At 42.7% G+C, this 115,343-nt stretch carries 105 protein-coding genes, 1 tRNA gene and 1 pseudogene (2 of these 107 cut by a window edge); 50 read left to right on the forward strand and 57 right to left on the reverse strand.

Annotated features, from left to right (window positions below; translation table 11 throughout):
• The 3 genes from G5S32_RS20415 to G5S32_RS20425 form a co-directional block, all read left to right on the forward strand.
• A protein-coding gene (locus G5S32_RS20415) for an ABC transporter ATP-binding protein (protein ID WP_165313973.1) crosses the window boundary here: on the forward strand, positions 1-1,205 show its 3' portion. 523 nt of this gene lie to the left of the window's left edge; the window shows 1,205 of its 1,728 coding nt (coding positions 524-1,728); the start codon falls outside the window, past its left edge; its stop codon occupies positions 1,203-1,205.
• Positions 1,206-1,579: 374 nt separating this feature from the next.
• Entirely contained in the window at positions 1,580-2,749 is a 1,170-nt protein-coding gene (locus tag G5S32_RS20420; protein WP_165313974.1) for an iron-containing alcohol dehydrogenase, read from the forward strand.
• A 98-nt stretch (positions 2,750-2,847) separates the two neighbouring features.
• Positions 2,848-3,384 carry a DUF3750 domain-containing protein gene (locus tag G5S32_RS20425; RefSeq protein ID WP_165313975.1) on the forward strand — a complete coding sequence of 179 codons (537 nt, stop codon included), beginning with the start codon at positions 2,848-2,850 and terminating at the stop codon, positions 3,382-3,384.
• Between the two features lie 64 nt (positions 3,385-3,448).
• Here G5S32_RS20425 and G5S32_RS20430 read toward each other — a convergent pair whose 3' ends face one another.
• Positions 3,449-4,282, reverse strand: a complete 834-nt coding sequence (locus tag G5S32_RS20430; RefSeq protein WP_165313976.1) for an SDR family oxidoreductase — start codon at positions 4,280-4,282, stop codon at positions 3,449-3,451.
• A 154-nt stretch (positions 4,283-4,436) separates the two neighbouring features.
• On the opposite strand from G5S32_RS20430, the gene G5S32_RS20435 reads away from it, so the two are divergent.
• The gene (locus G5S32_RS20435; RefSeq protein WP_165313977.1) at positions 4,437-4,811 is read left to right on the forward strand and encodes a winged helix-turn-helix transcriptional regulator; all 375 of its coding nucleotides are present in this window, start codon (positions 4,437-4,439) and stop codon (positions 4,809-4,811) included.
• Between the two features lie 100 nt (positions 4,812-4,911).
• Here G5S32_RS20435 and G5S32_RS20440 read toward each other — a convergent pair whose 3' ends face one another.
• Complete coding sequence (locus tag G5S32_RS20440; RefSeq protein WP_165313978.1) at positions 4,912-5,706, reverse strand: TSUP family transporter; 795 nt, start codon at positions 5,704-5,706, stop codon at positions 4,912-4,914.
• A 99-nt stretch (positions 5,707-5,805) separates the two neighbouring features.
• On the opposite strand from G5S32_RS20440, the gene G5S32_RS20445 reads away from it, so the two are divergent.
• Complete coding sequence (locus G5S32_RS20445; protein ID WP_165313979.1) at positions 5,806-6,708, forward strand: LysR family transcriptional regulator; 903 nt, start codon at positions 5,806-5,808, stop codon at positions 6,706-6,708.
• A gap of 30 nt (positions 6,709-6,738) precedes the next feature.
• On the opposite strand, the gene G5S32_RS20450 is transcribed toward G5S32_RS20445, so the two are convergent.
• A complete protein-coding gene (locus G5S32_RS20450) occupies positions 6,739-7,248 on the reverse strand; it encodes a GNAT family N-acetyltransferase (protein WP_165313980.1) in 510 nt (169 codons plus the stop codon).
• A 58-nt stretch (positions 7,249-7,306) separates the two neighbouring features.
• Positions 7,307-8,200, reverse strand: a complete 894-nt coding sequence (locus G5S32_RS20455; RefSeq protein WP_165313981.1) for a LysR family transcriptional regulator — start codon at positions 8,198-8,200, stop codon at positions 7,307-7,309.
• Positions 8,201-8,313: 113 nt separating this feature from the next.
• Between G5S32_RS20455 and G5S32_RS20460 the strand changes: the two genes are divergently transcribed.
• Positions 8,314-8,937, forward strand: coding sequence for a DsbA family protein (locus tag G5S32_RS20460; protein WP_165313982.1), 624 nt, complete (start codon positions 8,314-8,316; stop codon positions 8,935-8,937).
• Positions 8,938-9,034: 97 nt separating this feature from the next.
• Here G5S32_RS20460 and G5S32_RS20465 read toward each other — a convergent pair whose 3' ends face one another.
• Positions 9,035-9,385 carry a DOPA 4,5-dioxygenase family protein gene (locus tag G5S32_RS20465; RefSeq protein WP_165313983.1) on the reverse strand — a complete coding sequence of 117 codons (351 nt, stop codon included), beginning with the start codon at positions 9,383-9,385 and terminating at the stop codon, positions 9,035-9,037.
• A gap of 257 nt (positions 9,386-9,642) precedes the next feature.
• On the opposite strand from G5S32_RS20465, the gene G5S32_RS20470 reads away from it, so the two are divergent.
• Positions 9,643-11,262, forward strand: a complete 1,620-nt coding sequence (locus G5S32_RS20470; RefSeq protein ID WP_165313984.1) for a methyl-accepting chemotaxis protein — start codon at positions 9,643-9,645, stop codon at positions 11,260-11,262.
• A 154-nt stretch (positions 11,263-11,416) separates the two neighbouring features.
• Here the strand turns inward: G5S32_RS20470 and G5S32_RS20475 are convergent, their stop codons facing one another.
• The 9 genes from G5S32_RS20475 to G5S32_RS20515 all read right to left on the reverse strand — a co-directional run bounded on the left by G5S32_RS20475 (position 11,417) and on the right by G5S32_RS20515 (position 21,363).
• Positions 11,417-12,730 carry an MFS transporter gene (locus tag G5S32_RS20475; protein WP_165313985.1) on the reverse strand — a complete coding sequence of 438 codons (1,314 nt, stop codon included), beginning with the start codon at positions 12,728-12,730 and terminating at the stop codon, positions 11,417-11,419.
• A 100-nt stretch (positions 12,731-12,830) separates the two neighbouring features.
• A complete protein-coding gene (locus G5S32_RS20480) occupies positions 12,831-13,778 on the reverse strand; it encodes a SphA family protein (protein ID WP_165313986.1) in 948 nt (315 codons plus the stop codon).
• A gap of 37 nt (positions 13,779-13,815) precedes the next feature.
• Complete coding sequence (locus tag G5S32_RS20485; RefSeq protein WP_165313987.1) at positions 13,816-15,129, reverse strand: MFS transporter; 1,314 nt, start codon at positions 15,127-15,129, stop codon at positions 13,816-13,818.
• A gap of 145 nt (positions 15,130-15,274) precedes the next feature.
• Positions 15,275-15,919, reverse strand: a complete 645-nt coding sequence (locus G5S32_RS20490; protein ID WP_165313988.1) for a CoA-transferase — start codon at positions 15,917-15,919, stop codon at positions 15,275-15,277.
• 4 nt (positions 15,920-15,923) lie between these two features.
• Positions 15,924-16,580, reverse strand: coding sequence for a CoA transferase subunit A (locus tag G5S32_RS20495; RefSeq protein WP_165313989.1), 657 nt, complete (start codon positions 16,578-16,580; stop codon positions 15,924-15,926).
• Between the two features lie 2 nt (positions 16,581-16,582).
• Positions 16,583-17,752 (reverse strand): thiolase family protein, encoded by a 1,170-nt coding sequence (locus G5S32_RS20500; protein WP_165313990.1) that lies wholly within the window; start codon positions 17,750-17,752, stop codon positions 16,583-16,585.
• Between the two features lie 71 nt (positions 17,753-17,823).
• Positions 17,824-18,663: a beta-keto acid cleavage family enzyme gene (locus G5S32_RS20505; protein ID WP_165313991.1), complete on the reverse strand. Its 840-nt coding sequence runs from the start codon at positions 18,661-18,663 to the stop codon at positions 17,824-17,826.
• A 192-nt stretch (positions 18,664-18,855) separates the two neighbouring features.
• Positions 18,856-19,851, reverse strand: a complete 996-nt coding sequence (locus tag G5S32_RS20510; RefSeq protein ID WP_165313992.1) for an enoyl-CoA hydratase/isomerase family protein — start codon at positions 19,849-19,851, stop codon at positions 18,856-18,858.
• Between the two features lie 576 nt (positions 19,852-20,427).
• On the reverse strand, positions 20,428-21,363 hold the full coding sequence (locus G5S32_RS20515) for a LysR family transcriptional regulator (protein ID WP_165313993.1): 936 nt from the start codon (positions 21,361-21,363) through the stop codon (positions 20,428-20,430).
• A gap of 279 nt (positions 21,364-21,642) precedes the next feature.
• On the opposite strand from G5S32_RS20515, the gene G5S32_RS20520 reads away from it, so the two are divergent.
• Complete coding sequence (locus G5S32_RS20520) at positions 21,643-22,404, forward strand: SDR family NAD(P)-dependent oxidoreductase (protein ID WP_165313994.1); 762 nt, start codon at positions 21,643-21,645, stop codon at positions 22,402-22,404.
• Positions 22,405-22,583: 179 nt separating this feature from the next.
• Positions 22,584-23,762 carry an acetyl-CoA C-acetyltransferase gene (locus tag G5S32_RS20525; protein ID WP_165313995.1) on the forward strand — a complete coding sequence of 393 codons (1,179 nt, stop codon included), beginning with the start codon at positions 22,584-22,586 and terminating at the stop codon, positions 23,760-23,762.
• A 68-nt stretch (positions 23,763-23,830) separates the two neighbouring features.
• On the opposite strand, the gene G5S32_RS20530 is transcribed toward G5S32_RS20525, so the two are convergent.
• A complete protein-coding gene (locus G5S32_RS20530; protein ID WP_165313996.1) occupies positions 23,831-25,096 on the reverse strand; it encodes a hypothetical protein in 1,266 nt (421 codons plus the stop codon).
• Between the two features lie 58 nt (positions 25,097-25,154).
• Positions 25,155-25,748, reverse strand: a complete 594-nt coding sequence (locus G5S32_RS20535) for a TetR/AcrR family transcriptional regulator (RefSeq protein ID WP_165313997.1) — start codon at positions 25,746-25,748, stop codon at positions 25,155-25,157.
• A gap of 82 nt (positions 25,749-25,830) precedes the next feature.
• On the opposite strand from G5S32_RS20535, the gene G5S32_RS20540 reads away from it, so the two are divergent.
• Positions 25,831-26,691 (forward strand): alpha/beta hydrolase family protein, encoded by an 861-nt coding sequence (locus G5S32_RS20540; protein ID WP_165313998.1) that lies wholly within the window; start codon positions 25,831-25,833, stop codon positions 26,689-26,691.
• A 555-nt stretch (positions 26,692-27,246) separates the two neighbouring features.
• Here the strand turns inward: G5S32_RS20540 and G5S32_RS20545 are convergent.
• From G5S32_RS20545 to G5S32_RS20570, 6 genes are all read right to left on the reverse strand, one after another.
• The gene (locus G5S32_RS20545; protein WP_165313999.1) at positions 27,247-27,975 is read right to left on the reverse strand and encodes an aspartate/glutamate racemase family protein; all 729 of its coding nucleotides are present in this window, start codon (positions 27,973-27,975) and stop codon (positions 27,247-27,249) included.
• Between the two features lie 312 nt (positions 27,976-28,287).
• Positions 28,288-29,175, reverse strand: coding sequence for a protein translocase subunit SecF (gene secF, locus G5S32_RS20550; protein ID WP_165314000.1), 888 nt, complete (start codon positions 29,173-29,175; stop codon positions 28,288-28,290).
• A 1-nt stretch (position 29,176) separates the two neighbouring features.
• Positions 29,177-31,012, reverse strand: a complete 1,836-nt coding sequence (gene secD, locus G5S32_RS20555; RefSeq protein ID WP_165314001.1) for a protein translocase subunit SecD — start codon at positions 31,010-31,012, stop codon at positions 29,177-29,179.
• Between the two features lie 125 nt (positions 31,013-31,137).
• Positions 31,138-31,608, reverse strand: coding sequence for a hypothetical protein (locus tag G5S32_RS20560; RefSeq protein ID WP_165314002.1), 471 nt, complete (start codon positions 31,606-31,608; stop codon positions 31,138-31,140).
• 65 nt (positions 31,609-31,673) lie between these two features.
• Positions 31,674-32,513, reverse strand: a complete 840-nt coding sequence (locus G5S32_RS20565) for a mechanosensitive ion channel family protein (protein WP_165314003.1) — start codon at positions 32,511-32,513, stop codon at positions 31,674-31,676.
• A gap of 46 nt (positions 32,514-32,559) precedes the next feature.
• A complete protein-coding gene (locus G5S32_RS20570) occupies positions 32,560-33,528 on the reverse strand; it encodes a calcium/sodium antiporter (RefSeq protein ID WP_165314004.1) in 969 nt (322 codons plus the stop codon).
• A gap of 366 nt (positions 33,529-33,894) precedes the next feature.
• Here G5S32_RS20570 and G5S32_RS21750 point away from each other — a divergent pair.
• Positions 33,895-34,110: pseudogene (locus tag G5S32_RS21750) on the forward strand (PTS glucose transporter subunit IIA); the annotation flags it as partial.
• A gap of 139 nt (positions 34,111-34,249) precedes the next feature.
• On the opposite strand, the gene G5S32_RS20580 reads toward G5S32_RS21750, so the two are convergent.
• From G5S32_RS20580 to G5S32_RS20590, 3 genes are all read right to left on the reverse strand, one after another.
• Positions 34,250-34,324 (reverse strand) — tRNA-Gly (locus G5S32_RS20580).
• Between the two features lie 156 nt (positions 34,325-34,480).
• Entirely contained in the window at positions 34,481-35,926 is a 1,446-nt protein-coding gene (viaA, locus tag G5S32_RS20585; RefSeq protein ID WP_165314005.1) for an ATPase RavA stimulator ViaA, read from the reverse strand.
• An 8-nt stretch (positions 35,927-35,934) separates the two neighbouring features.
• Entirely contained in the window at positions 35,935-37,599 is a 1,665-nt protein-coding gene (locus G5S32_RS20590) for an ATPase RavA domain-containing protein (RefSeq protein ID WP_165314006.1), read from the reverse strand.
• 285 nt (positions 37,600-37,884) lie between these two features.
• Between G5S32_RS20590 and G5S32_RS20595 the strand changes: the two genes are divergently transcribed.
• From G5S32_RS20595 to G5S32_RS20605, 3 genes are all read left to right on the forward strand, one after another.
• Positions 37,885-38,400, forward strand: a complete 516-nt coding sequence (locus tag G5S32_RS20595) for an NUDIX hydrolase (protein ID WP_165314007.1) — start codon at positions 37,885-37,887, stop codon at positions 38,398-38,400.
• Between the two features lie 26 nt (positions 38,401-38,426).
• The gene (gene ltaE / locus G5S32_RS20600; RefSeq protein ID WP_165314008.1) at positions 38,427-39,431 is read left to right on the forward strand and encodes a low-specificity L-threonine aldolase; all 1,005 of its coding nucleotides are present in this window, start codon (positions 38,427-38,429) and stop codon (positions 39,429-39,431) included.
• Between the two features lie 129 nt (positions 39,432-39,560).
• Positions 39,561-40,307, forward strand: coding sequence for a TetR/AcrR family transcriptional regulator (locus tag G5S32_RS20605; protein ID WP_165314009.1), 747 nt, complete (start codon positions 39,561-39,563; stop codon positions 40,305-40,307).
• Here G5S32_RS20605 and G5S32_RS20610 read toward each other — a convergent pair.
• Both G5S32_RS20610 and G5S32_RS20615 read right to left on the reverse strand, forming a co-directional pair.
• The gene (locus tag G5S32_RS20610; RefSeq protein WP_165314010.1) at positions 40,288-41,304 is read right to left on the reverse strand and encodes a S1 family peptidase; all 1,017 of its coding nucleotides are present in this window, start codon (positions 41,302-41,304) and stop codon (positions 40,288-40,290) included. The two genes, G5S32_RS20605 and G5S32_RS20610, sit on opposite strands and share 20 nt — an antisense overlap.
• A 147-nt stretch (positions 41,305-41,451) precedes the next feature.
• Entirely contained in the window at positions 41,452-41,991 is a 540-nt protein-coding gene (locus G5S32_RS20615; protein WP_165314011.1) for a DUF3332 domain-containing protein, read from the reverse strand.
• 284 nt (positions 41,992-42,275) lie between these two features.
• Here G5S32_RS20615 and G5S32_RS20620 point away from each other — a divergent pair, with 284 nt between their 5' ends.
• A complete protein-coding gene (locus G5S32_RS20620; protein ID WP_165314012.1) occupies positions 42,276-42,464 on the forward strand; it encodes a hypothetical protein in 189 nt (62 codons plus the stop codon).
• A 39-nt stretch (positions 42,465-42,503) separates the two neighbouring features.
• Here the strand turns inward: G5S32_RS20620 and G5S32_RS20625 are convergent, their stop codons facing one another.
• A complete protein-coding gene (locus G5S32_RS20625; protein ID WP_165314013.1) occupies positions 42,504-42,977 on the reverse strand; it encodes an RNA-binding S4 domain-containing protein in 474 nt (157 codons plus the stop codon).
• Positions 42,978-43,092: 115 nt separating this feature from the next.
• Between G5S32_RS20625 and G5S32_RS20630 the strand changes: the two genes are divergently transcribed.
• The gene (locus G5S32_RS20630) at positions 43,093-43,887 is read left to right on the forward strand and encodes a substrate-binding periplasmic protein (RefSeq protein WP_246201140.1); all 795 of its coding nucleotides are present in this window, start codon (positions 43,093-43,095) and stop codon (positions 43,885-43,887) included.
• A 130-nt stretch (positions 43,888-44,017) separates the two neighbouring features.
• Complete coding sequence (locus G5S32_RS20635; protein WP_165314014.1) at positions 44,018-44,611, forward strand: response regulator transcription factor; 594 nt, start codon at positions 44,018-44,020, stop codon at positions 44,609-44,611.
• On the opposite strand, the gene G5S32_RS20640 is transcribed toward G5S32_RS20635, so the two are convergent.
• From G5S32_RS20640 to G5S32_RS20670, 7 genes are all read right to left on the reverse strand, one after another.
• Positions 44,608-45,507, reverse strand: a complete 900-nt coding sequence (locus G5S32_RS20640; RefSeq protein ID WP_165314015.1) for a LysR family transcriptional regulator — start codon at positions 45,505-45,507, stop codon at positions 44,608-44,610. The genes G5S32_RS20635 and G5S32_RS20640 overlap by 4 nt on opposite strands.
• 16 nt (positions 45,508-45,523) lie before the next feature.
• Positions 45,524-47,173 (reverse strand): response regulator, encoded by a 1,650-nt coding sequence (locus tag G5S32_RS20645; RefSeq protein ID WP_165314016.1) that lies wholly within the window; start codon positions 47,171-47,173, stop codon positions 45,524-45,526.
• Positions 47,174-47,220: 47 nt separating this feature from the next.
• A complete protein-coding gene (locus G5S32_RS20650; RefSeq protein WP_246201141.1) occupies positions 47,221-48,534 on the reverse strand; it encodes a GGDEF domain-containing protein in 1,314 nt (437 codons plus the stop codon).
• Positions 48,535-48,586: 52 nt separating this feature from the next.
• The gene (locus G5S32_RS20655; RefSeq protein ID WP_165314017.1) at positions 48,587-49,195 is read right to left on the reverse strand and encodes a response regulator transcription factor; all 609 of its coding nucleotides are present in this window, start codon (positions 49,193-49,195) and stop codon (positions 48,587-48,589) included.
• A gap of 14 nt (positions 49,196-49,209) precedes the next feature.
• Positions 49,210-50,367 (reverse strand): EAL domain-containing response regulator, encoded by a 1,158-nt coding sequence (locus G5S32_RS20660; RefSeq protein ID WP_165314018.1) that lies wholly within the window; start codon positions 50,365-50,367, stop codon positions 49,210-49,212.
• Positions 50,357-54,037 carry an ATP-binding protein gene (locus G5S32_RS20665; protein WP_165314019.1) on the reverse strand — a complete coding sequence of 1,227 codons (3,681 nt, stop codon included), beginning with the start codon at positions 54,035-54,037 and terminating at the stop codon, positions 50,357-50,359. The genes G5S32_RS20660 and G5S32_RS20665 overlap by 11 nt, the downstream gene beginning before the upstream one ends.
• A 338-nt stretch (positions 54,038-54,375) precedes the next feature.
• Positions 54,376-54,987 carry a glutathione S-transferase family protein gene (locus G5S32_RS20670; RefSeq protein ID WP_165314020.1) on the reverse strand — a complete coding sequence of 204 codons (612 nt, stop codon included), beginning with the start codon at positions 54,985-54,987 and terminating at the stop codon, positions 54,376-54,378.
• A 107-nt stretch (positions 54,988-55,094) separates the two neighbouring features.
• Between G5S32_RS20670 and G5S32_RS20675 the strand changes: the two genes are divergently transcribed.
• Positions 55,095-55,670 carry a TetR/AcrR family transcriptional regulator gene (locus tag G5S32_RS20675; RefSeq protein WP_165314021.1) on the forward strand — a complete coding sequence of 192 codons (576 nt, stop codon included), beginning with the start codon at positions 55,095-55,097 and terminating at the stop codon, positions 55,668-55,670.
• Positions 55,671-55,754: 84 nt separating this feature from the next.
• On the opposite strand, the gene G5S32_RS20680 is transcribed toward G5S32_RS20675, so the two are convergent.
• The 6 genes from G5S32_RS20680 to G5S32_RS20705 form a co-directional block, all read right to left on the reverse strand.
• On the reverse strand, positions 55,755-57,383 hold the full coding sequence (locus tag G5S32_RS20680; RefSeq protein ID WP_165314022.1) for an ABC transporter ATP-binding protein: 1,629 nt from the start codon (positions 57,381-57,383) through the stop codon (positions 55,755-55,757).
• The gene (locus tag G5S32_RS20685) at positions 57,384-58,433 is read right to left on the reverse strand and encodes an ABC transporter permease (RefSeq protein WP_425509214.1); all 1,050 of its coding nucleotides are present in this window, start codon (positions 58,431-58,433) and stop codon (positions 57,384-57,386) included.
• Between the two features lie 2 nt (positions 58,434-58,435).
• Positions 58,436-59,524: a microcin C ABC transporter permease YejB gene (locus tag G5S32_RS20690; protein ID WP_165314023.1), complete on the reverse strand. Its 1,089-nt coding sequence runs from the start codon at positions 59,522-59,524 to the stop codon at positions 58,436-58,438.
• 8 nt (positions 59,525-59,532) lie between these two features.
• The gene (locus tag G5S32_RS20695; RefSeq protein ID WP_165314024.1) at positions 59,533-61,350 is read right to left on the reverse strand and encodes an extracellular solute-binding protein; all 1,818 of its coding nucleotides are present in this window, start codon (positions 61,348-61,350) and stop codon (positions 59,533-59,535) included.
• A gap of 220 nt (positions 61,351-61,570) precedes the next feature.
• The gene (locus G5S32_RS20700) at positions 61,571-62,089 is read right to left on the reverse strand and encodes an NUDIX hydrolase (RefSeq protein ID WP_165314025.1); all 519 of its coding nucleotides are present in this window, start codon (positions 62,087-62,089) and stop codon (positions 61,571-61,573) included.
• A gap of 220 nt (positions 62,090-62,309) precedes the next feature.
• A complete protein-coding gene (locus G5S32_RS20705; RefSeq protein ID WP_165314026.1) occupies positions 62,310-63,242 on the reverse strand; it encodes an exopolyphosphatase in 933 nt (310 codons plus the stop codon).
• 314 nt (positions 63,243-63,556) lie between these two features.
• Between G5S32_RS20705 and G5S32_RS20710 the strand changes: the two genes are divergently transcribed.
• Complete coding sequence (locus G5S32_RS20710) at positions 63,557-63,817, forward strand: putative hemolysin (RefSeq protein WP_165314027.1); 261 nt, start codon at positions 63,557-63,559, stop codon at positions 63,815-63,817.
• Positions 63,818-63,912: 95 nt separating this feature from the next.
• Here G5S32_RS20710 and G5S32_RS20715 read toward each other — a convergent pair whose 3' ends face one another.
• The gene (locus G5S32_RS20715; protein ID WP_165314028.1) at positions 63,913-64,884 is read right to left on the reverse strand and encodes a glutathione S-transferase family protein; all 972 of its coding nucleotides are present in this window, start codon (positions 64,882-64,884) and stop codon (positions 63,913-63,915) included.
• 362 nt (positions 64,885-65,246) lie between these two features.
• On the opposite strand from G5S32_RS20715, the gene G5S32_RS20720 reads away from it, so the two are divergent.
• Complete coding sequence (locus tag G5S32_RS20720; RefSeq protein WP_165314029.1) at positions 65,247-66,035, forward strand: siderophore-interacting protein; 789 nt, start codon at positions 65,247-65,249, stop codon at positions 66,033-66,035.
• Between the two features lie 111 nt (positions 66,036-66,146).
• On the opposite strand, the gene phnR is transcribed toward G5S32_RS20720, so the two are convergent.
• On the reverse strand, positions 66,147-66,851 hold the full coding sequence (phnR, locus tag G5S32_RS20725; RefSeq protein ID WP_165314030.1) for a phosphonate utilization transcriptional regulator PhnR: 705 nt from the start codon (positions 66,849-66,851) through the stop codon (positions 66,147-66,149).
• A 52-nt stretch (positions 66,852-66,903) separates the two neighbouring features.
• Positions 66,904-67,578, reverse strand: coding sequence for a pyrimidine 5'-nucleotidase (yjjG, locus tag G5S32_RS20730; RefSeq protein WP_165314031.1), 675 nt, complete (start codon positions 67,576-67,578; stop codon positions 66,904-66,906).
• Positions 67,579-67,678: 100 nt separating this feature from the next.
• On the opposite strand from yjjG, the gene G5S32_RS20735 reads away from it, so the two are divergent.
• The 5 genes from G5S32_RS20735 to msrB all read left to right on the forward strand — a co-directional run bounded on the left by G5S32_RS20735 (position 67,679) and on the right by msrB (position 72,965).
• The gene (locus G5S32_RS20735; RefSeq protein WP_165314032.1) at positions 67,679-68,596 is read left to right on the forward strand and encodes a LysR family transcriptional regulator; all 918 of its coding nucleotides are present in this window, start codon (positions 67,679-67,681) and stop codon (positions 68,594-68,596) included.
• A 120-nt stretch (positions 68,597-68,716) separates the two neighbouring features.
• Positions 68,717-68,950: a hypothetical protein gene (locus G5S32_RS20740; protein WP_165314033.1), complete on the forward strand. Its 234-nt coding sequence runs from the start codon at positions 68,717-68,719 to the stop codon at positions 68,948-68,950.
• Positions 68,951-68,954: 4 nt separating this feature from the next.
• Positions 68,955-69,605: an isoprenoid biosynthesis glyoxalase ElbB gene (gene elbB, locus G5S32_RS20745; protein ID WP_165314034.1), complete on the forward strand. Its 651-nt coding sequence runs from the start codon at positions 68,955-68,957 to the stop codon at positions 69,603-69,605.
• Between the two features lie 322 nt (positions 69,606-69,927).
• Complete coding sequence (locus tag G5S32_RS20750) at positions 69,928-71,676, forward strand: formate--tetrahydrofolate ligase (protein ID WP_165314035.1); 1,749 nt, start codon at positions 69,928-69,930, stop codon at positions 71,674-71,676.
• A 143-nt stretch (positions 71,677-71,819) separates the two neighbouring features.
• Positions 71,820-72,965, forward strand: a complete 1,146-nt coding sequence (gene msrB, locus G5S32_RS20755; protein WP_165314036.1) for a peptide-methionine (R)-S-oxide reductase MsrB — start codon at positions 71,820-71,822, stop codon at positions 72,963-72,965.
• Between the two features lie 20 nt (positions 72,966-72,985).
• On the opposite strand, the gene G5S32_RS20760 is transcribed toward msrB, so the two are convergent.
• Positions 72,986-74,026, reverse strand: a complete 1,041-nt coding sequence (locus G5S32_RS20760) for a helix-turn-helix domain-containing protein (protein ID WP_246201142.1) — start codon at positions 74,024-74,026, stop codon at positions 72,986-72,988.
• Between the two features lie 157 nt (positions 74,027-74,183).
• Between G5S32_RS20760 and G5S32_RS20765 the strand changes: the two genes are divergently transcribed.
• Genes G5S32_RS20765 through eat form a run of 3 tightly spaced genes read left to right on the forward strand, consistent with a single transcriptional unit; the run spans position 74,184 to position 77,865 of the window.
• Complete coding sequence (locus tag G5S32_RS20765) at positions 74,184-75,587, forward strand: ethanolamine ammonia-lyase subunit EutB (RefSeq protein ID WP_165314037.1); 1,404 nt, start codon at positions 74,184-74,186, stop codon at positions 75,585-75,587.
• Positions 75,584-76,432 (forward strand): ethanolamine ammonia-lyase subunit EutC, encoded by an 849-nt coding sequence (gene eutC / locus G5S32_RS20770; protein ID WP_165314038.1) that lies wholly within the window; start codon positions 75,584-75,586, stop codon positions 76,430-76,432. Before G5S32_RS20765 ends, eutC begins: the two co-directional genes overlap by 4 nt.
• Before the next feature lie 38 nt (positions 76,433-76,470).
• Positions 76,471-77,865, forward strand: a complete 1,395-nt coding sequence (eat, locus tag G5S32_RS20775; protein WP_165314039.1) for an ethanolamine permease — start codon at positions 76,471-76,473, stop codon at positions 77,863-77,865.
• 82 nt (positions 77,866-77,947) lie between these two features.
• On the opposite strand, the gene folE is transcribed toward eat, so the two are convergent.
• Positions 77,948-78,604 carry a GTP cyclohydrolase I FolE gene (gene folE, locus G5S32_RS20780; protein ID WP_165314040.1) on the reverse strand — a complete coding sequence of 219 codons (657 nt, stop codon included), beginning with the start codon at positions 78,602-78,604 and terminating at the stop codon, positions 77,948-77,950.
• 201 nt (positions 78,605-78,805) lie between these two features.
• Between folE and moeA the strand changes: the two genes are divergently transcribed.
• The 5 genes from moeA (at position 78,806) to G5S32_RS20805 (ending at position 82,384) form a co-directional block, all read left to right on the forward strand.
• A complete protein-coding gene (gene moeA / locus G5S32_RS20785; protein WP_165314041.1) occupies positions 78,806-80,041 on the forward strand; it encodes a molybdopterin molybdotransferase MoeA in 1,236 nt (411 codons plus the stop codon).
• 8 nt (positions 80,042-80,049) lie between these two features.
• Positions 80,050-80,802, forward strand: a complete 753-nt coding sequence (gene moeB, locus G5S32_RS20790; protein ID WP_165314042.1) for a molybdopterin-synthase adenylyltransferase MoeB — start codon at positions 80,050-80,052, stop codon at positions 80,800-80,802.
• Positions 80,748-81,113 (forward strand): hypothetical protein, encoded by a 366-nt coding sequence (locus G5S32_RS20795; RefSeq protein WP_165314043.1) that lies wholly within the window; start codon positions 80,748-80,750, stop codon positions 81,111-81,113. The genes moeB and G5S32_RS20795 overlap by 55 nt, the downstream gene beginning before the upstream one ends.
• A gap of 53 nt (positions 81,114-81,166) precedes the next feature.
• Positions 81,167-82,012: a sulfurtransferase gene (locus tag G5S32_RS20800; protein WP_165314044.1), complete on the forward strand. Its 846-nt coding sequence runs from the start codon at positions 81,167-81,169 to the stop codon at positions 82,010-82,012.
• Positions 82,013-82,132: 120 nt separating this feature from the next.
• The gene (locus G5S32_RS20805) at positions 82,133-82,384 is read left to right on the forward strand and encodes a DUF2999 family protein (RefSeq protein WP_165314045.1); all 252 of its coding nucleotides are present in this window, start codon (positions 82,133-82,135) and stop codon (positions 82,382-82,384) included.
• Positions 82,385-82,527: 143 nt separating this feature from the next.
• Here G5S32_RS20805 and G5S32_RS20810 read toward each other — a convergent pair whose 3' ends face one another.
• From G5S32_RS20810 to G5S32_RS20820, 3 genes are all read right to left on the reverse strand, one after another.
• Positions 82,528-84,414 (reverse strand): TRAP transporter permease, encoded by a 1,887-nt coding sequence (locus G5S32_RS20810; protein ID WP_165314046.1) that lies wholly within the window; start codon positions 84,412-84,414, stop codon positions 82,528-82,530.
• Positions 84,415-84,504: 90 nt separating this feature from the next.
• Entirely contained in the window at positions 84,505-85,434 is a 930-nt protein-coding gene (locus G5S32_RS20815) for a TAXI family TRAP transporter solute-binding subunit (RefSeq protein WP_165314047.1), read from the reverse strand.
• A gap of 284 nt (positions 85,435-85,718) precedes the next feature.
• Entirely contained in the window at positions 85,719-86,723 is a 1,005-nt protein-coding gene (locus tag G5S32_RS20820) for a sugar-binding transcriptional regulator (protein ID WP_165314048.1), read from the reverse strand.
• Positions 86,724-87,257: 534 nt separating this feature from the next.
• On the opposite strand from G5S32_RS20820, the gene tal reads away from it, so the two are divergent.
• Both tal and tkt read left to right on the forward strand, forming a co-directional pair.
• Positions 87,258-88,208: a transaldolase gene (tal, locus tag G5S32_RS20825; RefSeq protein WP_165314049.1), complete on the forward strand. Its 951-nt coding sequence runs from the start codon at positions 87,258-87,260 to the stop codon at positions 88,206-88,208.
• 110 nt (positions 88,209-88,318) lie between these two features.
• On the forward strand, positions 88,319-90,313 hold the full coding sequence (gene tkt / locus G5S32_RS20830) for a transketolase (protein ID WP_165314050.1): 1,995 nt from the start codon (positions 88,319-88,321) through the stop codon (positions 90,311-90,313).
• 106 nt (positions 90,314-90,419) lie between these two features.
• Here the strand turns inward: tkt and G5S32_RS20835 are convergent, their stop codons facing one another.
• Together G5S32_RS20835 and G5S32_RS20840 are read right to left on the reverse strand one after the other, a co-directional pair.
• Positions 90,420-91,982: a methyl-accepting chemotaxis protein gene (locus G5S32_RS20835; protein WP_165314051.1), complete on the reverse strand. Its 1,563-nt coding sequence runs from the start codon at positions 91,980-91,982 to the stop codon at positions 90,420-90,422.
• A 205-nt stretch (positions 91,983-92,187) separates the two neighbouring features.
• Entirely contained in the window at positions 92,188-92,802 is a 615-nt protein-coding gene (locus tag G5S32_RS20840; RefSeq protein WP_165314052.1) for an OmpA family protein, read from the reverse strand.
• Positions 92,803-92,954: 152 nt separating this feature from the next.
• Here G5S32_RS20840 and G5S32_RS20845 point away from each other — a divergent pair, with 152 nt between their 5' ends.
• Complete coding sequence (locus tag G5S32_RS20845) at positions 92,955-93,581, forward strand: thioredoxin domain-containing protein (protein ID WP_165314053.1); 627 nt, start codon at positions 92,955-92,957, stop codon at positions 93,579-93,581.
• A gap of 11 nt (positions 93,582-93,592) precedes the next feature.
• A complete protein-coding gene (gene bamJ / locus G5S32_RS20850) occupies positions 93,593-94,066 on the forward strand; it encodes a BamJ family beta-barrel-assembly machinery protein (protein ID WP_165314054.1) in 474 nt (157 codons plus the stop codon).
• A 97-nt stretch (positions 94,067-94,163) separates the two neighbouring features.
• Here the strand turns inward: bamJ and G5S32_RS20855 are convergent, their stop codons facing one another.
• Positions 94,164-94,766: a beta-phosphoglucomutase family hydrolase gene (locus G5S32_RS20855; RefSeq protein WP_165314055.1), complete on the reverse strand. Its 603-nt coding sequence runs from the start codon at positions 94,764-94,766 to the stop codon at positions 94,164-94,166.
• A 140-nt stretch (positions 94,767-94,906) separates the two neighbouring features.
• On the opposite strand from G5S32_RS20855, the gene G5S32_RS20860 reads away from it, so the two are divergent.
• Positions 94,907-96,670 carry a methyl-accepting chemotaxis protein gene (locus tag G5S32_RS20860; RefSeq protein ID WP_165314056.1) on the forward strand — a complete coding sequence of 588 codons (1,764 nt, stop codon included), beginning with the start codon at positions 94,907-94,909 and terminating at the stop codon, positions 96,668-96,670.
• 89 nt (positions 96,671-96,759) lie between these two features.
• Here the strand turns inward: G5S32_RS20860 and G5S32_RS20865 are convergent, their stop codons facing one another.
• A complete protein-coding gene (locus G5S32_RS20865; RefSeq protein ID WP_165314057.1) occupies positions 96,760-97,290 on the reverse strand; it encodes a GNAT family N-acetyltransferase in 531 nt (176 codons plus the stop codon).
• A 164-nt stretch (positions 97,291-97,454) separates the two neighbouring features.
• Between G5S32_RS20865 and G5S32_RS20870 the strand changes: the two genes are divergently transcribed.
• The 4 genes from G5S32_RS20870 to napH all read left to right on the forward strand — a co-directional run bounded on the left by G5S32_RS20870 (position 97,455) and on the right by napH (position 102,084).
• On the forward strand, positions 97,455-98,576 hold the full coding sequence (locus tag G5S32_RS20870) for an acyl-CoA desaturase (RefSeq protein WP_165314058.1): 1,122 nt from the start codon (positions 97,455-97,457) through the stop codon (positions 98,574-98,576).
• 301 nt (positions 98,577-98,877) lie between these two features.
• Positions 98,878-100,245, forward strand: coding sequence for an anaerobic C4-dicarboxylate transporter DcuC (gene dcuC / locus G5S32_RS20875; RefSeq protein WP_165314059.1), 1,368 nt, complete (start codon positions 98,878-98,880; stop codon positions 100,243-100,245).
• 221 nt (positions 100,246-100,466) lie between these two features.
• Positions 100,467-101,228, forward strand: coding sequence for a ferredoxin-type protein NapG (napG, locus tag G5S32_RS20880; RefSeq protein WP_207621644.1), 762 nt, complete (start codon positions 100,467-100,469; stop codon positions 101,226-101,228).
• A gap of 10 nt (positions 101,229-101,238) precedes the next feature.
• Entirely contained in the window at positions 101,239-102,084 is an 846-nt protein-coding gene (napH, locus tag G5S32_RS20885) for a quinol dehydrogenase ferredoxin subunit NapH (RefSeq protein WP_165314061.1), read from the forward strand.
• 148 nt (positions 102,085-102,232) lie between these two features.
• Here napH and G5S32_RS20890 read toward each other — a convergent pair whose 3' ends face one another.
• Positions 102,233-102,865 carry a response regulator gene (locus G5S32_RS20890; protein ID WP_165314062.1) on the reverse strand — a complete coding sequence of 211 codons (633 nt, stop codon included), beginning with the start codon at positions 102,863-102,865 and terminating at the stop codon, positions 102,233-102,235.
• Positions 102,852-104,585 (reverse strand): nitrate/nitrite two-component system sensor histidine kinase NarQ, encoded by a 1,734-nt coding sequence (narQ, locus tag G5S32_RS20895; protein ID WP_165314063.1) that lies wholly within the window; start codon positions 104,583-104,585, stop codon positions 102,852-102,854. Before narQ ends, G5S32_RS20890 begins: the two co-directional genes overlap by 14 nt.
• A 253-nt stretch (positions 104,586-104,838) precedes the next feature.
• On the opposite strand from narQ, the gene napF reads away from it, so the two are divergent.
• The 8 genes from napF (at position 104,839) to G5S32_RS20935 (ending at position 114,004) form a co-directional block, all read left to right on the forward strand.
• Positions 104,839-105,321, forward strand: a complete 483-nt coding sequence (napF, locus tag G5S32_RS20900; RefSeq protein WP_165314064.1) for a ferredoxin-type protein NapF — start codon at positions 104,839-104,841, stop codon at positions 105,319-105,321.
• Between the two features lie 15 nt (positions 105,322-105,336).
• Positions 105,337-105,642: a chaperone NapD gene (locus G5S32_RS20905; protein WP_165314065.1), complete on the forward strand. Its 306-nt coding sequence runs from the start codon at positions 105,337-105,339 to the stop codon at positions 105,640-105,642.
• The gene (gene napA / locus G5S32_RS20910) at positions 105,639-108,128 is read left to right on the forward strand and encodes a periplasmic nitrate reductase subunit alpha (protein WP_165314066.1); all 2,490 of its coding nucleotides are present in this window, start codon (positions 105,639-105,641) and stop codon (positions 108,126-108,128) included. Before G5S32_RS20905 ends, napA begins: the two co-directional genes overlap by 4 nt.
• An 84-nt stretch (positions 108,129-108,212) precedes the next feature.
• Positions 108,213-108,674, forward strand: coding sequence for a nitrate reductase cytochrome c-type subunit (locus G5S32_RS20915; protein WP_165314067.1), 462 nt, complete (start codon positions 108,213-108,215; stop codon positions 108,672-108,674).
• A 26-nt stretch (positions 108,675-108,700) separates the two neighbouring features.
• A complete protein-coding gene (locus G5S32_RS20920) occupies positions 108,701-109,279 on the forward strand; it encodes a NapC/NirT family cytochrome c (RefSeq protein WP_165314068.1) in 579 nt (192 codons plus the stop codon).
• 14 nt (positions 109,280-109,293) lie between these two features.
• Positions 109,294-109,428, forward strand: coding sequence for a TIGR02808 family protein (locus G5S32_RS20925; RefSeq protein ID WP_081878682.1), 135 nt, complete (start codon positions 109,294-109,296; stop codon positions 109,426-109,428).
• Between the two features lie 182 nt (positions 109,429-109,610).
• Complete coding sequence (locus G5S32_RS20930) at positions 109,611-110,903, forward strand: efflux RND transporter periplasmic adaptor subunit (RefSeq protein WP_165314069.1); 1,293 nt, start codon at positions 109,611-109,613, stop codon at positions 110,901-110,903.
• Positions 110,900-114,004: an efflux RND transporter permease subunit gene (locus G5S32_RS20935; RefSeq protein WP_246201143.1), complete on the forward strand. Its 3,105-nt coding sequence runs from the start codon at positions 110,900-110,902 to the stop codon at positions 114,002-114,004. The genes G5S32_RS20930 and G5S32_RS20935 overlap by 4 nt, the downstream gene beginning before the upstream one ends.
• An 84-nt stretch (positions 114,005-114,088) precedes the next feature.
• Here the strand turns inward: G5S32_RS20935 and G5S32_RS20940 are convergent, their stop codons facing one another.
• Complete coding sequence (locus G5S32_RS20940) at positions 114,089-115,036, reverse strand: AEC family transporter (protein ID WP_165314070.1); 948 nt, start codon at positions 115,034-115,036, stop codon at positions 114,089-114,091.
• Between the two features lie 208 nt (positions 115,037-115,244).
• On the reverse strand, positions 115,245-115,343 hold the 3' portion of the coding sequence (locus G5S32_RS20945; protein ID WP_165314071.1) for a HupE/UreJ family protein. Its footprint extends 444 nt past the window's final position; 99 of the gene's 543 nt are visible here — the last part of the coding sequence; its start codon lies off the right edge, out of view; its stop codon occupies positions 115,245-115,247.

Here is a 115,343-nt window from a genome sequence, read left to right on the forward strand (position 1 = left end):
GTGTGAAAGCGGTAACCCAAAGCCGACAACTGCGCTCAGACATCAACTCAACGATGAATGAGTCCATTAGCGGCATGACGGTTATTCAAGCAACTAACCAACAAAACAACAAACAGCAGCAGTTCGAGGACATTAACAGCCAGTATTACGACACCCGCCTAAAAGCTGTGATTGTTGGCTCAATGCTGCTTCGCCCTGCGATTAACTTGCTCAGTATTCTTATACTTGCCGGCGTAGTATGGTTCTTTGGCTTACAAGTGGTTGAAGGCGTCGCAGAAGTCGGTGTTTTGTATGCTTACCTCAGTTATCTTGGCCGTTTTACTGAGCCGCTTGTTGAGATCACTCAGCGCTTTAGCTTATATCAACAAGCAGTTGTAGCTGGCGATCGCGTCTATGAGCTATTGCAAGAGTCCTCTTCAGAACAAAAAGACGTTCGTTGGGACGAGATTGAGCAAGGAGATTTAAGCATTGAAGATCTTACCTTCAGCTACCAAACTAATAAACCCGTTCTGCACAGCATCAATGCCACGATTGATTCAGGTAAGTTCTTCGCCATCGTAGGACATACTGGCAGTGGTAAATCGACTCTGCTTAACCTGCTATTGAACTTCTATCAGCCACAAGCAGGTTCAATAAAAATTGATGGACACGAGCTCAGCCAGTATCCGCCGAAGACTCTACGTCAATTGATTGGTTTTATCCCTCAAGAACCCTTCGTCCAAGCAACAACGGTGTTTGATAACATCGATATGGGTCGAAACTTAACTCAAGAAGCCGTAGAACGAGCAGCTAAACAAGCCCATTTGCATGAAGTGATTATGCAAATGACTGACGTATATCAAACCCAGTTAGGTGAAGGCGGCTTGCGCTTATCGACAGGTCAAAGGCAGCAATTGATTATCGCTCGCGCATTGGCAGGAACACCTAAGATTTTGTTGTTGGATGAAGCGACCGCCAACATTGACAGCGAAACTGAACAAATCGTTCAACGTGCTTTAAATGAGTTGAGAGGTAAAGTGACACTGATCGTGGTAGCGCATCGCCTATCCACCATTCATCATGCCGACCGAATTTTGGTGCTGGATAAAGGACACCTTATCGAGCAAGGCAATCATTATGAGTTGATGCGGTTGGATCATGGTCGCTATAAAGCCATGTACCAACTTCAGCAACAAGAGCGTATGGTTGCAGAAGCAGAACGTTAAGCAAAAAGAGTGGCAACTAAGCCACTCTTTTTTTAGCAAATACAATTAGCTAACTCGCTGATCATTTCTAATCGAAAAAACATTAAGCAATCCTTGATGTCTAACTGCTATTATTCCAAATAACAAATAACCATATAAAACAATGTGATTAGATATAGTTATTCTACGAATTTAACCTTCTTAACCCTCTGTTAAAGATTCGATTTGGACGAATAGGCAATGCTGAAAGAGGATCTGGCATTTTCTTTTACATCTTGAATTACTAAAATATCTCTTATATTAAACGTCATCTGCATTTTATTTGCGGGTGTATAACACGGTTAGCGTCAATGTAATTCAGAACGTTAACTGCAACTCTCAAGAAGGGTGTGACAATGCAATTAGATTTCTCTTACTACAACCCAACAACCATTCACTTTGGTAAAGACTCTCTGGCTAAATTGGATAGCGAGCTACCAAAGTTTGGTGACACTGTAATGTTGGTTTACGGTCGTAATGCGATTAAATCAAACGGCCTTTACGATAAAGTTATCGCTAGCCTAACCGCTGCGGGTAAAAAAGTGGTTGAGCTTTCTGGTGTAATGCCAAACCCAACATACAGCAAAATGATGGAAGGTGTTGAGCTTGTACGTGAGCACAAGGTAGATCTTATTCTTGCTGTAGGTGGTGGTTCAGTTGTTGACTGTGCGAAAGGCATTTCAGTGGCAGCTTACTGTACTGAGCAAGACCCATTCCAAAAATACTGGGTTGAATGGCAAGACGTTTCAAACGAAGTAGTGCCTGTTGCTTCAATTCTGACGATGGTTGGAACTGGTTCTGAAATGAACGGTGGCTCTGTTATCACTCACGAAGAAAGCAAAACCAAAGCGGGTCGTGTGTTTCCACCAATGGCCTACCCTAAATTTTCAATCTTGAGCCCAGAATACACATTCACTGTATCTGAGTACCAAATGGTCAGTGGCGTGTTCGACACAATGTCACACCTAATGGAGCAATACTTCTCTGATCAAGGTGCAAACACGACTGATTATGTGATTGAAAGCCTGTTGAAATCTTCTATCGACAACCTACGCGTTGCGCTAAAAGATCCTCAAGATTATGAAGCACGCAGCAACATCATGTGGAATGCGACTTTGGCTCTTAACACAGTTACCGGCCTATCAAAAACACAAGACTGGCAAGTTCACATGATTGAACACCAGCTAGGCGCTTACACTGACTGTGCGCATGGTATGGGTCTGGCTGCGGTTTCTCTGCCTTACTACCGCCTAATCTACAAATTTGGTTTGGATAAGTTTGTTCGCTTTGCAACTCAAGTTTGGGGTGTATCAGCGGAAGGCAAAACCAAAGAGCAAATCGCACTAGAAGGTATTGATGCACTAGAAGCATTCACCAAAGAATGTGGCATCGTGACTTCACTTGAAAAGCTTGGCGCGACGAAAGAGATGCTACCGAAAATCGCAGAATCAACCATTATCCTAGGTAATGGCTATAAGAAACTGACAACAGAAGAAGTGCTTAACATTCTGGAAGAGTGTTACTAATACTTTTCAAATTGTGAGTTAAAAATAAAGGGTCAGATATGGGTTTCCTGTATCTGATTCCTTCATTTAAAAGAGCTATGTTAATCAAGGAGGATGACATGAAACTTAAACGAATTGGTTTCACTCTCTTCACTTCCCTACTTGCTGGTCTTTCGCTCATGGGCTGTACCGAGAAAGATTGGCGTACGGCTAGCCGAGAGCCCGCGGGGATTGCCCCGAATCCTAACGAAGTCAGTGAAGCTGTTATAGAGTTCTATGCAGCCGACGCATACAGTTGGCGCGGTTGGTTTGCCGTACATTCATGGCTTGCTGTAAAACCTCAAAATGCGAATAAATATACGGTTTATGAAGTCGTTGGTTGGCGGCAACCTGCACTGAATGAATATACAACTGACACTCCAGATCGCTATTGGTTTGGTGCTCGCCCAGAGAAAATTCTATCTCTTCAAGGTGAAAAGGCAGAGCTCTTAATACCTAAAATTCAGCACGTGGTAGCCCTTTATCCATGGGCAAATGAGTATACTCTTTTCCCCGGTCCGAACAGCAATACTTTCCCCGCTTGGGTTGGTAATCAAGTTCCAGAGTTAGGATTGAAAATGCCCTTCAGAGCGATCGGTTCTGGCTATGCAGACTAATCTCGACCCAAATAAAAAAGCCATCGCCAACAACATATAGGACGATGGCTTTTATTGCCTAGTATTAAGCGAGATCAGCTAAATGATCCTTAATATAACTATCCAAACTGCGTGCAGGTTTGCCTGTTAGCACCTGAACCGCATCACTGACACCCGCAGTCCAACCTTCTCGAACTGGGTAGAAAATCGAAGTCAAGAATTCCGCGTAGTCAGCTGGTACTCCAACACTCTTTAGCATGTCACAGAATGCACCTTCTTCAATTGCTTGATACTGCACAGGCTTACCTAGTGCTGAACTGATTTTTGCTGCTGCTTCCGCATAGCTGAAAGCTTCTGGACCAGTTAGATTGAACGCTTGATTGTCGAATTTGTCCGTTGATAAAGCAGCTGCTGCACTTGAAGCAATGTCACGCACGTCAATAAAGCTAGATTTTCCGTCAGCAGCAGGAACAGCGATCACACCTTGGTCAATGCCCGCTTTCCAATAGGTATGGAAGTTATCTGAGAACCAGTTAGGGCGAAGAATAACATACGGAACACCGGAATTTTCAAGCGCTATCTCTACTTGGCGATATGGAATAGAGTCATCTGCATCCACACCTAACACGCTTTGAAAAACAACTTTTACATTACGCGCTGCTGCAGCTTCAACCACTGGGATCAATAACTCTTTAATAGCTACATAACCGCCTGCGAGCATAACGTATGCGCGATCGACACCTTCAAATGCAGAGTCAAACGTTGATGAATCGCTGTAATCAAACACCACACCTTCAGCCGCACCCATTGCTTTACCGCTACGAGAAGCCGCTTTTACTTGTTCACCTTTAGCCAATAATTCTTCCACTAATGGGCGTCCAACATTACCTGATGCGCCTAATACCAATACTTTACTCATTTTGAATCTCCTAAGTATATTTTAGATACTTTGTAGTTGAAGGATACTTGATGATTAATCTATACTCTTCGAAACGAGTTGTGAAGAAGGCACTTTTTAGTAACAAAGTAACTTCGAAGTAACCATCTCGTGATTTCAGCATAGAGGATAAACTGTGGATTTCGCGTACGACGTTTATGAAAACCGCTGCCCGACAAGAGCAGTGTTGGATCGCATTGCAGATAAGTGGGCAATGCTCATTTTGGATAAGCTCAGCCATGAGCCAGTGCGTTTTAATCACCTTAAAAAAGATATCAAAGGCATATCTCAAAAGGTGTTATCACAAACATTGAAGAAACTAGAACGTGATGGACTCGTAACAAGAACCGTTTTTCCAACCGTCCCAGTTACGGTTGAATATGCACTTACACCATTAGGTAACACGCTAACAGAAGCCGTTGCGGCACTTGCTCACTGGGCAGAACAAAATATGGATGCAGTACTTGCAGCTCAAGAAGATTATGATTCGAAGTTAGAGCTAACAAATTAGACTTTCGACGACCGTATTTTTACTAAATTACGCTGTATATGTATTAATAAAGCTACACATATACAGCGTATTTTTGAATGTGCTATCCGGCCTAGTCGAGCTAAACCAACCAACCCGAAGTAAGGTTCTCGTAGATTAGTTTGCTGGTCATGATGAGAGTGACGGTGATAAACACAGGGCGTACGAGACGTGAACCAAACGAGATCACACATTTGCTACCAATGATAGATCCTATGATCTGCCCTGCTCCCATGATTAAACCCAATTGATAGTCTACGTGGCCTAGCCAGATAAACAGAACGAGAGATATAACATTGCCTATTAGGTTTAAGGGTTTTGTCGCCATTGTTGCTTGTTTAATGGTGTAACCAAGTAACGTAACAAAAGCCAACATCCAGAAAGAACCCGTTCCTGGACCAAAGAAACCGTTATAAAAGCCAATCAAAATTCCACATATCATCATAAAGCGGGCATTCGACAACAAAGCGGCACTCGCTTCTGTCACTTTCAATTTCTTAGCAAAAATTGAATAGAAAGTAATGCCCACCATTAGCACTGGTAGCAATTTTTCCAGAATTTCCTTATCCATTACACCAACAGCGAAAGTACCTAATGTTGCACCTATCGAAGTGAAGATTACCCCCAAAACAAGTCCTTTGGCGGGGAACTGCTTGTTCATTATAAACATCACAGATGTTGTCAGTTCACCAATAACAGCCTGCAGACGATTTGTCCCTAAAACCGTCATGGGAGGGAGCCCAACAAGCAATAAACTCGGCACTGTGATTAGCCCGCCGCCACCAGCAATTGCATCAACGATTCCCGCAACCACTGCAACCAAAAATAAGAACACATAAACCCATTCCGCCATGCTGAGATTCACAACATTTTCCATAAATCACCTAGTGAATTAAATTTTGTATGGCTATTTGTATCACTGAGTAATATGTAGTTAAATTAACGAAAACTAACTCCTTCATTAAGGTTGAACTTAATGCTTTCATCTCAGGATATTGAATTTTTCATTACTGTAGCGGATAGTCGTTCACTGGCTGCGGCAGCGAGAAAATTGAATGTAACACCGCCAAGCGTATCTCAGCGTTTACAAAATATTGAAAGAAAACTCGGTGTTAAGTTGATTGACCGAAATGCTCGATTAACCTCTTTAACCACTGAAGGAGAAGTGTTAGCGAGTAAAGGACAGCAACTATTAAAAGATCTTGAACACTTAACTCAAGATGTGTCGGATAAAAAATTGGCCATTTCGGGTGAGTTAAAGCTCGTTTCGTCACTTGGCTTTGGAGAGAAACACATAGGCCCTTTAGCGGCAGAATTTCAGTCGTTATACCCCTCACTTCGTATTGAACTTTTCCTTTCAGATATCCCAAAATGGTCTGCACACAACAGCCCTGACATCATGTTCTATATAGGACATTTGCAAGACTCAGCCCTTAAACGAATTGTGTTATCTAAGAACCGTCGATTATTACTAGCCTCACCTGAATACCTAAAATCAGCACCACCATTGGATGAGCCTCAAGATTTAGAGTTACACCGTTGTATCGCCTTAAGAGAAAACGATGAAGATGCCACAATGTGGCGCTTAACGCATATTGATACTCAACGTGAAACAAGTGTGCGTGTTGTGCCAGTGCTTTCTAGTAATGTCAGCAGAGTAACGAAGAACTGGTGTATTGACGGGCAAGGGATCATTCAACGTTCTGAATGGGACGTAAAAGAAGAATTAAAAACGGGCAAATTGGTTCGTGTTCTACCGGAATATCAACTTCAGGAAGCCGACATCGTTGCCCTACTTTCCTCGGATCAGTTTCATCGTTCACAAAAAGTGTCGGCATTTTTGGACTACGTTAAGCAAAAGCTTCCAGCGAGATTGTGACGCTACAATTATATATTGCTTTGTTACGTGCTAAGACACGAAATATTCATAAAGATTATTTTCAGAGCCGTAAAGTTCCATTGTCCCTGTCTGTATAAAACCCACGTCGCTTAATAAGCGATTCGAAGCTGTGTTATCAGGGAATGTAACAGCAAACACTTTATCTAACTTATGTTTTGGAAGTTCGCTATTTAATACCGCTTGCGCAGCTTCTCTCGCATAGCCATTCCCGTAATATTGAGACAAAAAAGCATAGCCTAAGTCGGGGGCATCTAACTCCGGCCTTTTTAATATTCCACACATGCCTATCGGAGTTTGGCTCTCTTTCAATTCAACCATATTTAGGCCAAAACCGTTCTTTTGATAACTGGATATCGGGCCGTTGGTTAGATAAGAAACCGCATCAGCAACACTTCTAACATTCTTGTCTCCAATAAAACGGATAAAACCATCTTCATTGAGCAGACGAACAATAAAATCAGCGTCATTTAACTCAAACTGCCTGATGACTAATCTTTCTGTTTCACATATCCGTTTCATTCATTTGCCTTTTTATTTGGTAAAGAGTTAGGTAACTGTAGCCATTATTGTTAGAACACTACCATCTCTGAATCGAAAAATATTCAGAGACAAAATCGATATAGGCTCGTACCGCTTTAGATAGATATTTTCTTGAAGAATAGAGGGCATAAATCGTCAGCGTATTCGGCTTCCATTCAGGTAAGACATGGACTAATGAACCTGATTTTATCTCTTCGGAAACGAGATACGTAGGTTGCAGTGTTACACCCATCGAAGCTTTAGCCGCATGCAACAACACCGTTGCTTCGTTGGCGGTTAAGCAGGGTTTTATTTCAACCGACTCATGTTTATTACCACAGTTCATGTGCCAAACATGTTGCTCGAAATGTTTATAGCCAAGACACTTATGGTTCAATAAATCCTTGGGATACTTAATCGGCTTTTTCTTGACTAAATACAGCGGAGACGCCACTAAAACCGAATGGCAATCTGCGATAGGTTTACCGATTAATGATGAATCTGGGTTGGATGAAATTCTGATCGCTAAATCAATTTGCTGCTCGACTAAATCTGTAATGGTGTCCTCAACATTGATATCAACCACAACATCTGGGTACTTTTCCATGAAGAGTTTAGTCACGGGTATTAACTGGGAGAAGCCAAAAGACATACTTGCAGAGACTTTAATTCGGCCTTTCAGAGAATCGGCTACTTCAGTCTGTGTTAAATCGACTAATGCTTCCCCGGCAAGCAGCCAGTTTTCCACCTGCTTCAAGCAGTTTTCTCCTGCTGAAGTTAACGTTACTTTCCTTGTTGTACGGTGAAGTAATCTTGCATTCAACCACTCTTCCATCGATTCGATATAACGTGTCACCATAGGTCGTGACATGTTCAATCGGTCTGCTGTTAAAGTAAAACTACCCGACTGAGCAACATCGATAAACACTCTTGCAGCTGTTAGTCTGTCCATTTGATTAGATCGTTTTATGAAACACTGATGTCTATAATTAGCTATTTTTCTGAACTTATCAATTCACTATATTAGTTACAAATAAACGAATAGACCCGTTCAGGAACAATAACATGACCAATATTCACTATTTCTATGATCCTATGTGCGGCTGGTGCTACGGCGCATCTTCGCTAATTCAAGCAATAGAAGAAAACCCTAATTTAAACTTGATTTTTCACCCTGGTGGAATGATCGAAAAAAGCGCCCTTTCTGAGCATTTTAAGCAACATATCCTAGCCGCTGACCCACGAATAGCCGCATTAACAGGTGTAAAATTTGGCGAAAATTACACAACGCGACTGAGAACCAGTAATGAGTTTGTTGTAGATTCAATGCTAACGACCAAAGCCATTCTATGCGCACAACAACTTGGCGTGAGCAGCTATAAAATGCTGAAAGCAATTCAGCAAGCTCACTATGTTCAAGGACTAGAAGTATATAAGTTGGAAGAGCTCCACAAACTCGTCCAACAATTCGATATCGATGACTCAAAGTGGCTCGAACTGATGGCGTCAGAAGAAACTGAAAGACTGCTTGATGAAACCATAAATCAAAGTCACCTTCTTATGCGTGAGTTGCACGTTTCTGGCTACCCGACTCTTATCGCAGAGCGTGAGGACTCATTAATGAAGCTGCCACATGAACAACATTACGGTCGAATAAACGATTGGAAAAGTTACTTAACTTCTATTTAAGATGCGATAGCTTCTTAGCATAATAACTAAAGAATGCCACCACTGATATTGTGGCGGCATGTTCTAAACTTGAATCTTAACCAGACGTTATAAACAGCTATTGGAATTCAGATAGATCCAAAGGTACAGCTTCACCAAGCCAATAAGCGTAAATAGTATGGTCCTCAAGTTCATCACCAGACAAAGCATGAACCAAAACACTTAAACCTTTTCGATTTTCATCAAGCCAAGTAATAAGGTGGTCAAAATCCCTCGAAGTGAATTTCAACTGACAACTCCACTTTGTATGAGGGCCAACCAACTTTTGATGCACTCTCCCTACTGTTACTGGATAAAGTTCACCCGCTTTATGGCAAAGATCGGTAGCAAACTGCAATGTCTCTTGTTCAAAATACACATGTGCATGGTATGCACGATGCGAGTTGATTGGTCTCTTAACCTCAGTCATCAACGTTACTTCTCTCAGTTATCCGTTTCGATTCCCAGCATAAACAATATACAAATTCATACAGTTAATCCTAGATTCGATAGTTTGCATTGTTTACTAAAGTATTAATTTAATTTATTGAGAGTCTAGTAAAAATATCTCAGATCTAATCTATTAGTGATATTCCCTCATCACACATTATGCCCTGAAATACCGTCTATACTGTCCAATGATGTAACGGATCAACCTTTCAGAACCTCAACAGGATGAGAATAACTATGCGGAACATTAAAATTGGCGTACTACTTTTTGGTGGCTTCACCATCCCTGTCATTGCTCTATTAGGTCTAGTTTGGATCTCAATCACTCAAATGGGCACAATCAATAACCAATCGACGATCATTTCGACCAATTGGTTGCCTTCTGTTCAGCTCATAGAACGTATTAACACCCAAACAGCAGATCTAAGAAACGTAGAATCAGTGCACATTATCTCTACCGATGCTGCACAGATTAAGCAAGCGGATCAATCAATTCAGAATATTAAATCAGAAGTAAACGAAACGCTGTCAGCCTATGAAAAACTGGTATCCAGCGATGAAGAAAGTCTCATGCTACAAGAGTTCAAGAAGAAATATGACAACTATCTGAACATTCAAAAATCATTGCTGGCGCTGTCGGAACAAAACAAAAATCAAGAAGCTAAAGATCTATTTTTGGGCACTTCACGAGATGCCTACAGAAAATATTCAGACGTGTTATTGAAGCTGTCTGATCTGAATGAACTTTCGGCAACAAAAGCCAGTGAATATGGTGATATTCTCTACGATGAATCCATAAGCTTAATGATGTGGGTTGTTGTAGCCGTGATTATTATCGTTATTTTCACTGGCGTACTAATTGCCAAGAACCTCACTTCATCAATTAAGCAAGTACAGGATGCCATGACCAAAATGGCTGATGGCGATCTAACAACTCGTATCGACCATTTAGGCAAAAATGAATTAGGCGTACTTGCCGAAAGCTACAATAAAACCGCATCCAATCTGTCTAACTTAACCAGTCAGCTTGTTTCGGTTGCCAATAACGTTGCAGGCTCTTCGGAAACATTGGCCTCTGCCATGAATCAGGCCGACCACAACTCTCAAAATATGCTCTCCCAAGTAGAGCAAATTGCTACAGCTTTGAACGAAATGTCGAGCACTGCATTGGAAATGAGCCAAAACGCAGCCAACGCTGAAACAGCGGCAAATGAAGCCATTACCAACGTTGAAATCGGCAACAAATCGCTGATTAAGTCCAATGACATCTCGCTAAAAATTGGAGAATCCATAACCGAAGCAACGAAGTTGGTGAACCAGTTAAAAGAGTATTCAACTGAAATCGGTGCGGTGATCGAAGTCATCAACAGCATTTCTGAACAAACAAATCTTCTGGCACTTAATGCAGCAATCGAAGCGGCGCGTGCTGGTGAAGCTGGTCGAGGGTTTGCGGTTGTTGCGGACGAAGTTCGTTCATTAGCCGCGAAAACTCAGCAATCAACCATCGATATCCAAGAGATCATTACCAAGCTTCAGACCCAAGCAGAAAAAGCTGACCAGTTCATGAAATCAAACACTAAGTTGATTGACGACTCTCAACAAGTAGCCAATAGCGTTCAGGAAGCGTTCAAAGGAATTACTGAATCTGTAAATACAATCTCTGACGTAAACTCAATGGTCGCTACAGCGGCTAGCGAGCAATCGAGTGTCACTGAAGACATATCTTCAAACATTGCATTGACTGTCGATATTGTTAACCAGAATGTGTTGGGTATCGCGGAAAGCACTAATGCTAGCCGAGCACTAGCACAAGAATCTGAGAATCAGAAAAAACTACTGAGTGTGTTTCGCGTTTAAGGTTGGGCGTTAGACCTAACATTGACTTTGCTATTACGAATGTCACTTAGCTTCAAATAATGGTGAAAGCTGGCTTAATCTAACAACACAGCTTTCATCATTTCATTTTGAAAAGCATCTTTAGGTAAGATTTCGAACAGATGTAGAATTCAACTTACTTTAAACAAAGCCCTTCCTGTTCAGAAATATTGGTTTTCGCATAAGCTCTATCTGCTTCATTCGCATCTTTCAGCCCAAGCATAGAAATAAATATGCCTAAAGGAAGGATCAACAGGCATAGAATAACGGCATAAGCAGTCGTTAGGTCTCCGTTCTGATTAAATGTTGCCATAAACGCCATAGCAAAAGCGGCAGGGATCGACTGAATGGTGAATTTCCACTTGTTGGCAGACATGTATTTTTGACGACCGTATACATAAGAAGTAATACATGGGTCCAAAGTAAGTAATCCGCCAGTCATGCACGCAACGCCGAAAGCCCATACCGCCATGAGAAACTCACTGCCTCCCATCGGCATGATCATCAAAGGAATAACGGCGAATAAATAAGTAATAGTTAGAACGATGCTTGCTTTGATGGTGCCAAACTTATCGTCAATCCATCCAAGAACGAAACTCATAGGAATACCGCTGATTGCCCCCACAGACAGCCAAATTAGCGCTTTGCTCACAAATAAATTGGGGATGTCTTCTGGTGTGCTTAACGAAATGAAACGCACGGCCATGTAGGTCATCATGCAGATAATGGCGAACTGCAACGTGCCGAAAGCAATCATAATTTTCCACGCATTGATATCGCGTATAAATTCTTTAAACGGAATGTTAATGATTTCATCGGTAGCAGAAATCGGCGCTTTGTCAGAGCCATCGGGAAACAAACCCATCGATTCCGGTTTATCTGCTACGCCAAACAGAGTTGCTAAAGCAACGAGAAGAACCCCCACTCCGACGACCGCATAAGCTTGTAAGCCCAGTTGTTCAACCATCTCTGTTAATAGCGCTATCCCACCTATAGAAAATATAGGAGCTCCCGTGGTAATCACCCCCATTACACGCCCTCTGTATTTAACGAACCAATTGGCACAAAGAGCAAATGCCCCCAACTGGATAGGGACACCAATGACGCGAAGTACAAAGAGACTGATACAGTAAAGCAGATAGTTGTCACCGGATACACCTATGCCAATAGCGGATAGTCCCATAAGACACAAACAGACAACGAGTACTTTTTTGATGCCTATTTTTAAAAAGGCGATACCGCCTATAAGATAGACCGCAGTAGCCATTACAGCCCCTGCTGTTGCTGGATTAGTAATTTGTAAATCTGTCCAACCTTTTGTCTTAAGCAAATAAGGTGTTAAGACGTTCATATGGTCATTTTGCAAACCTGAAAACAAAAAGAAATAAATCACGCCTAAGACCATAAAGACCAGAGCTTGCTTGTTAAACTCATTATTCTTGTTATACATGATAACGCTCCCACATTTGGAGATATCAAACCCCGAGCCTGAGCTTTAGACCTAGGGTTTGAGTGGATTATATCTTCAATACATTCCTGAGTATCTCTTGTTACAGTGGCATGCTAAGACCGACGTGGATAAATGAGACATCCGCGTCATTTTCAGCACGTAATGAATAAAGCAAACGAGTGTTCAACGAAAATGAACCGAAGTTATAACCCAACATACCGCCTGCTAAAACATGCTGCGCACGATTACCTTCGCTTCGCACTCCATCAATAGCCGCTAGAGTTGTGCCATTCTGTTTGTCATCAGTAAACTGTTGTGTGTAGTTACCAATAAAGCCATAGGTCCATTTATCCACGCTTTTTGTCGCGGTTAGATCCAAATAGTAGAAATTACCTGTCTGATAATCGTTGTCTTTATTTTTGGTATTAAAGTCAAAAATGTTGTTAGCAGTAAGGTTCCAGCCATTATTCAGATATGAGATAGCAACATTAGGTTCAAAGGTGTAGTAATTATTGCCAATCCCATCGGCTCCATTATCCAAATAGAAAGCAAATCCAGTTCCTAAGAACAAGCCTTCGCCTAGATTCCAAGACAAAATAGCAGGTACGAATACGGTGTTCACATTACCGTCATCAGTAATAGTTGTAGATGAACCACCAACCGTTACCTCGGTGTCTGCCCATTTGTATGGCTGAGCAACAGACATCGCATAGCTTGCTCCTAACACCTCCCAACCTGGTACATACGTCAAGTTAGCAACCGAACTGACATTCGCAATTTTGATCTTTGGTTCAGTCCTGTCATTGGCAGAACCATCTTGAAGGTTACCCCACTCGTAGTTTGCGTCGACTGAAAGGTATACACCAGGAGGCGGCAAAGCACCCGCGGGATTGCCTGTTGTTGCACCAGGTTGAAGTGGGCTAATGCCTTCTGCTGCGCCAGCAGTAAAACATACACTGCTTAGAAATAAACCGACCGCCAATCCACATTTCCAGTTAGCGTTTAGAGTGGACATAACTTGTTTATCTTTTGCTTCACGTATTTTCATTTTTTTAACCTCAGTTCTTGTTTTAATTTGTAGGAATTTATTTTTTAGTCAGTGTTGCTTCGTCAACCGGTGTGGTATCAATAAGCCAGAGCAAAATCAGTGTGATAACGCCTACACCAACTAATAGTGAATAGGCACCGGGATAGCCGCCGAGATAAGCCAAACCAAAGGCAAGAATTGAGAACGCTAAACAGCGGATTACGGACTGAATTGGATGAACAATTGCAATTGCGCGAATATAAAGTTTGCGTGGAAACTTAGTCGCAACTAAGGCAGTACTTAAATTTGTTGCACCAGGTAGACTGACCCCAATCATGAACAAAGAAGCCCATAATAGGTATTCATTCGTAGCGTAGAGATTTAGAACAATTGAAACCATCCACCAAGCGGTATAGATCAAGAGTGCCGTCTTAACACCCATCTTTTCGTTGAGTTTGCCCCAAACGTACGCGCCAATAATGCCAAACAAAGCAGATGCCGACATATAGAAAATCGCTGTTTGTAACTCGTATCCCATCGCCATTAGACGAGGAACGATTTGGCTTACAACACCAACGAGCATGATATAAATGGCACCTGTAGCAACACCCATCAACCAGATGTCTTTCATTCCTAGCAAGGTTTTCATGCTGATATTGCTGGACTCTTCGTCCACTTCTATTCTCGTATTAAGTTTCGAAGATAAAGGCATATTATCGGGTGCCATACCGACATCTTCAGGTTTGTTCTTAACAAACAACAGAACAAGAACAGCCATGATAAACATGGGAATCGCTATACCCCAGAACCCATATTGAACGCCAAAAACCGCAAATGACGTCGCCAGTGCAGGAACAAAAAGACAGCTTGAGAAAGTTTGACCAAGTGTACACCAGCCTAGAGCCATACCATTTTGACGAACAAACCAGCTAGCCATTAACGCTGTACCACCAATGTAGGCAAATGCCGTACCGAACAGACAGACACCTGAAAACAAGATTGTAAATCCGGTTAATGTGCCCCAATGACCAAGCAATCCAAAACACAGACCGCAGGCAAGTAGAGAAAAAACAATATTGAATTTGGCGCCTTTTTTCTCCATCAACCAAGCAGCGAATGGCGCACCTAGAATCGATACCCATGAAGCCGGAGTAGCAAGTGCCAGTAGCGCATTGTAGTCAAGATTAAACGTTTTTGATAAAGCAGGAAGCATGACGTTTAGGCCGTGGGTAACAGCACCAGCGGCAAGCCAGAACATAATTGCTTGAAAGACAATAATGGTCCAACCGCGTGCGCCAAAACCTCTTGTCATTTCACTGGGAACAGAAAGATCACTCACATCCTGTTTCCCGACCGTAATATCATTATTCATAATAATTATCTCCTGCGTTACTTAAGGCAGTAGGTTAAGTAACGCTGTAGGGAGATTTGAAAGGCGCAGCAATACGCCTTAACAAATCAGGGTAATTGTTAAAGTTATTGGAAAAAGAAAAGTACAGAATTTATTTCGTGAGCGATTATGCTTTCATAACAACCAGCTCATCAGATACCAAGAGTCTGGGTTCTATTTGTCGCTGGATATCTTCGGGAGTTAAACCTTCCAATATTTCAACCAACATCAAACCGTCGCTGGTAACGTCAATGACACATTGTTCGGTAACGATATGATCAACACACTGCTTACCCGTTAGTGGGAAAGAGCACTCTTTCAGGATTTTGGGTTCGCCTTTTCGAGTAGTCAGTTCCATAGCAATGATCGTTTTACGGGCACCATTAACCAAGTCCATCGCTCCACCCATGCCAAATAAGCGGCCGGGAGAAGCCCAGTTGGCTAAGTCGCCATTCTCAGCGACCTGAAGAGCACCAAGCACGGTGGCAGCAAGACGTCCACTTCTTACTAGACCAAATGAATCTGAACTGTCGAACACACTTGCTCCAATGACGGGCAGAAATCGCATTGCCGTAGCATTGGAAAATGATTCTGTTGCGTAAATACCTTTGGCGACTTCCCCAACACCGATCAATCCATTTTCCGTATGGAACATCACTCCATCGGCAGCATAATCACAGCAGAGACTCGGAATTCCGATACCCAAATTAACTACATCTCCGGGTTTGAAATATTCAGCAGCACGTTTTGCAATTCTATCGCGAGCTTCCATGACGTTACTCCTTATTAACCAGAATCTTGTCGACAAACACGCCCGGTGTAACCACGCTATCAGGAACAATTTCACCAATTTCGACATGAAGATCTGCGTCGACTAAGGTTAAGTCACATGCTTTGGCAATCAGTGAATTGAAGTTTCTCGACGTTCCACGGTAAGTGAGGTTCCCCATAGGATCTGCGCTACGTGCTCTTACTAAACCGATATCAGCCCGAAGTGGCGTTTCCAGCAAATACTCTTCACCATTCACAGTGATAATTTCTTTGCCTTCTTCAACCATGGTGCCGAGACCCGTTTTAGTTAGGACGCCACCCAATCCTGAGCCACCACAGCGAATGCGCTCAGCAAAAGAACCTTGAGGAACGAGCTCGACCTCTATTTTGCCTTCAGCAACCAAGGCAACAGTTTCGGTGTTACGACCAATATGAGAGCAGATAACTTTATCGATCAGGCCTTCATGGACCAGACGTCCAATCGTTAGATCCGCATCACCGGTGTCGTTGGAGATTAAAGTTAAATGGCGCGCACCACTTTCGATGATGCACTGAATGAGATTATTCGGAACACCATGATTGGCAAAACCACCAATCATGATGCGTTGCCCATCTTTAAACAGGCGAACAATTTCATCTTTGACTGCAAACTTGTTGTGCATAGCTATTCCCTCGTTAGTAAGACAGCAACCCCTTGGCCGCCGCCAACACAGAAACTAATAACCGCGTTGTCCAATTGTCTTTCTTGCATGTCATAAACGGCTTTGGTGGCCAAAATAGCGCCCGTTCCCGCTAACGGATGACCTAGTGCAATCGCACCACCATTCGGATTGACCTTGTTGATATCCATTCCGATATCTTGAATGCATGCTAATGCTTGAGATGCAAACGCTTCGTTCAGTTCCCAAAGGTCAATGTCATCAACAGTCAAATTGGTCTGTTTTAGTAACTTTTTAACCGCTGAGATAGGTCCAAGTCCCATGTAGTTTGGATCGATACCCGTTGCAGCATAGCCACGAAAAACGGCCAAAATTGGAAGTCCTTGCTCTTCTGCCAATGAACGTTCCATCAACACAACAGCACCCGCTCCGTCACTCATAGGAGAGCTGTTACCTGCAGTAACTACTCCGCTGTCTTTGATAAAGCAGGGTTTAAGTCCACCCAAGGTGTCCATCGAGCAGTCTTCACGGAATATTTCATCTTTATCGACAACCACGTCACCTTTACGAGTCTTGTAAGTAATTGGAACGATCTGTTCTTCGAACTTTCCAGAAGCCCAAGCTTGTGAAGCTAATCGATGGCTGCGAACAGAGAACTCATCAAGTTGTTCGCGGGTAAAATCGTATCGCTGAGCAATATTTTCCGCGGTAATACCCATAGGTACATTCCCAATGTCGTCTGGCGCAGTGTGGATCACTACCCATTGCGGAGGTTCAACGGAGTAAGGTGTGTCCGCTTTACTCATTACCCAGTTACGACGTGAATCGCTCTCTACACCACCTGCAACAATAGTGTTAGCAAAACCCGCCATAATCTGGATCGCACCGTATGCGATTGCATTTAGTGACGCTGCACATTGACGGTCAAGGGTGATACCAGGAACTGAAATCGGCAGACCCGCTTCAAGAGCTACCATACGTCCCATATTGTTGATTTCTGTATTCATTAAATTTCCGAAGATCACATCATCGATGGTTTCGGGGTCGATGTTGGCGCGTTTAACGGCTTCTTTTACTGCAGCAGCCCCCAATTGATGGGCAGGAACCGGTGCTAAAATTCCGCGACAGCGTCCAACCGGCGTTCTTGCCGCCGATACAATTACTGCTTCTTTCATGTGAATTCTCTACTGTGTTGCATCACCCAAAATCTGATGACTGGGTGATGCATTGGAACCGTTAAGGCAAATTACAAAGGTGCGATGCCCAATATTTGTCTGGCTACTGCAGGTTTCGCGACTGTTTTGCCCGCTAATTCAATGGCTTTTACGGCACGTTCAACTAAGCCAACGTTAGTCGCGGGTACACCTTTACTGAAGTAAACGTTGTCTTCCAACCCCACGCGAATGTTGCCGCCTAACGCCAAAGCTGCGTACATGATTGGAATGTGGTGCTTGCCAATACCGAACGCAGACCAAGTAGAACCCGCTGGTATTTGGTTAACCAAATAGAGTAGATTCTCCACGGTAGCAGGCATTGCTCCGGGTACACCTAGACAGAATTGATAGTGAAGTGGCGCTTTCAATTTCTCTTGTTTGACATAGTAGTCCGCCACGCCAAGCATGCCGCTATCAAAGATTTCAATTTCTGGTTTGATACCACGGCCGGTAAGTACTTCACCGAGATCGTTTAAGAATTGTGGCGAGTTCATGAACACTCCACCAGGCATCCAGTTAAATGAACCAGCATCGAAAGAAGCCATTTCAATGCCTTGAAGCGAACCGACATGAGCCATGCGCTCTGCATCAGTAGCACGATGATCACCAGATGTTGTGCAGTTAATAATCACATCACAGTCTTTGTATTCGCGAATTAAACGAATCGTCTCCGCGAATTTGTTTTTGTCCATGGTGCCGAGACCTTGATCGTCTCTCATATGCAAATGCACCACAGATGCCCCTGCCTTCCAGCACTTATACGCATCTTCTGCGATTTCTGCCGGAGTCAAAGGAATATGTTCGTTCATTTCTTTAGGTGTGACAGCACCAGTCAGTGCTGCAGAAATGATTACTTCATTACCCATACTCATAACCTATCCCCTATCACGAATACATCGTTCGGATTTGCTTTAATGCTTGATTAAGTCGTTGGTTAGTTTGAGAGGCTTTCCATTTCATTGAGTAGACAAAAGGTGTCACAACCTATTTTCAATCTAATGGAAGGTGGTCGCTTAAACGGACCACCTTTACAGATATCGCTAGAACTAACCTCAGACTTACGATTACTTGATTAGTTTCTCAGCCTGACCACCACCGATACGTGGGCGAACAACTTTGCCTTCGCGCTCAGCAGCCATCACTAGCTCAGCTTCATGGTGAGCGTCTTGCCAGAATGTAATTTCGTGTGGTGAGTGTTCAGTCGCTGTGTTGAACATTTCAGTTGAGAATGCGTTACGAAGTTCGTTCGAAATATCTTCTTTCCATGGTTTACGAAGCTGTTGAACAGTCAGACGACGAGTTACACGAGAACCTGTGCGGATAATCAACTCTGCGATTTCTTGTGCTCGAGCATAAGCAGCTTCTGTGTCATCACAGATTTCGTTAACCATGCCCAATTCAAGCGCTTTGCGAGCAGTGATGATTTCGCCAGTTAATTCTGCGTATGCGTAACGTTTACGTCCCATCAGTTCACGCCATGCGATTTGGATACCGTCGCCAGGCACCATGTTAGTTCTAAAGTGCATTTCTGTTGTCCATGCATCTTCAGTACATAGGGTGATATCGCTGAAAAGAACAAGGTCTGTGTGGAAAGCTGCACCATTCCATACGCCGATGGTAGGTACTTGAATATCAAACACTTGGCCTTCGATATCTTTAGTACCATCTAGATATTGGTATTCATACATTTTCCACGCTTCTTCTGGTGCTGAAGCAAACTCAGTAGCAGGTAGCCATTCACCGTCTGGACCAACACGGCCGATACCTTTGAACAAATCTTTACCAGTACCGCCTAGGATAATGACTTCGTTATCTGGATCACGACCAGCCCAGTCGAAGAAGTAATGAAGACCTTGGTGTGCCTGTGCACACCATTGTAGGCTGTCACCGTTGGTGTGAAGACGTGCTTCCAAAATACCGTTTTCACGTTTCATCGTTAAAAAGTGTTTACATTTTTCTTTATATTCTTCGAAAGGCATATGTGGAATAGTACCTAGCTCTTCGTGAGACATAAATTTACGAGTACCGGCATCGTTTGGATAATTGGCCTTAATGGACATAATTATTACTCCGTAGTGGTTTTTATTATTAAATGAAAAGAACTAAATTATTTCGCTCTCGTTATTCGTTGATTTAAAAATTACCACCACGGTATTTATTCTGAAATTCTATTTATTAAAATGGTTATGCACTACAAACATAACAATAATGAATAACAGATTTTACCACTTATTATCAGTCACTTACAATCAACCACACTCCAGACACCACCTATAATTTCTATTTAAGCATGAGACTCATATCACATTAATAATTATAAAAAACAAAAAAAAATTCATCAATCAAAAAATTTATAAACTCGGACAAAAACATTTAAGAAAAATAAACTGTGACAAAAATCAATGTATAAGATGGCAGGTATTAAGAAAGACATTTGAAGTTAATATTGATATTTTATTTTCAGATGAAAATTAGAATAGAGATTACACAGTGGGATAACAGAAGTGGACAAAGTTAAAATTTAAAATTGTTACTACACGATATTTATGGGCAAACTAGCACTATAAAGTTCAATACATAGGTAACTAATTGAATGCATCTTAAATAACAGCTAATAGAAGTGACCTTACCGTAAACTAGCGCGCTAACTCTTCTGCTTCTTCATTAACATAATGGCTTTTTTGTAGGAATTTCTTCAGTTCTTTCAGAACAAGCTGAGTGCAGGGATTGGTATTATCTTTATTCCACACGACTTCTAGCTCAAACCAATAATCATCTTCCTCTAACTCCATAGCTACACAGTCGCCACTGAGCAAATACTGTCTATGGGTTGGCATCAATAGGACAACTTGATTATTAAATTCTAGATTGAAGCAACATGTTTTTAGGTTTGGATATTCCCGATACAAAGTGAAAGGTATATCGTAACAATTCAAAAATCCCGTACTGTAGTCTGCTGACATAGGAAAGTGTGCAGGGTCGACACGAATAAGGGGCCATTTCACAACTTCCATCAGTGAGACCTTTTTTCGATAAGCCAATGGGTGATGTCGATTAACGGCGACACACAAAGTATCGGTCTTGATATGCTGATGATTAAACTTCGGACTCGGCTCAATAAAGTTAGGGCGAATCAAAAAGCTCATGTCACATGTATGTTCATCTAAAGCTCTTAGAGCTTCGTCCAACTCACTATCTCGAAGTTCAACATTGATATCATTAAAGTTTTTTTGAAAATGACCAATAAAAGGAACCAATACACCCCGTAGCGCTTCACCCAGAAATGCAATAGATACGTTTTTACGCCTATGACCAGTAAACGCATTTATTGTAGACAGTGATTCTTCGTATTGATGGATGATTTTCCCTGCTTCTACAGCGAAAAGTTCACCCGCAGATGTAAGCTCTACACTATGGGTATCACGTTTAAATAAGGCGACACCAAACTGATCTTCCAAACTCTTCATATGTCTGCTGAGAACAGGCTGGGTGATATTCATTTTCTGTGCAGTGAGAGTAAAGTTAAGCTGTTTAGAAAGCGAAATAAACTCATACAGAAGCTGCATTTTCATAGATGTTCTCACCACAATTCATTATCAAAAAACACGGTGGTCATGTTAACAACGAACAATTTCAATAAACGTGAATACTATCAAATAGTATTGAATTTACGTTTAACGCCGTATTAAACATTCAGATATCAACATAATTCATAGCAATGTAGATGGTGAGAATCACTGTATGCATTAAATGCATAACCACTAAAAAAAAATGAATTTCCGATGAAAAATTCACCGTGGTAGGTTTTTCTTATCAAAGAATCCATTACCTAACGTGATAAGAGTCATATTATGAAAAGATTAGAAAATAAGGTTGCCATTGTTACTGGTGGTAATTCAGGCATTGGTAAAGCTACCGCTGAATTATTCTGCAAAGAAGGTGCAAAAGTTATTATTGCCGGTCGTCGTACAGAGGAAAATAACAAGGTTGTTGATGAACTAATAAATAAAGGTGGCGAAATCATTGCTGTTCAAGCAGATGTATCTGTAGCTTCCGATTGCCAAAAAGTCGTTGATGCTGCAATCGAGAAATATGGAAAAATCGACATTCTCGTCAACAATGCGGGAATCGCAGATAAACATATCCCAATCAATGATTGTTCTGAAGATTGGTTTGATACAGTGTGCAAAATTGACCAGTACTCTGTTTTTTACATGAGCAAATACGCATTGAAACATATGGAAGCTGAAGGTAAAGGCTCTATTGTTAATATATCTTCAATTGGCAGCCAAGGCGTCGCGGGCATTTCTTACAGTGCTGCTAAGGCTGCTGTAAATGCTATGACTAAAAATATCGCTTTGTATTATTCTGCAACCAACATTCGCTGCAACGCTGTTGGCCCTGGCCCAACGCCTACTCCACTAAATTCTCCAGAGCAAATGAAAACATTTAATATGGATTTTGCTAACCTTTGCGCAAAACATATCGATATTACTTTGCCTAGTGCTGATGTTTACGATCAAGCAGAAGCTATTTTATATTTCGCTAGTGACGCATCAAAAGCAGTTACTGGTCAAATATTGTATGTCGATCATGGTACAACTTTGTATTAATTATAATTCCACGAAAATATCAGAAGTGTAATAAGTCACTTATTCACTTCTGGTTTAGCTATTGCAACAAAGTCATTAATTTAGGTAGTGCCTAAATTAATAAACCAATGCATTTATCTATTTTGTAAATACTTAATTATTTTTAAGTTATTACTTCGCCAAATTTAGGAATATAGAACATGAACGATTCAATAGTTATTGTCAGCGCCAAGCGAACAGCTATTGGCAAATTTTCCGGTACGCTTTCGGCGACCCCGGCTGTTGAACTTGGCTATTGCAGTGCATTAGCTAATATGGCTGAACTGCCTGAAGATTTGATGATAGATGAAGTTATTTTGGGCAATGTTCTGTCATCTGGGCTTGGACAAAATCCAGCGCATCAAGTAGCTACTAAAATGGGACTTAGTGACCATGTTTCTTCTTTTACTCTAAACAAAGTATGTGGTTCTGGCCTCAAAAGCGTTGTGTTAGGAGCACAGTCAATTCTTGCGGGTGACAACAAGGCATGTTTAGTTGGTGGCATGGAGAATATGAGCTTATCTCCCTATTTGCTTCCTCAATCCAGATCTGGCTATCGAATGGGCAATAACACCGTTGTCGATTCAATGATCAACGACGGTTTGTGGTGCGCATTTAACGATTATCACATGGGAGTTACGGCAGAAAACATTGCCAAAAAATATGGTATTACTCGCGAAGAACAAGACAGAGTTGCACTTGCTTCTCAAAGCAAAGCCTGTGCTGCAATTGAGGCTGGAGCGTTTAAAAATGAAATTGCTCCTATTACGATAAAGCAACGCAAGTCAGAAACAGTATTCTCTATAGATGAGTTTCCTCGTGCAGATACAACATTCGAATCCTTATCTAAGCTAAAGCCAGCATTTGATAAAGAGGGTACGGTAACCGCTGGCAACGCTTCTGGTATTAATGATGCTGCAGCAACCCTAGTTATGATGTCTGAAAGCTATGCAAGATCTTTAGGAATCAAACCACTTGCTCGTGTCAAAAGCTGGGCATCAGGAGCTGTTGATGCATCGGTAATGGGATTAGGTCCTATTCCAGCGACACAAAAAGCTTTAGCTAAAGTCGGCATGAACATTAAAGATCTGGATCTTATTGAAGCTAACGAAGCTTTTGCTTCTCAATTCATTGCTGTTGGCCGTGAACTGAACTTTGACATGGATAAAGTCAATGTTAATGGGGGTGCAATTGCGATTGGCCACCCTATCGGTGCTAGCGGTGCGCGAATTCTAGTTACACTGCTTCACGCTATGCAAGCTCGAGATGTTAATACGGGTCTAGCGACCCTTTGCATCGGTGGCGGACAGGGCATTTCTGTTGTCGTAGAGAGAGTTTAAAAAGACGGAATTCTAATTACATTCCATACTATTCAAATGGCACCCGTTCAAGAGGTGCCATTTTTACATCATTTGTGAATATTCAGCGCAATGCTATCTGTGAAATTGGTTAGTCTTTCGCGAATCAATTGTTCTTTCATAGCCATCGTATAACTATGATGGTCAACTCTAATGAGCGGCTTTTCCCTCTCATCAAACAATGTACTTAAACCGCTGAACAAATCGCTCATTATGTACATTGATTTGCACATAATTTCTTCACTCGCCTCGCATGATAGTGACGCGTTAATATCAAATTCTAGAGCGCTTAATATGTCGTTAAAGTGCAGTTTATATCCAGAGTCAGTCACATTAAAAACAACTGCTTCGCTATCTGCGTGGTCACTTCGCCACAGATACGGTGGATGCTTTAATGTGCCAAAACCAATGACGACAGTGAGTTGAGCATAATGCAACTCTAAGCGTCTATCCCAGATATCGCTAGCCTTTCCTGCATCAACAAGTAACTCTATGTGACCTATAGAAGTCACTATACTGCCTAAAGCATAGATGTGTGTTTCTGCACCAATCGAACGTTTAAGTTGTTTATTGTTCAAATATTCAGTTTTGATTTCGCTAAAGTCTATCCGAGCATCAAACTCTTGCATTTTTTGCAGGTATCTCACCAAACCAGCAATGGCATGAATACCCATATCAAAACCGTATCCACCACCACCACTTTCCTCCAAATTGAGCAAATTGCGAGAATTAAGAGCAGCAATACGATTTTCAAAACTAAACTCATCTAACTGCGGATGTATTGTTACTGGGTTGTCGGTAGATATTGCGACAATCTTCTCTGGCAGCCCTAAGCTAACGCAGGATTGATTGGAAAAAAAGTAGTCGAAGGCAGGTGTCACAATGGCAGTATCAATAAAATAGAACTTCGCTCCTTGCTGTTTTAAACGAGGAACAACCACACTAAACCCCTCTTCTACTTCATGAAGCGAAAATGAAGGCTTCTCAACAACAAAGAGCAAGTCACTTACATCGAAACTGAGCGACACTTCTTTGAGAATTGAAAGATGAGTACTGACCGAAGTTAGCACGAATACGCAACTTATCTTTCGAACTGGCTGATGCTCTATGTATTCATCAAGACTTGCGTATTGTTCGTCATAAGGAAATTGATAATAGGATCCAACTTCGGTTGTTGACACTCGCCTCACGATTGGATCTATCGCGATGATTGAAAACTTAGCTTTTGATGTCAATAACAGCTCTTCGTACAAACGAACAACTGAATAATTGGGGTCACCTAAACCGCCGTATACGAGTACATCGCCATTCATCATGTAATCACTTTATTCATATTTGCGGGTTTCACTTTTACATAGATAAATAAAAGTATTGTTAAACCGGATTCTGTTCGAAGTTGCAGGAAACCAGTTTAGTAACACATTCCAACACGGCATCTAGAGCAAGAGTATTCTGGTGTCCTCGACATAACACGACGGCTCCTTCAACACTCGCAATGATCCCCAATGCGAGAGTTTTAGCCGTAATGGAACTATGCCCTAAAGATTCGAGGTGGTTTGCGATTAGCATTTGCCACTTTGCAAATACTTGTGAAACGGCTTCTTTAACCGATTCAGCTCCCTCTTCCTGAGGCGCTTCTATTGCAGCAGCGACAATTGGACATCCTGCACGAAACTGCGATTTTGTAAGTCTAGTTCGCCAGTGTGACAGGAACAGATTGATGCCTTGTACTTTGTCCATTTCTAAGCAAGTTTGCAGTTGTTGAGCAGCTTGATCGCCAGCCCAAATGATGGCTTCTGTCACAATTTGGTATTTTCCTCCAGGAAAATTGTGATAGGTCGACCCAAGAGGCGCATTAGCAAATTTAGTCACTTCTCGAATGCTGATCCCTCGTAAACCCTGCAATGCAAGCATGGTTGCTGCTGCTTCAATGACTTTCTGTCGACCATTTAAGGTGTCTTTTGCCATGTGTTAATCCATTGTTATAACAGTCGTCATAAGATACCATTGAAAATACAATTAAGACACTCGTTATAATTTTGAGGCTATCATGGAATCGATATCTTTTTATACCGAAGATTTCTATCTCATTCATGGGAAATTGTATCCAGCAACTGGTGTAATACAAGGGAGAATCATCGTTGCTGGAGCTACCGCTGTCCCGCAAGAGTTCTATAGACGATTTGCTCAATTTGCTAGTGAGCAGGGTTTTGAAACCTTAACTTTTGACTATCGCGGGATTGGTGCATCCAAACCAAGCACATTAAAAGGTTTCTACATGGATTTGCTGGACTGGGGAAAGAAAGATTTGGCGGCCGCTATTGATTACATGAGCAACGATACTGCCCCCGTCTATGTAGTAGGTCATTCCTACGGCGGACATGCATTCGGGCTACTTCCAAATCATAGTAAAGTTTCCGGCTTTTACGTATTTGGGACTGGCGCAGGTTGGCATGGTTATATGCCGCTTACTGAACAAGTCAAAGTACTCACTATGTGGCACTTAGTCCTTCCTTTGCTAACGTGGTTAAAAGGCTATTGTGCATGGAGCGTACTTGGAATGGGTGAAGATTTACCCAAAAATGCGTTCACTCAGTGGCGATACTGGTGCCAGTTCCGACATTACTTTTTCGACGATCCAGCAATGGTTGGTATTGAAAAATTCTACCAAGCTGTGCGAACCCCTATAGTAGCAGCTAATGCTTTAGATGATTTGTGGGCAATGCCAGCGTCTCGTGATGCTTTCGTCCAACACTACAGCAATTCTGAATTAACAAAAATAGATCTCTCTCCTTCAATTTTGGGAGGGGAAATAGGACATATGGGTTACTTTAGGAAGAATGCAACACCACTTTGGCAACAAAGCTTAAATTGGTTCAAAACTCTAGACAAGAAAGACTCTACTCTATGACGACAACAAACTCACAATTAACCAGACTCAGATGGATCATACTTGCGACATTCTTTAGTAGCATTTTACATTATGTAGATAACCTAATGTTTTTCGCTGATTACCCAGAACCAACATGGCTAAAGGCACATACTGTGGATCTGTTTTGGATCGTTATGACCCCCTTAGCCCTTGTGGGATATCAGCTAGTTAAAAGGAACCAAAAATGGCTTGGATCGATTGTTCTCATTACTTACGGTGGTTGCAACATGCTTACTCTTGGGCACTACAAATTTGCCCCATTCACAAGCATTTCATTTAAAATCCATTTATTCATTCTTGTTGAAGCTCTAATGGGCGTAATTCTAATCGGCTACTTAATTCTTAATTACAAGACAACGAATAACACCAATCATTGACCGATTTCAGATACAGCCTTTATCGATAGAAGACAGAAATATGCATATATTTCTGCCTTCATTAGTGCCAGTGCAGAGCTCCTGACTAAGACCAAAGTTATTAATAAGCATCACCGGCTCAAAAAACGTTCCAAATTCGGTAATTGTTAAATGAACTCTATTTGTCATTGAGCATTTCATTCATGGTTCTTAGCTTGCTATGAGGAGGTGGAGCATAACCGCCTTTTCGAGTTGTTTTGACTTTTAATCTCACTAGACTCTCACATAAAGACACAGCGCATGTGACACCGTCCAAGACTGGGATTGAAAACTGTTCAGACAATTTATCTGCGAGATCAACCATTCCTGCACAGCCTAAAACAACAGCTTCCGCTCTATCTTCTTCAATTGCTTTTTCTATTTCCAGCGTAATTTTTGAGATGGCATCTGGACCTTCGCTTTCAAGTTCCAGAACTGGAATTTCAGAAGAACGTACTCGAATACACTGCCTTTCCATCCCGTAGCGTATCAGATTGTGTTCTAATGCAGGCACTGATCGCCCAAGCGTTGTCACGACACTGAACTTATTCGAAAGCATTGCCGCAACACGATAAGCGGCTTCACCAATGCCGATCACTGGTTTATCAGTCAAGCAACGAGCAGCATCTAAACCTGTATCATCAAAACAAGCAATGACAACCGCATCAAAATCTTTTTCTAATTGAATAGCATCTAGCATGCCCGGTACAGCCATCGCTTCATCATAGTACCCTTCTATTGATACCGGTCCGTACTGAGAAGTAACCGCGACAATCTCTGTTCCTTCAGAAGCTATTCGGCGAGCAGCGACACATGCTTTTTCAGTCATGCTGGCTGTGGTATTAGGGTTTACCACTAGTATTCTCATTCTTATATATCTCCACCTAAATAGGCTTCATTAGTACGTCTATCATCCATTAGATCTTTATCATTCCTTTATAAAACTATGTTTCCTGTTGATCATGCATAGCTAGCGCTTGATATTGGCATACCAATCTGACTATACGAACCTATTAGCTTTGTAAAGCTACCCTATCTAGCACTTCGTTTAAATCCATTTGAATCACTACAATTTCTATTGAAACCAGATACTTGTCTGACATAATAACATAGCTTGAATTTGGGCAGCTTATATAACTGCCCTATTCTTAGTATAGATATTCAGCCTTACTATCTTTAGCTAAATATCTTTAACTAAAGGGGTGAATTGATAGTGCAGACTTGTTAAGCCCAACCATTCTGGCAACGATGTACCTACTGCAATCGAAGAGAATGTTCCGGTAAGGACACCGATGAACATCGCAATCGAAAATCCTTGCAGAGGTTCTCCGCCCATAATCCAAAGCGCTGCGACGGTCATTAAGGTGGTGCCAGATGTCACCATAGTACGGGAGAACGTCGCCATAACCGCCATGTTGTTAATCTCTGCCAGTGGAACATCTGGTTTTCGGATTAATAACTCTCGTATGCGGTCTGCGATTATAATCGAATCGTTCAACGAATAACCTAAAATTGCCAAGACTGCAGCGAGCACCGTAAGGTTGAACTCCATTTGCGTCAGTGCAAAAAAGGCGACAACAAACACGACATCGTGGATCAGCGCAAACAGTGCTCCACTTGCCAATCGCCATTCAAAGCGAAACGATAAATACCCTAGAATACACATGATAGCGATCAGCACTGCCAGCCCGCCTTGCTCTGCCAGCTCTTGACCAACTTGCGGGCCAACAATACTGGTATTGAGTATTTCAATACGGATATCCAATTGCTTTGAGAGTTCTGGCAACTGAACATTTTTAGCCACCGTTACAGGATAACGTAACACCCAACGCTGAGGTTCGCCTGTAGCAATCAGCGAAACTTCGCTACCAGAGTTTTGTTTGAGTGTTGTACGGAGCGTTGACTCATCAATATGCTTATCAAGACGGATTTCGCTGACGATTCCGCCTGTAAAATCTTGCCCCCAATTTAAGCCTTGTACAGCGATGACACCAATTGACAAAGCCATAAGCAAAATCGAAATGGCGCTACAGGTGTAACGCCAGAAGCTAGTGAATTTGATTTCCATATTAAACCCTCACATCACGCGATGAATTACGTCCATAAACAAGATTAACAAGGACACGAGAGGCAAAAATGCCAGTGAACATGCTGGTAATCAAACCAAGCCCAAGAGTCAAAGCAAATCCTTTGATTGGACCGTTACCGATGGCATAAAGCACCACAGCGGTGATCATAGTTGTGATGTTTGCATCAAAGATTGTTGAAACCGCGCTATCAAACCCGCGGTCTATAGCATTGGCAAAACTTCTTCCCTCTTTGAGTTTGTCGCGTATACGCTCAAAAATCAGCACATTGGTATCTACTGCCATGCCAACGGTAAGCACTAAGCCAGCAATCCCCGGCAGAGTCAAAACGGCTCCCGGTATCAACGCAATCAAACCAAACAGCAGCACCATATTGGCTAGCAAAGCAATATTCGCGATCCAACCTAAACGACGATACCAAAGCGCCATAAACAACAATGTACTCGCCAAGCCTAAGGCCAGCGCTGCAAATCCATTCTCAATGTTTTCAGCACCTAAACTTGGGCCAATAGTACGCTCCTCGACAATAGTGACGGGTGCGGTCATTGAACCAGCTCGAAGTAACAAAGCCAATTGCTGAGCTTGTTGATGTGTACCAACTCCGGTGATCCGAAAACTCTCAGGCAATACAGACTGGATGGTTGCGACGCTAATAACTTCATTATTCTGAGTCAACGTCCCATCAGGCATACGACCATACTCACTAAATACGGTCGCCATCGGTTTGCCGATGTGAGTTTTGGAAAACGTGGTCATCTGCTTTCCACCCTCACTATCTAAGGTAATGTTGACCTCTGCTTGTCCCAGTTCTCCGGCACTGGCTCTCGCATCAAGAATATGCGTTCCTGTCAAAACAGGAGTTTTTGCAACAATGACACTTTCCCCCTGCGCGTTATTGATGAACTGTCTATTGGCACCACGAGTTGGAAGCACTTCGTAAAATGCGAGCGTTGCTGTCGAACCAATAACGTCTTTCGCCACCGCAGGATCTTGTACTCCCGGCAATTCAATTCGAATACGATTTTCACCTTCTCTCTGAACTAATGCCTCGGTCACTCCTAGTTCTTCAATACGGCTTCTCATAATCTGTAGATTTTGCTGGACGGTTCTCGTTCGCAAGTCGCTTTTATCTTTTTCATTGAGCTGAAGTTTTAACTTTTGCCCATCACGAATTATTTGCCATTGTGGCAATTGACTCGCTACAAACGTTCTTACCTCCGTTCTTGCCTCATTAGGTAAAGTGAGTTGCAGCTGTTCTTCGTTGATAGAGCTTAGTTGTAACCCTCTAATCCCCTGAGTTCGTGCAAATTCTCTTAGCGCGTTAGCCGCAGCTTCGGCTTGCAATTTATATACAGGTGTTGCATCAACGTCCAAAAGAAACTGAACACCACCACGCAAATCCAACCCGAGTTTTATTGGCGAAAACCCGAGGTTAAGCATCCAATCCGGCGCGGCTGGGCTTAATGAAAGTGTCAGTTTTTCAGGATACTGAGCATGTTTAGCGAGAATATCTTTAGCCTTCGCTTGCAGATTCGAGTCAGCCAAAACGACTTGGGTAGTTTGTTGGTTCGAGTTGATTTTCTTTATTAACACATCCTCTTGAGTGAGAACGTGGTTGATCTCCACTGAGTCAAGATTTAACCCAGCAGAGGATGGTATTTGAATAGCAGCATCTTCACCATACCAAGTGGGAATAGCGCTTAATGCCATGATGATAATAGTGGTGATTAATACTACATATTTCCATTTGGCGTTGCGATTGGGCAGCGCTGATGTGCGTCGCTTAGTGGACGCGTTAAAAATAGAATGATTAAACATATTTGCTCTTTGTCTTATTGAGCTTACGGCATAGCCGAACAGCAGGTAGCCCAACACCACCTAAACATGAGGTGATTGGATACCCAATAAAGTGTTATTTGCTTAAAAGCGTGGAGACAAAAACATCAAATATGATGGATAAAGCGGTACTGTAAGTTTGACTCTTTCCAGCCGTTTAGACGACCTCGCCCAGAATTGAATAGAGTCCAAGGATAACGTGGTAATGCAACAGCATATCCAAGACAAAGTTCAGGCACATTGGGCAATAAGATTTCTGCCGCGAGCAGATATTCGGGATGATCATCTTCAAAAGACAATCCCGACATACTGATGCAGCGCTGATTGACGGTAGGTGCATACCATAAGCCATCATTCAATGACCTATCATGCTGAGCTGTGTTAGTACTTTTTGCAGAATCAGAAGTATGAAAACTAAGATGTTCATCTTGTTGGATGTTAGAGTAACTCCCTGCATTAATCTGCGCAAAAGCCTTCCAGGTTGAATTCTCAGCAACACCAGAATAAACAGACACTAATACACTGACGAATAGTAATATCGTCAGTGTGCGCATGAGAGAAAATAAACTCGTTTTCATACTTAATATCATTGGGGCAAATGCATCTTTTTCAATCTATTGAGTGCAAATGCCCTCTGTGAGCCTTAACGCTTAACCGGCATTTCGTCAGTCCACTTGATGTTAAGATCACGCTGTGGGAACGGTATGCTCAAGCCTGCCTCTTCAATTCTTGATTTGATCTGCTTTTGGATTGCCCAATAAGTATCCCAGTACTGGTCTGTTGGAGCCCAAGCTCGCAATTGCAGGTTAACAGAGCTATCTGCAAGCATATGGACAATCACTTTTGGTTCAGGATCTTTAAGAATCGCCTCTTGCTCTGACGCCAATTTATTCAGAACTTCCAAGCCTACTTCAACCGAGTCTTTGTAAGAAATACCAATGGTAATATCCATACGGCGTTTGTTATTACGGCTAAAGTTCCTAATCGTAGAGCCCCAAACCACACTGTTTGGACTGGAGATGTACAAACCGTCAGCGGTTTCAAAAACCGAAGTAAACAAACCAATATCGGTTACTTTGCCTGAGTAACTACTAAACTCAACAAATTCACCTTTCTTAATCGGTTTAAGAAATAGGATCATAATCCCAGCGGCGATGTTGCTTAACGTGTCTTTAAGCGCCAAACCAATCGCTAAGCCTGCTGCACCCAACAAGGCAACCAAGCTGGCAGTGTTGACACCAAATAAGTCAAGGATAATAACCAGAGCGACGAGATAAACCGCGTAATAGGCGACTTGGGAAAGTAGGCGAGAAACAATTTCATCGCCGCCACTTAACTTTTCAGCGGCCTTGTGAACACCACGTCTTACGATCTTAGAAACGATTGATGCGACGATAAAAACGACGATCGTGAGCAAGCTGTTTTGCGTCAGCTGAATAATCAGGTCTTGATGTAATTCGTAAAGATTAACTAAAGTTTCCATGGTTCTTCCGTTTTGAATGACAAGTCTTTATTTAAATGAATCCCGTTCATAGCGCGTTATAGATGAGATAAGCGTTGTAAGTGACATAACACAGTAGAAGTATCAAGCCTTCCGAACGATTAATGCTCTTTGTTTTTCCCCAGAACAATGCGGTAAACAACAAGATAAGAGTGGCTATCAGCATTGATGTCCAATCGCGCCAAAACACTTCTGCGCCAATGTTACTGATAGGTTCAATCGTTCCAGCAATACCAATCACCGCTAACGAGTTAAACATATTTGAACCAACGACATTACCTACCGCTATATCGTGTTCACCTTTTCGTGCAGCAGCGATTGACGCAGCTAACTCAGGCAAAGATGTGCCTAGCGCAACAATCGTCAGACCAATGAGTAAATCACTCACACCTAATTGTGTTGCAATTTCAACCGCCCCCCAAACCAACACTCTTGAGCTGGCGATCAGCAATAGAAGTCCAAGCACTAACCAGAAAATCGCGCGCTTTAATGGCATGTTTTGCTGAGAAATTTCTTCACTAAACTCTTTGTCTAAAGAATCATTCTTACCCTTGATAGCCTGCCAAATTGACCAACAAATGAGGAATAGGAAGCCACCGAGCAATAACCAAGCTTCCATCGTGCTAATGTCGTGATTCCAAAGCATTGCTCCAACAACTAAAGTAATGATCAAAAGAATCGGTAACTCTTTACGAATAATATTCGAGTGAACAGCGATGGGAGCTATGATGGCCGTTAAACCAAGAATTAAAGTGATGTTAACGATGTTAGAACCTAGCGCATTACCTAATGCTAACGGCGAGTTACCGTCCATCGCAGCCATCATGGATACCACCATTTCTGGCGCCGATGTGCCAAATCCAACCACCAGCATACCTACAAGTAAAGGTGGCATACCGGCATGATTTGCACTTGCCGCTGCGCCGTCAACAAATCTGTCTGCACTCCAAACAAGTAATGCAAAACCAACAACAATAGCAAGCATCGCTAGCAACATAGTCGAGCTCCTGAAAGTGACTGGATTTTAAAAGCAGGTAAGTTAGAGCGGAGACGCGATTCAACCATAGAAATGGATAAGCGCGGATAAAAGAAAATAGCTGTCATCGTAAGAAAATGCCCTTTCACAATTGGGTCGGCGAACGATTAAGCAATAATAAAGATCCGACCCGAACCTTCATATTGCTTAAGTCTTGCCAGAACCAGATAGGACGTGAATACCACAAGCGTAAGGCTTGGAGACTGTTGACATTCACTCTTCTAAATTAGAAGAAGGCTACTCCCTTAAACAGAGCTGGATTGTACATGATGAATATGACGTGCTTCAAATATTTATTTGATAAATAAATGAACTAACACCAGCAACTTAGGCGGAAAACATTTCACTCCTAAAGTTGTTGCAAACCAGAAAGTTAATATTGGAGATACTCTGATTGAGTTTAAACACTCAGAGATTAAAAAGTTGGGCTATGACCTTACAACTTTTATTATTGTGATGAATTCAAGAGAATACTTAGACGTCTTCCCTATTAAAGAAACTGGTTATATAGACTTCGGCAAAAAAATTCTATTGACGTGCTAATCACACATTTCGCTAAAAAAACAGCGACGATTGAACGTGAGCCAAAAGAAAAAAATAGGTAAATATTAGGTATACGAAAACACGCAGTAGAGCGTTATATTTTCAATGGTTACAGAACTGAACAACGAATAGAAAAGCTTGGAGCGGGCAGCGGGAATCGAACCCGCATCATCAGCTTGGAAGGCTGAGGTAATAGCCATTATACGATGCCCGCGCATCGAAAGGACATGTTTACTATGCCACAGCCTAAGAAAAAAAAAACCGTTTTTTTATTAAATTTCGTCTGTTTGAATAGTAAGTAAGCAATTGAAGTTTAACTGATTAAAATTAACGCACATTAACTTAACTGCCTATGATGATTATTATAGTTTTACCATTTTCTTGCCAAGCGTCCGAAAATGTTGGGATGGTAATGCCAACAATGATCAAACATACTCATCAACTCAGGGTTTCCATAGCGAGATAGAGTAATCGCATGAAAACGGTTCTTAGCGTTTTTCAATCGGTTCACCTGACCTAAAATTTCATCATTTTGCTTAGGTGCGATGAAATCTGAAATCACCACCAAATCCGCATTCTTGTAAGTTCCGTTTGTCATCAGCTCTACTGATTTCTTCAGAACTGGTTCTAAATCGGTGCCGCCATGGAACGAATAACTTAAAAAATCACTTACTTCACGTAAACCATCCTGTTTAGTGAGCTCATAAGTGATGTGCTCAGTCGAAAACAACATAACATAACAGTCACGGTCTTCAGCCAAAGCAATCTGCATCAGAGCATAGGCTATCGCTTTTGCACATTGTTCAGGAAAACCATGCATTGAGCCAGATGCATCTACGCAGACAATAAATGGTCCTTTTTCAATATCAGCTTGTTTGTTATTTGGCTTATGCGCTCTGACTTTACGTAGCGTACGTGACTTACCTTGCATTCGGTAATTCATTAAACGCTTATCAACTAAGTGCTTATAGAAAATTACCTCTAGCTCTGGATACGCTAGGAAAAGCGTTTCATTCGGCAGCATTTTATTGAGGTCATCGCTTTCATGAATGCCGACAATATCATCTGTCGCTTCGTCTGATTTCTCTTCGACCATTTGCGGCTCTTCCGTCGGCGCACGGTTTAAATCCGGATCATCAACGTCACTGGCCATACGTCCTAAGGTTTCCGCGATCTCCTGCAGCGTTTGATGTTTTTTTAAAAATTCTGCATGGCGCTTCATTACCGTTAAATCACTACGGCTTAGTTTAGCCGAAGCCATATCCCACAACCTGCCAACGCTGCTTTCATCTCCGGATTCTGTAATTTTGTCCATATTACGCATGGTTTCCATACGCTGATACAGATCAGTCAGTAGCTTTTCTTTATTGGCTTCAAGCTCCATCACCTGAGCTTGCTTAATTGCATCACTTAATGACTTATACCATTGATCACAAAAGAAATGTGGGAACATAGGGTTATGAATGCCCTTGTTTTTTTCCATCAAACGGCGAGCTTGTAAATAGAATGCAGAGTGCCACTCAAGCTTTTTGATGACATCATCAATACGTTTAAAGAAAGTCTCTTCATCCCAATGAATGACTTCCTGATAGTAACCAAGCTCTTGCTGGAAACGCTCAGTTTCACACACTCGGGTAATACGTTTTTTAACGCTGCCACGCCATTTCAATAGGTGATTTTTGACCGTAGTCCTAACACCTCGGTCTTCCGCCATCATCATGACTTGTGAGCGGGCAAGGAGATCGTTAATCGCGGTATCAATAATACCGCTATCTGCAATCATGAGAGCAAGGTTTAGCCCGTCAGCACCAAGCATGATCACTCCTATTCAAAAAACTGCACAAGATTCTTATAACGCTGAGCGCTTTTCTCGCATTCAGTTTGCGTTGCTTCCAACTGTTGCTGCAATGAGTGTAGTGTTGCTTCCATCGCTGTTGGTAAAGTTGGATCAATAAAGTTATGTGGTAACGCTCCATGGAACGTTGAACGCACTTTACGCAAATGATGCTCTGCATGTTTTAATTGCGCCATCGCCTGTTCTGTCTTCGCTAACCAGTCTTGGTAAAGCCCTTCATTCAATCCGTCTTTGGTCACTAGGGAGACCATCACTGATCGATTCGCAATATCTTTAATCACCAGATTGTTCGTTGCATCTACATCGAATTTAAGACGGCACATATTGGTATTTTGGTTTACGTAACCATAAACATCGCCTTGACCGTCTTTGATCACTCTTTCCAAATCATTCTTTGGTACATACACCCAACGGCTATCCCCTTTTTCTGATTCAGAAACAGACATATTGCTTTGCAATAGCGCTAACTTAACAAGATCTGTTGCAGCTCCAATCTTATAGCTCTTCGCACCTTTAATGTCGTATTGGTTAATGAGTTTCTTCTTCTTCATTAGCCCGCTAGCGGCTGTTTCTAACGACAACATCATGCCAAATTCAGATTCCAATTCATCTTGAACTGAAGCGAGCTCTTCATGGCATAAAGAAATTTGATGCTCAACTTCCAGCTGATCGAAAGCATGACGCAAAGCGAACTCTTTCACTACATTATGAACAACTTCACGCGATTCAGGACTATTCCATAAGCAATCTTGTAGCAACAAAATATCCAATGGGTTAATGGCATCACGACCATTAAAGAATGCACTCGCCTTCAATAATTTAACAGCTTTCTTCCAGCGGCGGTCAGACACGTACATATCATGGAATGACAAGGAACTATCCTCTACCGCTGACTCAAGCATATTTTTTAGTTGGTAAAGTTTTTCAAACACTTCATCAGTAAGTGTAAGACTGTCTAACTGCTTCTGCCACTCGTGATATTCTTGGTCTGTAATCGCCAGACCTGCTGGAATTCTTGCTTCCTGAGGCGTACCGACTGTTAACATGGATTTAAAATTTTGCTTATTTTGAATCCGGTTAACAAACACACGAACCAACATGCGATCATATAACGCCTCTAGACCACTATCTTCATCAGGCAGCTCATTCGAAGCTGAAATCAGCAAACGCATCGGCACTCGTTCAATGTCACTGCCATTCTTAAATGTCTTTTCATTCACGACGGTAAGTAACGTATTCAATATTGCAGGGCCCGCTTTCCAAATCTCGTCCAGAAATACAACTTGGGCAGTAGGAAGATAGCCTTTAGTTAAGCGTACATAACGACCATTATCTTTAAGCTCTTGGATGCTTAGTGGACCAAAAACTTCTTCAGGTGTTGAAAAACGAGTCATCAAATATTCAAAGTAACTACTGTTATCAAAAGCTTGTATAAGCCTTTTTGCAATAAGACTCTTTGCAATACCAGGAGGACCTAAAAGGAAGACACTTTCACCTGCGAGAGCTGCAAGTAAACAGAGTTTGATTGTACTCTCTCTTTCATAAACGCCGTCAGAGAGTGCTTTGGAGAGCTTATTTATGCGCTCTGACAGCAACGCTTTTTGTCCATGAGAGGCTTGAGTTGGACTGATCATGCTAGCGCTCCTAAGCAATACCTAAATTCGTTCTTATATAAAAGCTTACACATTTGTTATCATTTAGTTACAACAATAATCCGAATTTGGACGAACTGTTATATCAGATCTATCTTAAGTGCAATATGATGCAATCATAGTTTGCACTTATGCGACATGGAACTCATATTAAACACATAAAATAGCAGCGCTAAATATAATTCCGATTGAGATTCTGCAACCAAATACGATAAGGTAGACATACAACGCCGAAGTGGCTCACCTCCATCAAAATGAAAGATTTGCATGAGCAAAACCATACACACATGGAAACGAATTTCTCTTGTTGAAGAAAATGTTAAGCTTCCTACCGGAAATTCAATTACGCACACAACCATTGTGCATCCAGGTGCTGCTGTTATTCTTCCAATAACGGCAGACAATCGCATAATAATGATCAACCAGTTTCGCCCTTCTCTTAAAAAATGGTTACTAGAGCTTCCTGCAGGCACCATTGAGAATCAGGAATCACCGCTTGTATGTGCTCAGCGAGAACTCGAAGAAGAAACTGGCTACAGCAGCGACACATTTATTAGTTTAGGTCAGTTCACTCCGCTGGCAGGCTTCTGTGATGAAATTCAACATTTATTTATCGCAAAACAGCTATCGAAAACGTCAAGATATAGCTGTGATGATGATGAAGTGATTGATGTCATTACTCTTTCTGTAGAGGAGATAGAGCAAAAGATCATTAACGGTGAAATAACAGATTCAAAGACCATTGCTTGCCTGAGCAAAGCAAAGTTATGCAAATATTTATAAAAATAAAATACTTATAAGGAATTAAAATGGATTTTCGTTCAGATACAGTAACTAAACCAACCCTCGCCATGCGTGACGCTATGGCTCGAGCAGAAGTGGGTGACGACGTATATGGTGATGATCCAACCGTTAATGATCTTGAAACATGGGCTGCAGAAAGACATGGATTTGAAGCTGCACTTTTTACCACTTCAGGAACTCAAGCAAATTTGCTGGCTTTGATGTCACATTGCGAACGTGGTGACGAATACCTTTGTGGTCAACAAGCGCATAACTATATGTTTGAAGCTGGCGGTGCCGCAGTACTTGGTTCCATTCAGCCTCAGCCCATTGAAAATAATCCCGATGGCACTATCGATTTAGCTAAGTTAAAAGCTGCAATAAAACCTGACGATTTTCATTTTGCCCGTACCCGCCTTTTGAGTTTAGAAAACACCATCAACGGTAAAGTCCTACCTATTGATTATCTAAAACAAGCAAGAGCTTTTGTTGATCAACATAATCTCAAATTACATCTGGATGGTGCGCGCGTTTACAACGCAGCTGTTGCTTTAGAGACAGATGTGAAGGACATTGCTCAGTACTTTGATTCAATGACAGTATGTCTATCTAAAGGCTTGTGTGCTCCAGTCGGCTCCTTACTTTTGGGAACCAAAGAGTACATCGCCAAAGCCAGACGTATTCGAAAAATGCTAGGCGGAGGTATGCGCCAAGCGGGCATTTTGGCAGCAGCAGGTAAACTTGCGCTGACAGAGCAAGTTGCTCAGCTAAAAATTGATCATGACAATGCAAAACATCTCGCTTATGGGCTCAATGAACTGCCAGGCTTTTTTCTAAATCCTGATTGGGTCCAGACCAATATAGTGTTTGCAAAGTTGGATGAGACCGTTGATATCTATTCCATTGCATCGCAATTAAAGCAAGAGAATATTATTATTTCACCAGGAAACCCAATTAGATTTGTGACTCATAAAGACATCACTCGAACAGATATCGATCTACTGCTACAAAAACTAAGCGCCTTAATTTAGTTTTTTCTTATCAATAATCCATTTCTGCTAGGTAAATAGTGCAATTGGATTATTGATAGCACTCTTTTTCGTGAAAAATATTCTTAAATCTGGTAAAACATCGCCCATAGATAGTGATGAATTCTTGATATGACTGATAAAAAACAAGGGCGTCGAAGCGCCGATGACGCTCATAAAACCCGACTACATATTCTACGAGAAGCCACCAATTTATTTTGTGAGTTAGGCTATGCGCGCGTGTCGCTAAGAAACATCAGCGAAAAAGCTGGGATATCACACAGTTTGATTCGTCATCACTTCGGCAGCAAAGAAAAAATTTGGCACCATATTAGTGATGGTATGCATCATTATATGGAACTTTACTTAAGAAAAGTTTTAGCCGAAATACCAGTCGACACAGCAGTAAATGTTAAACTCTATCAATTTGTTATGCGCATACTTGCACATGGTTTGATAGTAAAACAACCTATCCAGTTTATCGCCGATGCCGTGCGTCAAGAAGATGCACTTATTGACTATTTTATTGATACAGCAGGAGAATTGGAAAATATCGTCGAAGGATTATCTTCACAATACAATAACGAATATCCAGATGCCCCCATTAAAGTGTGGGAAATTAAGTGGCAAATGATCATGTTTAGTCACGGAGCCGCAAGTTTAACACCATTCATGAAAGAGACATGGATCGATGAAACAAGTAGTTTAGATCAATGCTTATTAAAGCAATGGCAGCTTTTCAACGATATCATGGTACATAAACTCAACATTGCACAAGCTGATATAATGCATCCAGTGAGCGTAAAAGAACTTGTTTACGAACTTTGTTATAACTGGGAAGAAGAGTGCGCGAAAAAGTTCAACAACAAGCTTTCCTAAAAAAGGTAATCAATAGCAGCCAAAACAAAGCTAAAACACTCAATAGACCACCAGTGTCAGTATTAGAAGACCCTGTATCAGTAGAACTCGGTGGATTGGCAATATACGCTTCTCTTTTAGCCTCTGTAGCAACAAACTTTTCAGCCGTTGAGCCAGCCAATACACTGTTTATCCAATCGTTATAATCGTATATTTCAGTAAATACAGAAGTAGCACTATAATTCGAATCACCACAAAAACTTGCCGGTCCATAACTGGTCACGCCAACCTGAATATATTCGCCGCCATAGTACCAAAACAAAGGACCACCAGAGTCACCTTGGCAAGTACTGGCTTCAAGGCCATTTAGTGCGTCGATATTTCCGCTCATGCACAGTTTGGAATCTGACATGTTCTTGTATTTACAAGCACTGTTAGATACATAATACAAAGAAGCCTTCTGTAACGAATCTACGTTGTCTTCTCCTGTTTCTGTATTACCATGACCAACAGCATAAAACTCAATTTCGGAAGCTCTATACACCGAGCCAGAATCTGGTCTTACTGCATAATTAATCGAACTTATAGTTTTTAAAGCTGATTCTAGCTGCAAAATTGCAAGATCGTTGTCGAGTGTAGATCTGTTAAAACTATCGGGATAATAAATTTTTGCTACACGCTTTTTTTCAGTAATACCATATGGAAAATCACTCTCATACTGCAAATTTGGCACAACGGTAGTGAACAAGGTATAGAGACTGGAATCCGGATTGGTGCTATATACGCAATGTGCAGCCGTTAAAATATGCGTCGAATTTAGAATAGTCCCACCACAATAACTCCCTTTGTAATAGGTGTTATTGTATGCCAACAAATCAACAAACAACGCAACATAAGAAGGAAATGCAGTGGTATCAGCATATGAGCCGTTCACTATAAAAGCTTGATGATCTTCATCTGCTGACGATTGGAATGTTATACCTATGAGTATAGCCAGCAAAATAGTTTTACTGTTCATTCTAATAGTCCATCAGTCGCAACTATTAGTAATTTTAGATGAGTAATCGTAACTAGGTTTGTACTTTGAATATTAAAAACGCCCAGCAAAAACTTACTGAGCGTTTTACTATAGTTAGCTGTGTATGACGGTTATATCACAGTACATCTAAATTTTTGAAGTGTGGATATAATTGATAAGTTCTTCATTAGAAACCGTTGTTATATATTCGTCGTTCAAGTAAAACGCTACGCTGCCTTGTCCTTTCTCACCACGTAATACTTTATGAGAACCATCTAGATAAGAGATATCCATCTGCATAGTATTCTCATCGATTTGTTGCATAGTCGCTGATTTCACATCGCTATTATTTGAAAGTGGAACTGTAGTCACTGACGAGTCCAAACTGTCATTTACTTTCAAAATTGCATCAGCAGGTGTATCAACAACCGCTGGTGACTTACCAGATAATGGGTTTTTCCCCGTCCAGAATTCTACTGCGTTAAAAATAAATAAGTCAGCAAATGAAGCGATAGCGTAAACTGGCGATAGAAGTAGGAACATACCTTCACGACCATACCGATTATCAACAATTTCCAAGTTGAATTTGCCAACCAAACCTGTCGTTGCCATTTGGCCCATACAGCCAGTTAAAGAACTCACACCTAATGCTGCTATAACTGCCACTGTAATTGCTTTACTTTTCATCAAGATCACCACTGAGTTGGATAAAAATTAAGTGTAGTCAATCATATGCACATTAGGAAATTCCTGAGGTTAAGATTGACAAAATCCTTACATAACGTAATGAATTTTATTCATATTTTCATTTTTGAGAAAAAAGGTTAAATTTTTTACAGTTCATTAATTGATATCCGTGATACGTAAACTGGTTAATTCAAAGATCAACATAATACGACATAGCCATATGTGGTCTACAATTGTGGTGAGAAACGGTCTCATGTCACTCACCGTTATATAGGAGGTGCTAGATGAACATTCGTGAAAGCATTGACGCACTAGAGCAACAAATATACATCGCTTGCTCAGAAGGAGACTACGAAACAGTTAATATGCTTGAAGCGCAGCTGGAAAGATTGCGTGGTAAAGCAGAACACCCTTTCGATGAGGATCCCTACTCCTTAGAAGGTCGACCTTTTTTCGATGACGACTGGAGTTAAGAAAATGGGGAGCATAAGCTCCCCATTATCCGATTTGTTTTAGAAGAATTTAATCGAACCTCTACCACCGATTTTTTCATCTGGTTTCGTTTCTTCTTCCATCTTTTTAGGCTTAGCCTTTATCTCAGGCTTGTTTTTAGTCTTAGCCACTTCAGGTTTTGTCTTTTTCTTCTTTTCCTGCTTATTTTTAATCGCCTTTTCAGGCTGAAGCTTAACAGGTTTAGCTTTTACTTCAGCTTCTGTTGGCGGTGCATCGCATATCACCAAATAGAATTCTTGGTTAAACTCTATCAAATCACCATCGTATAACTTTCTGCGTTTACGAGTTTCGATTTCACCGTTAACAGCAACATAGCCTTCAGTAATCGCGTATTTTGCCTCACCACCACCACTAACAGCATCAGCAATCTTCAAAACTTTATAAAGCTCAATGGGTTGGCTATCAACCTCAACACCAACGGCCTCTATTTCGATTTCATCTTCGTCTTGGAAATCGGACCCAAATTCATTCATTTCACATATCCAGTAAAATTTTTTGTGCAGTTTAGCGTTTTACTCTTTGTTTATAAACCGAAACTCATTTATAAAAATAAACTAGCATTGAACGTTTGGAAAAGGATGACTATAAATGCGCACAGTCTGGGCAGCTATGCTGAGTGTATTAATATACGTGCCATGGAGTTACGGAAAAACTATATCCGTTGAAATATTAACTGATGAGTCATATCCACCTTATACCTATGCTGTAGATGGCGAAGCTGTCGGTATCTATCCAGACATAGTCCATGCCATCGATCAAAAGCTTGTAGACTTCGAAATTTCTATTCGCCCTGTACCTTGGAAACGCGGACTTAAACTGATTGAATCTGGACGCAGTTTCGCTTTGATGCCTCCCTATTTTCATCCCGAAAGCCGAGATTACATATCTCCTTATTCTCATCCGATGCTAAATGAAGAAGTTGTCGTATTTTGTGATAATGACATCATCAATCAAGCTACACGTAAAATTTGGCCAGAGGATTTCTACGGTTTAACTATTGGAATCAATTCTGGCTTCAATATTGGTGGATCTGACTTCTGGCAAGCTTCAGATAATGGCAAATTGTCTATCTCTGAAGCAAAAGGAAATCAACTTAACCTTATTAAAATGCGTAGTCACAGAATTGACTGCTACGTAAATGACAGAATATCTATTCTTTGGGAAACAAAACGCTTACTTGATGAAGAAACTTTGTTGAAACCACTGACCTTTAGTATCGCCACCCACATAAACACCGAGTCTGGATACTTAGCTTATAGTAATGTTAATGAAGCGAATTACCCCTATAAAGAGCAATTTGTTCGGGAATTCGATTCTGCACTTATCGAGCTACAAAACTCAGGAACAATAGAAAAAATTATTCAAAATTACATCGGAGAATAACCCACTACAAACCACTTAGTTTCCTACTTGGAAATACCCCTTTTCCACACCTTCTGTAAGAAAAACCCTATAGTAGTTCCATGAGTTAACGCTTTAAGTTAACGCTTTAAGAATAAATAGGGTATACAACATGACAGCGAATACTAGAACAGCACTAATTATTGATAGTTTCCCAATGGTACAACAAGCAATGCAACAGATGCTTCATACAAACCATAACTTCGAGAAAGTGCTATTAGCGAGCGATGCGTTTACCGCGGCTTCAGCATTAAGACAATATGATATCGACTTAATCATTTTAGATATTCAGTTGGCTGGTTTTGATGGTTTAGATTTCCTACGTCGCATGAGAGCGAAACAGTTCGCAGGTAAGATACTGTTCGTATCAAGTAATGAGCACGGTATGTATTCAAACGCAGCGAAGAAAATGGGCGCGAATGGTTATGTATTAAAAACAGAAAACACTGAGATTATTCAAGACGCTATTTCAAGTGTATTACGCGGCTACAATGTCTTTAAGCATAACAGCGACAATGAGTTCTCTGCGCTGTCTAAACGTGAAACAATTGTTTACAACTATCTTGTAAAAGGTTTCACCAACAAACGTATTTCTGAATTGCTATCAATCAGCACGAAAACGGTAAGCACTTATAAGAGCCGAATTTTGAACAAATGTAACGTTGATTCAATCATTGAACTGGTACAACTTAAAGAATCTGCTTAAGAAACAGAGAACTGCTCGATTTTCTTTTTAAGAATATCCGAAAGCAACATGTGCAAGGGATTGCTTTTGTTACTTGCCTTCATCACTGATACCAATGAGTAATTATCTGCTTCCTGATAGATCTCAGGTAACACCCGAAAACAGAATCGTTCGTCCGAAACATCAAACAACTGAACAATAGAAAACCCGTCAATTTCCTCAATTGTGTTCAACATACAAATCAAATTATCGACATAAGCGTAGGTATTCAGTTCATGACCAGCCTGCACACTGATTTCCTGAAGAAAAATTTTAATATCGTGTCGCCCACGGGCTGCCATCGCGACAAACGGTAAGTCAAGGATCTGGTCATCGGTGAGATCGGCTAATCTTGCAGGCAAAATAACCCCATGCTTTAACATTTTAATCCGCTTCTGATAAATAGACTTGCTCAGCATCGGGTTAAAATAATTGACGCCCATATCTATAGAGCCGTTGGCTATGTCTTGAGTAGTGTGGTTGTCGTACGTTAAGAGAGAGATCATTGCCTTAGGGAAGGTTGTTTTTAGTTCTAACAACAATTGCGCACCAAACTGTATGTGCATTACTGGAATGATTGCTATCGTTATATCACCTTCATAGTTGGCACAATCGATAGTATTTTTTGCCAACGCAGTCTGAATGGTATTTAGGCCATCAATTAGAGTAGGAATGATTTCTTCAGTAAAAGACGTCGGTTCGAAACCTTGACTGTCACGAACAAACAATGGGTCGTCAAGTTGCTCGCGCAGTTTAGAAAGGTGTTTGCTGACCGCACTTTCAGTAACGCCTAATGCTCGCCCAACCAGCTTTAAATTTCTGTGTTTGTACAATAAAACAAATGTTTGCAGTAAGTTGTAATCCAGATTACTAGCCATAATTTTGATTGTTTCCCTAGCATACATTGGCAAAACGGCGATTAAATGCCTGTTTCGCTGCATCACTTTTCTTCTTTGCCACCAATCTATCACTCTTATTGAGGATTGGCGAATCCATCAAAATTTTTTCACATTCAAAGATAAGTTCTCTAACCTGATTGGATGCTAACCCTTTGGGAAACGCTTTTTCCATTGCGGACAGCATGGATAGAGCAGCATGATGGCAACCGTCTCTTTGTTGAAAATATTGAAATGCAACGTTGGCTCCATCAACACTGTTATCTCGAATTGTCTGATTGATAGTGCTCAACATATTTTCAATCTCTTGTGTTGCGAGCATACACTCATGTTCCAACACTCGTCTTTGCGCCAATAAAAATAGATGATTCCAGTCGGTTTGATTTTCATCCCATTTCGGTAAACGGCTAATAACCCACTGGCATAATTCTGGCTGCTGCGCAAGTAACGCTAACTTGGCACAATATAATGCGGTCGCTTTAGAGCGCTGCTCCAACTTGTAAATACTGTGTGATAAACGAGCTAGAAAGCGCTTATTATTGCCTGCTATATATTCCAAATGAGCATGAAACAATTCATTTAGAACATGATACTCATCATCCGTTTCAGCACATTTTATTTTCTTCATTTCTTGTTTGGTCGCAGATATAACTCGCAGAACATCATCTTGTTTTGGCTGAGTACTAAGAAGCAAATTACGTATCACATTTACATGAATGTCGTTTGTTTCCCTATGAGTTCGATAAGCCGACAAGCGATAAGATGAGAATTGCTGGAACGATTTCTTATATTGGAGATGAATTTCGCTTAGATTGGCGTAACAATAAAGTCTGTCCATGCTTGTCGACTTAATCAAAGAGCGATCTATTTCCAGTAGGGCTTTACCTACCTCTCCTTTGATTAGGCACAGTTTACTCTTTAGCTCATGTACCAAAGCACTTCTGTCTATATTCGCTTTATCCCACTCGTTATAAAGCCGATTCGCCTCGTCATAATCTTTATTTAAGATGCAGGCATTCAACAGGCCGGCCATTACCCAAGATGATTTAGAGTGTGTATATAGGTCCGCGTAAACCAACTTCCCTTGATAAAAGTAGCCGCATTGAATCAGTGTTTCGGCATACAGACGTTTGACATAGGGGGTATATTTTGAATGTGTTTTTTCTGCATCAACAAAAGTGCTTTCAATTTTCTCTATATCTGAATCTTTAGGCAATTCATACAACTCTTTCAAAGCATGCTTACGAGCAACCGCTCTGAGAATTCGGTTTTTCACTACTGTCGCGGTATAAGGCTTAATGATGTATTCATCCGGCTCTAACTCAACAATCGCTTTTACCGTTTCTAGCTGTTTTTCCCCAGTCAGCATAATAAATGCGCACCAAGGTGGAATAAGCCCCAAATGACATATCTCTTCGTAGATTTGTTTACCATTTAAATCGTCACCAAAATTGTAATCGCATATGATCACATCCATCTGTTCTTCATTCAATTTCTTAAACAGTGACTTGGAATCTTTGGCAGTAAACACGCGAACTGAAGAGAACCCCATATCCCTGAGTAATCTCTTCATGTCGGTAAGAATGAGCGGAGAATCATCGGCAACCAATACTTTTGCGTTAGCGATGATTTGAGGTCCAAACTGCATATGAGTGAAGGTAATCTCTTCTTAACGGTTGTCTATTTGAGGTAAAGTTATTCTTGTTTATCTTTATACAGATTTTCATCTGCACGACGAATAACGGATTCTACTGGCTCATTTTCCATCATTTCTGCAACACCAACGGATACACCTACACTTAATGCGTATGGCGAAAATGTGGTTCCGCCCACAGACTCTTTTAGTCGATACGCAAGCCTTAAAGCGTTATCTCGTTTGCAACCCGGAAGCACCGCAAGAAACTCATCACCGCCAGAGCGAATCAAATAGTCTGTATCACGAAACACTTCTTTCATTGCATTTGCAATTTGCTTGATGGCTTCATCGCCCACATGGTGACCATAGGTATCATTAATGGTCTTTAACTTGTTACCATCGATAGCCAGTATGCTTGCACCCTTTTCTTTTATAGCACTTTTGAAATCATCACTTTCTAGGGCGTTGCGGTTTAGAAGACCTGTCATCTGATCTTGTACAATGCTGCTTTCAGCTTCACTGAGTTTAATTTTATTCAGATCTAGCTCTTTGAATCGGAACAAAATGAATCCGCTCGCTATCCAAATAACAAAAAAGAAAACCAACGTCTTATAAATAATTGATAGTACTGGAATTTTGTACACATATACTGTCGAGTTGTCAGCAACATAGTCGATGTTGTACGCAAACTTACCGTCCATCGAACTTTTTCCATAAATAACTTCGTAGAAGGTCACCCCACTGATCACTTTCTTCTCAACATGTACATCAGCAACACCATCAAAGCGCGACATGAACATATCGATGTTCACATCACCGACAATAATATTCTGGAAATAGATTGGGCTTGATACGGTAATAAAGACTTCACCAGCCTCATTTTTATATGGGTCTGAAATCAAGATTCGGTCAGACAGTCTTCTTTCCGGAGCTTCAAGCGCACAGTTGCGACGACCTAAACATTGCTCAATCTCGATATTGGCATCTTTCTTATCAACCGATGTCAACGAGCTGGTGTATGAACGGTAATACATGACATCTTGTTGAGGCAGGATAGTCGGCATCTCTTTCACTAACTGATGAAACTCATTTTCAATCGCAATATCGATGTTAGTGAGTTCATTGATGTCATTGAAGCGATAGAAACCGCTGTCTTGGTTTTCCAGTAGATCTTTGTTCCCTCCTTCAATGGCGTCGTACTTACTCACTTCACTTTCAAGAATTTTGCTGGTAAAGAAGAGTATTTGGTTGTACTGCGCCATTGTTTTTGAGAATTTTTCAAACTCCAATTCGCGTGCATTAATATGGGAATCAACGTAAAAAACCATAGATATAACGTAAAGAATTAAGCTGACCATAAAACTAGTCAGCACAATTTCCTTGATATTTTTTCTCGTTTTCATCGGCATATTTTGTGTTTTAGAGTTAGATAATGTTCTTGTTGATGCTCATCAGTTCAACAATCGACTTCACATTATACTTCTCAAGAATACGAGATTTGTACGTACTGATTGTTTTTGGGCTGAGAGAGAGAATGCTTGCGATCTCTTTATTACATTTACCATCAACTAGGTATGTAAATACAACAAGTTCTTGTTTAGACAACTGAACATCATTCGAGCCACTGTCTTTCATTAGCTTGTAAAAACTATAGCCGTTTAATATGCATTCAACCGCATCATTTAAAATATTTAAGTCTTCTGACTTACAAACGTAACCGTCAGCGCCTAGTTTATACGCCGTTTCAGAGTACAGACGACTATCATTTGCTGAAATAAACAGAGATTTACCCGTAAATCCGTGAGATTTGATACGGCGAAGTAATTCAAAACCATCCGATTTCACTAGGTTCACATCTAGGATCAAGAAATCGATTTGTTCTTTTTGAATTAGTTTCTGTGCTTTAATTGGATCTTGTTCAACAATGATCGTTTCGAATCGTCCGCCTTTATCCAATAGTTGTTTAATTGCAGCACAAACTAGTGGGTGATCGTCGACAACAAGACAAGTTAAAGAAGTATTTGTTTGAATCATTACAGTTAGCCTCGTTAAGCCATTAATTTATATTCAATTGGTTGGGGTCTTCCGGTGAAATAACCTTGGCAAAGATCTATCCCCATACTCTGTAAATGCGTCCACGTTTCATTGTCTTCGACTCCTTCAGCCACAAGACGCATATCTAGCTGCTTCGCCATCGAAACAACTAGTGAAAGAATCGCGCTTTTCCGTTTATCGCGATGACAAGACGTAATAAGCGCCCTGTCGATTTTCATTTCAGTAAAAGGCAAATCCGCTAGTTTAATTAGCGAAGAATATCCCGCACCGAAATCATCAATAGCTAGCTCGACATCGTTAAGACGCAAGCGAGCGAAATTTTCAAACATGGTTGGATTGTGTTTGTACACTTCCATTTCCGTCATTTCGATGATCAAGTTTGCTGGTTCAAAGTTGTAGCGTTCACAATACTCCAAAACTTGGAATGCAAAGTTTGAATCATCAAAATTGGCCAAAGCCGCATTGACCGAAATAGAACCTGTGAGCGGTCCACTACGGTAGTCTTCAAGGGCTTGTTCCAATACATAGAAGAACAAACGTACATGCCATTGTTCTTTATCGATAATAGGTAAAAAAGCCGATGGATTGAGATACCCATATTGAGGGTGATCCCAACGAATAAGCACTTCATTTCCACTCTGTGTCTCATTAGTAAATCGACACTGTGGCTGATAGAAGTTCACTAATCGCTTGGAATTAAATGCCACATCCAAATCTGAACGTAAGAACTCAATAACTTTGTTACTGACCTTAGGTTTTGGATTCGCTATCGTCACTGCGTTAAGTACCGATGCTAAGTCCGTATTCGAGATAGGCTTCGTCTGTGACGAAATCACGCCTAGCCCAAGCTGACGACACATCATTTCCGCCAATGCGATAATGCTCTTATCATGGCCACTTAATAAACACAGTTTGCCTTCGTATCCCAGTTGATTAAGTGCGTTTAAAAACGTCAACCCATCTTCTTCTGGCATAGAGAGATCACAGAACACAAGGTCAAAGTCTTGCTGTTCGCAAATCTCCAACCCATTCTTGCTGCTTTGTGCAACACGGACTTCGGTAATACCGAATGTCTGAAGTTGAATCTTCAACGTAATACACTGGATTGGGTCGTCATCCACAATCAGCACGCTATGAATTCTATGCGGCATTCGTTTCTATCCACGCTTTTGTCTGGTCGATACTGATAGAGATATCCGCTATCAACTTTTCGAATAAATGTTCAATGTTCCCATCAAGATTTTGCATGCCGTTTTCAAGGTCTAATGCACGTTGATGGACATTCGTTTCACCGACCGTACCCGCACCACCTTTTATACGGTGAGCAATCTCTTTAACTGCCTTACGGTCATCTTTGCTGTCTATCAGTAACGCCAAATCTTTTTCCATCGTATCGACATACACTTGAGACAAAATTTGCGCATCAGCAGCATCGTATTTCTCAAGCCACATTTCGCTCTCCGGCTCTGCGCTAGAGAGATATTGGGCAAGCAGCTTATACATACGATTAATGCCATAAGGCTTGTACAACATGCTGTCGAAGCCAGAGTCCAACGCTTTCTCATTGGCTACTCGTGAATCTTCGGCAGTACAGCCAATCAGTGTTATATGGCTAAGTTCCGGTTGCATGCGCACACGATTCACCAATTCATATCCGTCCATCACTGGCATGTGACAATCCGTGATCAGAAGGTCGTACTCCATAGGTTTTGCTTGCAGCAGTTCCAATGCGATCAATCCGTTATCGACGATATCCATTTCGACACCGAGCTCAGCTAACTGCTGTTTAAACACCAACTGGTTAATTGGGTTGTCTTCTGCCACTAACACTTTACCGTTCAACGCAGCGCGCATATCTTCTTCATCTGATACGGTCATTTTTTCATTACCTACTACTGCATCGAATAACAAATCAGGAAAGAAAGGTGTTGAGTTAACGTATACACAACGACCATTTCGGCTTCTGAATACATCGAGGTCTTTTTTAATGACGATGTTGTGTTGGTACGCGCATGTACTGTCGTCAAAGTTACCTTCGTCATAAATATCGATGTTGGTAAGTGAGCAGCTGTTGTTGCTGTTACTTGTCCAGAAATTAATCCAGCTTTTGATTAAGGGATCTGTGCCGTGGTATGTCGCGCACACTACCTTATGAGAACTCTCATACGTTCGAACCAACTCATGCGGAATAGTGAACGAGACTGTCGTACCTAGGTTAGGTTCACTGTCAATGCTGATTTTTCCGCCCATAACAGTGATCAAGTTATGTACGATAGCTAAACCTAAGCCTGTTCCTCCAAATCGACGAGCAATCGTACTATCAGCTTGGAAGAACGGGTTAAATACACCCTTAATGACATCTTTGCTCATACCGACGCCAGTATCGGTCACCGATACGTAAACTTGTTTTTCATCCAGCGCAATATCAACCGTGATTTTGCCTACGTCAGTAAACTTGATAGCGTTAGATAACAAGTTATTGATGATTTGGCTGAAACGTAAAGCATCAATCTTGACCACTTTTACAGGTGTTGGTTGCCAGTTGACTTCGAACTGCAGCTCTTTTTTCTGAGCTGAAGCACAGTGAACTCGCAGTAATTCACCCGCTTCACGCAACAAGTGACATTCACCGAGATCCAGTTCTAGCTGCTGTGCTTCAAGTTTTGAGAAATCCAGAATGTCATTCACTAATAGATGCAGATGGCGCGTAGAAGTAATGATGTTGTTGATCATCATCAGCGTATCTTCGTCATCAGTACGAATTTTCAGCATTTCAAGCAGGCCAGCCATACCCGCAATTGGAGTACGAAGCTCATGGCTCATACTTGCCAAGAAACGTTCACGAGCTTGCACGGCTTGCTGCGCAGTTTCGTTAGCTGCGCGCAGAGCACGTTCTTGCTCTTTTTGCTCCGACACATCGTTCACTACTGTCAATACAAACTCATCAGCACTGCTTGGCCCACTAATACGGGTTCTGAAATAGTCGATGGTCTGCAAACCAGCGCTACAAGTCTGAACGTCTACGTCACGCTGAATCGTTTCTCCAAGGTCAAGAACGCGTGAGAGCTCCTCGCCATTCTCGATTACCATATGGTCTGGACGAACTTTTTGAGCAAGGGTACAACTTTTACATTTACCGCTTTCAACACCGCAACAGTTGCTCAATAGCAGCTTGTGGTTAGCATCGTGAATAAAAATCTGGTTCGGCAGACCATTGATAATGTTCTGTAAGAAACGCAGATCATTTTGAGTTCTTTGCGCTTCTTTCTCATTGAGGGATACCTTCAACTGAAAGTTTTTCTTCCAGAGATAGAATATGAACACAAGCAAAATGATAATGCCCGCGAGGATAGATAAACCTACCATTACGAAACTTTTGTCATAGCCATACACAATATTAAATTGCGTATAACCATTCTGCAGACGATGGACTTCTTTAGGGTTTATCGTCGATGCAACGCCATCGATCAAATCACTAATGTGACGATCATCCTCTCTAACGGTAATCGCGACATCAATTTCTTTGTAAGAGTGACGCTTAATCTGCAACTTATCGTCATCATCATTAGCGACAAGATAATCGAGAATATCCTCTCGCACATACGCCTGACGTAGTTTGCCGTTTTTTAAATCTTCTATTAGCTGTTTTATGCTCATGTAAGTGATTGAGCTTTCGCCAAATAGACGATTCTTTATGCTTTGATAGGGGCCTGTATCGTCAAACAATACGCCTTCTTTTGCATTTCTGTTGTACGCAATCCCCTTATAACTCACGGCGAAATATTTCACGGAAGCCAGAGGATTAGACACCGCAGTCCAATCAAGATCGTGTGAATCCATAAGTACGGCTGGCACAAAATCGATAGATTTCTTCTCTAGCTGCCCTAAAGGTGTTTCACCGTCTTTTAAAGGAATGTATTGGAATCGAATAGAAGTACGCGTTTCGATTAACTTAAGTAAGTCCGGAAGAAAACCCGCCACTTCGCCACTGGTGTCACGATAAAACAGAGGATAAGAGTCATCCCATACGGTATAACGAATCTCAGGGTTACCCGCATTCGCTGCAGCGGCACGTGCCTCATCAATTTTGTGGTACAGATTATCCGAATGAATACCTGATATTTTCGCTTCTTGGTTCAGAATCAGATTGATGTTTTGTAGCAGTAACTGACTATTTTTTTGTGCGACAATGCGAATGTTCTCAGTGCCAAACCAGTCTGGAATTTCAATGCGACCAACCGTTTGAGTCGACGAGTTAACACAAGCCAACAGAGAAACATAGTTATCTAAAACCGCATCGGCTAAGCCAGAATTCACTTGATTTATAGCATCAGCAAAGCTTTGTGCTTCATAAATATTAGGCAGTCCGCGCAATACTAATTTTTTGCAATAAATAGAGTCTTTAACACACACCCATTTCATTGAATTAGGTGAGACATGCATTAAGTTCTTATTTCTATACCAAATGGCAATTGAGCTTTTATATAAAGAAGAACTATAGATATAGTTGGAATCGCTATTATCAGAAACGCCAACCGCCAAATCGACATCATTATTATCTATAGCTTTGTGCAAAGAAGAAATTGTCGGATAAACATCATACTCAACTTCCACATTTAATTTTTTCGCCAAACTATCCACATAGTCTGTTTCGATATCGTAAGTTGGGTCATGATATACGTGATTATCAAGCGTACGCGAAAGCAATGCCACTTTAATTTTAGTCGGCATTGTATTCGTTCTGTCACTTGGTGCTGACAACGCGTAGGTATTAACAAACAAGCTTATTGCAGCAATAAATAATAGGAATAAACGACTCACAATTTACTCATACATATCAAAAATAGGATGTAAGAATAAAAAATATGGGACTAATGTCAAATAGAGAGCAGAGGTAAAAATATTTTATCTTATTGAAATTTATAAATATTTCATGTTTTTGTAAGCGCAGTCTGACAATATTATCAGATGTAATCCGCCAGTTTAGGCTGTAATTTATGGCTAGTATGAGTAAATATTCTTATAGATGATTACAACAAGGTAGGAATAATGCGTTAATTTAACCTAAGCCTCCTTTTTATTATTCCGAACAAATAACACACACTTTCATTCGGAATTTAAGCAATATCAAGGAGGCCAATATTAATCAGTTATGCAACTTATTGAAAAGCTGGGCGTTGAGATAAATCCTTGAACCAACGAGCAATATTTGGATACTGACTTAACACTTCAATTTGCAGTGCTTTTTCCGCAAATCCTACAAATATGAACGCAGTGATATCAGCAATCGTTAGTGCCTCAGTCACAATGTAAGGTTTGCCCGTTAATTGCTGTTCCAATTGTGGTAAAAAGCTTTCAACACGACGCTTACTTTCAATACCCCACTCTTCTACGCAAGTCTCACGATCTTTATACACGCCAGAAATATTACGGAATGCTTGGAAACCCGCGAACAAACCTTGGAATTCAACCACGCGGTTCCACATCTCAACTTGAGCTGTTTCTAAATGTGTTTCACCGAAAAGATTTTTTCTGTTTGGTGTTGCTTCATGGAAGTAGCGGCAGATAGCAACACTTTCACAGATAGTGACACCACAATCTAGCTCAAGCATAGGAACTTTGCCGTTTACGCTTTTTTGTTTGAATTCGTCTGTTAAGTTTTCACCTTCACGAACGTTGACTTGAACGCGTTCAACATCAACACCTAACTCCTTGAGGAAAATAGAAACTCGGCGAGAACTTGGGGTTGGGGCAAATTCGTATAATTTCATTGTTGTTCCTTTTATTTTGGCTTTATCTAACCGAACGTTTAGGTTAGACTTTATGCGTTTTCTAAACGATCAGTCAAGAATTAATTATTGCAAATGAGACTAGCGATATGGCGAGAAAAAGTAACTTTGATAGAGATGAAAAGCTTGTTCAAGCAATGAAGCTATTCTGGCAGAAAGGCTACGGAAATACTGCGATCTCTGACCTGATCGATACACTGCAAATCAATCGTTTCAGCCTTTACAACGCTTTTGGAGACAAACAAAACCTCTACTACGAAGCTTTGGAAAAATACCTCACAAAAGTCTCTTTTCCCGCCCTATCATCACTGGAAAATGAACATGCTTCCCTTGAAGAACTTGAACAGTTTCTAAAGCAATTTGCCGAGCTGCAAAGACTGAACAACTGTGGCTGCTTTATGCAAAACGCGCTCGTGGAGCATGCTGGCACCGATGACACCGTATTACAGAAAGGTCATTTCCTGTTTGATCATTTGATTAGCATCATTTCAAATGCCATTGCTCGTGCGCAACGCCAGAATAAGCTGCGTGCAAGTCACGACTCACATGCTTTGGCGCAACTGATCCTCACACAAATGCAAGGCATGCGCGTGCTTGGAAAAGCTAAGCGTATTGAAGATTTGGATTCAGCTTTAACTACCTTACTTCTGTTGATTAAAAGCTAAGCTTTGCTGATTAAAACCTAATCTTTGTCGGTTAAGATCTAAAACTGCTGATTAAAGTTAAATAAAAAGCGGATTAAAGCCTATTTAGAATGAAGACAGGTTTACCAGCTCTTGAGTGTAAGGATGCGAAGGCTTGTTGAACAAAGCCTGAGTTTCACCCTGCTCTACGATTTCACCTTGTTTCATCACAATGGTGTAATGGCAAATCGATTTCACCACGTTTAAATCGTGACTAATAAACAAATAGGTTAAGCCATACTTCTCTTGCAAAGATTTAAGCAAATCCAGCACCTGAGCTTGAACTGTTCGGTCGAGCGAAGAGGTAGGCTCATCAAGCAAAATAAATTCTGGTTTTAATACCAGAGCCCTCGCAATAGCAATACGCTGTCTCTGCCCACCTGAAAACTCGTTTGGATAGCGATGGCGAGTCTCAGGGTCAAGGTCAACTTCTTTCATCACATCGCAAATCAGCTGATCTATGGTTTGTTCGTCGTGTTCAAAATGCACTCTCAAACCTTCACCAATCACTTGTGCCACCGACATACGCGGATTCAACGCAGAGAATGGATCTTGAAATACCACCTGCATACGACTTCGATAAGGCAACATGCTTTTTCTGTCTAATCCTTGTAGCTCTGCACCTTGATAGCGGATAGAACCTTGTGACTCGACCAGTTTCAGAATCGCCATACCTGTTGTGGACTTACCTGAACCACTTTCTCCAACCAAACCAATAGAATGCCCTTTTCTCAAATCGAACTTCATATTGGCTACCGCTTTTACGTGAGAAACGGTTTTTCTCAGTAAGCCACCCTTGATTGGAAACCATACTTTCAATGCATCCGTTGACAGCAAACTCGGGCTGTTTTCAGCCACACTAACGGGTAAACCACGCGGATCTGATTCGATAAGCTGTTTGGTATATGGGTGCTTGGGTGAGGAAAAGAGCGTCTTACACTCTTCAATCTCCACCAACTTACCGTGCTGCATAACCGCCACTCGGTCTGCGATACGTCTTACAATGCTCAAGTCATGAGTAATAAACAGCATTGCCATACCAAGCTCTTGCTGCAACGCCTTTAGCAAATCCAGTATCTGTGCCTGCACCGACACATCAAGAGCTGTAGTAGGCTCATCGGCAATAAGAAGCTCAGGCTCGTTAATCAGCGCCATCGCAATCATCACTCTTTGTCGCTCGCCTCCGGAAAGCTCATGGGGATAAGCATTGATTTTCTGCTGAGGATGACGAATACCCACCTTTTCAAGCCAGCTTATCGCTAATTCTTCCGCTTTTTTCTGTCTTATTCCACGGTGAATCGCCAGTGTTTCCACCAGCTGCTTACCTATCTTATGTAACGGATTGAGAGACACCATCGGCTCTTGGAAAATCATACCAATCCGCCCGCCACGAATACCTCGCAATTGGCGCTCAGAGCAGTTAAGCGTGTCCAAACCCGCAAACTGGATTTTGCCTTGTAGATAATGGGCTGAACCTTTAGGCAACAGTTTCAAAATTGCATTTGCAGTGACCGATTTACCTGAACCACTTTCACCCACCAGCGCCAAGGTCTCACCTTTTTTGATAGTAAATGACACTTGTTCGGTAACTTTCTCAATGCTGTCACTACGTCCAAATCCAACTGAGAGGTTTTCGATTTTTAGCAGGTTTTCGGCTTTCAACAGATTTTCGGCTTTTAACGAATGTTCGCTCATCTAACCTCTCCTTTGCATATTCGGGTCAAAAGCATCACGTACCGCTTCGCCAATGAAAACTAGTAACGTCAGCATCATCGAAAGCACCACAAATGCTGATATACCTAACCATGGCGCTTGTAAGTTTGCTTTGCCCTGCGCGAGTAACTCACCGAGAGAAGGCGAACCTGCAGGCAAACCAAACCCTAAGAAATCAAGGGAAGTTAAGGTAGTCACTGAACCAGAGAGAATAAACGGCATCATGGTTAATGAAGCAACCATAGCGTTTGGTAGCATGTGGCGCAGCATAATACGAGAATCACTCACGCCCATTGCTTGTGCGGCGCGAACATAGTCAAAGTTTCTGCAACGCAAAAACTCGGCTCGCACAACACCCACCAGACTCATCCAACTAAATAGCACCATAATACCCAGCAACCACCAGAAATTTGGTTCTACAAAACTCGATAAAATGATGAGCAGAAACAAAGTTGGCAAACCAGACCATACTTCAATAAAACGCTGCCCGATCAAATCTAACCAACCGCCATAATAGCCCTGCGTTGCTCCCACAATCACACCAATGAATGACGATACAATAGTGAGCACAAAGCCAAACAACACAGAAATACGGAAACCATAGATGATGCGAGCCAGCACATCGCGACCTTTATCGTCCGTACCCAGCCAGTTCACCGAGTCCGGAGCAGACGGCACTGAACCTTGAATATTGAAGTTGATGGTGTCGTAACTAAAGCGGATGAGTGGCCAAATGATGTAGCCTTTCTCTTCTATTAATTCCACCACGTATGGGTCGGTGTAGTCAGCTTCAGTTTCAAACTCACCGCCAAATTTCGTCTCTGAATAAGCATTGGAAACAGGGAAAAGCCACTGGCTATCGTATGAGATAAACAGTGGCTTATCGTTAGCGATCATTTCAGCAAACAAGCTGGCGATAAACAGCAGTGAAAATATCCATAGCGACCAGAATCCACGGCGGTTCGCTTTAAATCGCTGCCATCTCGCTACATGCAGCGGATTTACGGGTTTCTTTTTTACTAATGCTAACACAATCAGCGCGCCTCAAAATCAATGCGCGGATCAACCCACGTATAGGTGAGATCCGAAATAATACCGAGCAGTAACCCAAGCAGAGTCATGATATAGAGTGAGCTGAACACCACCGGATAGTCTCGTTGAATAGTGGATTCAAAGCCCAATAAACCAATACCTTCAAGCGAGAACATCACTTCAATCAACATCGACCCAGTGAAGAAAATACTGATAAACGCACTGGGAAAGCCCGCGATGATGATCAACATGGCATTACGAAACACATGCTTATAAAGAATGCTTCCCTCGTCGAGCCCCTTTGCTCGCGCCGTTACCACATATTGCTTGTTTATCTCATCCAGAAACGAGTTTTTAGTCAGCATGCTCAATGTGGCAAATCCACCTATCACCATTGCGCAGGTTGGCAACGCCAAATGCCAGAAATAGTCGATGACCTGTTGATACCAAGTCAGACTATCGAAGTTGTCCGAAACCAGTCTGCGTAACGGGAACCAACTAAAGTAATTGCCACTAGCGAATAGTATGATAAGAATGATGGCGAACAAAAATCCAGGGATGGCATAACCCACAATCACCAGCGCGCTCGACCAAATATCAAAGCGTGAGCCGTGGTGAATCGCTTTCATTATGCCTAAGGGGATAGAAATCAGATAAATGATTAACGTACTCCACAGCCCCAATGAAATGGAGACCGGAAGTCTGTCGACTATCAAATCAATCACGTTTCCGCCACGGAAAAGGCTCTCACCGAAGTTAAACGTGACATAGTTTTTCAGCATATCGAAGTATCGAACGTGTAGCGGCTTATCAAACCCAAACTGGCGTTTAATCGCTTCAACTACCTCTGGATCTAATCCACGTGAACCCTTGTAGCCACCACTGCTGCCGTTGTCAGCTTTGGATAAATCGACTTCCTGACCACCGCCAGAAAAGCGCTCCATCACACCGGATGTCTGCCCTTCAAGCTGTGCAATCGCTTGTTCAACAGGACCACCCGGTGCGATTTGGATGATAAAGAAGTTTATGGTGATGATTGCCCACAGCGTTGGAATAACCAACAGCAGACGACGGAAAATATACGCAGCCATATACCCTCTTAACGACGCTTCTCAGGCAATTTTTCAGCTTTCTGTTGCGAAATCCACCACGTATCCAAACCCAAATCGTATTTCGGCATCACACTTGGGCGCTCGAATTTATCCCACATCGCAACGCGGTACAGGCTCGAATGCCATTGTGGAATGATGTAGAAGTTCCACTGCAAGATTCGATCGAGAGCACGCCCTAAACTTAATAGCTTTTTCGGCTGCTCCTGATTTTTCGAAATCTGCAGCGTCAAATCGTCAATAACCGGATCCATCACTCCAGCAGTGTTATAGGTCGAATCAATGTAGTTTGAGTTCCATACAATCATCAGATTGGAACTAGGGAATGGGTTTGCAAAGAAGGAAGAGGAAACCATATCAAAATCACGGTCACGTAATCGCTTGATATATTGAGTGTTATCAACAGTTCTAATCTTCATGTCGATACCCATCAATTTCAGGTTCTTTTGTACAGGAATCGCAATACGTTCAGTAGTTGGGTTATAAATCAACAGTTCAAACGTCATTGGTTCGCCCGTCGCAACATTCACCATGACTTTGTCTTTCAGCTCCCAACCAGCGTTTTTCAGCAGCGCAAAGGCGGTTCTCATTTGCGTGCGGATACGGCCGCTGCCATCTGTCACTGGCGGTTGGTACTCTTCTGTGAATACGCGAGGTGGGATCGCTTGCTTAATTGGATTAAGAATGGCTAGCTCTTCTTCGCTAGGCAAACCTTTCGCTTCATAATCGGTGTTTTGGAAATAACTGCGAGTACGAGAATATTGGCTGTAGAACATATTCTTGTTCATCCACTCAAAATCCATCGCATAATTCAGTGCTTCACGGACTCGCACATCTTGGAATACTGATCTTTGAGTGTTGAAGACAAAACCTTGCGTACTCGCTGGCGCATTGTGTTCGATTTCTTCTTTCTTGATAAAGCCATTATCGAAGTTAACGCCAGTGTAAGATGTCGCCCAGAACTTCGCTTGGCTCTCCTGACGTAAATCAAACTCACCTGCCTTGAATGCTTCCAGCATCACCGTATCATCTCGATAATAGTCGTACTGCACTTGCTTGAAGTTATTGCGCCCAACATTCACAGGCAGATCTTTTGCCCAGTAGTTGTCATCCAATTGGTAAGTCACACTCTGACCCATTTTGTAATCAGATATCTTATAGGGACCACTGCCAATCGGAGGCTCACTTAGCGGTTCAGCGAAGTTTTTATCCTTCCAAAAATGTTCTGGCAATACGCGAGTACCTTGAGCAAAACCAAACAGTTTTTCTCGGTTAGGCTCAGACATTTCAATTCGTACTGTCAGCGGTGCAATTGCCTTAACGGATTTGATCTCTTTGTAATAAACGCGATATTGGGGAACGCCTTCTGTCATAAACTTATTGAAGGTGAATTCAACATCCGCAGCAGTAATAGGTTTGCCATCTTGGAAACGAGCTTTGGGGTTGATGTCTAGCTCTAGCCAAGTGTAATCATCAGAATATCGGACTTTTTCAGTGATGAGTGGATAGTAGGAGTCAATTTCGTCAGTGGGTGAATACATCAGTGAATCATAGAGCTCTCCGCTATCCATTGCCGGAACACCACGTGAAGCATAACGGTTAAAGTTATCGTACGTACCTACCTGACCATAGGTGACTTTACCGTATTTAGGAGCATCCGGATTGACGTAATCAAAATGAGTAAAACCTTGCGGGTATTTCGCTTCCCCAAAACCAACCAAACTGGTGGTTTCTATAACATCAGCCATGGAAATCTGGCTAAGTGTGGCTAACACAACACCTAAAGCAACTGGCTTGATATTCCCCATTCTGCAAATCCTTTTACTGATCAAATTCCGCTATTTATAAAAACTGAATTATGGCTAAGTCGTATAGCTAGAACGCAAGGCAGCCACATTACCGGATATTATTAATAATTCAGTCACTTGGATAAGTATAGAGAAGTTTTCACAGAACGAAACCGCAAAAGTTACAGCGTTTTGCAAGAAATCACTGAAATTTGCGGTTAGGTAGATTTGCATCTCAGAGTTACAACATTTCCTGCGCAATCAAACGTAGCAAATAGGTTTCGCGTTCAATGCTCATCCCCTTCTTAGGGCTTTCAAGTATGGTTTTTTCATTGTGAGCAATGGCTTCATGAATGTTGATCCAACGAGGCTCCATGCCATTGCGTATTTCATAATCTTCAAATTGAGTCTTGCCCAGCTCGCGATCAATTTTGCAGGTGTAGCAGTAAGAAATCATATGCATCACATCAAAATCGTCTTTGTTCCAAGGACGAAACTCTTCGTAGATTCCATAAGGTTTGATGGAATGAATATTTTGTGCGCCTGTTTCTTCTTCCAGTTCACGCACCAAACCTGCAAGCACATTTTCCCCGTCATCTAAACCACCGCCAGGGAGCGTGTAATCGTGATATCGCTCGGTGTACAACATCAAAATGTCTTCACCATCAATGACGATCGCTCGGGTTGCTTTACGTTGGAGAACGGAATACTGGCTAAGGCGTTCCACATCTGGATGCACAGCCGTTTGCAAATGTCTCATAGCGTATAAATACCTTGTTCCATCTATTTCTTGGCGCGGATGGTAGCATAAAAAAAGCCCCGCTAAACGGGGCAAATTACATGGATAACAGTTACATGGATGTTCGCTAATGAACATCCGTTACTTTTCTATCAGTTAGTTATCTTTCAGTTACGAATCTGTCACTTACCGATACATGGGTAAAAAGAACATCAACGAAATTGAGATTAGAGATATCTCATTAGCCGTCTGCAGTAATTTTCTTAATCAGCTCTTGTTCAACTTGTGAGGCAAGATCAACCGATATCTGACAAGTACCAGCAGCGTGATGACCGCCACCACCATACTGAAGCATCAGTTCACCCACATTGGTTTTGGAGCTGCGATCAAAAATCGATTTACCGGTAGCGAAAACAATATTCTGTTTTTGGAATCCCCACATTTTATGAATCGAAATATTGCACTGCGGATATAACGCATAAATGATGAAACGATTACCCGCATAGATAACCTCTTCGCCCGTTAAATCCAAAACCACCAGATTTTTATACACAGTGCCACACTTCATAACCTGCTCTTTGAACATATTTTCATGCTCGCGATAGAGCTCAATACGCTCCTTCACATCGGGCAAATCTAAAATTTGTTCAATAGTGTGATTACCGCAATAGTCGATAAGATCCATCATTAAGTTGTAGTTGGAGATTCTGAAATCACGAAAACGCCCCAACCCAGTGCGAGCGTCCATCAAAAAATTAAGTAGGTTCCAACCTGTCGAATCCAACACTTCGTCGCGCGTAAATTGAGCGGAGTCACCCTTGTCTACCGCCTCCATCATTTCCAACCAAGCTTCAGGAAACACATCTAAACCACCATAGTAATCCCATACCACTCTCGCGGCAGATGGCGCATCAGGGTCAATGATGTGATTCAGTCTAGGCTCAGTATTACGAATCGTCTCAGAGAGGTGGTGGTCAAATATCAGAAAGGCATCTGCAACATAGGGCAAGTTGGTAGTGATATCGTTTTCTGTTATGTCTATTTTTCCGTCTTGCATATCTTTGGGATGCACAAATTTAATGTCATCAATCAAGTTAAGTTTTTTGAGCAGAACCGCGCATACTAGCCCGTCAAAGTCACTTCGCGTGACAAGCCGATACTTTTTCTCCGTCATTAGCTAATCCCCTAAATTTTTATACCAGTCATCCTTCCCCTAGTGCTTTCACCACTATTGATGCTCAACTCAAGAAAGCACTATGCCTTAATTTTAGACAGCATCATTTTTTTAACAAACTTAAGACAATGGTTTTTAAAAAAATATTCTACAATTTCCATATAGCGTAATAACTTGACGTAAATTATCAGCATCAAATCAGAAAGCTGTTGGCATGTTTTTCTCAATAACTTGAGTAAACGAAGCCTGAATAAGCGAACCAAACGTTAAGTAAAAGAATTTAAAACAAACTCAATAGCCCATGGAGATACCCAATGAAAAAACACAGTATCGTGATTTCAGCGTTAATAGGTAGTGCCCTACTCGTTGGCTGCTCGAACGAACCAGATGAATACGATGTGAAAGAGTATGAAGCAACCACTAGCCCAGCCTCACTCTACTGTGTACAGCAAGGTGGCACACTTACCATGTTCACAGAGAACAAAAAGCGCATAACATACTGTGTTCTTTCCGAAGACGAGAAGTATGAACAATGGGAATACTACGAAAATCGCCAAGATAAAGACAAACAGTAACCACCACCCTTTATCTTTTTATCGGACATTATCGATTAGTGGATTGATATCCAAATCAGAAATAGAGAAAAGGCAGCCTAAGCTGCCTTTTCGTTTTAGTGACTTACTGAACGAAGTAGATCATCAATATGCTTGGGTCCAATCGGTTTTATACCCGCAGGGTTTAGATCTTTAATTGAGTAATAACCCGTGGTGATATGGTCCATGTTGACCGTTTCAATCACCCCTGGTAATCGCAAAATTCGCTCCATATAAGCAGACAAATTCTTATAATCGGCAATGCGTTTAAGGTTTGTTTTGAATAAACCATGGTATGCCGCATCAAAACGGATCAGAGTAACGAAAGTTCTCACGTCTGTTTCTGTCAGTTGATTACCCACCAAGTACTGTTTACCTTCCAGACGTTGTTCTAGTTCATCCAGCATGGAGAAAACTTCTGTCACAGCTTCCAGATAAGATTCCTGCGATTGCGTGAAACCCGCTTTATAAACACCGTTGTTCAGTAGGTCATATATACGAGGATTGAGCTCATCAATTTCACTTGCGTATTGTTTAGGGTACAGACGAACATTTGATGGCACCAAGTGTTCAAATGCAGTGTCAAACATACGTAATATGTCGGCACTTTCGTTATTCACCATCATGTTCTGTTTCATGTCCCACAAGACAGGGACAGTTGCACGCCCCGTAAACAATGAATCCGCGCGAGTATAAATCTCATGCAAATAGTTTGAGTTGAACAGCGGATCAAAATCAGAGCCTGCGTATTGTACAAAACTCCAACCTTGGTTAGTCATCACAGGGTTCACCACAGTAACATCAATGTATTCATCAAGACCTTTTAGTTTGCGAGCCATCAGTGTTCGTGAAGCCCAAGGACAAATGAAAGCGACGTATAAACGGTAGCGACCCGCTTCCGCTTTAAAACCACCCGTACCTGTTGGACCAGCGCTGCCGTCTGGCGTAATCCAGTTACGAAAACTGGATACTTGGCGAACAAAACGTCCTTTCTCGTCAGCTTTCTGCATGGCTTTCCAATCTTTTGTCCATTTACCTTCAACTAACATGGCAACCCCTTATCTGAATCGGCTTAAACGAGCTAATGTGCTCATTTCTAAATCTGAACTCAGTATGATTACCGTCAACAATTTGAACAACGGTGTATTTAATGAGAAATAATCAACATTTTGTTTATAAAATAATTACTCTGAGTACATGAAATTTGCTAAACACCCGAATCCTTAAAATTTGCTGTTAGAACAATACTTAATTTGCGCCCAAAAACTGTGCTTTTTATTTTCACAATAAACGCCACACCTGGATGTAAATTTTCGTAAACGACAACTATTATCATTGATGGGTTGATTTTTTGGGGCTAAAGTAGCGTCGAAATCATTAATATATTGTTACAAGTACGAAAGAAGTTACTATGCAGAAAAATCAAAATAAAAGAAGCGCTTATCCATTAACGGTTATTAGCACCGAACAAGTTTCACCCAGCATTCAAAGAATTACATTACAAGGCGATGCGATTGCCCACTTCGGTAAACAAAGCGAAGGCGATTACATTAAACTGCTTTTCTCACCAGAAGGCTCAACTCACATCGCGGATTTAGAAGAAGGTGCAAGACCATTAATGCGCACCTATACGATTCGTGAATTTGATGAACAGAACAACAGCATTGTGGTGGATTTCGTTCGCCACATTACTCAAGATCCGACGTCTGGTTTTGCAGCACGTTGGTCAGTAAATGCAAAAGCTGGCGATACCATTTCGATTGCTGGGCCAGGTCAAGGTCAATCCATTAATCCAAACTCAGATTGGGTGTTCCTAGCAGCAGATATGACTTCACTGCCCGCTCTGGCAGTGACTCTTGCAAACCTAAACGAAAAGTCACGCGGTTACGCTGTTATTGAAGTAAACGAACATGAAGATGTGCAGACACTTCAAGCGCCAGAAGGTGTAAAGGTCATTTGGGCTATTGCGGAATACGGTGACAAGCTCGTTGAGCTAGTTAAGGCACAAGCTTGGCTAGACGGTCAATGTGCTGTTTGGTGTGCGTGTGAGTTTGATTCGATGAAAGCTCTACGCCAGTACTTCCGTAACGACAAAGAAATAGACAGAGATTTCATCTATATCAGCAGTTACTGGAAAAACGGCGTCACTGAAGATGGTCATAAAGTTATTAAGCGACAAGACGCCGAAGCACAACACTGAGCGCTACTCAAATACCAATAAAGAAAACCGAAAAAGAATATAAAAATGATAAAAACAGCCCGCTCACTGCAGGCTGTTTTTTTGTCTGGTTAAATGTTGTCTGGAGAACTGTTATCTAGAGAAATGAGCCACCGCCTCAATATTGATTGCATCGTGTCGCCAGTATTCTATATCACAACAAATCGCCTCACCTTTTGCGTTTAAATTAACCCTTTCAACGACCATAGTTGGAGTGCCATCAGTGGCACGAAGTGCTTGTGCGGTTTCATTCACCAATGAGCTTGTCGATATACGGTAACGCACAGATTGGTATTGGGTCGCGTAATGCTCTTTATAGATATCCGTTAACGATTGTGACAAATCGTGTGACAAGAGATCTGGAAAAAGGTCAGGTCGAATATAGTGAGTAACAAACACCACGGGTCTTGAATCTAGGTAGCGAACTCGGTCAACACGATAGATATCAGTGAATGGTTTTAATGCCAGCAACGAGGTTGCTTGCTTATTGGCAATCATCGCTTTCGCTGAGATCAGTTCGGTGTTTGGAATACGGTTTTGCTCACTCGCCATCTTATTGAAGCTAAGACTTTGTGTTGGGTCATAGCGCAAAGGCGCTGGCGAAATAAACCACCCTCGACGGTCTTCACGAAACACGCGCCCTTCTGCTTCAAGCAAAGATAACGCTTCACGCAAAGTGACTCGAGTCGTATCAAAAGATTCAGCCAGTTTTCGCTCCGAAGGTAGCTTCTGCCTCGGAGATAACATGCCAGCTTCAATTTGCTCGACGATAGCATCTTTAATTTTCACGTATTGCACAGTATCCCTTACACCTAAACCTATGTTTACACCCAATATCTTAGGGTGAAAGTTACGCTAACAAAATACTACGCAACTCATGCAAGGATTGCACTTCATAATGTGCATTAATGCCTTCTGGACGTTCATGTTGATGAACGTTCAACCAACAGGTTTCAATACCGAAATTTAAGCCACCAAGAATATCGGAATGAGGGTTATCACCTACCATCAATACACGCTCTTTACTCGGGTTACCCATTCTTTCCATCGCATGAAGGAAAATACCTGCATCAGGTTTAGCTACACCCACTTCTTCAGAAATCACCACTTGATCAAAGTAGTGAGTCATTCCCGTTCTTTCTAAACGAATTGCCTGAAGCTCAGTAAAGCCGTTAGTAATAATGCCAAGCTTCGCTTTGCCATTTAGTGCATCCATCAGCTCTTTTGCACCCGGCAGCAAAGTGCAGATGTCCGCCATCGCTTCCAAGAAAGCAGTGTTTAGCTCAGCTGTAGTAGTTCCCAGCTTTTCTGCCCAACCTATAAAACGGATGTGTTTCAGTTCTTCTGCAGTGATGTTGCCGTTTTGATAATCGACCCAAAGCGGTTTATTTACTTGCTGATATTGATGAAAATCTTGCTCAGTAAAGTTCACGCCTTTACGTTCAAACATCAATTGCATGCCTTTTAGTGCATCGAAATGGAACAAGGTCTCGTCAGCATCAAATAAAATCCAGTCGTACTTCATATCTGTCTCCTCAAAAGCTGACCCTAGTGTAGATTGTTTTCCATAAAATGATAATCTCTAGAAACGGAAACTTGTTGTTAATTTAGAGGCAACAATAAACATGGATAATACCTTCTCAAGCATCCCTATTTTTGTTGCTGTCGTGGAGTGCGGCAGTTTTTCACTCGCAGCTGAAAAATTAGGCGTCACTAAGTCAGCAATCAGTAAACGAGTGACACAGTTAGAAGATGATCTAGGCATACGTCTGCTTAATCGAACCACAAGAAAACTCAGTCTGACTGAAGCCGGTAAACGCTATTATGACCATGCATCTCAAGCACTTGCATTAGCACAACAAGGGATGGACGCTGTCACTGAACTGCAAGGTGAGCCTCAGGGTAAGCTGAAAATCACAGCCCCGATGTCATTCGGTGTGCTCTATATCGCCCCTATCATCGCTGAGTTTCTGGCCCAGTATCCAAAGGTAACGATCGATCTGCAACTGGAAGATCAAATGGTTGATTTAATCGAAGGCGAATTTGACTTAGCAATTCGCATCGGCAATTTGCCCATTTCTAACTTAGTTGCCAAACGTTTAGTGCAGTGTAAAAGCGTATTGTGCGCATCGCCTGATTACCTCAAAAAGCATGGTTCTCCGCAAAAGCCTTCTGATCTGATTGACCACAACTGTCTGGTTTACTCCTATTTTCGAGGAGGCAGTGAATGGACGTTTGAACAGCAGCACAACGAGTTTAAAGTCATCCCCAAAGGTAACTTTATCGTCAATAACAGCGAAGCCATTCGCCGCGCTTTAATCGAAGGCTTAGGCGTTGGTCAGTTACCAACATTTCTCGTCAGCAAAGACATTTTATCAGGCAAGTTGATTTCGATAATGACCGCCTACTCGCTACCTGAACACGCTATCTATGCGGTGTTTCCTGAACGTAAACATCTTCCTCACAAAGTAAGAGCGTTCATGGAATATGTAGCAGACAAACTTGGCAGATTGACGCCAATCTGGGACGAAGGTCTATTCTGAGTCACAACAATAAAGCCCGAGGAATAAAAAAGGCAAAATCACTGATTTAGCACAATAAACATCCAGCATTTACGACATATAAAACCAGTACTAACTGCTTGAGTATCAACTGGATGTGCTATGAAACACTTTTTGCCTTCTTCCGTCATGCTTGTACCGTTTGTGGTGAAACATTACCCAGAGAATGACGCCCTATCTGAATCTGAACCAGAAACTGAAATCGAACAAAATTTGAGCTGTGATCTATGCAACGATCCAGTCTCTGATCCTAAACTAGACTTATCTACCGATAACCAATTGAAAGCGAATAAAGGTCGCAAGGTTAGAAAAACTCCTGCTAAACACAAGGAATAAGTCGATGAAAAAAGTAGCCGTGATTTTAAGTGGCTGTGGAGTATTCGATGGCTCAGAAATTCATGAAGCTGTCTTAGCTCTCCATGCCATAGAGAAGCAAGGTGCGAGCTGGTACTGTTTCGCGCCTAATATTGAACAGTTACATGTTATCAATCACCTGACTGGTGAAGAGATGACAGAAACACGAAATGTGTTGGTGGAAGCGGCTCGGCTTGTTCGTGGCAAAATTGATGATGTAGAAAAACTTAAGGCTGACGAATACGATGCCTTACTTATCCCTGGCGGTTTTGGCGCTGCAAAAAACTTAACCGACTTCGCGATTAAAGGCACAGAGTGTACTATCAACGCTCATGTGGCTTCCGCATGTCGAGCCTTTGCTCAAGCAGGCAAGCCAGCCGCTTATCTCTGTATCGCGCCAACCATTATACCGATGATTTATGAACACGGTGTTCAGGGAACGATCGGTAATGATAAAGATACCGCTGTCGCTTTTAATCACATGGGTGGTGACCATATTAACTGTCCTGTAGATGACTTTGTTTACGACCACGAGCACAACGTACTATCAACACCTGCCTATATGTTGGCAGAAAGCATTTCAGAAGCGGCTTCGGGTATCGAACGTTTGGTTGAAAAACTAATACAGCTGGCTTAGTCACAGCTGCGCGACTATTAGCATTGGTATAAGCCAAATTAGCACGGGTATAAATGGCCTGACGCTTTACAATGAAATCCCAAAGGTGATCGTTAGGTCACCTTTGGGATTTCATTGCTTGGGATTACTTTATCCATTACTTATTTTATCCACTGAATCGTTGAGCAAATATTATCCGCGACTTGACTCAAATCAGCATAAATTTGAAAATTACCGCAATCGAACAATCCTCTCGTAAAAAACCTTTACATCGATATATTTCCAGATAACATGCCAACGCAAACGTTTGCCTAACTACACACAAACACCTTCTGAGGATTTTATGCTATCAGACATCGACATTTGCCGTTCTACTCAATTGACTCACATTGATGCCGTGGCTGAAAAGGCAGGATTGCTTGCTGAAGAATATGAAAGCCATGGACATTACAAAGCAAAAGTCTCGTTAAAATGCTTAGAACGCTTGCACGAAAAACCTATTGGTAAGTTTGTGTTGGTGACTGCAATTACACCAACGCCACTTGGAGAAGGTAAAACCGTGACCACAATCGGTCTCGCGCAGGGATTAGCAAAACTAAACCAATCTGTATTTGCCTGTATTCGCCAACCCTCAATGGGGCCTATCTTTGGTGTAAAAGGTGGTGCAGCTGGTGGCGGCTATTCTCAAGTAGCGCCGATGGAAGAGTTAAACTTGCACTTAACCGGTGACATTCACGCAGTGACCGCAGCGCATAACCTTGCCTCTGCCGCCATTGATGCCCGTATCTACCATGAGCAACGTAACGGCTACGAAGATTTTGAGCGTAGAACTCAGCTAAAAGCCTTACGTATCGATCCACATCAGGTGGTATGGAAACGTGTGGTTGACCATAACGACCGCGCATTACGTATGGTGACTGTCGGCCAGAACGAAATGGGTAAAACGATTAACGGCTATGAACGCACCGATGGATTTGATATCTCCGCAGCATCAGAGTTAATGGCAATCCTAGCTTTGGCTTCTGACCTTAAAGATTTACGCCAACGGATTGGTAAAATCGTGGTTGCTTACAGTTTTGATGGGCATCCAGTTACCACTGAAGATCTACAAGTGGCTGGCGCAATGACAGTTAGTATGAAAGAAGCGATTAAACCAACCCTAATGCAGACGTTGGAGGGCGTCCCTACCCTTATTCACGCGGGACCTTTTGCCAATATCGCGCATGGTAACTCATCTATTATCGCCGATGATATTGCGACACGATTAGCCAATTACACAGTCACAGAAGGTGGTTTCGGCTCAGATATGGGTTTTGAAAAAGCCTGTAACATCAAAGCGAAAGCATCAGGAAAAACACCCGATTGTGCCGTTATCGTTGCCACCCTACGTGGGCTCAAAGCTAACTCAGGTCAATTCGATCTGAAACCGGGTCAAGCAATACCAGACTCGTTGTTCTCACCCGATAAAGACGCATTATTAGAAGGTTTTGAGAACCTCAAATGGCATATCAACAACGTAAATAAATACGGCATTCCTGCAGTGGTTGCAATTAACCGTTTTCCTCAAGATACTGACGAAGAACTGCAACAACTCATCTCATTGATTGAAGCACTTCCAAACGATGTTGAGGTAGCACTTTCTGAAGGCTTTGTAAAAGGTGGAGAAGGAACGAAAGATCTCGCTAATAAAGTGATTAAGCAGTGTGAAAAGCCTTCTCTATTTATGCCTCTCTATCAAGCAGAAGATGCATTGATGACCAAAATTACCAATGTTGTCACCAAAGGTTACGGCGCAGGTTCATTCATGCTCAGCTACAAAGCACAAACACAGTTAAAACAACTGAATGAACAGGGTTTTGAAAACTTGTCTGTCTGTTTTGCCAAAACACCGCTTTCGATTACGACAAACTCTTCGATTAAAGGTGCACCGAGCGGTTTTGAGGTCATGATCCGTGAACTCAAGCTCTGTGCTGGTGCAGGCTTTGTATATGCCCTGTGTGACAATGTGATGACCATGCCCGGTTTACCAGACAAACCCGCATTTATGTCACTAGACATTGACGAACACGGCCATATTATCGGCTTGAGTTAAGTTCTTTGAAACTCTAAAGGCAGCACTTCACTCATCGCTGCCTTTCCCTTTACTGATAGATTTATTTAGTAAATGATTTGAAATTTATCACTTCCTGTGCCGTTCTTTTCTTATACCAATTATAAAAATGGGTAAGGAAAGTCATGAAACGCTCAACAATACTATTGCTACTCTTGGCGGCAATCCCTTTATCTTTTTTTTCGCTTAGTCACGCCACCAGTGAAATGAAACCTGCTCAATCGGACTCAAAAAGTATGGGGCAAACCGAAGTTGCAACACTAGCAGGCGGCTGCTTCTGGTGTACAGAATCGGATATGGAGCAACTCAACGGAGTCATTGATGTGGTGTCTGGGTATGCTGGCGGGAATGTTGATAACCCCAAATACCGAGAAGTCTCTTCAGGAAAAACCGGGCACATAGAAGTCGTTCAAGTGGCGTACGATCCCAAGAAAGTGACTTACGAACAAGTATTGGATCAGTTCTTTCGCCATATCGACCCAACCGATGACCAAGGTTCATTTGTTGACAGAGGCAACCAGTATCGTCCTGCAATTTTCTATCACAATGAAGAGCAAAAACAGATTGCGTCTAACTTTATGAACGAGATAGAGCAATCGGGCATTTTTAAGAAGCAACTAAAAACCGAACTGATCCCATTCACCAAGTTTTGGGTTGCCGAGGATTATCACCAAGACTATTACAAAACTAACAAGCTTCGTTATAAGTACTATCGATACGCTTCTGGTCGCGACCAATATTTGGATGAGATTTTTGGTAAAGACAGAGTAGACAATCCTGTTACGTTACGAGAGATCATCGATAAAACCAAAGCGGTGAACAGTGTCAAAGTGTACACACGTCCGTCGGATAGTGAAATCAAAGCTAAACTGACCGAATTGCAATATTACGTGACTCAAGAAGAAGGCACTGAGCGTGCGTTTCAAAATGAATACTGGGACAACAAGCAGGAAGGAATCTATGTGGATATCGTCTCTGGTGAGCCACTGTTTTCATCAACCGATAAGTACAAATCAGGTACGGGCTGGCCAAGTTTCACAAAACCCATCAATGCCGCATACATTGTGACTCACGATGACAATAAGCTCTTTTACACCAGAACCGAGGTTCGCAGCCGTTTCGCCAACTCTCATCTCGGTCATGTGTTCGATGATGGTCCTGCACCAACAGGGTTGAGATACTGTATGAATTCAGCCGCAATGCGCTTTGTTCCGGTAGATAAAATGCAGCAAGAAGGCTACGAAGAATGGTTGAAGCTTTTCAATCAATAGACATTTATGTTGGACGGGTTTCAGCGAACAAGATGCCTAACCACACTTACATTCTGATATTTGGGTGCCCGGTCTCTGGTTTGACTGGGCGTCTCAGCAAATAACAGCTTGTAATAGTGGTTAAATGTTCCTAAATGGTAGAAACCGTAATGCAAAGCTATATCGCAAATTGCCCTCTCCTCACTCATGTTTAGCAAATCTCTTCTAACAGCGTTGAGCCTGCAATCTCGAAGAAAGCTATTCGGGCTAATGCCCAATTCCTGTTCAAAACAGTACTGCAAAGTTCTTTGACTGACACAGGCAATCGAACTCATCTCATTAATCGTTAATGGATAATTGCCCGTCTGCTCAATATGATTGTAGATACGTTTTAACGCTTGACGACGTGTGGAAAAACCTCTTGAGTGTTCAGGTGTTCCTGTAACTTGATACTGCCCTAACCTCGCGATGGCCGATTGTTCAATCAGATGAACTAATCGAGAATGAAGTTCCATTTGATTCGGATCAGTCAATTCAAGTATTTTGCGTCCCAATATGGAGTTGCAGTTAAGGGATTGCTTAATCAGATCCACCAGTGCCCAACAGCTGTGTGCCGCATGAGAATTTTCAATTAAACAAGTGTTTTCCCACCGTTCTAGCTCCTCTGAGCCAATACCCGTTGCGAGCAACTCTCTATCAATCACAATACCAAAGATATTAAAATCGTCAGGTGTGGTTAGCTCAAAGTGTTCATGGGCAGGTCTAATCATAAGCTGATGCTTGTCAGCTGTCCTGCCATTCACTTTTGGGCGCTCCGCATCTAATGAAAATCCAATCCAGAGGGCCTCTGGGTTCACACAACATTCTTGATGAATAGTTTGACTGGTGTATTCCTCAAAAAGGTGCAGTCTTGGCAGCCTTAACTCGTCTAAATAGCCATTAAACTGCCCTGAACCATGCTGATTATATCTTTGTTCCCAAGCACTTAGTGTCTGTGCCTGCTGATTGACATCAAAACTGTACTGTTTGCACCTCACTGGTGCGCATGAATGTTCTTCATCTCGCAATTGAACCAAATTCATACTCCTTCCTTGCACCACAACCAAACAGCAGTTACTTCAAGTTCATGTTTTTAAATAAATTTTCAATTTTGCACATTTCCGTCATAGCAAAGGAACGAAACTAGCAACCTCAATAATCAACTTAAATGCAAAGTTCACACCCAGTTTGAGAGGTCCTATGGGTCCAAACTATCGATATCAACTAGGTAGCCAAACCTACCAGTTTGCATCACTTAAAGAAGTGATGGCTAAAGCATCGCCCCTACGCTCCGGAGATCAACTGGCAGGCGTTGCTGCATCTTCTGCAGAAGAAAGGGTGGTAGCACAGATGGTACTAGCCGACTTGCCATTGAAGACCTTCCTACAAGATCTGCTAATCCCGTATGAGAAAGACGAGATCACTCGACTCATTATTGATGAACACGATGCACAAGCATTTCTGGAAATTGCTCATTTAACCGTTGGAGATTTTCGAAACTGGCTGTTGCAGGAATCGACAACCTCTGTGGAAATTTCTCGTGTCAGTAAAGGCATCACGCCTGAAATGGCAGCGGCTGTTAGCAAAATAATGCGCAACCAAGACCTCATATTAGTTGCCAAAAAATGCCAAGTAATCACGGCATTTCGTAACACTATCGGCCTACCGGGTCGTCTTTCTACTCGTTTGCAACCTAACCACCCTACCGATGATGTCAGCGGCATAGCGGCATCAATGTTCGACGGTTTAATGTACGGTAATGGTGATGCCGTTATTGGTATCAACCCAGCCACAGACAGTGTTAGCCAAGCCACAAAGCTAATGAAGCTCATGGATGAAGTCATCCAACACTACGACATCCCAACCCAAAGCTGTGTGCTAACCCATGTGACCAACACCATAGAGTGCATTGAAAAAGGCGCTCCAGTGGACTTAGTTTTCCAGTCTATAGGCGGTACAGAAGCGACCAACCAAGGTTTTGGGGTCAATATCAATGTACTTGCAGAAGCGTACGATGCAGCCCAGAGTCTGAAACGCGGCACGGTCGGTAATAACGTCATGTACTTTGAAACTGGTCAAGGCAGCGCCCTTTCTGCAAATGGTCACCACAATGTCGATCAGCAAACCTGTGAAGCACGGGCTTACGCTCTCGCTCGCAAATTTAAGCCGTTGCTCGTAAACACTGTGGTGGGATTTATTGGCCCTGAATACTTGTTTGATGGAAAACAGATCACCCGAGCAGGACTTGAAGATCACTTCTGCGGCAAGCTGCTGGGATTACCTATGGGCTGTGATATTTGCTACACCAACCACGCCTACGCAGATCAAAACGACATGGACAACCTACTGACACTGCTTGGCGTAGCCGAATGCTCATTCATCATGGGCATTCCGGGTTCTGATGACATTATGCTGAACTATCAAACCACCTCTTTCCATGATGCTTTGTATGCGCGCCAAGTGCTGGGTTTGAAACCAGCGCCAGAATTTGAAGCTTGGTTAAAACGTATGGAGATTTTCAGCCAAGATAATCAGTCTCAGTTAGCAAATAATCTTTCACCACACTTCCAAACACCACTAGGTTTAGTTAAGGAGTCACGATGAGCAATGTCGTTGAACTGAATCAACTGGTTCATCAAGATCCATGGAATAAGCTCCGCCAATTCACGCAGGCTCGTATTGGTATTGGACGTGTCGGAACAAGTATCCCAACAGAAGAGTTACTGCGTTTTCAGCTCTCACACGCTCAAGCAATCGATGCAGTGCATGTGCCGCTCGACGAACAAAAGTTGGTTGCCGACCTCGCAGACAATGCTTCGTTATCTAACTACTTGCCTGCTTTCTCTTTGCATAGCCAAGCCACTGACAGGCTGACGTATCTGCAACGACCAGATTTAGGCCGTAAGCTGGATGAAATGTCCATTGATACACTCAAAAAGCACAGTGACCAAACGCCGACACCTTATGACTTAGCGATAGTAATTGCTGATGGTCTTTCATCCTATGCCATCAACCACCACGCCGCACCATTCTTGGATGCATTGGTGTCACAGCTCGCACAGGATACCAAACACGAATGGAATATTGCGCCTTTATGCATAGTTCACCAAGGGCGAGTCGCTGTAGGTGACGATGTTGGCGAATCTATTAATGCCAAAGAAGTATTGGTGCTGGTAGGAGAAAGACCGGGACTCAGTTCACCGGACAGCTTAGGACTCTATCTGACATGGAATCCGCACCGAGGAAAAGAAGACTCACTTAGAAACTGCATTTCAAACGTGCGCCCTGAAGGATTGCCATACCAAGCAGCGGCTCATAAGTGTTTCTATCTGTTGTCTGAATCTCGCCAACTCAAATTGACAGGCGTGGGATTGAAAGATCGCTCCGACGATTCCCTGCTTGAACAAAAATCAAACGCACAATTTTTTTCACTAACCACTTTTAAATAACCATTTTTTAATCACCAAGGATTTTTAGGGATTGCTGTATGGAAAACAACAAAACAGGTCTAAAACGGACTTTAGGAAAATTTCAGTTATGGGGCATCGCTGTTGGCCTCGTAATTTCTGGAGAATACTTCGGTTGGAGCTACGGATGGTCACAGGCGGGCACACTAGGCTTCCTGATCACAACCATCATCATTGCTACCATGTACACTGCGTTTATTTTTAGCTTTACTGAGCTATCCACTTCAATTCCACACGCGGGTGGACCATTTGCGTATGCTTACCGTGCTTTTGGTCCTGTAGGTGGCTATATTGCAGGTTTCGCAACTTTAGTAGAGTTTGTCTTCGCCCCACCAGCCATTGCTATGGCAATCGGTGCTTACTTGAATGTTCAGTTCCCTACTCTCGACCCTAAACTGGTCGCAGTGGTGGCTTACATTATCTTCATGGGTCTCAATTTGGTTGGCGTTAGCATTGCGGCTACTTTTGAATTGTGTGTCACCATTCTTGCTATCGTGGAACTACTCGTATTTATGGGTGTTGTGTCTCCTGGTTTCTCATTTGCAAACTTTGCTGCAAATGGTTGGGCTGGTAGTGATGTGTTCTCTGGTGAAGCAATGTCAGGGATCTTCGCAGCAATTCCTTTTGCTATTTGGTTCTTCCTAGCAATTGAAGGCGCTTCAATGGCAGCAGAAGAAGCGAAAGATCCGCAACGTACCATTCCAATCGCATTTGTTTCAGGTATTCTAACGCTGGTTGTTCTAGCGGTTGGCGTTATGTTCTTTGCAGGTGGCGCAGGTGACTGGCGTGAACTTTCAAACATCAACGATCCACTGCCTCAAGCAATGAAGATGATTGTCGGTGAATCCAGTGGTTGGCTACATATGCTGGTATGGCTAGGTCTGTTTGGTCTGATTGCATCTTTCCACGGCATCATCATGGGTTACTCTCGCCAGATTTTTGCCCTATCACGCGCCGGTTTCTTACCTAAGTCACTATCTCAAGTAAACCAACGTTTCCAAACCCCACACTGGGCAATCATTTCTGGTGGTGTTGTCGGTATCGCGGCGATTTTTTCAGACAATCTGATTGTGATTGGCGGTCAGCCGCTCACAGCAAACATCGTAACGATGGCGGTATTTGGTGCGATTGTTATGTACATCATTTCAATGCTTGCACTATTCAAGCTGCGCTCAACTGAACCAACTTTAGAGCGTCCGTTCCGTGCACCGCTTTACCCATACGCACCTGCAGTTGCACTTGTGTTAGCCGTATTAGCACTGGTTGCTATGGTTTACTACAACTTCCTGCTAACGCTTATTTTTGTCGGTTTGTTTGCTCTTGGTTTCGTGTACTTCAAAGCGACACATCAACAAGATGCCGACAAAGAAGGCAACGATGTACTGTTAGTTGCTCAAGTAGGCGAATCGATGTAAATCTTTCAATAGCTGAAATGAACAAAGGGCATCTCTATGGATGCCCTTTTTGTATTCTTACTTTGCTATTAACAGCTGCTGTTCAACGTAAACCGTGAAGAAATTCAGCGCGCGTTGCTGGGTTTGATTTAAAAATCCCCCCCAATGCCGTTGTTGTCGTTACGCTGGTCGCGTCCATGACACCACGAGATTTTACGCAGTAATGTGTAGCATCAATTGTAACCGCCACATCGTCTGACTCTAGTAGAGCTTGCAGAGCAACCAGAATTTGCTGCGTCATACGCTCTTGAACTTGAGGACGCTGAGCAAAGAAGCGAACAATACGGTTGATCTTTGACAGACCAATAATTTTGCCACGCGGGATATAAGCAACCGCAGCTTTTCCATCGATAGTGACTAAGTGATGCTCACAAGTGCTGGTAACAGTGATGTCTTTCACTTTCACCATTTCACTTACTTTCATCTTGTTTTCAATCACAGTGATTTTTGGAAAATTAGCGTAATCCAGCCCAGAGAATATCTCATCCACATACATTTTCGCAATACGATGTGGCGTTTCTTCAAGACTATCATCGGTCAGATCAAGGCCAAGTAAATTGAGGATTTCACGCATGTGATTCTCAATCTTTTCTTTCTTCTCTTCACGACTCACCGTATTTGGTTGCATTGGCGTTTCCAAACCACGGCGCTCTAGCGCATCTTTTACTAACTTTGCTGATTCGCTAAGACCTGATGACATTCACATTCCTCTTACTTTACCCCTTTCGGATGGCTGACAAGGATACTCGGATTCTTACATAATTACACCCCTATTTTATAGGTGGAAATATTGCCGCCTATCTGTCAAAACGCCCAATGCCGCTATCCCTAAAAAGGGCATAGGCAAATAGCTCTACTATGTTAGAGTATCCGCAAATAAAAAAGACAACAGGAATAAAGAATGGGCTGCTGTGATGCTCCGGGCTTAATGCCTCTTGAAGAAGCTTTAGAAAAAATGCTGGCAGGCATTAAACCAATCCAATCAACACTTCAACTCCCGCTCGCAGAGGCCATTGGCTTTGTACTTGCAGAAGACATTCTATCCCCTATCAACGTTCCACCATTTGATAACTCTGCCATGGATGGATACGCGGTTAGAATAAACGAATTAGCGCAAAACCAACCTCTACCTGTTGCGGGAAAATCTTTCGCCGGTCAGCCTTTTGAAGGTGAATGGTCACCTATGACTTGCGTACGTATTATGACGGGCGCGCAAGTTCCACAAGGTTGTGATGCGGTGATCATGCAAGAACAAGCTACCATCACCGAAGACGGCGTGGTTTTCTGCCAGACTCAGGTAAAGCCTAACTGCAATATTCGACCTGTCGGTGATGATATTCATCAAGGTGACATTGTGCTGACTAAAGGCGCGCGCCTAACTGCTCGTGATATTCCGATGATTGCGACTTTGGGTGTCAGCCACTTAACTGTTTTTAGAAAGCCTAAAATTGCTTTTTTCTCAACTGGCGATGAGTTGAAGCCATTAGGCACGCAGCTAAAAGCTGGCGAAATCTATGACAGCAATCGCTACGGTATTAAGCCTCTAATCATTAATTTTGGCTGTGAACCTATTGATTTGGGTATCATCCCTGACTGCCCTAAAACCCTGAAAGAAACGTTTGAAAAAGCGCAAAGTCTCGCTGATGTGGTCGTTACATCTGGTGGCGTCAGCGTTGGTGAAGCGGATTTCACTAAAGATATCCTTGATGAAGTGGGTCAAATTGGTTTTTGGAAACTGGCCATCAAGCCGGGTAAGCCCTTCGCCTTTGGTTCTCTTGGCGATGCTTGGTTCTGTGGTCTTCCAGGTAACCCTGTCTCAGCAGTGTTAACCATGTATGTACTGGTTCAGCCAATGATCGCTAAGCTTGCTGGACACACCCAGTGGAAAGCGCCGGAATCAATCCCTGCGATTACTCGTACTGCGTTTAAGAAAGTACCGGGCAGAACGGATTATCAACGTGGTATTTACTCAATCGAGAACGGTCAGTTCGTTGTCGAAACTACTGGTAATCAGAGCTCTGGTGCGTTTCGTTCTATGAGTTTAGCGAACTGTTTTGTGGTGCTTGAACGCGAACGCGGCAGTATTGAAGTCGGTGAGACTGTGAGCATTCAACTGTTTAACTCAACGTTATATTAGGTTCGAGTATGGAAATCCTAAGCGATGCAGAAATGCTGCGTTACAACCGTCAGATCATTCTCAAAGCGTTTGATTTTGAAGGACAAGAAGCACTGAAGCAGTCCTCAATTTTGATATTGGGTGCAGGTGGTTTAGGGTGTGCATCGAGCCAATATCTCGCCACTGCTGGCATTGGCAAACTCACTTTGATTGATGATGACAAAGTTGAGCTTTCTAATCTGCAGCGTCAGGTACTCCACCATGACGCAGACATTGGCAAACTCAAAGTTGAATCTGCTGCTCAAGCATTGAAAGAACTGAATCCTGAACTGCATATCAACACAATCGCAAAAAGGCTGGATGACGAAGCTCTGTTAAGCCTGATTCAAGACCATAATTTGGTTCTGGATGCCAGCGATAACGTTGATACTCGAAATCAGCTTAATCGTTTGTGCTACCAATCTAGAACCCCGTTGGTTTCAGGTGCTGCCATTCGCATGGAAGGACAAGTAAGCGTGTTTACTTATCAGGATGAAAGCGAACCTTGTTACCAGTGTTTAAGCGCACTGTTCGGCAGCAATGCACTTTCTTGTGTAGAGGCTGGTGTGATGGCACCGGTAGTGGGCATTATTGGCGCAGTTCAGGCGATGGAAGCGATTAAAGTCATTGCACGTTTGGGTAAGCCGATTCAAGGCAAAATTCTGATGCTCGATGCCATGACCATGTCATGGCGCGAAATGAAGTTGATGAAACAGCCTCATTGCCCTACTTGCAGCAAGTAACCTTCCTTCAGATGTCTTCAGCAAAGAAACTCACCATATTGTTATTGCTGCTGACGTTAGTACTGGTCGCTCTAGTGTCATTGCGGCCAGCGCGTACTCAAACCACTCTTCAAGTACGTCTGATTGACAACACACTCACCCAATCTCTCGATGGGCAAAGACGTTATTTGCTCGTTGAATCAGAGGATACTGGAAAGCAGCTTATCAGTGTGTCACCGACCACAGAATGCCATGTCGGTGATGTGATCACTGTGCAGAAAGTCCTAACTGAGCAGCAAGATGTTTATTACCGATTTCTTTCTTGCCCTTAATTGGGTACTTTAAGGGACTGAGTTTTACGTGAGCACAACTAAGGATTTGTTGAATGTCACCACTAGTTACACCTGAATGGCTTGCCGAGCATTTGGATGATCCTCGTTTAGTTATCCTAGACAGCAGCCTTGAATTTCAGATCCCATCTGAGTCTGAAAAAGATTGGGTTAATAAAATCCCCAATGCCCGTCGATTCGATTACGACAAAGACTTCTGTGATATCAACTCTCCACTACCGCACATGATGCCAAACGAAGAGCGCTTTAATCATTTAGCCCAAGAACTAGGAATCAACAACGATTCAATCATCATTGTTTATGACAACAGTGGTACTTTTGCCTCTCCTAGAGCTTGGTGGATGTTTAGAGCTTTTGGTCATTCACAGGTCTATATACTCAATGGTGGATTAACCGAATGGAAAGCACAAGGTTACAACGTCACTCAAGAATATCTTGCTAATCTAGAGAAAGGTGACTTTAACGGCACGTTGCAAACGAATTATTTCGTTGATGCCGAATACGTAAAAGCGAAAATTGAAGATGAAACCAGCTTAACGGTAGATGCTCGTTCACGTGCTCGCTTCCTTTCTCAAGTTGCAGAGCCTCGCCCTGGATTGCGCAGCGGGCATATTCCAAATTCTTGTTGCCTGCCATTTGCTGAATTAATGGATGGGCATAAGCTCAAAACCGCCAATGAACTTGCTGCTATTTTAAAATCAACGCTGATCAAAGATGCAGACGAATACCTATTCAGCTGTGGCTCAGGTGTTACTGCATGCATTGTACTATTAGCAGCATTGGTTTGCGGTTATGAAAACCTCTCTGTTTATGATGGTTCATGGACAGAATGGGGAGCTTCATCTGAGTTACCGATTGCAACGGCAAATAACGCTGGTTAATTGTTTACTCTAGCTGTAGTTGAAGCTCAGTTAAAAGATTAAACATCGGCAGCAATTGATATACACTGCGCCCGATTGTGATTTAAGAAACCACTAGGTTAGTTATTTAAAGGTAATGAAATGAACCCAATTATTGCTCTGCTAAAAGAGAACAATGTAGACAACGACAAAATCCAAGAGCTATTCCAAGCATTGACTCAAAACCCGTTTGCAGCGATGGCGATTGTCGGTCAACTCGGTTTACCTCAAGAGCAGCTTCAACTTTTGATGGGGCAAGTGATGCAAAATCCTGCACTTATTAAAGAAGCTGTTGAAGAACTCGGTTTGGATTTTTCGAAAGTAGAAGAAGCGAAAGCCAAACTACAACAATAGGCTTTGTTTAGAAGCTTAATCTTTAGAACACTAGTCTGAGAAAAGTCGATGACTTTTCTCATTGAAAAAGAAGGCTGTCATTATGACGGCCTTCTTGTTTTCTACTCGTTTAAACCTGAGCATTTAAACCTAGGCCTTTAAACCTAAGAGAGCATTCTGTTCTGCTGTCGGTAATTCAGCAGACAAACCACAATAATGACCACAAGCGCCAGTAAACGGTTTAAATCAGACAGGAACAGCACACCTAACGCCATACAGAGCAAAACAGCGCGCTGCCATAATAACAATGGCACAAATAAACGCCCTTCAATACCGCCTGCAAATGCCACAAACAAGCTGATGGTAGAAATGATGCCAATGGTGAAATGCAGATGTTCACCTTCTACCCAGATCAGTCCGGAAAACGCCATCATGGCTGGAATTAAGAAGAAGCCTTGCGCCAATTTAAAAGCCTGAACCGCGGATCGCATTGGCGAAGCGTTGGCAATTCCCGCTCCTGCAAATGCCGCAAGTGCAATTGGTGGGGTTACGTTCGATGTTTGGGATAACCAGAATACGATCATATGAGCAGAGAGAAGCGTGACACCGAAGTCCATCAATGCAGGAACAGCCATAATTGACAGTACGATATAGGCTGCGGTAACAGGAAGTCCCATACCCAAAATGACAGCAGCTAGAGCGATAAGCGCTAACGCTGACCATAAATAGCCACCAGACATAGCGATAAGGAACTGGGTAAATTGAAGACCTATACCTGTTTGCCCTACTACTCCCACAACAATACCGGCAGTTGCACAGGCAACTGATATTGGTAGCGCCAATAGTGCCCCTTCTTTTAACCCTTCCAAGAACAGTTTCAAACTAATTCGGCTGTGTTTACGGGTCATCGCAGCAAGCAGAATGGCGGCACAACCAACCACCCCTACCAATACCGGTGAATAACTCATCATCAGTAACACTGTGATAAGAATCAGTGGAACCAGATAGTGCCAACCATTTTGCAAAACCGTGACGATTTTTTCTGTTTGGGTCATGCCTTGTAGATCCAGCTTACACGCCATGAGGTGGACATAAAGCAAGGTACACGCAAAATACAGAATGGCAGGTGCAATAGAAACAATTAAGATTTCGCTATAAGGAATACCAGTAAACTGAGCCATGACAAATGCGCCTGCGCCCATTACTGGTGGCATGATCTGCCCGCCTGTTGAGGCCGCGGCTTCAATCCCCGCAGCTTGCTCAGCCTTGTATCCTAACTTTTTCATCATCGGGATAGTTAAAGCGCCGGTGGTTACTGTGTTCGCAATCGCAGAGCCGGAAATAGAACCCAGTGCAGCAGAAGCGATGACACTCGCCTTCGCCGGACCTCCTCGATATTTACCCGCGACTGAAAACGCCATGTCGATAAAGAACTGTCCTGCTCCCGTGACTTGCAAAAAAGCCCCAAACAGTACAAACATAAATACCACACCAGCGGCAATCGCTAGCGGAGCGCCGTATACACCGTTCGTTGAGTAAATATGGAAACGAATAATCTCTTCAACGCTAAAGCCTTTGCTGGCAATGTTGTCTGGTAGCACATTACCAAACATAGCGTAGAGCAAAAATAGCGCAGCTATCAGCACCATTACTAAGCCAACAGTTCTACGTGTTGCTTCCAATAGCAGAAGTATGAGAACCACACCCGCAGCCTGATCAGCCGACTGCAAGCCATCAAGCAAAAAGCTGATGTCGTCGTAATCAAATAAAGCTATTTGTGTCGATGCCCAGCATGTCAATCCAACGCAGACGATATCAATGATTCGCCCAAGCAGATAAATAGGAAACGGTTTACGATCGCTAAATAGTGGGTAAGCCAAGAACACCAGCGCTAATACCCAGCTAACGTGAATGGGTCTAAAAACAGGGGCGGCTAGGTTTGCCACAATCCCCTGCCAAATCTGAAAAACAGAAAGAGCGATAGCCGCAATCGCGGCTATCGTAACAATGACATTGGTAATTTTTTGGTTACTAGGATGAACCTTACTCATCACTTACTCCATGTAACATTACTTATCGTCCATTTGGTTTGCAGGAAGCCCAACCGTTCAGAGTCAAGACTTCCCACCAAACATTACAACTTACTTCATTTGTTCTTTACGATACTTCTCAGCACCAGGGTGAAGCGATATGCCTTGGAGCTTGGCCATATTCTCAATCGTAGTGTATTTAGTTACATCAATCACTTGGCGGATTTTGTCCATATTTTCAAAAGCCACTTTAGTCATGTTGTAAGCCATTTCTTCACTCATATTGTTGTTCACAACCAGTACGTTCCATACTGCTGGCGCTTTAAACGCCGGAACTTTGTTGTAGGCGTCTGCTGGCACATCAATCTGAATGTATGATGGATAATCTTTGGTGATTTTCGCCAACTCATCTTCGCTGAAGCTAATGATTCGAATATCACGAGTTAACGCAAGCTCAGTGATCGCACCAACACCAACGCTGCCTACCACTACGCCTGCGTCAATTTGGTTGTTTGCAAGTGCACTGGTCGTTGCCGTGTAGTTTAGTGATTGCGCTGTGATGTCATCTTCAGTGATACCCAGAGTATTGAGGATGTTTACCGCACTAACACGCGTGCCAGAACCCGGAGCACCAAGTGAAATGCGTTTGCCTTTTAAGTCAGCAATAGATTTGATATCGGATTTCGCAGGAACGATGAATTGCACCACGTTTGGATAAAGAGAAAACAGTACCGATACATCAAGTTTTTTCGGAAACGGTTTAACACCATTTGCAGCCTGAAGTACTACGTTGCCTTGTGCAATACCCACCAACTGCTTGTCCGTTGATACCTTAATCGTGTTTTCTACCGATGCTGCTGTCACTTCAGCACGCATATTGAAGTCTGGTAGATTTTCGCTCCAGATTTTAGCCAGCATACCGCCTAACGGATAATAAGTACCACTCTGACTTCCCGTACCAATCGTGTAGTTTTCAGCCATCGCTGGCAGAGAAAAAGCCATCGTTACCGCTAATAAACCAGTCCTTAGTTTTTGATACATAAGTGCTCCTTCAACATGTCATTCTAGAGTTATAAATTTAATGTTTCACTATTGTTATGAAATGGATAATGAGAAATAGCAATACGGCTTTCGGTGAAATGAGAGTTTGATGTACAAATCTTGCACTGTTTAAAAAGTAGTCGTGACATTCACCTCACTCTAGAAATGTGGCGATTAATCACCCGGCTTAGAGATTTGTGTGTGCATCAAATAGAACAAAGGAGGCCAACGCCTCCTTATCTGATGTGAGCAAAATGTGGTGTGAACAGGCTTCGTTAATCTTTCTATAAATTTTGTGAAGGCGTAATACCACTCATTTGCTCGTCAAGGTTCAAAACGGTCAACGCATTACTTACGCTAGTTGCAATCACATCAATAGCGCCGGTCCGTAGAGCCCCTAATAATGCCAAAGGCTTACTGTTTTCGGCGGCTATCGCAACCACTTCGGAAACCAAGCGGAATTCATCGATACTCAAACCAATGACGCGATCGTTCATCACTGTATTGGCAATTTCACCCTGAACATTGAAGAAGTCATGTCCGGCAAAATCCCCCACTACGCCTTGCTGCAAACGAGATTGCACTACCTCTTCAGCGGTAAACCAACCCAGATCGACCATATAGCTGTTCTCGCTCATATCACCGATCCCAATCAGCGCCATATCTGCTTTACGTGCTAAATCAAGAGTCTGTTTAACCGTTGCGTTTTGCATGAACGCCAACTTTTGATCTCGGTTCTCTGCATACGCGGGTGCGTACAAGGTTTCCGATGAACCTCCGTATTTTTTTGCCAACTGACGACAGATATGGTCAGCGTTGAACATGCCACCACGAGGGTGGATACCGCCGATACCACAGACAAACTTACAATCGCGCGGTGTTATAACGCCCACATGATGGGCAACAGCAGAAACGTTACGTCCTTGTCCTACGCTAACCACCATGCCGTTTTTCAGAGTGTTGGTTAAGTAATGAGAGACTAATCCAGCCACTTGCTGACGCTGCTGCTCTTCATTGGGTTGATCTAAGGCGATAAGTGCTCTCTTGACGCCAAAACGCTCAATTAAACGTTGCTCTATCTTAGCGCTGAACACCGGATGATATTTCACTGTGATTTCAACAATCCCTTCATCCCTTGCTTGTTTAAGCAAACGGCCGACTTTGGCGCGAGAAAGTGCAAACTTCTTAGAAATCTCCTCTTGAGTCGCTCCATCTTGGTAGTAAGCGACCGAAACTTCGGTTAATAAATCAGTATTTTCTAAAGAGATTTCTGGGGTTGGATTATTCATCATCGACTCTTTTCAGTGAAATTATGCTCATCATAATCGAGAGTGAGCATCTGCTCATTGACTTAGCATATGTTACACCCACTCCTACATGCAACATTTGCTCATTATAATTACATATTCTCACGACAAATTTGAGAGATTCAGCAAACTTGCTACATACTACAAGGCATACGCAATCGTTTCTTCCTTTAAAGCCAATGAACACAAGTAAATTAATGTTGATTTAGGTCACTAGAAACAAGAAATCACAATTGACATTCACAACAGATAATATAAATATGAGCACATCATTTACTCATTACTCGAGCATATGTTCACTACAAATGTTCGGGCAGTGAAAAACATTATGTTTATGTGAATTGAACAGCGTTGTTGAACTTATATGTAGCGCTAAAGTAGCTACAATGTTTTCTTAACCTGTTTGCAATGCCAAGCCACAGTCTTGCTATGTAACCTTCTTTTACTCGGTGAAAGCATATTAAATGGTAGGCAAAGCCCAACGAGAAACGAGAAACGAGAAATAGGACGATCGAAATGAGCAATAAATTAGAGCAACTTCGTAAACTGACTACCGTTGTAGCAGACACCGGTGAAATTGAAGCAATCAAAAAATACCAACCAGAAGACGCAACAACTAACCCTTCTCTAATTCTTAAAGCTGCTCAAATTGCAGAGTACGCACCACTTATCGATCAAGCGATCAAGTACGCGAAAACTCAAAGCAACGACAAAGCGCAACAAGTTCAAGATACTTGTGACATGCTTGCAGTTAACATCGGTAAAGAAATCCTAAAAACGATTCCAGGTCGTATCTCAACTGAAGTTGACGCTCGTCTTTCTTACGATACTGAAGGCAGCATTGCTAAAGCTCGTCAACTTATCAAGATGTACAACGACGCTGGCATCTCTAACGATCGCATCCTTATTAAACTGGCTTCTACTTGGGAAGGCATCCGTGCTGCTGAAGTGCTAGAAAAAGAAGGCATCAACTGTAACCTAACTCTTCTTTTCTCATTTGCTCAAGCTCGCGCATGTGCAGAAGCAGGCGTGTTCCTAATTTCTCCATTCGTTGGTCGTATTATGGACTGGTACAAAGCAAAAGAAGGTCGTGATTTCGCAGCACAAGAAGACCCAGGCGTTCTATCTGTTTCTACCATTTACAACTACTACAAAGAACACGGCTACAAAACTGTGGTTATGGGCGCAAGCTTCCGCAACATCGGCGAAATCCTTGAGCTAGCAGGCTGTGACCGTCTAACTATCGCTCCTTCACTTCTTGCTGAACTAGAAGCAGCAGAAGGCGAAGTTGTAGCGAAACTTGTTGACTCTAACGGCAACAAAGCGCGTCCAACAGCGATGACTCACGCTGAATTCCTATGGGATCACAACCAAGATGCAATGGCTGTAGAAAAACTGGCAGAAGGTATTCGCAACTTCGCTATCGACCAAGGTAAACTTGAAGCGATGATCGAAGCTAAGCTTTAATCCAAAATTTCAGAAGCGAGTGTTAACTCGCTTCTCTTTTTATACTTGTTTCAAATTGAGCTGAGTTCGCTCTGCTCGCAGTAATACTAAAACTTAACTGAGTAACGACTATGAATCGCAAACAATTGGCTAATGCAATCCGTGCTCTAAGCATGGATGGTGTTCAAAAAGCTAACTCTGGCCACCCGGGTGCACCTATGGGTATGGCGGATATCGCTGAAGTACTTTGGCGTTCACACCTAAACCATAACCCACAAAACCCTAACTGGGTTGACCGCGACCGTTTTATTCTTTCTAACGGTCATGGCTCGATGCTGATTTACTCACTGCTGCACCTGACTGGTTACGAGCTATCAATGGAAGATTTGAAGAACTTCCGTCAGCTTCACTCAAAAACCCCAGGTCACCCAGAGTACGGTTATGCACCAGGTGTTGAAACCACGACTGGTCCACTAGGTCAAGGTATCACTAACGCTGTGGGTATGGCGCTGGCTGAGAAAGCGCTTGCTGCTCAGTTCAACAAAGAAGGCCACGACATCGTTGACCACTTCACCTACGCGTTCATGGGTGACGGCTGTATGATGGAAGGTATCTCGCACGAGGCATGTTCTCTAGCAGGTACACTAGGTCTGGGCAAACTGATTGCATTCTGGGATGACAACGGTATCTCTATCGATGGTCACGTAGAAGGTTGGTTTGCTGACGATACGCCAAAACGTTTTGAAGCGTACGGCTGGCATGTTATCCCAGCGGTTGATGGTCACGATTCAGAAGCAATTAACGCAGCAATCATCGCGGCGAAAGCGGAAACAGGTCGTCCAACTCTAATCTGTACTAAAACTATCATCGGTTTTGGTTCGCCAAACAAAGCGGGCTCACACGACTGTCACGGTGCTCCACTAGGCGCTGATGAAATCAAAGCTGCACGTGAATTCCTAGGTTGGGAATACGCACCGTTTGAAATCCCAGCAGATATTTACGCGCAGTGGGATGCAAAAGAAGCGGGCGCAGCGAAAGAAGCAGCATGGGATCAAAAATTCGCAGCGTATGCAGCGGCATACCCAGAGCTAGCAGCAGAATTCAAACGTCGTGTGAACGGCGAACTTCCAGCTGAGTGGGAAGAAAAAGCAAACGCGGTTATCGCTGAGCTTCAAGCAAACCCAGCGAACATCGCATCACGTAAAGCATCGCAAAACGCACTCGAAGCGTTTGGTAAAATGCTCCCTGAATTCATGGGCGGCTCGGCGGACCTTGCACCTTCAAACCTAACTATGTGGTCTGGCTCTAAGTCAATCACGCCAGAAGATGCATCAGGCAACTACATCCATTACGGTGTTCGTGAATTCGGTATGACGGCTATCATGAACGGTATCGCGCTACACGGTGGTTTCGTTCCTTACGGCGCAACCTTCCTGATGTTCATGGAATACGCACGTAACGCACTGCGTATGGCGGCACTGATGAAAGTGCAAAACATCCAAGTGTACACGCACGACTCTATCGGTCTTGGCGAAGATGGTCCAACTCACCAACCGGTTGAGCAAACCGCTTCTCTACGCCTGACTCCAAACATGAGCACATGGCGTCCATGTGACCAGGTTGAATCAGCAGTAGCTTGGAAACTGGCTATCGAGCGTAAAGACGCGCCAACAGCGCTTATCTTCTCTCGTCAAAATCTAGCACAGCAACCACGTTCAGCAGAGCAAGTGGCTGACATCGCTAAGGGTGGTTACATCCTGAAAGATTGTGCAGGCAAACCTGAGCTAATCCTGATTGCAACAGGCTCTGAAGTTGATTTGGCTGTGAAAGCAGCTGAACAACTTACTGCTGATGGTAAACAAGTACGCGTTGTTTCAATGCCATCAACCGATGCATTCGACAAACAAGACGCCGCTTACCGCAGTGCAGTTCTGCCAGCAGACGTAACAGCACGTATCGCTATCGAAGCAGGTATCGCGGATTACTGGTACAAGTACGTTGGTCTAAACGGCAAAATCATCGGTATGACAACATTCGGTGAATCTGCACCAGCAGATCAACTGTTCAAGATGTTCGGCTTCACGGTTGAAAACGTCGTTGAGAAAGCAAACGAGCTATTGGCTTAATATTGCATTTCTAATACTAAAAATCCCCTCTCTAAAGCGGGGATTTTTTTGCTCTAACGTGCTAAAACTAAGGTTAGTAATTTTTCACTTAGTACTTAACTGCCTTTTATTTCTCTTCGAAACGAGCTGCAAGGGTAATAAAGTTATCAACCTGCTCTTTCATTTCACGGCTATGCTCACTCACCATATTCGTTGCTGCAACATTTTGCGTAGCGGCAGAAGCGATGGAGTGAATGTGGTGGTTAACCTCTTGAGTCAATCCACGCTGAGCTTCCGCTGATTTTGCCATATCACCGACTAAGGTTTGCATATCAGAAAGCATACGCTCTACTTCATAGAGTCGATTTCCCGTTTCTTCAGCAACTAACCCACACGCTTGTGTTTGTGTTTGGCTTTCTTGAATTTCCTGCTGCCACGATTCAATGGTTACTAACATCGTCGACAGGCTGCTCTGGATCTGGTGGGTCGCGTTTTGTGTTCTACCCGATAATGCGCGAACTTCGTCAGCGACGACTGAGAAACCTCGACCTTGCTCTCCCGCTCTCGCCGCTTCGATAGCAGCATTTAGCGCAAGCAAATTAGTTTGAGATGCGATTCCGTCGATTTCTTCCATCAACTTACTCACAATATGGGCTTGCTCATTCAATTGATGAGTTGTACCTGTTGCTCGCTCAGCTTGTTCAGCTAGCGCCGCGAGATCACTGTGCGTTTGTTGAATGGTTTGCTTCGTTTTCAAACATTGATTCTGTGCTTGATCTAATAAAGCATACGCTTCATTAGTACTGCTAGACACGGCATCCGCTGCGGATTCCACTGAATCCGTTGCTTTCATAACGCTCTGAATATCAATATTTTGCTGTTCAAGGGCTTGATTAACTTCAACACACGTCTGATTTAGTTGCTCAGAAGTTGTGTAAAGTGGTCTCGCTGAATCGACCATCCGCCCTAGTACAGTGCGAATACGTGCTGAGTACATGCGTAGATGATAATCCGCATACGAGAATTCACTATTACCTGAATATATTAGGCGGCTAATACTGTCGTATTTGTGTTTAAGCTTATTGATCTGACGAGGCGTATCAACTAACTCATTCCTGAAAAATAAACCAAGAGCAGCAACGGGCAATAAGCCAGAAATTAGCTGTACTGCACTAGTTGCAGAAGCAAAATAAGCTAATGACGGCGCTGACAATGAACCCGCTAAGATTGCATAACGAACTGAAGAAGGAAGGTTGAATGAAAAGCTCTTGCTGCCTTTTTCAATTTTACACAATGCTTGATAGGCTTTACTTGCGGTTTCAACACGTGCACGTTTTGGTTGAACGCGTACTGATTGATAACCCGCCAGCTTTCCATTTTCATAGATAGGCGTTACATAAGCATCAACCCAATAGTGACCGTTGGTCTTGGTACGATTCTTAACAATTCCACGCCAAGGGTGACCTTTTTTTAGATGGCTCCACATATCTGCAAACGCCGCTTTAGGCATGTCAGGGTGGCGAACAATATTATGGTTCTGCCCCAATAACTCACTTTCTGCAAACCCTGCAATTCGACAGAAGGTTTCATTACAGTAAGTAATTACGCCCTTTAGATCTGTGGTAGAAACTAGCTGATCTGTCTTTCCGACTGGAACCTCCAGATCTGAGGCAACTTGATGAACTGACATACTTCTCTATTTCTTATAAGTTATAATTCGCGTGAAAATTTACACAAAGGTTACTAATGTTTCAAAATTATTATCGCAATTTGATCGATAAGTGAGAGAGCTATCAATTTCCTTGGTAACGCTGCGGGTATTAAACAACTATCCCAGCCAAAACTGGGATAGTTAAATGAACATTGCATGATAAATATGTCGGATCTTCAATCAACTAATCGTTTAAAACGATAAGCAATAGTTCTACCCTACGGTTGCATGCCCGCCCTGCTGTAGTGCGGTTTGAACAAGCCGGAATGTACTCACCATAACCGCGTGTATAGATAGAACCTTCAGACACATTATTTTTAACTAACGTATTTTTGACCATATCTGCACGCCTTACCGATAAGGAATCATTAAACATAGACTGACCTACAGTGTCTGTGTGCCCATCAATCACCACGTCAATACCTCGTTGTTGCGATAGAAAGCCACTCATCACCGATAACCAGTAGTAAGACGCTTGAGAAAGCTGCGCAGATCCTGTTTCGAACTGAATAGAATCCTTTAGACGCACCATAACATGGCTACCTGGTAGCACCTCGTAATCGATGCGGTTATGTAACAAAAATTGTTGTAGAGCTTGATAACTACTCGTACGAACTTGTCCCAAGGGACCGCGCACACCAGAATTAGCGTTAGATGGTGGTACTGACCAATCTGGGTTACGAACTTCTGTCTCGCCTTTTGGTGCAGCATCTAATAATTTGTTGCTGTTCATGCGATCGTTTTGCATGGAGCTACAACCAACCAAAAACAGCACTAGAGGGAAAACTAAAAATTTCATCGATTACATGACCCTTATATCTATCTACTTACTTTTATCGGCCCGAACGCTAAAACTTTATAGAAAATTGCTAACAAATTACTTATCCGTAGTTTGCCTCACATCGTTATGCCGTTAGAATCTAACTTAGTTAATTTGAAGGTGAATCTCCTATGAAAAAATTGCTCACTGGTTTCATAAATCTGTTTACATTGGTGTTTATTCTCGCTGGCTGTAGTGACAATTCAACACCTGTTGAAGGTGAACAATATCAATTATTGCCAGCTAACCTTTCTACCTATCGCTTAGCACCAGTCACTGAAATTTTTTCTCTCACTTGTGGCCATTGCCGAAAAATGGAAAGCATTATTCCCGAACTGGAAAATCTGACGAGTGAGCATTTTGGTAAACTGCACGTAACGTTTAATGAAGGTGCAAAAATCGGTGCCATGATTTACTACACAGCAGTAATGCAATTAGGTAACATTCCCGATGCAGCAATGATGGAAGAACTATTTGCAGCGGTGCAAATGGGCGAAGGTTCAACACTAACGGATCGCCAAGCTGCGATTGAAAAAGCGTTTACAGACAGAAATCTAGCTACTCCTTATCATTTAACTCAAGAGCAACAAAGCAAAGTTCTTGGCATGATTCAAACAGCTAATAAAGTTTCCCAGGATGGCGAAATAAAAGCGGTTCCGACTTTTGTTGTGAAAGGCAAATATCAAGTCATCACCAGTGGTCACAAAGATGTGGAAGGCATCGCCAAAACCATCAGCTACTTATTAACTCAACCATAAGAAACATAACCATGTATAAAATTGTTTTCCCTATCGTCATATTTGTACTCGCAGCATTTTTTGTATATCGCACTTGGACAAACCATAAAGCGGGTGAAGCGCAACTTGCTGCTAGTCAGGCGTTCTTAACTGAAAACGCAACCAAGCCGGGCGTTCAAACTACTGAAAGCGGTTTGCAATACCTTGTGCTAGCAGAAGGCACTGGTACTGTTCATCCAAAAGCAAACAGTAAGGTAACCGTTCACTATGAAGGTAAATTGCTGGATGGCACTATTTTCGACAGCTCATATCAACGTAACGAACCTATTGCATTTGGTTTAAATCAAGTTATCAAAGGTTGGCAAGAAGGTGTTCAGTTGATGGTTGAAGGGCAAAAAATGCGTCTTTTTATCCCAGCAAACTTAGGCTACGGTAAAAGTGGTACTGGCCCTATTCCACCGTCAGCAACACTAATTTTTGACGTAGAGTTGATTGCAATTAATTAATCCCACACTGAATTTAACGAGCATCAACGTTTGTGAATGACAAAAAGAGCCGCATATAGATGCGGCTCTTTTTATTACGAAGACGATTAAAATAAAACTAAGCTTGATATGGGAAGAACTGTAAACCTTGCTCAGTCACCATAATGCAATCCATACCACCGGCGTGTGCTGCTTGCTTTCCAAGCTCTGTATCCTCAAACACAACACAATCTTGAGGCTCAAGCCCCAACAATTCACATGCAGTCAGGAATGTTTGCGGGTGCGGTTTGTGGTTTTCAACGTCTGTCGCAGTCACTAACGCATCTAACTTATCAAGCATATTTACTCGAGTAAGCAGTTTAATAGCACTCACGCGCTGGCTACCTGTACCGACAGCTAGCTTTTTCTTACCTAAGTTAGCTTCCAGCACATCAACCGTATCCGCTATCAGCTCACCGCTTTCATCAATTTGACTGAATGCACCCATTTTATAGTCCGATACTTCTTTCGCATCGAGTTCAATACCGTACGCTTTACTAATCTCAACAGCGATTTTAATACTCGGCATGCCCCCCATACTTTGCAACCATTTGCCGTCGAATGGGAAACCAAACTTCTCTGCGGTAACACGCCAAGCATCAACATGTGCAGGCATGGTATCAATAAGGGTACCATCCATATCGAAAATCAACCCTTTATACTTACTGACATCTATAGTCATCCGACCATGGCTCCTGTCATAAAAGTTTAATAATTGTAAGGCATATATTAGCCGACACTAACATTAGGGGGAAATTAGCCCCTATTCTCACGACGATAATAACAAAAATATCTATAAACGTTTTAAATCAAGGTAATCATATGAATATTAAACAAAAGCTGTATTCATTAGGTGTTATTGCTGTCTTGGGCATCATTACCCTTCTTATAAGTTCAAACTATTTCGCTAGTACCACTAGAGAATTAACTCATGCCATCACATTAGTCGACAAGCTCGAAATCCGATTACTCAATTTGCGCCGCAATGAAAAAGATTTTTTGCTGCGTAGTAGTACAAGTTACCTCGATACCTTCAAAAAGAACAGTGAACTCTTTTTGACTTTAGAATCTGAACTATCGCCAATTCTGTCTTCAAATCAGCTTGGTTCATCAGCAGACCTTCGTAACGACCTTCTGTCTTATAAGAATGGTTTTGAAGAATTGGTTGCTGCTTATGTTCAGTTAGGTTTGGATAAAGAGTCGGGTCTATTTAAACGTTACTACTTACTCCATAGTCAAGCCTTCAACAATGCAGACAAAGTAGGTCAACTTGAATTGATCCAATTTGATAAAAACGTTGTGTCTGGTTCACTCAATGTAGAAGGCGAGATAGCATCGATGTCTGAGCTGATTGCAGCAGCGAAAGCTGTTACGCTACAAGAGCAGAAAATTGGCTTGAAATACAATGAAGGTTTACTGGGCAACACCCGCGATCTTTCGCATAATGTAGAAGAACAATTTAAAACATTTTCCGAAACATTAAGTAAAGAAGTTGATAACCGCCGCGCTGAAATCTCAATGATTGAAAACAGCATTACGGTGTTTGTGATCATTGTCATTGTCGCGCTTATCTTCCAAATTAGCCGCACCATCAACATCCGAGTTAACCGTATGTTGACTGTAATTCACAATATTTCGGACACCAACAACATTGGTTTACGCTCAGACATCACAGGTAAAGATGAACTTGCTTCGGTGAGCCAATACTTCAATAAACTGCTAGACAAGTTCGAAACTCTGATTTCTGGATCTCAGGCAAAATCGAATCAGCTATCAGTAAGTACCGCCGCCATGCACAATGAGCTTGAGGACGTACTCCGTCACTTTAATGCTCAAGCAGAACACACATCAATGATGGCTACATCTGTACAGGAAATGGTATCTGCGATCAGCGAAATATCTGAGAGCACCAGTGTTGCGGTAGAAGGTGTTCAACAAGCGTCTCACAACGCTGAAAACGGCCGCCAAGTTGTAGAATCCACAGTGAACAACATTGAGCAGCTTTCCAAAACTTTAGACTCAAGCCAAAACTCGATCGCCTCTTTGAACAACCATGTTGAGAAAATTGGAGGCACCGTTAACATCATTCAAGGTATCGCAGAGCAAACTAACCTACTAGCACTGAACGCCGCTATTGAAGCGGCTCGTGCGGGTGAACAAGGCCGAGGATTTGCGGTTGTAGCAGATGAAGTTCGATCACTAGCAACAAGAACACATCAATCGACAGAAGAGATCACCAAGGTTGTAGCGGCTATTCAGCATCAAATGAGTCAGGTTGTAAAAGATATTGAACAATGTAACGCTCAAAGCCAAGAGACACTGATGGATTCTCGCCAACTCGATGAAAGCTTGAGCCTTATTCTTTCAGATATGAGTAATATTCAAGCAAACTCTGAACGTATCGCTTCTGCTATCGAAGAACAAGGTATTGTGATGAACCAGGTCAGCGAGTCGATTACAGAGCTGAACTCTATTTCTGAAGACAATATGCGCTCTGCTCAGCAAGTAATGTCAGAAGTGGATATCGTGTCGCAACAAGCGAAAGATATGGACAGAGCAGTTTCGGAATTCACCACTAAGCGATGATACAAACTTAGAACAAGTATCACTAGAGCCAACAAAGCCCAGTATTCACTGGGCTTTTGTTGTAACTAGACGATCCAAATACTCGCTTGCTAATCAATAGATGCCAGCATCAATTTTGGGGTTTTCCATGCATAAACAAATTCTGGAACTTCACTGCCACATGGCGCTTTCCATAGTTGCTCAACTTGGTGCTCTCCACCTATGTGGTCGTAAAAATCAATAGCCTGTCTATTTTGCTCCAACACTTCTAGGTATACCCCATTGTTTGGAAAGTAGTGTTCGATCCACTGAACCATTTCTCGAATCAGCATCTTACCCAAACCATAACCTCGATATTCTGGATCAATATGCAGTGACTCAATGATACTACCACGTTCAAAATCATGATTACCAAACGCACAAATGAACCCCAGTAACTTCTCTTCTTTTTCTAACAATAATATGTGTTGATTAAAAGGAGGGTTAGTAAGGCGTGTTTGCCAAATCACAAGTCGATCGGGTAATGCTTCGTTATCGAGATAATCTTGTTTGAGTAAGCCTTGGTAATGAGTTTTCCAACTACGAACGTGAAGATCAGCAATCGCCTCAAAATCACTATATTCCGCTATTCTAATTTCCATTTAATAGTCCTTATAACTTCCTGTAAGGATTTCTAGTACCCATTCATACTATTCAATTAGGATGGAAAAGCAAAACATACTGGTCACAATTTTGCTAAAGTTATTTGACTTACACGTGTGCGCTGATAATCTAGCGCACACATGTAAGCCCAAAGGACTTTATCATGACAACTAAGCCGCCACTCATATGGCTAAATGTCGCAATTTTTTCACTCAGTTTTATTCTGGCTACGGTCGTTACACCATGGTTTGGTTGGTATGTTGGCTTCGGTGCCGAGCACTGGATTTGGCTGATCGTTTGTTTTTCATTCTGTAACCTGTCGATCACTATGGGGTATCACCGCCTATGGTCTCATAAGACATTTGAAGCACACTGGTTAGTACGTTTACTGTGTGCGTTAGGTGGTGCTTTTGCGCTGCAAAATAGCGCTCTTCATTGGTCTTCTGATCATCGTGTACACCACAAATTTGTCGACCAAAATGACAAGGACCCATACTCAGCGAAAAGAGGTTTTTGGTATTCGCATATCGGATGGATGCTTCGTCACTACAATCAAGCGGTTTACCACGACTACAATAACTGCCGTGATTTACAAAAAGACGCGATTGTCATGTGGCAACATAGCTACTATGTGCCGCTTGCCATAGCAATGAACGTAGGAGTGCCACTACTACTCGGCGTTATCTATGATGATATTATTGGTATGTTATTAATGATTGGCGCAGTGCGATTGGTGCTTAACCATCACACCACATTCTTCATTAACTCATTGGCGCATATATGGGGAACGCAGCCATATACCAATAAAAATACCGCTCGCGACAACGGATTGTTGGCATTCTTCACCTTTGGTGAAGGCTACCACAACTATCACCATATATTCGAAAACGATTACCGTAACGGCATTTACTGGTGGCAGTATGACCCAACGAAATGGCTAATAAAGGCATGTTCTTGGATTGGTCTGACTAAGAAACTACGTAAAGCGCCTTCACTGAAAATAGAGAAAGCTCGTGCACAAATGGCACTGGTTTATGTGCAAAGTCGCATACTGTCTTTGCCAAACCACCTGATATTGATGAACAACTTCCAACAGGAGTTTGATGCATTCATCAGCGAGCTGCATAACTACTACGACATTAAGAAACAGCTTCTCGAAAGTAAGAAGAATCAGGCTATTAAGAAATACGAACGTTCGTTACTTAACATTCGATATGATCAGGTGAAGCTTGATTTTCTCGAAAAAAGAGACCGTTGGGACAGAATAGTCTCACAATATGCATAAATCCCCTCTATCCTAGAAAAGTGGTGCATTAGTGCTACTTTTCTTTTCCTCCCTTCTATTATTAGAAAATCTTTTCTGAACAATTATATTAACTAATGAATTAATGCACTATTATTATTCGGAATAATTAATTATAAAAAGCACAATACCCTATAAACGATAGTTGTATTTTTATTGCTTTAGATCATGCAAAACGCAAGTTGAACTCGTGCTACAGAGAAGTTTCCAGTAAATTCCCGTAACACTTTGCAACATTTATATTTAACTCTGCTCGCATCACTCTCATAGATTGGAGACTACTATGCTTGAACTTCTCATCGGGTTAGTTGTTACGATTGCTGTTGGATACCTGATCGTAAAAGGCTACAAAGCGGCTGGCGTACTACTTACTGGCGGTCTAGTGCTACTGATACTAACCGGTATTATTGGTCATACCGTTTTACCTAAAGGTGTTACTTCAACTGGCAACATGTTTACAGATTCATTGGAATACGTGAAATACATGCTGCAAAACCGAGGCGGCGGCTTAGGTATGCAAATCATGCTGTTGTGTGGTTTTGCTTCTTACATGACTCACATCGGTGCGAATAATGTTGTGGTGAAACAGTTTTCTAAACCACTCTCTTTTATTAAATCACCATACATTCTGCTTGTTTCTGCTTACATCGTCGCTTGTTTAATGTCCCTTGCCGTGAGCTCTGCAACGGGTCTAGGCGTACTATTAATGGCTACGCTCTTCCCAATGATGACGGCAATGGGTATCTCTCGTCCAGCAGCTGCAGCAGTATGTGCTTCACCAGCTGCAATTATTCTGTCACCAACATCTGGTGACGTTGTCATCGCGGCTGAAAAATCTGGTTTGAGCCTTGATGTATTCGCAGTGCAAACCGTTCTTCCAGTGTCTATTAGTGCAATCATAGTGATGGCTGTTACAACATATTTCTGGAACATGTACCTTGATAAGAAAGACAACACGCCAATGGAACGTGTTGATGTGTCGGAAATTGAAGTAAAAGCTCCGGCTTACTATTCAATTCTGCCGTTCCTTCCAATCATTGGTGTTTTCCTATTTAACGGTAAGACTATCGAAGGTTTATCACTCGATATCTATACCATCGTTGTGGCTTCAATCTTTGTTGGTGCTCTAGTTCATTACGTATCTCGTAAGTTTAACGGTAAAGAAGCGCTAGAAGATCTCGAGGTTTGTTACGATGGCATGGCTGAAGCTTTCAAAGGCGTAGTGATGCTATTAGTTGCTGCAGGCGTATTTGCTCAAGGTCTGATGTCGATTGGAGCGATTGATAACCTACTTCATCTAGCAGAAACAGCAGGTGCAGGTGGCGTTGCTCTGATGCTGATCCTGACCGCTTTAACGGTGGCAGCATCTATCGCTACTGGTTCAGGTAATGCTCCTTTCTATGCTTTCGTAGAACTAGCACCAACACTGGCTGCAAAACTGGGGCTTAACCCCGCTTTCTTGATTATCCCGATGCTACAAGCTTCAAACCTAGGTCGTACTATTTCTCCGGTTTCGGGAGTTATCGTTGCAACTTCTGGTATGGCACATTTAAGCCCATTTGAAGTGGTTAAGCGTACATTTTTACCAGTAATGACAGGCTTGCTTACAGTTATTTTAGGCACAACCGTTCTCGTCCCTATGATGGCTTAATGTCATTAAGAAAACTTAAAATAAAGGTCAGCGATTTGCTGACCTTTTTGTTTTCGGCTTCTCCGTTACTCTTTTAAAGGCTTCAAATCCTGCTACAGCCACATTCATTTGACCTGAATCAACGGATTGTTCGTACACTACTTTGGAGGTAGCGACTATTTCTTATACCTACGGATAATGTGGTTATAATTTTAGTAGCTAATGTTATGCAAGGTTGGCGTATGAAAACTTCGTCTCCAAAAATATCCGAAAGCCGCCGCCGGTTCCTAAGAGATGCTTCTAGAACTGCCATTGGTGTGGGAGCTGCAGCGTCCCTTCTTGGTTTACAGTCTCTGCAAAGCCAGGCCAGAGAAACGTCGGGCGTACCTATTCGTCCTCCAGGTGCTTTATCCGGCAACGACTTTGAGAAAGCCTGTGTGCGTTGCGGTTTGTGTGTACAAGCTTGTCCTTATGACACATTGAAACTTGCATCGTTGCTCTCCCCTGTTGCTACGGGCACACCTTATTTCACCGCCAGACAAATACCTTGTGAGATGTGTGAAGACATACCTTGTGTAAAAGCCTGTCCAAGCGGTGCGTTAGATCCAGCATTAACCGACATCGATGAAGCACGAATGGGTACTGCTGTGCTCATCGATCAGAAAAACTGTTTGAATTTTCAGGGGTTACGCTGTGATGTGTGTTATCGAATCTGTCCTGCTATCGACAAAGCCATCACCCTTGAAACCATACGTAATGAAAGAACCGGTTTTCACGCTAAATTCATTCCTACCGTTCACGCTGATTACTGCACGGGTTGCGGTAAATGTGAAGAAGCGTGCGTGTTAGATGCAGCAGCAATAAAAGTGGTTCCGACTGAACTGGCACAAGGTCAGCTAGGTAAACATTACCGCTTAGGATGGGAAGAGCATTCTGAAGTGCGTATCGATACCGAAGAGCATGGTGGCGTTCCACTTAAACCATTTAACGGCAACCAGCTTTAGGAGGTGGATGATGGCTAAGCATTTGGCTAAAGACGCCGGTAAAGCGGCAATACAAAACTTAGGTTGGTGGAAAGCACATCGCTTTCTAATCCTCAGAAGACTTTCTCAGCTCACGATTATTGCACTATTTATGGCAGGCCCAACGTGGGGTGTTTTTAAAGGAAATCTTTCTTCTAGTACTCTGTTTGATGTCATTCCGTTTACCGATCCACTCTTGCTACTACAGACTATAGCCGCAGGGCATTTACCCGAATTTACGGCGATTTTAGGAGCACTCATCGTAGTAGCGGTTTACGCGATTGTTGCACCTCGAGCTTTCTGTGCATGGGTTTGTCCTTTGAATATGGTGACAGATTTAGCCGCATGGCTGCGCAGGAAACTGAATGTTAAAGCAAGTTACTCTTGGCCGAAAAGCATGCGTTATTGGCTGATCCCTGTGCTACTTATTGGTAGCGCGATTTCTGGTAGTGCTTTATGGGTGTGGATTGACCCCGTTTCAGCACTGCACCGAGGACTGGTATTCGGCATGGGTGCGGGTTGGGTTCTGATCGTACTCGTATTCTTACTGGACTGGTTATTGGTCGAACACGGTTGGTGTGGTCATTTGTGCCCATTGGGAGCGACTTACGGCATTATCGGCAAACAGAGCATTATGCGTGTTACGGCCACAGACCGAAACTCCTGCACAAAATGCATGGACTGTTTTAACGTCTGCCCTGAACCGCAAGTACTGAGAGAGCCTTTAAAAGATGGGGACACTCGCATCATGGCACAAGATTGCATCAGTTGTGGTCGCTGTATCGATGTCTGTTCAGAAAAGGTCTTCGAGTTTAAAACTCGCTATACCAAGCAATAGTGGCGGCGACAGTGATTGATGTTGCTAAACAATCACTACCGTACACGTCGGTAGCGTAATGCGAGCAATAAATAGTGTAATGTGAACAATAAAAAAGAGGCTTTAGCCTCTTTTTTATATCTGCTAGCTGTATTTCTAACAGCGAATTTTATCTAAGCTCACCATAGCGTTCTAAATAAAGTACCGTTGCAGCGGTGCGAGAAGGAACACGCAGTTTCTTAAGTAGACTCTTCATATGAACTTTCACTGTCGCTTCAGAAATAAAGAGGTGATCCGCTATCTGCTTGTTGCGATAGCCCTTCGCAACTTCACCAAGTATCTGCGATTCTCGTTCAGTTAAAGAATCAAATACATCGGAGTGCTGTTCACGTTCACGAAGGTATTTAGCCACTACTCTGCTGTAAGCCTTCTCACCTAAAGAGGCTTGCTTTAAAAGCTCAATCAGTTCATCTGGCTCAGTATCTTTTAACAAGTAACCATCAGCTCCGGCTTTCACCAATGCTTCAATGTCCGAAGCGCTATCTGAAACCGTCAGAATAACAATGGTTGAACTGCATCCATCGGTACGCAGCGCTTGTAGAGTATCTAGGCCAGACATGCCCTTCATATTCAAATCAAGCAGAATTAAATCCGGCTCATCTTCATGGGCTAATGCCACGGCTTCAGTACCGTTGCTCGCTTCAGCAATAACATCAAATTCATCTTCTAAGCTCAGTAACTGATTAATGCCTCTACGCATTAGTGGGTGGTCATCCACCAACATTACTCTAATCTTCGTCAACGTTAATGTCCTTAGACTGTTTAAATTTCAAAGTTATTCTGCAACCAGAGTTCAGAGAAGAGTTCACTGCTAATTCTCCGTGTAAGCGGGCTGCTCGCTCTTGCATAATGCTCAAACCATAATGGTTAAGTTTTGCATCGTGTTCTTCAAAACCCACACCGTTATCTTCTACAACGACAATCACATCGCCATCGACTTCATTACATTCAACGACAATTTTCGTCGCATCGGCATGCTTGATTGCATTGATGACCGCCTCTCGAATTAACTGCATGAGATGCACCTGTTGATGCGCATCCAAATCCAATGATGAGAGGTTATTGGTCAGTTCAATCGACGCACTGGTATGCTCTTTTAGCTGATTAATCATCTCAAGCAAAGCACGTCCAAAGTTGCCTTCTTTGATGGTTAATCGGAACGTGGTAAGTAACTCTCTTAATTGAGTGTAGGCACCCGATAAACCATCATCGATATCTTTAATAATATCTGCCGTTTTTTCGCTTTGTGGTGTCTGCTCAAACTTAGTCATTACTCGTTTAAGCAGCGATACCTGAATCTTTAAGTAAGAAAGTGACTGAGCCAGAGAGTCATGCAGCTCTCGTGCAATCGTAGCACGCTCTTCCATTAAAAGCAGTTGTTCAGCCTGCTTTTGCGCTTTATTAAAATACACGGCTCGCGACAGCATTTGCACAAAACTATCAATCAGTGCTTTGTCGGGACAAGGCAGTCCCGCTCGCCAGTACAATCTTCCAAGTGGTTGTCCATCGACCATCAGTGGCTGTTCATGGCAATCATTATTGCAATCGTTGTCGCAGTAACCCTCTGTTAAAACAATCCCTTTACCCGCTTCTTCATCTATTTCTAAACGAACAGCGTCAATCCCTTCCACACTAACGATTTGTTTCAGTAACGCCTGAAAATTCTCTTGGCTGATGCGAGAAGCAGTGAGCTGCTGAGACGACTCGTACAACACCTGTAATGATTGGTTAGCATGTTGAAGCTTGTGGGTTTTCTCATTAACGGCATTTTCTAGGCCGTGATACAGCTTGCCCAACTCATTAGCCATATCATTGAAAGTGCGAGTCAATATCGCCATTTCATTGCGACTAGTCACTTTCAGCTGCACATCAAAGGAGCGATTTTGCACCTGTTCACTGGCAACCACTAAGTTACGTAGCGGGCCAACGACTTCTCTACGGGTGTAAATGATGACAAACGCCGAGACCAAAAATACCCCACCGAGGCCTAATCCCCCAACCCAAGCAAGCTTGATTAACTTACCTTCTGAGAACTGTTGAAGTTTGTAAACAAACACATCGATTTGGCTTACAAAACCAGCAACAAGATCAAGATATTCAGCACGTTGGTCACTTTTCAGCAAATCTTTAAGCTGCTGCCAGCGGATAATGATGTCGTTGTAATCTTTCTGAATGTCTGCAGGAACAGTCCAATGCTTCAAAGCTTGCATAGACGGTGAAAACAGCGAACGTTCGAAACTCTCAATGTGACTAACATAGTCAATGGAAGAACTTTGAATATCATGCGACAAACGATAGCTCTGCATACGCATAGAGCCGGATACATTCACTGCTTCTGCATCATTCAGGGATGAGGCTAATGTTATGATTGCGAACCCTATTGTCGCAAATGATAACATAACTATACAGAACATTGCCTTGGCAATGGTGCCAATCAGCGACCTTTCAACTCTCTTAACCAAACTCGTTTATTTCCTTTATTTTGACGTCTGTCTTCTAATTGGATTCTTGAACCACAGTCAAACCACTAACAATATGTGATCACTCTCGCTGGAAATAATTGATCTAAAACAACGGACACCCCCAATTACCCCCTTATGGGTATTTAAGAAAATAGCCTGAAAACTACAATTTTCATATGGATATGTGAAAATTGTAGCTTAATAGCAATGAGCTACAATTTACCTATCACTTACAAATAATAAGGTGATTGTAGTGGTCGATTTAGCCAGACGTCGATTGTTCTCGCGTAAAACTGTTGAAGACACAGCAATAATAATGCCGTGGGTGAAATCAGCTGGTTCTTTTACCGACGATTGTACACGTTGCGGCAAATGCGTCTCAGCTTGCGAAACCGACATCATTATTAATGGTGACGGTGGTTTTCCAACCGTCGATTTTGGCCGAGGCGAATGCACATTTTGCTACCAATGTGCGGATGTTTGCCCTGAACCTATCTTCCTTCCGCAGTCCAGTTCACCTTGGCATATTAAAGCTGATATCAAACAAAATTGTTTGGCTTATCAGAATGTTGAATGTCGTAGCTGTGGTGAGACATGCGACACAATGGCGATTCAGTTTAAGTTGCAGCTTAATAAAGTTGCACAACCAGTTATCAATATCGATGACTGCAGTGGTTGTGGCGCATGTGTTTCGGTGTGCCCAACAGCATCTATCCATGTGAGCAATACAATATAAGAATGAGAGTAATGTATGTCACTGAATGAAGTGCACATTTCAAGTTTGGTGGTTCATGTGCTTCCACAGCATGTTGAATCAATAACGGCTCAAATCGAAGAATTCGACAATGCAGAAGTCTTCGGTTCTAGCCCTGAAGGCAAAATTGTGGTTGTTCTCGAAACCGAGAATCAAGGTTTTATTACTGACACTATCGATGCCATCAACAATTTAACTAACGTGCTCAGCACTGTTTTGGTTTATCACCAAATCGAAACCGATTTAGAGCAGTTGGACGAAGACACTGGATTTCAACAATCCCAAACAGAGGATGAAGTATGAAAATGACAAGACGAGCGTTTGTGAAAGCAAACGCGGCAGCATCAGCTGCAGCTATCGCTGGTGTGACTTTACCAGCTTCTGCTGCAAATCTGATTGCTAGCACAGATCAAACCAAAATTACCTGGGACAAAGCGCCTTGTCGTTTCTGTGGTACTGGCTGCTCAGTTTTAGTGGGTACGCAGAATGGTCGTATCGTGGCTACACAGGGGGATCCTGAAGCTCCGGTAAACAAAGGCCTAAACTGTATCAAAGGCTACTTCCTTTCTAAAATCATGTACGGTAAAGACCGCCTGACTCAACCTCTTCTTCGTATGCGCAATGGCGAATACGCTAAAGACGGCGACTTCACTCCGATATCTTGGGATCAAGCATTCGACATCATGGCTGAGAAATGGAAAGCGTCTCTTGCCAAGAAAGGCCCAACAAGCATCGGCATGTTTGGTTCTGGTCAATGGACCGTTATGGAAGGTTACGCAGCAGCGAAAATGATGAAAGCTGGCTTCCGTTCAAATAACATCGATCCGAACGCTCGTCACTGTATGGCGTCTGCCGTAGTGGGCTTCATGCGTGCATTTGGTATTGATGAACCAATGGGTTGTTATGACGACTTAGAGCATGCAGATGCGTTCGTGCTTTGGGGCGCGAATATGGCAGAAATGCACCCTATTCTATGGAGCCGCCTGACTGACCGTCGCTTGAGCCAACAACACGTTAAAGTAAACGTACTGTCTACTTACTACCACCGTTCTTTTGAGCTGGCTGATCACGGTTACATTTTCAAACCAAACACTGACCTAGCAATTGCCAACTTCATTGCGAACTACATCATTCAAAACGATGCAGTAAACTGGGACTTCGTTAACAAGCATACTAACTTCAAACAAGCAGTGACGGATATCGGCTATGGTCTACGTGACGATCACCCTCTTCAGAAAAAAGCGAAGAACCCGAACGACGGTTCAATGACCAGCATTTCGTTTGAAGAGTACAAAAAGTCCGTTGCACCATACACCGCTGCGAAAGCGGCTGAAATTTCAGGTGTGAGTGAAGAGAAACTGATTACGCTTGCGAAACAATACGCGGATCCAAACACGAAAGTGATGTCACTTTGGACTATGGGTATGAACCAACATACTCGTGGTGTGTGGATGAACAACCTTGTTTACAACATCCACCTATTGACCGGTAAAATTGCGACTCCGGGTAACAGCCCATTCTCGCTAACAGGTCAACCTTCAGCGTGTGGTACTGCACGTGAAGTAGGTACCTTTGCTCACCGTCTACCAGCAGACATGGTGGTTGCAAACCCTAAACACCGTGAAATTGCAGAAAAAGTTTGGAAACTACCTGAAGGTACAATTCCGCCAAAACCTGGTTTCCACGCAGTTCTTCAAGACCGTATGTTGAATGACGGCGTACTAAACTGTTACTGGGTTCAATGTAATAACAACATGCAAGCGGGTCCAAACATCAACGGCGAACGGTTACCGGGTTACCGTAACCCAGAAAACTTCATCGTCGTTTCTGACCCATATCCAACGGTAACAGCGCAAGCGGCTGACCTAATTCTTCCAACTGCAATGTGGGTAGAAAAAGAAGGTGCTTACGGTAACGCAGAGCGTCGTACTCAAGCGTGGTATCAACAAGTAGGCACAGTAGGCGAAGCGAAGTCTGACTTATGGCAAGTTATGGAGTTCTCTAAACGCTTCACGATGGAAGAAGTGTGGCCAGAAGAACTGCTAGCGAAAATGCCTGAATACCGTGGCAAAACTATGTTCGACGTACTGTTCAAAAACGGTCAAATCGACAAGTTCCCAGTAAGCGAAGCTCGCGAAATGAACGACGATGCCCACCACTTTGGCTTCTACGTACAAAAAGGTATTTTCGAAGAGTACGCAACCTTTGGTCGCGGTCATGGCCACGACTTAGCTCCATACGATATGTACCATCAAACTCGTGGTCTACGCTGGCCATTCGTTGACGGTAAAGAGACACAATGGCGTTACAAAGAAGGTTCAGACCCATATGCGAAGAAAGGCTCTGGCTGGGACTTCTACGGTAAACCAGACGGTAAAGCTTGGATCATCTCTGCACCATACGAAGCGCCACCAGAGGCACCAGATGCAGAACACGATTTATGGCTATGTACAGGCCGTGTGCTTGAGCACTGGCATACCGGTACTATGACTCGTCGTGTACCTGAACTTTACAAATCTTTCCCTGATGCTGTGTGTTTCATGCATCACGAAGATGCTGTAGCTCGTGGCCTACGCCGTGGTGATGAAATCCTGATTTCTAACACACGTGGTGAAGTTCGTGCTCGTGTTGAGACCCGTGGTCGTAACAAGCCGCCAAAAGGCTTGGTGTTCGTACCATTCTTTGATGCTCGCATTCTGATCAACAAGTTGATCCTAGATGCTACAGACCCACTTTCAAAACAAACGGACTTCAAGAAATGTCCAGTTAAAATCACGAAAGTGGCATAAGTATAAGATGAATGTAAAGGCTGCCCCATTTCATCCCTCGGGCAGCCTCATTAAAGAATTTAGCCATTAGGCGGAGAATGTAATATGAAAAAATTACTGGTTGCACTGTTATCGGTTGGTGCTGTTTTATCGGGAGTCGTCTTTGCGCAAGCTGAGCTGGATCTTCCAGGCGGCACGGGTGGCTTGGAATCTCTACGCGGTTCTAGCCTTCTTGAAGAAACACGAAACGCTGATGAAATGAAGAAAATTCCTCGCGAACAATCTTTGGAAACGGATTATGTTTATCAGCCACCATTAATCCCACACTCAATTCGTAACTACGAAGTGACCAAAGATGCGAATAAGTGTTTGTCTTGCCACAGCTGGAAAAACGCCAAAGATATGGGCGCAACAAAAATTAGTGTAACGCACTTCCTAAACCGTGAAGATGCCGTACTTGCTGACGTGTCACCTCGTCGTTATTTCTGTTTGCAATGTCACGTACCTCAAGCGGACGCTCAACCTTTGGTTGAAAATGACTTTAAGCGTGTTGAATCACTTCGCTAAGCAAACCACACAATAAGAGGCGATTTATGAAACTACTTAAAGCGTTTTGGAGTAAGTTAACAAGGCCAAGCAAAGCTGCGGCTGGCGTTGTCTTATTCTTGGGTTTTTCTGGTGGCTTGCTATTTTGGGGCGCATTTAACACGGGTATGGAAATGACTAACACAGAAGAGTTCTGTTCTGGTTGTCACGCTCCTATCGTTGCAGAAATCCAAGAAACGGTTCACTACTCTAACCGTTCAGGCGTGCGTGCAATTTGTTCTGACTGTCACGTACCACACGAATGGACAGATAAAATCGTTCGTAAAGTGCAGGCATCCAAAGAGCTGTTTGCGCATTACGTAACGAAAACAATCGATACTCCAGAGAAATTCAGAGAGCGCCGCGCGCACTTAGCAGAGCGTGAATGGGCAAGGATGAAAAAGAACGACTCACTTGAATGTCGTAACTGTCACCAGTTTGAATTTATGGATTTCTCAGAGCAAAGTGAACGTAGTGTTCAACAACACTCTACTGCCCTAGCGTCTGGTGAAAAAACCTGTGTCGACTGCCACAAAGGTATCGCACACAACCTACCAGATATGCACGGCGTAGAAGGCTGGCAATAACAAGGAGCAGAGAAATGAGTACACTTGAATCCATTATCTGGCATGTCCTTGGTTACAGCGCAATGCCAGTCATTATCCTCGGTGGATTTGTTGGTGTTGCTGCCGTTTCCATTGGCATACTGTCACTGACGAAAGATAAAGAATCCTAAGCGTAAGTTATTGCTGACGATTGTTTACTTAACTTTACCCAAATCCGGTGCCTAGCGCCGGATTTTTTATTTTAGTTAAAGCTAAATTAACGATATGCAATGAATTGGGAGCAAGCGCCAATTTATTTCCTTTGTTTTAAATTAGCTTTTACTTATATAAATAAAGTTCAGGGATAGTGACTATGGCTAACTACAGTTGGATTCAACGCTTACTTATTGTTCCCCCACTCGTATTGGGCGGTATTGTTCTCTTTGTCGCACCCAGTATGAAAGCTGAACCACCGAAAACCGAACAAGCGGGCGGTTCAAAAGTTGTACGAGTGATGAAGGTCAAACCTCTCGCCATTCAACCTAGCGCCATCGGCTATGGCTATACCCAGCCAGCTCAAGAGTGGCAAGCTCAGGCCGAAGTTGAAGGTCGAGTGATCTGGGTTTCAGACAACTTCAAAAATGGGGCTTTCGTTGCTAAAGGAGAACCATTACTAAAGCTTGACGACTCTGCCTATCAACTTGCCATCACCAAACTCAATGCCGAGTTAGATGTCTCCAAACTCAAATACCAAACCATAGGCGTTAGCTATTCGATTGCTGAACAAGATTACAAATTGCAAAAAGAAGAGTATGAACGTAGCGAACGCTTAGCCAAAACCGGTCATCTTTCTCAGACTGAAAAAGACAAAGCCAAACGCGATCTGCTCAGTAAACAGCAACTACTACAAAATCTGAAAAATGAACAAGCAATCACGGTTGCAGAGCAAGAAGTCTTGAATGCGGAGCTAGAGATTGCGATGCGCGATCTTAGTCATACCGAAGTCAAAGCCCCTTACGATATTCGAATTACCGCAACCAATATTGATGTCGAAGAGTATGTAAATAAAGGTCAAGCCCTACTCCAGTCAGATGGAATGGAAGCAGTCGAAGTGCTTGCTCAGTATTCGATTGGCAAAATGAGACCATTACGTCGCGCAACTCAGGTAGAGAGTTTTGACAATTCTCTTCATAGCGATTTGCAAGCTACCGTCACTCTTACCACAGGTGATAAACAAGTTAACTGGCAAGGGCTGGTTGACCGAAGCGGCGGTTTGATCGACGCCCAAACTCAAAGCCAAACACTGATTATTCGTGTTGACGAGCCTTATCAACAAGCGCAGCCGGGCAAAAAGCCGCCTTTGATTCGCGATACCTTTGTCAAAGTCACGCTAAAAGCACCGCAATTGGAAAACCAGCTTATTGTGCCTATTAATGCTATTCATAGCGGTAATGTCTATGTGGTTAAAGACAACCAGCTCGCGATTCAACCTGTTGAAATCGATTTTACTCAGGGTCAAATAGCGGTTCTGAAATCTGGCGTCAGCGAAGGAGACATGGTGGTGGTAAGTCAGCTACAACCAGCGGTCGAAGGCATGAAACTCAAAGCACAGCCAGATAAAGCCATGGTTCAGTGGGTTAGCCAGCAAGCAGCAGGAGGTGAATGATGATCGCCTATTTTGCTCAGCACAAAACGGCTGCCAACGTTTTGATGATTGCGATTTTGTTAGTGGGGATCTATGCCCTACCTAAAATGCAAAAAGACACATTTCCTTTAGCGCCAACCACCAATATTGAAGTAAAGGTCAGCTATCCGGGCGCATCACCCAAAGAAGTGGCGGATGAAATATGTATCCCCCTTCAGGACGCGCTAGATAAAATAAACGGCATTCACGAATTTACATGTGATGCGCGAGAAAATGTCGCCATCGGAAATGTGGAAATTAACCGTAATGAGAATATCGATATTCTCACCAGCGAAGTTCAGCAACAGGTCAATGCGATTAGTGATTTCCCCGATCGAGCAGAGCGCCCAACCGTGACTAAACTTGACCGTGTCGCTTCCGTCGTTAGCATCGCGATTACCGGCCCCATGTCTGATCAAGATCTCTACTGGTACGCGAACAAGATTAAGCAGAACTTGAAAGCGAACCCGGATATCGCACAAGTGACTATCAGTGGGTTTTCAGCGCAGGAAATTGAAGTCTCCATTGCGAGTGAAACTTTACAGCAATACGGCTTGAGCATCTCTGATTTGGCAAACCGAATCCAGCAAGAGAACGTCAGCATTCCAGCCGGCACAATGAGAAGTGATCTGTCTGAATCAAGCATCCGTTTTGACCAACTTGCTAAGCATGTCGACGACATCGGTGCTTTGATGATTAACAGCACCACTCAACTGCGTTTAAGAGACATCGCAACCATAGAGCAAAAGTTTGCCCTTGAAGAAGATAAGATTCTGTTTAACAGACAAAGAGCGGCGTTGCTGCAAATCTCCAAGAACCAAAATCAGGATACGCTTAAAGTGCGTGAAGTTGTTGAGCGTCTTATCGACAAAGAACGCGCGTTGGCTCCACAAGGTGTTGAACTTACCATTACACAAGATGTGAGCGTCAATATTAAAGAGCGTTTGCGTATTCTAGGCAGCAACGGTGTTCAAGGTTTGATCCTTGCGTTCTTAGCGTTATGGGCATTCTTCAATATCCGCTTTAGCTTCTGGGTAACAGTCGGTCTTCCCGTCTCTTTTCTCGGCACACTGTTTATCATGCTGATACTCGGTTACACCATCAACATGATGACCATGGTTGGGCTGATAGTCGCCATCGGTATATTGATGGATGACTCATTGATCATTGCTGAAAACATCGCGGCGAAACGTGAAGCGGGGCTTCCTGCGATTCAAGCTGCAATAGAAGGTACCAAACAAGTGCTGCCGGGTGTGATTGCCTCTTTCGCAACCACAATCATGGTAGTCGGTCCATTGATGTTTTTAACTGGCAACCTCGGTGACATACTCCGTTATATCCCGATTGTTCTGATGATGACGCTTATCGTGAGCCTATTCGAAGCCATGTTTATTCTGCCTTCTCATCTGGCTCATCATCCTGATATCTCTAACAGCAATGCCATTCGCAATAAAATAACCGCTGGCTTTGAGTTCGTTCGCGACAAAGGCTTTGTTCCCCTTTCCGTGATCGCAATGCGCGCACCTTATTTGAGTATTGGTATTTTGCTGTTTATCGTCGCAGCGACCACCGCCACCTTCCCTGCCGGTTTGCTCAAGTTCAAAGCCATGCCAACCCTTGAAAGTGACACTCTTCAAGCAAGAATATTGCTTGACCAAGGTAGCTTGTTATCACAAACAGAAAGTGTCGTGAGCAAAGTTGAAAACGCCTTAAAAGAAATAGATGCGGAGTATCAGGAGAAGTTTGGTGAGCCATTGGTCAACAGTATTACCGTTATGTATAACACCAATATTGATGCCTTTGATTCTGGTCCGCATATGGCTACGGTAAGTGCGGACTTGCTTCCCGCTCAGTTTCGTCAAGAAAGCATCAAAGACCTTATTCAAAGTTGGAAAAGCAAAGTTGGACCAACCGCAGATGTCATCGCACTCAAGTTTACAGACAAAGAACGGGGCGTTGCGGGTATTGGTATTGATATCCGAGTTCAGGGTAACGACCCACAAGAACTCTATGCCGTGAACTTAGCTTTGATGAAATGGCTCAAACAATTCGACGGTGTATTCAATCTTTCTTCCGATTTGCGATATGGACGAGACGACATTCAAGTCGCGCTCAAAGATCAAGCGGGCGTGCTAGGTGTGACAGCCGCACAAGTCGCTCAGACGCTGAGAAATGCCGTGAAAGGCAACAATGACCTTACTGTGTTCCAAGACGGGGAAATCGTTGATATACGGGTTCGTCAAAGTGATTTTCTTCATCAAGCAACCATAGAAGAACTCAATGATCTGCTTATTACTGCCAATAATGGCAAGTTGATCCCGTTGATGGCTGTCGCTGATTTAACTCAGTCGAAGGCTTTCTCGCGGCTTAACTTGGTCAATGGCATTCCAACGGCTACAGTTCAAGGCAATATCAACACCCAAGTCGCCAACGCACGCGAAATCATGCTGCAGTTTTATAAAGACTTTGTGCCTAAAATGGCGCAGAAATACCCAGAAGTCAGTTTCGCTTCTCAAGGGCAAGATAAAGAAAGTGCAGACACAGGCTCATCACTACTCACCTATTTTGCTCTCGGCATCATTGGCGTCTATTTGATCTTGGTCTTTCTGTTTAAAAGCTTTGTTCAGCCGTTTGCGGTGCTACTTGCCATTCCAATGGCTTGGATTGGTGTCGTATGGGGGCACTTAGGTTTGGGTATTGATCTCACTATTCCCAGCCTGGTTGGTTTTGCCACTCTCGCGGGTATTGTGGTCAACGACAATATATTGTTGGTCACCTTCGTCAAAGACAAAGTGGCAGAAGGTCAGGAGCTACGCCAAGCATGTAAGCTAGCCATCCATGACCGATTCCGAGCTATTGTGATCACCTCACTCACTACCTTTGCAGGCTTATTACCTTTGCTGACGGAAACCAGTACTCAGGCGCAATTCTTAATACCGCTGATTGCCAGCATTGCCTTTGGTCTGGTGAGTGCCACATTGCTTGCTGCCGTAGTGGTCTCTTGTGTGCTGCTCATTTTGAATGACATTAACCCCAAACTTTGTGGCAGTGATTTGGCATTAGAAAACGCAGAGCACGCGTAATAGCGTGCTCTGGAAAACTTGATGTTCTTTGAAAAACATAAAGGTACTTTGGAAAACTTTATGTTCTTTGAAAAACCTAGAAAACTAAATCGTGCTTAGGAAAACGAGCATAATTGGAGTCAGTATCATGGATATAAAGTAACTGGTGATCCAACTGGTGTTTGCTACTTCTTTGTCCAAATCATAAAGTACTGCGGGTAAGGTGCCCATAAATGCTGTGGGCATCACTGCCAAAATCAAACACACTTTCGCAACCAAATGGTCTTCAATTCCCCATAGGTTGAACAGTGAAAGTAGAATCGAAACCAAAACCACCGCAACCGCTGAGCGGGCAATCGTCGCAGTCAATGCTACTTTTTGCCAGCGCTTACCGCCTTTCAAATTAAAAGTTAAACCCACTGAGGCAATCAGCAAAAATGTACCCACAGGGATTGTCCAATGACTTACAGATAACAGAAACTCCGGTCGAGGAACGCCTGAAACATTGAGCAATAAACCTAACGAAATCGCACACATTGCAATAAGGAAGATAGGATCTTTCCACACCTGTTTATTCTGTGTCGATTTAAGGGCTTCATCTTGCGATTTGGATTTTGCGTATGGGAACACCAAACCGAAATAGGTCAACTCTTCGAACAGCTTAAACAGCGCCATCATAGCGACACCGTTTTCACCGAAGGTAATAAAGAGAACAAGGTTACCCAGAGCGCCAATGTTATACAGCGCAGTAACAGGCACAAGCGCACCAGTTTGTACCGGTGTTAAGTTATTCTTTCTTGCAACAAGAATCCCCACCAATGTACCCGCACCAATAACAGCAGCACCAATCAAAGGTAGGTACAGCAACTCAGTGCGAATATTGCTGAGCTGCCATAAAGAGACAAATACACTAAATGGAATCAACGCCATCAGTGCTATTTTGGTTAATACCAAGCTGACAAGGGAGGAGCGCTGTTTAAGGTAGCGTTGAAAAAACAATCCCAGCACAAAACCACTGAAGATAATGCTGAAAGTAAAGACAAATGGGTTCACGAAGATAGACCTTACATCCGATGTATAGACTGGTTAAGTTATCTCAACTTACCCTTTTCATTACAATGCTTTTCAAAAAAATATTTCATATTTAAATAAATGACTTCACTAATAACAGAGTTAGATATAAACATGCGACATAAACAAAGGGAGCACATCGCTCCCTTTCCTTCCACTCCTGAGCTGTATTTATAACCAGCTGATATTCTTATGATTTTACCGAGGCAAACTGAGCAACAGCATTGCGGATAGCTTTAACCATTACATTAACGCCAACCATCACCATTACGCTTGCCGCCAGTGAACC

The organism is Vibrio ziniensis, assembly GCF_011064285.1.
GTDB lineage: Bacteria > Pseudomonadota > Gammaproteobacteria > Enterobacterales > Vibrionaceae > Vibrio > Vibrio ziniensis.

Excerpts from the sequence above, each read along its gene's own strand:
- G5S32_RS20420 (WP_165313974.1), top strand. The coding sequence starts at position 1,580 with ATGCAATTAGATTTCTCTTACTACAACCCAACAACCATTCACTTTGGT.
- G5S32_RS20425 (WP_165313975.1), top strand. The coding sequence starts at position 2,848 with ATGAAACTTAAACGAATTGGTTTCACTCTCTTCACTTCCCTACTTGCT.
- G5S32_RS20430 (WP_165313976.1), bottom strand. The coding sequence starts at position 4,282 with ATGAGTAAAGTATTGGTATTAGGCGCATCAGGTAATGTTGGACGCCCA.
- G5S32_RS20440 (WP_165313978.1), bottom strand. The coding sequence starts at position 5,706 with ATGGAAAATGTTGTGAATCTCAGCATGGCGGAATGGGTTTATGTGTTC.
- G5S32_RS20445 (WP_165313979.1), top strand. The coding sequence starts at position 5,806 with ATGCTTTCATCTCAGGATATTGAATTTTTCATTACTGTAGCGGATAGT.
- G5S32_RS20450 (WP_165313980.1), bottom strand. The coding sequence starts at position 7,248 with ATGAAACGGATATGTGAAACAGAAAGATTAGTCATCAGGCAGTTTGAG.
- G5S32_RS20455 (WP_165313981.1), bottom strand. The coding sequence starts at position 8,200 with ATGGACAGACTAACAGCTGCAAGAGTGTTTATCGATGTTGCTCAGTCG.
- G5S32_RS20460 (WP_165313982.1), top strand. The coding sequence starts at position 8,314 with ATGACCAATATTCACTATTTCTATGATCCTATGTGCGGCTGGTGCTAC.
- G5S32_RS20465 (WP_165313983.1), bottom strand. The coding sequence starts at position 9,385 with ATGACTGAGGTTAAGAGACCAATCAACTCGCATCGTGCATACCATGCA.
- G5S32_RS20470 (WP_165313984.1), top strand. The coding sequence starts at position 9,643 with ATGCGGAACATTAAAATTGGCGTACTACTTTTTGGTGGCTTCACCATC.
- G5S32_RS20475 (WP_165313985.1), bottom strand. The coding sequence starts at position 12,730 with ATGTATAACAAGAATAATGAGTTTAACAAGCAAGCTCTGGTCTTTATG.
- G5S32_RS20480 (WP_165313986.1), bottom strand. The coding sequence starts at position 13,778 with ATGAAAATACGTGAAGCAAAAGATAAACAAGTTATGTCCACTCTAAAC.
- G5S32_RS20485 (WP_165313987.1), bottom strand. The coding sequence starts at position 15,129 with ATGAATAATGATATTACGGTCGGGAAACAGGATGTGAGTGATCTTTCT.
- G5S32_RS20490 (WP_165313988.1), bottom strand. The coding sequence starts at position 15,919 with ATGGAAGCTCGCGATAGAATTGCAAAACGTGCTGCTGAATATTTCAAA.
- G5S32_RS20495 (WP_165313989.1), bottom strand. The coding sequence starts at position 16,580 with ATGCACAACAAGTTTGCAGTCAAAGATGAAATTGTTCGCCTGTTTAAA.
- G5S32_RS20500 (WP_165313990.1), bottom strand. The coding sequence starts at position 17,752 with ATGAAAGAAGCAGTAATTGTATCGGCGGCAAGAACGCCGGTTGGACGC.
- G5S32_RS20505 (WP_165313991.1), bottom strand. The coding sequence starts at position 18,663 with ATGAGTATGGGTAATGAAGTAATCATTTCTGCAGCACTGACTGGTGCT.
- G5S32_RS20510 (WP_165313992.1), bottom strand. The coding sequence starts at position 19,851 with ATGTCCATTAAGGCCAATTATCCAAACGATGCCGGTACTCGTAAATTT.
- G5S32_RS20515 (WP_165313993.1), bottom strand. The coding sequence starts at position 21,363 with ATGAAAATGCAGCTTCTGTATGAGTTTATTTCGCTTTCTAAACAGCTT.
- G5S32_RS20520 (WP_165313994.1), top strand. The coding sequence starts at position 21,643 with ATGAAAAGATTAGAAAATAAGGTTGCCATTGTTACTGGTGGTAATTCA.
- G5S32_RS20525 (WP_165313995.1), top strand. The coding sequence starts at position 22,584 with ATGAACGATTCAATAGTTATTGTCAGCGCCAAGCGAACAGCTATTGGC.
- G5S32_RS20530 (WP_165313996.1), bottom strand. The coding sequence starts at position 25,096 with ATGATGAATGGCGATGTACTCGTATACGGCGGTTTAGGTGACCCCAAT.
- G5S32_RS20535 (WP_165313997.1), bottom strand. The coding sequence starts at position 25,748 with ATGGCAAAAGACACCTTAAATGGTCGACAGAAAGTCATTGAAGCAGCA.
- G5S32_RS20540 (WP_165313998.1), top strand. The coding sequence starts at position 25,831 with ATGGAATCGATATCTTTTTATACCGAAGATTTCTATCTCATTCATGGG.
- G5S32_RS20545 (WP_165313999.1), bottom strand. The coding sequence starts at position 27,975 with ATGAGAATACTAGTGGTAAACCCTAATACCACAGCCAGCATGACTGAA.
- secF (WP_165314000.1), bottom strand. The coding sequence starts at position 29,175 with ATGGAAATCAAATTCACTAGCTTCTGGCGTTACACCTGTAGCGCCATT.
- secD (WP_165314001.1), bottom strand. The coding sequence starts at position 31,012 with ATGTTTAATCATTCTATTTTTAACGCGTCCACTAAGCGACGCACATCA.
- G5S32_RS20560 (WP_165314002.1), bottom strand. The coding sequence starts at position 31,608 with ATGAAAACGAGTTTATTTTCTCTCATGCGCACACTGACGATATTACTA.
- G5S32_RS20565 (WP_165314003.1), bottom strand. The coding sequence starts at position 32,513 with ATGGAAACTTTAGTTAATCTTTACGAATTACATCAAGACCTGATTATT.
- G5S32_RS20570 (WP_165314004.1), bottom strand. The coding sequence starts at position 33,528 with ATGTTGCTAGCGATGCTTGCTATTGTTGTTGGTTTTGCATTACTTGTT.
- viaA (WP_165314005.1), bottom strand. The coding sequence starts at position 35,926 with ATGCTTGGTGCTGACGGGCTAAACCTTGCTCTCATGATTGCAGATAGC.
- G5S32_RS20590 (WP_165314006.1), bottom strand. The coding sequence starts at position 37,599 with ATGATCAGTCCAACTCAAGCCTCTCATGGACAAAAAGCGTTGCTGTCA.
- G5S32_RS20595 (WP_165314007.1), top strand. The coding sequence starts at position 37,885 with ATGAGCAAAACCATACACACATGGAAACGAATTTCTCTTGTTGAAGAA.
- ltaE (WP_165314008.1), top strand. The coding sequence starts at position 38,427 with ATGGATTTTCGTTCAGATACAGTAACTAAACCAACCCTCGCCATGCGT.
- G5S32_RS20605 (WP_165314009.1), top strand. The coding sequence starts at position 39,561 with ATGACTGATAAAAAACAAGGGCGTCGAAGCGCCGATGACGCTCATAAA.
- G5S32_RS20610 (WP_165314010.1), bottom strand. The coding sequence starts at position 41,304 with ATGAACAGTAAAACTATTTTGCTGGCTATACTCATAGGTATAACATTC.
- G5S32_RS20615 (WP_165314011.1), bottom strand. The coding sequence starts at position 41,991 with ATGAAAAGTAAAGCAATTACAGTGGCAGTTATAGCAGCATTAGGTGTG.
- G5S32_RS20620 (WP_165314012.1), top strand. The coding sequence starts at position 42,276 with ATGAACATTCGTGAAAGCATTGACGCACTAGAGCAACAAATATACATC.
- G5S32_RS20625 (WP_165314013.1), bottom strand. The coding sequence starts at position 42,977 with ATGAATGAATTTGGGTCCGATTTCCAAGACGAAGATGAAATCGAAATA.
- G5S32_RS20630 (WP_246201140.1), top strand. The coding sequence starts at position 43,093 with ATGCGCACAGTCTGGGCAGCTATGCTGAGTGTATTAATATACGTGCCA.
- G5S32_RS20635 (WP_165314014.1), top strand. The coding sequence starts at position 44,018 with ATGACAGCGAATACTAGAACAGCACTAATTATTGATAGTTTCCCAATG.
- G5S32_RS20640 (WP_165314015.1), bottom strand. The coding sequence starts at position 45,507 with ATGGCTAGTAATCTGGATTACAACTTACTGCAAACATTTGTTTTATTG.
- G5S32_RS20645 (WP_165314016.1), bottom strand. The coding sequence starts at position 47,173 with ATGCAGTTTGGACCTCAAATCATCGCTAACGCAAAAGTATTGGTTGCC.
- G5S32_RS20655 (WP_165314017.1), bottom strand. The coding sequence starts at position 49,195 with ATGATTCAAACAAATACTTCTTTAACTTGTCTTGTTGTCGACGATCAC.
- G5S32_RS20660 (WP_165314018.1), bottom strand. The coding sequence starts at position 50,367 with ATGCCGCATAGAATTCATAGCGTGCTGATTGTGGATGACGACCCAATC.
- G5S32_RS20670 (WP_165314020.1), bottom strand. The coding sequence starts at position 54,987 with ATGAAATTATACGAATTTGCCCCAACCCCAAGTTCTCGCCGAGTTTCT.
- G5S32_RS20675 (WP_165314021.1), top strand. The coding sequence starts at position 55,095 with ATGGCGAGAAAAAGTAACTTTGATAGAGATGAAAAGCTTGTTCAAGCA.
- G5S32_RS20680 (WP_165314022.1), bottom strand. The coding sequence starts at position 57,383 with ATGAGCGAACATTCGTTAAAAGCCGAAAATCTGTTGAAAGCCGAAAAC.
- G5S32_RS20690 (WP_165314023.1), bottom strand. The coding sequence starts at position 59,524 with ATGGCTGCGTATATTTTCCGTCGTCTGCTGTTGGTTATTCCAACGCTG.
- G5S32_RS20695 (WP_165314024.1), bottom strand. The coding sequence starts at position 61,350 with ATGGGGAATATCAAGCCAGTTGCTTTAGGTGTTGTGTTAGCCACACTT.
- G5S32_RS20700 (WP_165314025.1), bottom strand. The coding sequence starts at position 62,089 with ATGAGACATTTGCAAACGGCTGTGCATCCAGATGTGGAACGCCTTAGC.
- G5S32_RS20705 (WP_165314026.1), bottom strand. The coding sequence starts at position 63,242 with ATGACGGAGAAAAAGTATCGGCTTGTCACGCGAAGTGACTTTGACGGG.
- G5S32_RS20710 (WP_165314027.1), top strand. The coding sequence starts at position 63,557 with ATGAAAAAACACAGTATCGTGATTTCAGCGTTAATAGGTAGTGCCCTA.
- G5S32_RS20715 (WP_165314028.1), bottom strand. The coding sequence starts at position 64,884 with ATGTTAGTTGAAGGTAAATGGACAAAAGATTGGAAAGCCATGCAGAAA.
- G5S32_RS20720 (WP_165314029.1), top strand. The coding sequence starts at position 65,247 with ATGCAGAAAAATCAAAATAAAAGAAGCGCTTATCCATTAACGGTTATT.
- yjjG (WP_165314031.1), bottom strand. The coding sequence starts at position 67,578 with ATGAAGTACGACTGGATTTTATTTGATGCTGACGAGACCTTGTTCCAT.
- G5S32_RS20735 (WP_165314032.1), top strand. The coding sequence starts at position 67,679 with ATGGATAATACCTTCTCAAGCATCCCTATTTTTGTTGCTGTCGTGGAG.
- G5S32_RS20740 (WP_165314033.1), top strand. The coding sequence starts at position 68,717 with ATGAAACACTTTTTGCCTTCTTCCGTCATGCTTGTACCGTTTGTGGTG.
- elbB (WP_165314034.1), top strand. The coding sequence starts at position 68,955 with ATGAAAAAAGTAGCCGTGATTTTAAGTGGCTGTGGAGTATTCGATGGC.
- G5S32_RS20750 (WP_165314035.1), top strand. The coding sequence starts at position 69,928 with ATGCTATCAGACATCGACATTTGCCGTTCTACTCAATTGACTCACATT.
- msrB (WP_165314036.1), top strand. The coding sequence starts at position 71,820 with ATGAAACGCTCAACAATACTATTGCTACTCTTGGCGGCAATCCCTTTA.
- G5S32_RS20760 (WP_246201142.1), bottom strand. The coding sequence starts at position 74,026 with ATGAATTTGGTTCAATTGCGAGATGAAGAACATTCATGCGCACCAGTG.
- G5S32_RS20765 (WP_165314037.1), top strand. The coding sequence starts at position 74,184 with ATGGGTCCAAACTATCGATATCAACTAGGTAGCCAAACCTACCAGTTT.
- eutC (WP_165314038.1), top strand. The coding sequence starts at position 75,584 with ATGAGCAATGTCGTTGAACTGAATCAACTGGTTCATCAAGATCCATGG.
- eat (WP_165314039.1), top strand. The coding sequence starts at position 76,471 with ATGGAAAACAACAAAACAGGTCTAAAACGGACTTTAGGAAAATTTCAG.
- folE (WP_165314040.1), bottom strand. The coding sequence starts at position 78,604 with ATGTCATCAGGTCTTAGCGAATCAGCAAAGTTAGTAAAAGATGCGCTA.
- moeA (WP_165314041.1), top strand. The coding sequence starts at position 78,806 with ATGGGCTGCTGTGATGCTCCGGGCTTAATGCCTCTTGAAGAAGCTTTA.
- moeB (WP_165314042.1), top strand. The coding sequence starts at position 80,050 with ATGGAAATCCTAAGCGATGCAGAAATGCTGCGTTACAACCGTCAGATC.
- G5S32_RS20795 (WP_165314043.1), top strand. The coding sequence starts at position 80,748 with ATGGCGCGAAATGAAGTTGATGAAACAGCCTCATTGCCCTACTTGCAG.
- G5S32_RS20800 (WP_165314044.1), top strand. The coding sequence starts at position 81,167 with ATGTCACCACTAGTTACACCTGAATGGCTTGCCGAGCATTTGGATGAT.
- G5S32_RS20805 (WP_165314045.1), top strand. The coding sequence starts at position 82,133 with ATGAACCCAATTATTGCTCTGCTAAAAGAGAACAATGTAGACAACGAC.
- G5S32_RS20810 (WP_165314046.1), bottom strand. The coding sequence starts at position 84,414 with ATGAGTAAGGTTCATCCTAGTAACCAAAAAATTACCAATGTCATTGTT.
- G5S32_RS20815 (WP_165314047.1), bottom strand. The coding sequence starts at position 85,434 with ATGTATCAAAAACTAAGGACTGGTTTATTAGCGGTAACGATGGCTTTT.
- G5S32_RS20820 (WP_165314048.1), bottom strand. The coding sequence starts at position 86,723 with ATGAATAATCCAACCCCAGAAATCTCTTTAGAAAATACTGATTTATTA.
- tal (WP_165314049.1), top strand. The coding sequence starts at position 87,258 with ATGAGCAATAAATTAGAGCAACTTCGTAAACTGACTACCGTTGTAGCA.
- tkt (WP_165314050.1), top strand. The coding sequence starts at position 88,319 with ATGAATCGCAAACAATTGGCTAATGCAATCCGTGCTCTAAGCATGGAT.
- G5S32_RS20835 (WP_165314051.1), bottom strand. The coding sequence starts at position 91,982 with ATGTCAGTTCATCAAGTTGCCTCAGATCTGGAGGTTCCAGTCGGAAAG.
- G5S32_RS20840 (WP_165314052.1), bottom strand. The coding sequence starts at position 92,802 with ATGAAATTTTTAGTTTTCCCTCTAGTGCTGTTTTTGGTTGGTTGTAGC.
- G5S32_RS20845 (WP_165314053.1), top strand. The coding sequence starts at position 92,955 with ATGAAAAAATTGCTCACTGGTTTCATAAATCTGTTTACATTGGTGTTT.
- bamJ (WP_165314054.1), top strand. The coding sequence starts at position 93,593 with ATGTATAAAATTGTTTTCCCTATCGTCATATTTGTACTCGCAGCATTT.
- G5S32_RS20855 (WP_165314055.1), bottom strand. The coding sequence starts at position 94,766 with ATGACTATAGATGTCAGTAAGTATAAAGGGTTGATTTTCGATATGGAT.
- G5S32_RS20860 (WP_165314056.1), top strand. The coding sequence starts at position 94,907 with ATGAATATTAAACAAAAGCTGTATTCATTAGGTGTTATTGCTGTCTTG.
- G5S32_RS20865 (WP_165314057.1), bottom strand. The coding sequence starts at position 97,290 with ATGGAAATTAGAATAGCGGAATATAGTGATTTTGAGGCGATTGCTGAT.
- G5S32_RS20870 (WP_165314058.1), top strand. The coding sequence starts at position 97,455 with ATGACAACTAAGCCGCCACTCATATGGCTAAATGTCGCAATTTTTTCA.
- dcuC (WP_165314059.1), top strand. The coding sequence starts at position 98,878 with ATGCTTGAACTTCTCATCGGGTTAGTTGTTACGATTGCTGTTGGATAC.
- napG (WP_207621644.1), top strand. The coding sequence starts at position 100,467 with ATGAAAACTTCGTCTCCAAAAATATCCGAAAGCCGCCGCCGGTTCCTA.
- napH (WP_165314061.1), top strand. The coding sequence starts at position 101,239 with ATGGCTAAGCATTTGGCTAAAGACGCCGGTAAAGCGGCAATACAAAAC.
- G5S32_RS20905 (WP_165314065.1), top strand. The coding sequence starts at position 105,337 with ATGTCACTGAATGAAGTGCACATTTCAAGTTTGGTGGTTCATGTGCTT.
- napA (WP_165314066.1), top strand. The coding sequence starts at position 105,639 with ATGAAAATGACAAGACGAGCGTTTGTGAAAGCAAACGCGGCAGCATCA.
- G5S32_RS20915 (WP_165314067.1), top strand. The coding sequence starts at position 108,213 with ATGAAAAAATTACTGGTTGCACTGTTATCGGTTGGTGCTGTTTTATCG.
- G5S32_RS20920 (WP_165314068.1), top strand. The coding sequence starts at position 108,701 with ATGAAACTACTTAAAGCGTTTTGGAGTAAGTTAACAAGGCCAAGCAAA.
- G5S32_RS20925 (WP_081878682.1), top strand. The coding sequence starts at position 109,294 with ATGAGTACACTTGAATCCATTATCTGGCATGTCCTTGGTTACAGCGCA.
- G5S32_RS20930 (WP_165314069.1), top strand. The coding sequence starts at position 109,611 with ATGGCTAACTACAGTTGGATTCAACGCTTACTTATTGTTCCCCCACTC.
- G5S32_RS20935 (WP_246201143.1), top strand. The coding sequence starts at position 110,900 with ATGATGATCGCCTATTTTGCTCAGCACAAAACGGCTGCCAACGTTTTG.